At 64.5% G+C, this 81,481-nt stretch carries 78 protein-coding genes and 1 tRNA gene; 34 read left to right on the forward strand and 45 right to left on the reverse strand.

Annotated elements, in window-relative coordinates:
* The first annotated feature begins 146 nt into the window (after nt 1–146).
* On the forward strand, nt 147–959 hold the full coding sequence (locus BLQ71_RS02705; protein ID WP_043138761.1) for an arginyltransferase: 813 nt from the start codon (nt 147–149) through the stop codon (nt 957–959).
* Nucleotides 960–1,127: 168 nt separating this feature from the next.
* Nucleotides 1,128–1,361, forward strand: a complete 234-nt coding sequence (locus tag BLQ71_RS02710; RefSeq protein ID WP_069208878.1) for a hypothetical protein — start codon at nt 1,128–1,130, stop codon at nt 1,359–1,361.
* A gap of 97 nt (nt 1,362–1,458) precedes the next feature.
* On the opposite strand, the gene BLQ71_RS02715 is transcribed toward BLQ71_RS02710, so the two are convergent.
* From BLQ71_RS02715 to BLQ71_RS02725, 3 genes are all read right to left on the reverse strand, one after another.
* Nucleotides 1,459–3,813, reverse strand: a complete 2,355-nt coding sequence (locus BLQ71_RS02715) for a TRAP transporter large permease subunit (protein ID WP_074620615.1) — start codon at nt 3,811–3,813, stop codon at nt 1,459–1,461.
* A gap of 11 nt (nt 3,814–3,824) precedes the next feature.
* Nucleotides 3,825–4,778 carry a TRAP transporter small permease subunit gene (locus tag BLQ71_RS02720; RefSeq protein ID WP_074620682.1) on the reverse strand — a complete coding sequence of 318 codons (954 nt, stop codon included), beginning with the start codon at nt 4,776–4,778 and terminating at the stop codon, nt 3,825–3,827.
* Nucleotides 4,779–4,933: 155 nt separating this feature from the next.
* Nucleotides 4,934–6,016 carry a TRAP transporter substrate-binding protein gene (locus tag BLQ71_RS02725; protein ID WP_043138754.1) on the reverse strand — a complete coding sequence of 361 codons (1,083 nt, stop codon included), beginning with the start codon at nt 6,014–6,016 and terminating at the stop codon, nt 4,934–4,936.
* Nucleotides 6,017–6,257: 241 nt separating this feature from the next.
* Here BLQ71_RS02725 and BLQ71_RS02730 point away from each other — a divergent pair, with 241 nt between their 5' ends.
* Complete coding sequence (locus BLQ71_RS02730; protein ID WP_043138751.1) at nt 6,258–7,667, forward strand: cache domain-containing protein; 1,410 nt, start codon at nt 6,258–6,260, stop codon at nt 7,665–7,667.
* Entirely contained in the window at nt 7,664–8,308 is a 645-nt protein-coding gene (locus BLQ71_RS02735) for a response regulator transcription factor (RefSeq protein ID WP_043138750.1), read from the forward strand. The genes BLQ71_RS02730 and BLQ71_RS02735 overlap by 4 nt, the downstream gene beginning before the upstream one ends.
* A gap of 18 nt (nt 8,309–8,326) precedes the next feature.
* Here the strand turns inward: BLQ71_RS02735 and BLQ71_RS02740 are convergent, their stop codons facing one another.
* Nucleotides 8,327–8,536: a hypothetical protein gene (locus BLQ71_RS02740; RefSeq protein WP_074620616.1), complete on the reverse strand. Its 210-nt coding sequence runs from the start codon at nt 8,534–8,536 to the stop codon at nt 8,327–8,329.
* A 481-nt stretch (nt 8,537–9,017) separates the two neighbouring features.
* Between BLQ71_RS02740 and BLQ71_RS02745 the strand changes: the two genes are divergently transcribed.
* Nucleotides 9,018–10,772 carry an acetolactate synthase 3 large subunit gene (locus tag BLQ71_RS02745; protein ID WP_043138742.1) on the forward strand — a complete coding sequence of 585 codons (1,755 nt, stop codon included), beginning with the start codon at nt 9,018–9,020 and terminating at the stop codon, nt 10,770–10,772.
* A 205-nt stretch (nt 10,773–10,977) separates the two neighbouring features.
* Nucleotides 10,978–11,958 (forward strand): acyltransferase family protein, encoded by a 981-nt coding sequence (locus tag BLQ71_RS02750; RefSeq protein ID WP_083342125.1) that lies wholly within the window; start codon nt 10,978–10,980, stop codon nt 11,956–11,958.
* Between the two features lie 12 nt (nt 11,959–11,970).
* On the opposite strand, the gene BLQ71_RS02755 is transcribed toward BLQ71_RS02750, so the two are convergent.
* A complete protein-coding gene (locus BLQ71_RS02755; RefSeq protein WP_074620618.1) occupies nt 11,971–14,010 on the reverse strand; it encodes a hybrid sensor histidine kinase/response regulator in 2,040 nt (679 codons plus the stop codon).
* 192 nt (nt 14,011–14,202) lie between these two features.
* Here BLQ71_RS02755 and ilvN point away from each other — a divergent pair, with 192 nt between their 5' ends.
* Complete coding sequence (gene ilvN / locus BLQ71_RS02760; protein WP_043138735.1) at nt 14,203–14,763, forward strand: acetolactate synthase small subunit; 561 nt, start codon at nt 14,203–14,205, stop codon at nt 14,761–14,763.
* A 48-nt stretch (nt 14,764–14,811) separates the two neighbouring features.
* On the opposite strand, the gene BLQ71_RS02765 is transcribed toward ilvN, so the two are convergent.
* The gene (locus tag BLQ71_RS02765) at nt 14,812–15,132 is read right to left on the reverse strand and encodes a hypothetical protein (RefSeq protein WP_069086674.1); all 321 of its coding nucleotides are present in this window, start codon (nt 15,130–15,132) and stop codon (nt 14,812–14,814) included.
* Nucleotides 15,133–15,418: 286 nt separating this feature from the next.
* On the opposite strand from BLQ71_RS02765, the gene BLQ71_RS02770 reads away from it, so the two are divergent.
* From BLQ71_RS02770 to BLQ71_RS02780, 3 genes are all read left to right on the forward strand, one after another.
* Entirely contained in the window at nt 15,419–16,180 is a 762-nt protein-coding gene (locus tag BLQ71_RS02770) for a helix-turn-helix domain-containing protein (RefSeq protein WP_043139126.1), read from the forward strand.
* Between the two features lie 118 nt (nt 16,181–16,298).
* Nucleotides 16,299–17,459: an aromatic ring-hydroxylating oxygenase subunit alpha gene (locus BLQ71_RS02775; protein ID WP_043138730.1), complete on the forward strand. Its 1,161-nt coding sequence runs from the start codon at nt 16,299–16,301 to the stop codon at nt 17,457–17,459.
* Entirely contained in the window at nt 17,456–17,668 is a 213-nt protein-coding gene (locus BLQ71_RS02780) for a hypothetical protein (RefSeq protein ID WP_172429916.1), read from the forward strand. The genes BLQ71_RS02775 and BLQ71_RS02780 overlap by 4 nt, the downstream gene beginning before the upstream one ends.
* 42 nt (nt 17,669–17,710) lie before the next feature.
* Here the strand turns inward: BLQ71_RS02780 and BLQ71_RS02785 are convergent, their stop codons facing one another.
* From BLQ71_RS02785 to BLQ71_RS02805, 5 genes are all read right to left on the reverse strand, one after another.
* Complete coding sequence (locus BLQ71_RS02785; protein ID WP_074620619.1) at nt 17,711–18,514, reverse strand: DUF2189 domain-containing protein; 804 nt, start codon at nt 18,512–18,514, stop codon at nt 17,711–17,713.
* A 238-nt stretch (nt 18,515–18,752) separates the two neighbouring features.
* Nucleotides 18,753–19,877: a peptide chain release factor 2 gene (prfB, locus tag BLQ71_RS02790; protein WP_043138724.1), complete on the reverse strand. Its 1,125-nt coding sequence runs from the start codon at nt 19,875–19,877 to the stop codon at nt 18,753–18,755.
* A 134-nt stretch (nt 19,878–20,011) separates the two neighbouring features.
* Nucleotides 20,012–22,540, reverse strand: a complete 2,529-nt coding sequence (locus tag BLQ71_RS02795; protein WP_074620620.1) for a penicillin-binding protein 1A — start codon at nt 22,538–22,540, stop codon at nt 20,012–20,014.
* A 101-nt stretch (nt 22,541–22,641) separates the two neighbouring features.
* Nucleotides 22,642–23,847 (reverse strand): N-acetylmuramoyl-L-alanine amidase, encoded by a 1,206-nt coding sequence (locus tag BLQ71_RS02800; RefSeq protein WP_074620621.1) that lies wholly within the window; start codon nt 23,845–23,847, stop codon nt 22,642–22,644.
* 71 nt (nt 23,848–23,918) lie between these two features.
* Complete coding sequence (locus BLQ71_RS02805) at nt 23,919–25,076, reverse strand: pyridoxal phosphate-dependent aminotransferase (RefSeq protein ID WP_074620622.1); 1,158 nt, start codon at nt 25,074–25,076, stop codon at nt 23,919–23,921.
* A 57-nt stretch (nt 25,077–25,133) separates the two neighbouring features.
* Here BLQ71_RS02805 and BLQ71_RS02810 point away from each other — a divergent pair, with 57 nt between their 5' ends.
* From BLQ71_RS02810 to BLQ71_RS02820, 3 genes are read left to right on the forward strand one after another with little or no spacing between them, the layout of a single operon-like run.
* Entirely contained in the window at nt 25,134–26,462 is a 1,329-nt protein-coding gene (locus tag BLQ71_RS02810) for a M48 family metalloprotease (RefSeq protein WP_074620623.1), read from the forward strand.
* A 24-nt stretch (nt 26,463–26,486) separates the two neighbouring features.
* Nucleotides 26,487–27,266 (forward strand): DsbA family protein, encoded by a 780-nt coding sequence (locus tag BLQ71_RS02815; RefSeq protein ID WP_043138713.1) that lies wholly within the window; start codon nt 26,487–26,489, stop codon nt 27,264–27,266.
* Nucleotides 27,263–27,688 (forward strand): hypothetical protein, encoded by a 426-nt coding sequence (locus BLQ71_RS02820; protein WP_074620624.1) that lies wholly within the window; start codon nt 27,263–27,265, stop codon nt 27,686–27,688. Before BLQ71_RS02815 ends, BLQ71_RS02820 begins: the two co-directional genes overlap by 4 nt.
* 6 nt (nt 27,689–27,694) lie before the next feature.
* Here BLQ71_RS02820 and ispG read toward each other — a convergent pair whose 3' ends face one another.
* The 3 genes from ispG to hemA all read right to left on the reverse strand — a co-directional run bounded on the left by ispG (nt 27,695) and on the right by hemA (nt 32,099).
* Complete coding sequence (ispG, locus tag BLQ71_RS02825; RefSeq protein ID WP_074620625.1) at nt 27,695–28,819, reverse strand: flavodoxin-dependent (E)-4-hydroxy-3-methylbut-2-enyl-diphosphate synthase; 1,125 nt, start codon at nt 28,817–28,819, stop codon at nt 27,695–27,697.
* Between the two features lie 92 nt (nt 28,820–28,911).
* Nucleotides 28,912–30,750 (reverse strand): helix-turn-helix domain-containing protein, encoded by a 1,839-nt coding sequence (locus tag BLQ71_RS02830; protein ID WP_074620626.1) that lies wholly within the window; start codon nt 30,748–30,750, stop codon nt 28,912–28,914.
* Between the two features lie 125 nt (nt 30,751–30,875).
* Complete coding sequence (hemA, locus tag BLQ71_RS02835) at nt 30,876–32,099, reverse strand: 5-aminolevulinate synthase (protein ID WP_043138704.1); 1,224 nt, start codon at nt 32,097–32,099, stop codon at nt 30,876–30,878.
* Nucleotides 32,100–32,365: 266 nt separating this feature from the next.
* Between hemA and BLQ71_RS02840 the strand changes: the two genes are divergently transcribed.
* From BLQ71_RS02840 to BLQ71_RS02855, 4 genes are all read left to right on the forward strand, one after another.
* Nucleotides 32,366–32,914: a sigma-70 family RNA polymerase sigma factor gene (locus BLQ71_RS02840; protein ID WP_074620627.1), complete on the forward strand. Its 549-nt coding sequence runs from the start codon at nt 32,366–32,368 to the stop codon at nt 32,912–32,914.
* Nucleotides 32,911–33,585, forward strand: a complete 675-nt coding sequence (locus tag BLQ71_RS02845; RefSeq protein WP_074620628.1) for an anti-sigma factor — start codon at nt 32,911–32,913, stop codon at nt 33,583–33,585. The genes BLQ71_RS02840 and BLQ71_RS02845 overlap by 4 nt, the downstream gene beginning before the upstream one ends.
* Nucleotides 33,586–33,641: 56 nt before the next feature.
* On the forward strand, nt 33,642–35,012 hold the full coding sequence (locus tag BLQ71_RS02850; protein ID WP_074620629.1) for a M20/M25/M40 family metallo-hydrolase: 1,371 nt from the start codon (nt 33,642–33,644) through the stop codon (nt 35,010–35,012).
* A gap of 147 nt (nt 35,013–35,159) precedes the next feature.
* A complete protein-coding gene (locus tag BLQ71_RS02855) occupies nt 35,160–35,699 on the forward strand; it encodes a hypothetical protein (protein ID WP_139168467.1) in 540 nt (179 codons plus the stop codon).
* A gap of 2 nt (nt 35,700–35,701) precedes the next feature.
* Here the strand turns inward: BLQ71_RS02855 and BLQ71_RS02860 are convergent, their stop codons facing one another.
* Entirely contained in the window at nt 35,702–36,577 is an 876-nt protein-coding gene (locus tag BLQ71_RS02860) for a glycosyltransferase family protein (protein ID WP_074620631.1), read from the reverse strand.
* A gap of 118 nt (nt 36,578–36,695) precedes the next feature.
* Between BLQ71_RS02860 and BLQ71_RS02865 the strand changes: the two genes are divergently transcribed.
* On the forward strand, nt 36,696–37,445 hold the full coding sequence (locus BLQ71_RS02865; RefSeq protein WP_074620683.1) for a hypothetical protein: 750 nt from the start codon (nt 36,696–36,698) through the stop codon (nt 37,443–37,445).
* Here BLQ71_RS02865 and BLQ71_RS02870 read toward each other — a convergent pair.
* The 6 genes from BLQ71_RS02870 to BLQ71_RS02900 form a co-directional block, all read right to left on the reverse strand.
* Nucleotides 37,436–38,704 (reverse strand): glycerate kinase type-2 family protein, encoded by a 1,269-nt coding sequence (locus tag BLQ71_RS02870; RefSeq protein ID WP_074620632.1) that lies wholly within the window; start codon nt 38,702–38,704, stop codon nt 37,436–37,438. The genes BLQ71_RS02865 and BLQ71_RS02870 overlap by 10 nt on opposite strands.
* Before the next feature lie 39 nt (nt 38,705–38,743).
* Nucleotides 38,744–40,153, reverse strand: coding sequence for a carnitine 3-dehydrogenase (locus BLQ71_RS02875; protein WP_074620633.1), 1,410 nt, complete (start codon nt 40,151–40,153; stop codon nt 38,744–38,746).
* Between the two features lie 81 nt (nt 40,154–40,234).
* Complete coding sequence (locus tag BLQ71_RS02880) at nt 40,235–40,996, reverse strand: SDR family oxidoreductase (RefSeq protein ID WP_074620634.1); 762 nt, start codon at nt 40,994–40,996, stop codon at nt 40,235–40,237.
* Nucleotides 40,993–41,433, reverse strand: a complete 441-nt coding sequence (locus BLQ71_RS02885; RefSeq protein ID WP_074620635.1) for a lipocalin family protein — start codon at nt 41,431–41,433, stop codon at nt 40,993–40,995. Before BLQ71_RS02885 ends, BLQ71_RS02880 begins: the two co-directional genes overlap by 4 nt.
* Nucleotides 41,430–42,056, reverse strand: coding sequence for an SGNH/GDSL hydrolase family protein (locus BLQ71_RS02890; RefSeq protein WP_074620636.1), 627 nt, complete (start codon nt 42,054–42,056; stop codon nt 41,430–41,432). Before BLQ71_RS02890 ends, BLQ71_RS02885 begins: the two co-directional genes overlap by 4 nt.
* Nucleotides 42,057–42,390: 334 nt before the next feature.
* Nucleotides 42,391–43,122, reverse strand: coding sequence for an RlmE family RNA methyltransferase (locus BLQ71_RS02900; RefSeq protein WP_043138676.1), 732 nt, complete (start codon nt 43,120–43,122; stop codon nt 42,391–42,393).
* 143 nt (nt 43,123–43,265) lie between these two features.
* On the opposite strand from BLQ71_RS02900, the gene BLQ71_RS02905 reads away from it, so the two are divergent.
* Nucleotides 43,266–43,613, forward strand: a complete 348-nt coding sequence (locus BLQ71_RS02905) for a DUF1428 domain-containing protein (protein ID WP_074620638.1) — start codon at nt 43,266–43,268, stop codon at nt 43,611–43,613.
* A gap of 12 nt (nt 43,614–43,625) precedes the next feature.
* Here BLQ71_RS02905 and BLQ71_RS02910 read toward each other — a convergent pair whose 3' ends face one another.
* Complete coding sequence (locus BLQ71_RS02910; protein ID WP_043138673.1) at nt 43,626–44,738, reverse strand: Ppx/GppA phosphatase family protein; 1,113 nt, start codon at nt 44,736–44,738, stop codon at nt 43,626–43,628.
* 32 nt (nt 44,739–44,770) lie between these two features.
* Nucleotides 44,771–45,463: a sulfotransferase family 2 domain-containing protein gene (locus BLQ71_RS02915; protein WP_074620639.1), complete on the reverse strand. Its 693-nt coding sequence runs from the start codon at nt 45,461–45,463 to the stop codon at nt 44,771–44,773.
* A 234-nt stretch (nt 45,464–45,697) separates the two neighbouring features.
* On the opposite strand from BLQ71_RS02915, the gene BLQ71_RS02920 reads away from it, so the two are divergent.
* From BLQ71_RS02920 to BLQ71_RS02935, 4 genes are read left to right on the forward strand one after another with little or no spacing between them, the layout of a single operon-like run.
* On the forward strand, nt 45,698–45,994 hold the full coding sequence (locus tag BLQ71_RS02920; RefSeq protein ID WP_074620640.1) for a virulence factor: 297 nt from the start codon (nt 45,698–45,700) through the stop codon (nt 45,992–45,994).
* A 36-nt stretch (nt 45,995–46,030) separates the two neighbouring features.
* Nucleotides 46,031–46,960, forward strand: a complete 930-nt coding sequence (locus BLQ71_RS02925) for a methylenetetrahydrofolate reductase (RefSeq protein WP_069208899.1) — start codon at nt 46,031–46,033, stop codon at nt 46,958–46,960.
* Between the two features lie 3 nt (nt 46,961–46,963).
* Nucleotides 46,964–47,632 (forward strand): HAD family hydrolase, encoded by a 669-nt coding sequence (locus BLQ71_RS02930; protein WP_074620641.1) that lies wholly within the window; start codon nt 46,964–46,966, stop codon nt 47,630–47,632.
* Nucleotides 47,629–48,711, forward strand: coding sequence for a methyltetrahydrofolate cobalamin methyltransferase (locus BLQ71_RS02935; protein WP_074620642.1), 1,083 nt, complete (start codon nt 47,629–47,631; stop codon nt 48,709–48,711). The genes BLQ71_RS02930 and BLQ71_RS02935 overlap by 4 nt, the downstream gene beginning before the upstream one ends.
* 411 nt (nt 48,712–49,122) lie before the next feature.
* Here the strand turns inward: BLQ71_RS02935 and BLQ71_RS02945 are convergent, their stop codons facing one another.
* Nucleotides 49,123–49,605 (reverse strand): hypothetical protein, encoded by a 483-nt coding sequence (locus BLQ71_RS02945; protein WP_069208900.1) that lies wholly within the window; start codon nt 49,603–49,605, stop codon nt 49,123–49,125.
* A 488-nt stretch (nt 49,606–50,093) separates the two neighbouring features.
* A complete protein-coding gene (locus tag BLQ71_RS02950) occupies nt 50,094–50,981 on the reverse strand; it encodes an endonuclease/exonuclease/phosphatase family protein (protein ID WP_074620643.1) in 888 nt (295 codons plus the stop codon).
* Between the two features lie 111 nt (nt 50,982–51,092).
* On the opposite strand from BLQ71_RS02950, the gene BLQ71_RS02955 reads away from it, so the two are divergent.
* Nucleotides 51,093–52,094, forward strand: coding sequence for a COG3904 family protein (locus BLQ71_RS02955; RefSeq protein WP_074620644.1), 1,002 nt, complete (start codon nt 51,093–51,095; stop codon nt 52,092–52,094).
* A gap of 47 nt (nt 52,095–52,141) precedes the next feature.
* Here BLQ71_RS02955 and BLQ71_RS02960 read toward each other — a convergent pair whose 3' ends face one another.
* The 4 genes from BLQ71_RS02960 to BLQ71_RS02975 form a co-directional block, all read right to left on the reverse strand.
* The gene (locus BLQ71_RS02960; RefSeq protein ID WP_074620645.1) at nt 52,142–53,629 is read right to left on the reverse strand and encodes a pilus assembly protein TadG-related protein; all 1,488 of its coding nucleotides are present in this window, start codon (nt 53,627–53,629) and stop codon (nt 52,142–52,144) included.
* A 1-nt stretch (nt 53,630) separates the two neighbouring features.
* A complete protein-coding gene (locus BLQ71_RS02965) occupies nt 53,631–54,083 on the reverse strand; it encodes a TadE/TadG family type IV pilus assembly protein (RefSeq protein ID WP_069208904.1) in 453 nt (150 codons plus the stop codon).
* 176 nt (nt 54,084–54,259) lie between these two features.
* A complete protein-coding gene (gene mfd, locus BLQ71_RS02970) occupies nt 54,260–57,739 on the reverse strand; it encodes a transcription-repair coupling factor (protein ID WP_074620646.1) in 3,480 nt (1,159 codons plus the stop codon).
* Nucleotides 57,740–57,792: 53 nt separating this feature from the next.
* Nucleotides 57,793–58,320 (reverse strand): hypothetical protein, encoded by a 528-nt coding sequence (locus BLQ71_RS02975; RefSeq protein WP_043138639.1) that lies wholly within the window; start codon nt 58,318–58,320, stop codon nt 57,793–57,795.
* A gap of 119 nt (nt 58,321–58,439) precedes the next feature.
* Here BLQ71_RS02975 and hemB point away from each other — a divergent pair, with 119 nt between their 5' ends.
* Complete coding sequence (hemB, locus tag BLQ71_RS02980) at nt 58,440–59,438, forward strand: porphobilinogen synthase (protein WP_043138637.1); 999 nt, start codon at nt 58,440–58,442, stop codon at nt 59,436–59,438.
* Nucleotides 59,439–59,584: 146 nt separating this feature from the next.
* The gene (locus BLQ71_RS02985; RefSeq protein ID WP_074620647.1) at nt 59,585–60,136 is read left to right on the forward strand and encodes a lipid-binding SYLF domain-containing protein; all 552 of its coding nucleotides are present in this window, start codon (nt 59,585–59,587) and stop codon (nt 60,134–60,136) included.
* Nucleotides 60,137–60,275: 139 nt separating this feature from the next.
* On the opposite strand, the gene BLQ71_RS02990 is transcribed toward BLQ71_RS02985, so the two are convergent.
* Complete coding sequence (locus BLQ71_RS02990) at nt 60,276–60,545, reverse strand: usg protein (protein WP_043138631.1); 270 nt, start codon at nt 60,543–60,545, stop codon at nt 60,276–60,278.
* A gap of 193 nt (nt 60,546–60,738) precedes the next feature.
* Between BLQ71_RS02990 and gyrA the strand changes: the two genes are divergently transcribed.
* Both gyrA and BLQ71_RS03000 read left to right on the forward strand, forming a co-directional pair.
* Nucleotides 60,739–63,471, forward strand: coding sequence for a DNA gyrase subunit A (gene gyrA / locus BLQ71_RS02995; RefSeq protein WP_074620648.1), 2,733 nt, complete (start codon nt 60,739–60,741; stop codon nt 63,469–63,471).
* 24 nt (nt 63,472–63,495) lie between these two features.
* Nucleotides 63,496–64,071, forward strand: a complete 576-nt coding sequence (locus tag BLQ71_RS03000; RefSeq protein ID WP_043138625.1) for a hypothetical protein — start codon at nt 63,496–63,498, stop codon at nt 64,069–64,071.
* 68 nt (nt 64,072–64,139) lie between these two features.
* Here BLQ71_RS03000 and BLQ71_RS03005 read toward each other — a convergent pair whose 3' ends face one another.
* The 3 genes from BLQ71_RS03005 to ctaA form a co-directional block, all read right to left on the reverse strand.
* Entirely contained in the window at nt 64,140–64,454 is a 315-nt protein-coding gene (locus BLQ71_RS03005; RefSeq protein ID WP_074620649.1) for a hypothetical protein, read from the reverse strand.
* A gap of 127 nt (nt 64,455–64,581) precedes the next feature.
* The gene (locus BLQ71_RS03010) at nt 64,582–66,057 is read right to left on the reverse strand and encodes a carboxypeptidase M32 (protein WP_043138623.1); all 1,476 of its coding nucleotides are present in this window, start codon (nt 66,055–66,057) and stop codon (nt 64,582–64,584) included.
* Entirely contained in the window at nt 66,058–67,203 is a 1,146-nt protein-coding gene (ctaA, locus tag BLQ71_RS03015; protein WP_069208911.1) for a heme A synthase, read from the reverse strand. It lies immediately after the preceding gene.
* Between the two features lie 212 nt (nt 67,204–67,415).
* Between ctaA and BLQ71_RS03020 the strand changes: the two genes are divergently transcribed.
* The 3 genes from BLQ71_RS03020 to BLQ71_RS03030 all read left to right on the forward strand — a co-directional run bounded on the left by BLQ71_RS03020 (nt 67,416) and on the right by BLQ71_RS03030 (nt 68,982).
* Nucleotides 67,416–67,766: an SH3 domain-containing protein gene (locus tag BLQ71_RS03020; RefSeq protein ID WP_074620650.1), complete on the forward strand. Its 351-nt coding sequence runs from the start codon at nt 67,416–67,418 to the stop codon at nt 67,764–67,766.
* A gap of 282 nt (nt 67,767–68,048) precedes the next feature.
* Nucleotides 68,049–68,366, forward strand: a complete 318-nt coding sequence (locus BLQ71_RS03025) for an SH3 domain-containing protein (RefSeq protein WP_074620651.1) — start codon at nt 68,049–68,051, stop codon at nt 68,364–68,366.
* 244 nt (nt 68,367–68,610) lie between these two features.
* Nucleotides 68,611–68,982, forward strand: coding sequence for an SH3 domain-containing protein (locus tag BLQ71_RS03030; protein WP_043138614.1), 372 nt, complete (start codon nt 68,611–68,613; stop codon nt 68,980–68,982).
* Between the two features lie 71 nt (nt 68,983–69,053).
* Here the strand turns inward: BLQ71_RS03030 and BLQ71_RS03035 are convergent, their stop codons facing one another.
* Nucleotides 69,054–69,803, reverse strand: coding sequence for an RNA methyltransferase (locus BLQ71_RS03035; RefSeq protein ID WP_074620652.1), 750 nt, complete (start codon nt 69,801–69,803; stop codon nt 69,054–69,056).
* Nucleotides 69,804–69,936: 133 nt separating this feature from the next.
* On the opposite strand from BLQ71_RS03035, the gene BLQ71_RS03040 reads away from it, so the two are divergent.
* Complete coding sequence (locus BLQ71_RS03040; protein WP_074620653.1) at nt 69,937–70,563, forward strand: thiamine phosphate synthase; 627 nt, start codon at nt 69,937–69,939, stop codon at nt 70,561–70,563.
* Nucleotides 70,564–70,712: 149 nt separating this feature from the next.
* On the opposite strand, the gene olsA is transcribed toward BLQ71_RS03040, so the two are convergent.
* The 3 genes from olsA to BLQ71_RS03055 form a co-directional block, all read right to left on the reverse strand.
* The gene (gene olsA, locus BLQ71_RS03045) at nt 70,713–71,570 is read right to left on the reverse strand and encodes a lyso-ornithine lipid O-acyltransferase (RefSeq protein ID WP_074620654.1); all 858 of its coding nucleotides are present in this window, start codon (nt 71,568–71,570) and stop codon (nt 70,713–70,715) included.
* 7 nt (nt 71,571–71,577) lie between these two features.
* Nucleotides 71,578–72,336, reverse strand: a complete 759-nt coding sequence (gene olsB, locus BLQ71_RS03050; protein ID WP_074620685.1) for an L-ornithine N(alpha)-acyltransferase — start codon at nt 72,334–72,336, stop codon at nt 71,578–71,580.
* Between the two features lie 120 nt (nt 72,337–72,456).
* A complete protein-coding gene (locus BLQ71_RS03055; protein WP_043138605.1) occupies nt 72,457–72,639 on the reverse strand; it encodes a DUF3553 domain-containing protein in 183 nt (60 codons plus the stop codon).
* A 28-nt stretch (nt 72,640–72,667) separates the two neighbouring features.
* On the opposite strand from BLQ71_RS03055, the gene BLQ71_RS03060 reads away from it, so the two are divergent.
* Nucleotides 72,668–73,273 (forward strand): histidine phosphotransferase family protein, encoded by a 606-nt coding sequence (locus tag BLQ71_RS03060; RefSeq protein WP_074620655.1) that lies wholly within the window; start codon nt 72,668–72,670, stop codon nt 73,271–73,273.
* Between the two features lie 21 nt (nt 73,274–73,294).
* Here the strand turns inward: BLQ71_RS03060 and BLQ71_RS03065 are convergent, their stop codons facing one another.
* The 7 genes from BLQ71_RS03065 to BLQ71_RS03095 all read right to left on the reverse strand — a co-directional run bounded on the left by BLQ71_RS03065 (nt 73,295) and on the right by BLQ71_RS03095 (nt 79,502).
* Complete coding sequence (locus tag BLQ71_RS03065) at nt 73,295–74,560, reverse strand: glutamate-5-semialdehyde dehydrogenase (protein ID WP_074620656.1); 1,266 nt, start codon at nt 74,558–74,560, stop codon at nt 73,295–73,297.
* A 72-nt stretch (nt 74,561–74,632) separates the two neighbouring features.
* Nucleotides 74,633–75,739: a glutamate 5-kinase gene (gene proB, locus BLQ71_RS03070; protein ID WP_069208917.1), complete on the reverse strand. Its 1,107-nt coding sequence runs from the start codon at nt 75,737–75,739 to the stop codon at nt 74,633–74,635.
* Nucleotides 75,727–76,767 (reverse strand): GTPase ObgE, encoded by a 1,041-nt coding sequence (gene obgE, locus BLQ71_RS03075; protein WP_043138594.1) that lies wholly within the window; start codon nt 76,765–76,767, stop codon nt 75,727–75,729. The genes proB and obgE overlap by 13 nt, the downstream gene beginning before the upstream one ends.
* A 78-nt stretch (nt 76,768–76,845) precedes the next feature.
* On the reverse strand, nt 76,846–77,385 hold the full coding sequence (locus BLQ71_RS03080) for a GNAT family N-acetyltransferase (RefSeq protein ID WP_069208919.1): 540 nt from the start codon (nt 77,383–77,385) through the stop codon (nt 76,846–76,848).
* A gap of 184 nt (nt 77,386–77,569) precedes the next feature.
* A complete protein-coding gene (gene rpmA / locus BLQ71_RS03085) occupies nt 77,570–77,839 on the reverse strand; it encodes a 50S ribosomal protein L27 (RefSeq protein WP_043138588.1) in 270 nt (89 codons plus the stop codon).
* Nucleotides 77,840–77,860: 21 nt separating this feature from the next.
* Nucleotides 77,861–78,448 (reverse strand): 50S ribosomal protein L21, encoded by a 588-nt coding sequence (locus BLQ71_RS03090; RefSeq protein ID WP_043138586.1) that lies wholly within the window; start codon nt 78,446–78,448, stop codon nt 77,861–77,863.
* 199 nt (nt 78,449–78,647) lie between these two features.
* Nucleotides 78,648–79,502 (reverse strand): DUF2059 domain-containing protein, encoded by an 855-nt coding sequence (locus BLQ71_RS03095; RefSeq protein WP_229754899.1) that lies wholly within the window; start codon nt 79,500–79,502, stop codon nt 78,648–78,650.
* Nucleotides 79,503–79,703: 201 nt separating this feature from the next.
* Here BLQ71_RS03095 and BLQ71_RS03100 point away from each other — a divergent pair.
* Nucleotides 79,704–79,793 (forward strand) — tRNA-Ser (locus tag BLQ71_RS03100).
* 1,402 nt (nt 79,794–81,195) lie between these two features.
* Here BLQ71_RS03100 and BLQ71_RS03105 read toward each other — a convergent pair.
* The coding region (locus BLQ71_RS03105) for an IS5/IS1182 family transposase (RefSeq protein ID WP_074620687.1) at nt 81,196–81,481 on the reverse strand (286 nt) is incomplete at its 5' end.

Consider the following 81,481-nt stretch of genomic DNA (forward strand, 5'->3'; position numbering starts at 1 on the left):
TGGCGCGGGATTTATCCCGCCAGGAGCGCTGTTTACCAAGAATTCGGAAAGGCCCCGCCGTTGCGGGGGCTTGCCGTGTCGAAAGGCTTGGCGCGCGGCGGGATCGTTGTTACCGTTTCGTTAAATTTGACGAAGGTATCCGCTCGATGCGTCACTCGCTTCCGCTTGCACCGCAGTTCTACGTCACTGCTCCCCAGCCTTGCCCGTACCTTGCGGACAGGATGGAACGGAAGCTGTTTACTGCCCTGCAAGGAGATGCCGCGCAAAAACTGAACGACTCCCTGTCCAAGCAGGGTTTCCGCCGGTCACAGAACGTCCTGTACCGGCCATCCTGCGCCGATTGCGCGGCCTGCCTGTCGGCCCGGATCGACGTCACGCGCTTTCAGCCCACGCGCAACCAGCGCAAGGTCATCAAGCGCAACGCGGGTCTCGAACGCCGCGCCACCAGCCCTTGGGCGACGGAGGAGCAATACGACCTGTTCCGCCGCTACCTGGATGCGCGCCATGCCGATGGTGGCATGGCCGACATGGACGTGTTCGAGTTTGCGGCCATGATCGAGGAAACACCGATCCGCAGCCGCGTGATCGAGTATTTCGATCCCGAGAGCGACAAGCTGGTGGCGACCTGCCTGACCGATATGCTCGATGACGGTCTGTCGATGGTCTATTCCTTCTACGAACCGGACATGGCACGCCGGTCGCTGGGAAAATGGATGATCCTCGATCATATCGAGATCGCGCGCGAGGCGGGCCTGCCTTACGTCTACCTGGGCTACTGGGTGCCGGGCAGCGACAAGATGGGTTACAAGGCCGAGTTCGACGCGCTGGAGATCTACCGGCGCGGGGTCTGGGAACGGCTCGAGAACGCCAGCGATTTCTCCTCGGATACGCATCCGCTGTCGACCGATCCCATCGCCGAGCAGGTCGCGAACATCTCTTTCCCCGACACGCGCGGCTGAGAGCTGGTCAAGGGTTTGTGAACTGATCCGCCCGCTTCGCTGGTGGACAAGAAATGTCGGCAATAGACGCAATTCTTGGTTGCGCTAACCTATCAATGCGTGCATCCCCTCAAATTTGACCAAGCGGTAAAAACCCATACCGGGACAAGCCGCAAGAGGACCGATCGGATGCCATCTCACCAAGATCAGCTGCGCACTCTCCTGAACGCGCTGGAATCCTGCGACCTGGAAACCCGAATAGACGTCGTCCGCGAGGTGGCCGTCCCGCTGCTGGAACACCTGGGCTATTCGCTGGCCCGCGATGCGGCGGCAACGGCGGCTTCTTCGGCCTTCATCCTGGCAGCCGACCTGGAAAAGCGGCTGGCCAAGATCGGCTCCATGATCTCGGATGACGACGCCTAGACCGGCGCCGCATCCTTGGAATCGTCCGGACATCAAAAGGGCGGGCCCACTGGCCCGCCCTTTGTGTTTTCGGCATTTCTCGCGCCCGTGTCCCGGATCAGTGTCCCAGGATGGCCGGCACGATGGTCACGATCCCCGGGAACAGCGCCAGGATCGCCAGTCCGACAACCTGGATCAGCACGAAGGGGATCACCCCGCGATAGATATGGCCGGTCGTGACTTCCTTGGGGGCGACCCCGCGCAGGTAGAACAGCGCGAAGCCGAACGGCGGTGTCAGGAAGGAGGTCTGCAGGTTCACCGCGATCATGATCGTCACCCATTTCGGATCGAAATGCGCGCCGTAGATCACCGGCCCGACGATCGGGATCACGATGTAGATGATCTCGAGGAAGTCGAGCACGAAGCCCAGGATGAACAGGATGATCATCACGATGATGAAGGCCGTGCGCGGATCGTCGTAGCTGCGCAGGAAGTCCTGGATGTATTCTTCTCCCCCAAAGGAGATGACCACCAGGTTCAGCAGCTGCGAGGCCACGAGGATGGTAAAGACCATCGAGGTCACCTTGGCCGTCTCCCGCACCGCCGGTGTCAGAACCCCGGACCGGAACAGCACCCAGCAGCTGAACAGAAGCCCGAAGAAGGCATAGAGCCAGCAGGCATAGGCAAAGAGGAAGGCAAGCCAGGTCGCGCCACTGACCTCTTCGACGTTGATCCGCAGGTCAAAATTGACGCCGGTCAGGATCATCAGGATCACCGCGAGGGTCGACCAGATGATGATGCGCGGGCTGCGATCTTCTTCCGACAGCTTGCGATAGGCGGCCAGCATGATGGCCCCTGCCGCCCCCAGCGCCGCGGCGGGCGTCGGGTTGGTGATGCCGCCAAGGATCGAACCCAGCACCGCCACGATCAGGACCAGCGGCGGGAAGACCACGCGCAACAGCTCGTTCCTGGACAAGAGCTTCATCGCGTAGACGCAGCCATAGATCGTGATGGCCCAGGGCAGGACCATCAACACGACGGTCAGCATCGCCGAACTCGTCGGTCCGATCAGCAGGATGTCCACCACCAGGCCCAGGATGATCCCCACCGCCCCGATCTGCAGTGGCAGCGGGTTCGACGAGGGCGAAACGCCCCGCGCCACGGCCAGGATCAGGCCAAAGATCACCGCCAAAGTCGCGATCCCGGTGCCGATGGGTGCCGCGTTGGCGATCTTTTCGGCCTGCAGCTCGGCGATGCGATCGTCGCTCAGACGGGTGCTTTGCTGAGCACCGCCCTGGGCGTCGATCTCGGCCTGTTCGGCCACCGCCCTGTCCCAAGCCGCCTGACCATGCAGGTCGATCATCGAGGCCTTGCACTGGTCCGAGACATTGGTGCGCAGCGAGGCGGCGTCACCGGTTTCCGAGAAGCTGTCGACCTTGACCGACTGGCTGCCGACCATGCCGACCTCTGCCAGCAGGATCGTGCCCGCGATGAGCGCGATGGGCACACCGAGGTACCAGGTAAAGGCCTCACCCCGGGTGACCGGTTCGCCCTCGCCGCCGTCCAGCGTGACCGCCGGCGCCTTGGAGGGGTTCAGCATCGCGTAGCCAAAGGCATAGAGCGCATAGAGCAGCGCCAGCAGGATCCCCGGCAGCAGGGCCGCCTGGAACAGCGTACCGACCGATACCACCGCCGGTTCGCCAAGGAAGGTCAGCGCGTCGGAACAGCCGGCCAGTTGTGCCCGGTCTTCCTGTGCCGCGGAATAGAGATCCCCCGCCAGCGTGCCCAGGAGAACGATAACGATGGAGGGGGGGATGATCTGCCCCAGCGTCCCGGAGGCCGCAATGACCCCGGTCGCCAGTTCCGGCGCATAGTTGTTGCGCAGCATGGTGGGCAGGGCCAGCAGGCCCATCGTTACCACGGTGGCGCCGACGATCCCGGTCGAGGCGGCCAGGAAGGCGCCGACGACGACGATGCTGACGGCCAGACCGCCCGGCAACGGGCCAAAGACGCGTGCCATCGTGGTTAGTAGGTCGTTGGCGATCTTCGAGCGTTCCAGCACGATGCCCATCAGGACGAACATCAAGACTGCCAGCAGCGTCTCGATCGACTGACCTGCGATCACCCGTTCGTTGATCCGGTTGACGATGAACGAGACGTTGCGGTCCATCGCGGTTTCCCACCCCTGCGGGAACACCGGCACCTCGACCCTTGGCAATTCCGGGTATCGGAAGATCGAGATCGCCTTCTCGTTGGCCCCGCTGGCAAGCAGGGCATTGTACGCCTCCGACCCGGTGTCGATGGCCTGGTGTATCAGCAGACCCGCGCTATCGAGGGCCGCGATGATCCCGAAGGAAATGATCCCCGCGCCGCCGATGGCAAAGGCCACCGGAAAGCCCGACAGGATCGCCGAAAAGAGCGTCAGAAAGACGATGATCAGGCCGATCTCGACGCCATCCAATCCAAACAACATGCGCCTGCCTCTCAGAATTCCGCGTGGTCGTAGGGCTCTTCGCCCGCTTCAAGCTGGTCTTGGTCGAGGTATTTTCCCGCCGATTCCTCGCCCTCCTTCCACTCGAGGAACGAGCGGTAGAAGAAGGCCCAGGCCTGGATGAAGATCAGCGCCAGCATGACCGAGACCAGGATCTTGAACAGGAAGTAGGCGTTGAAGCCGTTGGGGCTGAAACCGATGGTCTCGATGTTCCAGCGCACCGCGCGCGCCTTGAGCAGCAGACGGTCCAGCCCGTCCGAGGCCGAGGGTTTGGGCACGATCAGGTGTCGCCACATGAAGAACCAGGCATACATCCAGATCAGCGTCGCGACCGGGATCATGAAGAAAAGCGAGCCGAACATGTCGATCATCCGCTTGACCCGGTGGCTGACCGCCGAATAGACCAGATCGACGCGGACATGCCCGCCCTGCACGAAAGTGTAGGTCAGGCACAGCGCGACAACCATCGCGTTGTAAAGCTTCAGCTCTTCGGCAAACCAGGACACATCGAACTGCACCGGGATGCCGAAGCCGATCGAGATGTCGGGCCGGGCAAAGATCCGTTGCATGAAGACGATCATCACCTGCTGCAACACCATGATCAGGCCCGCCCAGGCAAAGAAGCGCCCGACGGTATTGGCCATGCCCTCCAGCACCCGCACGGTGCCCCAGAGGAACCGGTTGCTGTAGAGCCCGGCCAGGAAGATCGCCAGGAAGAAGGTGAAAACCACAAAGAAGAACTCGACCGAGGCGCCGTAGTAGACGAAGCGCATCACCGCTTCCTTGTCTTCGGTCGTGTTCTCCCAGCTCAGCCAGTCCAGCCAGGCCATCGGATGCGATAACGCATAGCCAAGGTTCCAGAAGGCCAGGGCGATGTTTTCCACCACCCAGACCAGGAACCCGCCGATGGCGCCGAAGAACGAGCCCGTCGCGGCCTCTGCTTCCATCATGTCCCCCAAAATATCGGTCCGGCACCCTGGCCGGTATCACCAGGCGCCGCGCCAGTTCCGCGCGGCACAACGGCGGGGTTGGCGAAAACGCCGCCCGCCAATGCCGAAAAGGCCCCCGCGCTGCAAGGGCCTTTCCAGTGATCGGTGCGGGATCAGCCCAGCACGCGGTCGCGCTGCGCGACGTAGGTGCCCGAGGATGTCTTGATCCAGGCCGAGGACGACTTCATCGAGGCCATCGCGCTGTCGTGGATGCGCTTGTACAGGTCGTCGCCCATGTTTTCCGCGTGGACCTCAGCCGAGGCCTTGCCGAAGGCGTCCCAGACGCTGTCGGGGAATTCGCGGATGGTCACGCCCGAGGACTGCAGACGCTGCAGGGCGGCACCGTTGGCGGACAGGAACTGTCCCAGGTTCCACTGGTGCGCTTCGGCAGAGGCGATCTCGACGATCTTCTGGTGCGCCGGCGACAGGCTGTCAAAGACGTCGCGGTTGGTGGCGACCGAAAGGCTTGCGCCCGGCTCGTGGAAACCGGCGGTGTAGTAGATCTTGGTGATCTCCTGGAAACCGGCCTTTTCGTCCGCCCAGGGGCCGATCCACTCGGTGCCGTCGATCGCGCCGGAGGACAGCGCCTGGTAGACTTCGCCGCCGGGGATGTTCTGGACCGATGCGCCCAGCTTGCCCAGGGCCTGGCCACCGAGGCCCGGCATCCGGAACTTGAGGCCGTTGAAGTCCTCGGGCCCGGTGATTTCGTTGCGGAACCAGCCGCCGGACTGCGCGCCGGTGTTGCCGCCGAGGAAGGACTTGAGGCCAAAGATCTGGCCCAGCTCGTCGTGCAGCTCCATGCCGCCGTCGAAGTAGTACCAGTTCACCTGTTCCTGAGCGGTCAGGCCGAAGGGCACGGCGGTGAAGAAGGCATAGCCCGGGTGCTGACCGACAAAGTAGTAGTCCGCACCGTGGTACATGTCGGCCTGACCGGCGGTCACGGCGTCGAAGACCTCGAACGCGCCGACCAGTTCGCCTGCGGCCTTGAGGTCGACGGTCAGCTGGCCGTCGGTCATCTCGGTGATGATGGTCGCAACACGCTCGGCGGCGTCATGCACACCGGCCAGGCCACGGCTCCAGGTGGTGACCATTGTCAGGGTGCGCTTGCCCTGCGCGTAGGCCGGGGCGGCCAGCGTCGAGGCGGCAGCAGCGCCGGCACCGAGGGTCGAGTTGCGAAGGAAAGAACGACGATCCATTGAAATCCTCCCAGATTTTGTTTCTGCACGGGGCTCCCCACCTCGCGCGGATCGGTTTGAGTGCGGGCACCCTAGGGTCTGATTCTGGAGTTGGGAATACCCAGTGCTACGGAGAGAGGCGGGAAAAACGGCTTGCCCTTGCGGAATGCGGGCAGGTTGCGGACCGCCCTTTCCCCGGGTTTTGCCCCGGAGGCGTGACCGGGGCTTTCCCATTGCCCCGCGCTTGTGGTTTCTTAAGGTCATGTTCGCGCGCTTCCGCCTTACCTACGGGCAAAAGCTCTTTCTGCTGGCCAGCCTGCCGCTGGTGCTGGCGGTTTCGGCCATTGCGCTGCTGGTCGCCCAGCAGGCCCGCAGCCTGGCCGAACGCGAGATCCACGGACTGGAGACGCAGTTGCTGGCCGCCAAGAAGCGGGAATTGCGCAACTACGTCACCCAGGCGCGCAACGGCTTCTACTTTGTCTACGGGTCTGCCGCACCGGACGACGAAATCGCCAAGACACAGGTGCTGCAGATCCTGGCCGCGATGATCTATGGCGAAGAGGGCTTCTTCTTTGTCTACGACTACGACGGTCAGAACCTCGTCTCGCCCCGGCAGACCGACCTGATCAACACGAACCAGTGGAACCTCACCGACAGCGAGGGCACCTTTGTCGTTCAGGAATTCATCGAGACGGCCCGCCAGGGGGCGGGCTATGTCGATCACCTCTGGCCCAAGCCCTCGACCGGCGAGGAAGGCCGCATGGTGACTTATGTGCTGGGCCTGCAGGACTGGCGTTGGGCTGTGGGCACAGGCGTCTTTATCGACGACGTTCTGGGCAGTGTCGCCGCCTCGCGGGCCGAGGTCGAGGCCCGCGTGCAGCGCAATTTCATCTATATCGGGGCGATCACGCTGGGAGCGCTGCTGTTGGTCTTTGTCTCGGGGCTGGTGCTGAACCTCCGCGAAAGACGGCTGGCGGATGCCAAGCTGAAACAGCTGACCCAAAGGGTATTGGACGCGCAGGAAGAGGAACGCGGGCGCGTGGCGCGCGAATTGCACGACGGCATCAGCCAGATTCTCGTCGGGGTGAAATACGCGCTCGACATCGCCCGGCGAAGGGTCATGTCCGGCGATCCCCGCGCCGAGGAGACCCTCGCCAAGGGGGCCGACCACCTGGGTCAGGCGATCAACGAAGTGCGCCGGATCAGCCGCGACCTGCGGCCCGGCGTGCTGGACGACCTGGGCCTTGGCCCGGCCATCAAGGCGCTGGCCGAGGAATTCCGTCAGCGCACCGGCATCGAGACAGAGTTCACCACCGTCGTCTTTCGCAACCGGCTGGACCAGGAGGCCAAGATCGCCCTGTTCCGCATCGCGCAGGAGGCGCTGACGAACATCGAACGCCATTCCGGCGCCAGCCATGTGAGTATCGACATTCGGGGCCATCGCGCCGGGGCCACCCTGCGCGTTGCCGACAACGGAACCGGAATGCGCGACACGCCCGGCGCCGCGCGCGGGATAGGGCTGCGCAACATGCAGGAACGCATGGACCAGCTGAACGGAACGCTGCGCGTCTTGTCGTCCCGCGACGGCACGGTTATCGAGGCACAGGTGCCGCTGACCCACCTGCTGCCGCCCGAAGAAAGCGCCGACCCGCAACCGAAAGCCCGCGCATGACCCCTGCCCCCACCCGTGTCGTTGTTGTCGATGATCACCCGATGGTCGCCGAAGGGATCGAGGCGATCCTCGAAAGCTACGACGATGTCGACGTGATCGCCACACTTTCGGATGGTCAGACCATGATCGACCGTCTGGACAGCCTCTCTCCGGATGTCATCCTGATGGATCTCAACATGCCGGGCCTCGGCGGGCTGTCGGCAACCGAGATGATCCTGGAACGCCGCCCGGCAACGCGCATCCTGATCCTCTCCATGCATGACTCGCCCGAATACATCTCGACCGCGCTCAGCCACGGTGCGCGCGGCTATGTCCTCAAGGACGTGCCGACCGAAGAGATCAAGCGCGCCATAGACGTCGTGATGGTGGGAGAGAAATATCTCTGCCCCGGGGCCGAAGGTGCGCTGGCGCCGCGCGGGCAGGAACGCGAACAGCTGACGAACCGCGAACAGATGGTGCTGTTGCAACTGGCGCAGGGCAAATCGAACAAGGAAGTGGCGGGTGCGCTGGATATTTCCGTTCGTACGGTTGAAACCCACCGCAAGAACATCCGGCGCAAGCTGGGTGTCAGCAGCACCGCCGCGCTGATGCGCTATGCGCTGGAACACGGGGTCTTGCAGGGAACCGGCGCGAACCTCTGATCGCGCCACCCCGTCGGGTCAGAGGTCGACGCCAACCTTTTCGCGGTCGCATTCGTCCCAGAACTTGTAGACCATCGCCGGAATGATGCGCGCCTCCGACAGCTCAGGCCGGGTTTCCGCAACGCGGTTGGAAGGCACGCCGCCAAGCGCCGCCGCAAGGCCCATCAGCACAACAAGCGCCACGGCTTTGCAGATCGTGAAATCGCGGTAAAAAATGTTCTTTTTCATGTCGAGACCCTCGTCTCCTCCTGATGCGCCACCAGCATCGCCGATGACCCGGCTTCGCACAACTCACGTTGCCGCGCGCGATTGTTGCATTTCCTTCAGCAGGACCGCTGAACCGATGCGTTCGGGTTTGCCAGAGGTCTCATCCCTCCGGCAATTCCCGATTTGCGCATATCCGCACAGCATTTTTGCATAGACCGCTCTTTGTGCGCTTTTCCGTTTCGGGAAATTTTCGCAAAGCCGATGCCGCCCGGAACGAAATTTGCTTTCTTCCACTTCAACGGTTGACGCCTCGTGCCTCGCGCCATAGTGTCCCCGCGCGATGCAAAGGAGCCTCGGGCATGTCCACGCTAGTGGTAATTGTAGGAACAAGGCGCATGGGCCGGTAATCCGGAACCCTTCCAGGACCCCATGCGCCCCCGAACTGACCCTCGGGGGCTTTTTTGTGCGCAAACGTACAGTGTCGTGAACGGAGAACAATGCGATGACACGTCAGATGACCGGAGCGAAAATGGTGGTTCAGGCCCTCAAGGACCAGGGCGTGGACACGGTATTCGGCTATCCCGGCGGCGCTGTACTACCCATCTATGATGAGGTTTTTCAGCAGAACGACATCCAACACATCCTTGTTCGCCACGAACAGGGCGCGGTCCACGCCGCCGAGGGCTATGCCCGCGCGACCGGCAAGCCCGGTGTCGTTCTCGTCACCTCCGGCCCCGGGGCGACCAATGCCGTCACCGGGCTCACCGATGCCTTGATGGATTCGATCCCGATCGTCGTCCTGACGGGCCAGGTGCCGACCTTCATGATCGGCTCGGACGCCTTCCAGGAGGCCGATACCGTCGGCATCACCCGCCCCTGCACCAAGCACAACTGGCTGGTGAAGGACACCGCGCGGCTGTCGTCGACCATCCACGAGGCCTTTCACGTCGCCACCTCGGGCCGTCCCGGTCCGGTGCTGATCGACATTCCGAAGGACGTGCAGTTCGCCAGCGCGCAGTACCAGCCGATCCCGAAAACCTCGGTCAGCCACTATCAGCCGCAGGTCAAGGGCGACATGGAGATGATCGAGGCGCTGGTCGAGGCGATCGAGATGGCCGAGCGCCCGGTGTTCTATACCGGCGGCGGCGTCATCAACTCGGGGCCCGCGGCCAGCCAGCTGTTGCGGGAACTGGTGGATGCCACCGGCTTTCCAATCACCTCGACGCTGATGGGCCTCGGCGCCTACCCGGCCTCTGGCCGTCACTGGCTGGGGATGCTGGGGATGCACGGTCTCTACGAGGCCAACCTGGCGATGCATGGCTGCGACCTGATGATCAACGTGGGCGCGCGGTTCGACGACCGGATCACCGGACGTATCGACGCCTTCAGCCCGAATTCGCACAAGGCGCATATCGACATCGACCCCTCGTCGATCAACAAGGTGATCAAGACCGACATCCCGATCATTGGCGACGTGGGCCATGTCCTTGAAGACGTGCTGAAGGTCTGGAAATCGCGCGGCCGCAAGGTCAACCGAGAGGCGCTGTCGAAATGGTGGTCGCAGATCGAGGAATGGCGCAAGGTCGATTGTCTCAAGTTCAAGCCCTCGGAAAACACGATCAAGCCGCAGCACGCGCTGGCCCGGCTCGAGGCGCTGACCAAGGGCCATGACCGCTACATCTGCACCGAGGTCGGTCAACACCAGATGTGGGCCGCGCAGTACCTTGGCTTCGAGGACCCCAACCGCTGGATGACCTCCGGTGGCTTGGGCACGATGGGCTACGGCTTCCCGGCCTCTGTCGGTGTTCAGGTGGCGCATCCCGATGCGCTGGTGATCAACGTCGCGGGCGAGGCGTCCTGGTTGATGAACATGCAGGAGATGGGCACTGCGGTTCAGTACCGCCTGCCGGTCAAGCAGTTCATCCTGAACAATGAACGCCTGGGCATGGTGCGCCAGTGGCAGCAACTCCTGCACGGTGAACGCTATTCCCATTCCTGGAGCGAGGCGCTGCCCGATTTCGTCAAGCTGGCCGAAGCCTTTGGCGCCAAGGGCATTCACTGCCAGGATCCCGCCGACCTTGACGACGCGATCATGGAAATGATCGAGTATGACGGGCCGGTGATCATGGATTGCCTTGTCGAGAAGCATGAGAACTGCTTCCCGATGATCCCCTCGGGCGAGCCGCACAACAAGATGCTGCTCGGCGACGCCAAGGCCACCAATGCCATCGCCGGCAAGGGGGCTGTGCTGGTCTGATCCGGTATACGCTGAACCAACAGGAGCGCGTCGGCCTCGGGGCCGGCGCGCTTTTTTTTGCCCGCCCGCCTTACGGTTGCGCCGGAGACACCGTCTTGTTGAAATCCATGACGGACCGCTATCCCGGCGCATTTTCGCCACCATCCCGGCATAACCGGACCAGCATGGCATCGAACCGATCTTCATACCGCGCGGAGGTGACAGGATGAGCGACCCAGCAGGCCGCTTGCACTGGCTGGACCGGGCCAAGGGCGCGGGCATCATCCTCGTGGTTTTCGGCCATGCCTGGCTCGGCGCGCAAGCGTCGGGGGTGCTGGCCCCGGGCACGCTGTTCCGCACCGTCGAGACGGTGATCTACAGCTTCCACATGCCCCTGTTCTTTCTGCTGTCCGGCGTCACCTTCGAGGCCTCGGCCCGCCGCCGTCCGCTGGTCCGGGGCATGAAGGACAAGGCGATCCGCCTGCTCTGGCCCCTGCTCTTGTGGACCTATGTCTTTGCCGGTTTTCGTTTTCTCGCCGGTGGCGCGGCGAACAATCCGGAGGGGTTGTCCGGCCTGCTGGTTTGGCCCCTGCCGCCGCGCGATCACCTGTGGTTCCTCTGGGCGCTGTTCCTGATCCAGGTGCTCGGTCTGCTTGTCGCGGTGCCGGGAAAGTCACCGCGCCCGGCCTGGCTCTGGCTGGTTCTCGCACTGGGTGCCGGCGGGCTGGTCTCGCTTCCCGGTTTGCCGCTGGGGCCGCTGACGGTGAACGCCGCGCTGCACCTGGGGATCTTTCTGCTGGGCATCTGGCTGGCACGACAACCGCCTCTGCCCTCGGGTCTGCCGGTGGCGCTGAAGGCAATGACGGTTTTCGTCGCGGTGCAACTGGTCAGCTTTGCCCTGCCCGAAACCGTGCTGGGCTTTCAGGTTGTCGCGGCGCTGCTCTCGCTCTGTTTCATCGTCATGATGAATGCCCCGCAGGGCGATGGCGGGCGTCTGGGCCGCGTGCTGGAACGGTTGGGGCAGCTCTCGATGCCGATCTACCTGGCACACACGCTGTTCACGGCTGCCACGCGGATCGTCCTGTTCAAGTTCACCACCGATGCCACGGTGCACCTGGTGATGGGCACCCTGGCCGGTCTGATCGGCCCTGTCCTGCTGTATTATGCCTTGCGCCGCATTGCGTCCCCACGGCTCCTCGGGTTCTGAGGGTCATCGACGTCAGCCGGCAACCCTTGTCCCATCCCCGCCCTCCAGCTGCGTGGCGATGGCCTGCATCAGGGTCGAGCTGCGCACAGGCTTGCTGAGGAACCCATCCATGCCGACAGCCCGGGCCTCTTCGCGGTCCTTCTCGAAGGCGTTGCCGGTCAGCGCGATGATTGGCCGGTGAGGCCACCCCCGCAGCCGGGCGGTCTCGCGGATCATGCGGGTGGCATCCAGTCCGTTCATCACCGGCATCGAAAGATCCATGAGGACAAGATCGAAACGGTCGGGATGAAAAAGCTCGACCGCCGCGCGGCCATCGTCGACAAGGGTGACCGCGGCGCCCCGCCGTTCCAGCAGCTTCTGGGCGACTGCCTGATTGGTGCGGTTATCCTCGGCCACGAGGACGCGAATGCCGTCCAGCCGCATCTGAGCCAAGGCTAGGGGTTCCGACAGCGGTTTACCAGACGCAACCGCAGGCAAGGGCAGATCCACAACAAAGACCGACCCGACACCCGGATCGGACCGGGCGGAAATTTCTCCGCCCATCGCGTCGATCAACCGTTTGGAGATGGTCAGCCCCAGCCCGGTCCCCTCAAAGGCGCGGTCGCGCCCCTGGTGGACCTGCTCGAACGGGTCGAATATCGCGGACAGCCGATCCGCGGGGATGCCTATACCCGTGTCGGCAACCGCAAAGCGCAAATTGCCACCCGAGGGCGCCACCCGTGACAGGTGCAGGGACACCTCGCCCGCGACCGTGAACTTGATTGCATTGCCCATCAGGTTCATCAGCACCTGGCGGATTCGCAACGCATCGCCAGCCACGACCCCGGGAACATCCGCATCCACGGTGCAGCGCAGGCCCAGCCCCTTTTGCCCGGCCAATGGCACCAACAGGTGTCGCACTTCCTCGACCAGCGACGCCGGGGCAAAAGGCGCCTGTTCGATTTCCAGGCGGCCGGCCTCGACCTTGGAGAAATCGAGGATGTCCGAAATCAGCGAGGTCAGGGCCAGCGCGGCACTGCGTATCGTAGCGACATAGTCGGCCTGCTCGGCACTGAGATCGGTTTCGGTGAGCAGGTCCGCCATGCCGACGATGCCATTCATCGGGGTCCGGATCTCGTGGCTCATGTTGGCGAGAAAGCTGGACTTGGCCTTGTTCGCCACATCCGCCGCATCCCGCGCCGCCCGCAAGGCGGCGTTCTGGTTGCGCAGGTCGGTGATGTCGGTGTGGACCAGCACATGCCCGCCCGAGGGGCGCGGCGTGGCCTGCAGGTAGAAACTTCGCCCCGAATCCGGGATGCGCAGCATCACCTTTTCCCCTGCGCTCAGCATCTCCTGCACTTCGACGTGAAACTGTTCGTCCCCGGTCGCCTTGTTCCAGGCGATCAGCTGGTCGATGTGATCGCGAAACCGCATGCCCACGGGAACGTCGCCGTTGCCCAGACCGTGCAGGCGCAGGTACGCGGCGTTGACCCGCAGGATGCGGTTTTCCGGATCATCGATCCTTGTGCCGCTGGTGACAAGCAGCCCCTCGCCCATGCCCTCGACGATTTCCGTCAGCAGGCGATTGGTTTCGGTCAGCTCGGCGGCCTTGGCGACAAGACTCTGTTCCAGCGCGGCGGTGCGGCGGTTCAGACCTGCGATCAGGGAATCGGCGACCTCGGCCTTGCGCAGCACATCGCTGATGTTGAGCGTGATGCCGTGATAGCCGGCGAACCGCCCGTCGGCGTCGTGCAGCGGAACGGCACTGTCCATCAGGACCGCCCGGCTGCCGTTGACCAGCACGCGTTCGTAGCTGAGGCTGCGGATTTCCTGGCCCGCGCGCATCACCTGCATCAACCGGTCGATCCCGGCCTGGTCCTGACCCTGTCCCTCTGGCGACAGGATACGCAGGCCAATCAATTCGTCGGCGGTCATGCGCAGGCCCGAATGGCGGATGTTCACGTAGCGCAGCCGGAAATCGGCATCCGCCTGCCACGTCCATGCCGGCATCAGGTGGATCACGTCCGACCAGATCCGGGCGTCTTTTTCCGTGTCGGAGTCCGTGGCGGGCATCAAGGCGGCTTTCCAGTGGGCAACGCGCCCGGGGCGCGGCGGAACCGGCGTAGCGCGAAACGATTGACAGGCCATTAAATGCCGTGGGGACGGCCTTTTGCGCCGCTCTCTTCTGGTCAAAGCCCTCGATCTTGGCTAAACCTTCCGCGGCCCGTCGCCCGGCGGGCCGGCACTCCTCAGAAAGGCCCAGAGATGTCAGCACTCAAGATCAAGAAAGGCTCGAGCAAGCACTCCGCCTACAACCTCCGCCCGAATTTCTCGGACGTGCAGGAGACGCATACCGTCGCCGTGCTTGTAGAGAACGAGCCGGGCGTGCTGGCGCGCGTGATCGGGCTGTTCTCGGGGCGTGGCTACAACATCGACAGCCTGACCGTGGCAGAGGTCGACCATGAAGGTCACCTGAGCCGGATCACCATCGTCACCAGCGGCACACCGCAGGTGATCGAACAGATCAAGGCACAGCTGGGGCGTATCGTCTCCGTGCGCGACGTGCACGACCTGACGGTCGAAGGCAAATCCGTCGAGCGCGAACTGGCCCTGCTGAAGGTTGCGGGATCGGGGGACAAACGCGTCGAGGCCCTGCGGCTGGCGGATATCTTTCGTGCCAATGTCGTCGACTCGACGCTGGAAAGCTTTGTCTTTCAGCTGACGGGTACGCCCGACAAGATCGACGCCTTCGCCGACCTCATGCGCCCGCTGGGCCTGACCGAGGTCGCGAGAACCGGTGTGGCCGCGCTGGCACGCGGGGCCTGAAGGTTCACAGAAGCGTGGCCTGGATCCGCTGGATCCCGGCCCGCCGTTTCAGCTGGCGCGACGCGCCTCCGGAAAGCTGACAACATTGCCCGTGGGCGCGGTTTTGGCCGGGCCGCGGGTTTTCAGTTCATGGACGATGGCCGGGGCAAAGCCCGCATCGACCCGACGCAGGTTGCGCGCCCTGCGAACGTCCCGCTCTTCACGCAGGTCGAACTGGATCAGGTCCCCTGCATCGAGGTCCAAACAGTCGTGCAGGTTCTGCTCCGCTGCCGTGTAATAGGCGAGATTGCCGTGGTCCTCGCACCAGATCACAGCTTTGCTGTCACTGGCATCCGCCCACAATACAACGCCAAACATCTGATCTTGCATTAGTACACCCACTGATGGTCGCCTGTTCAGGGTGAAGGAATCCTTTCCAAGCCGACAGATTATTTTCCGTGTCGCCTCCTTGATTTTTGTGGCGCAAGACGTCACTTTTGGCGCCAATGAGCATCAACACTGACGCTACTTCGCATCAAGAGCCGCCACAGGTTCGGGTCAAAAGGTTAAAATGCTGCACTTCAAAGGCACTACGGGACAGGATCGCGACAACATGGCGGAAAGAATTGCCACAAATTCGACCAAGCGAGGCCCGACGCCGTCCGAACTCCGCAGCATGCTTGGCGCCAACCTGAGACAGCTGTCACAACGCGCGCCATCGATTTCGGCCCTTTGCCGCGAGCTGGGGATCAACCGCACCCAGTACAACCGCTACCTGGCCGGCGAGAGTTTCCCGCGGCCGGACGTGCTGCATAGGATCTGTACCTATTTCAACGTCGACGCGCGCATCCTTCTGGAACCCGTCAGCGACATCAGCGGCGGCAATGCCAGCATCTTCAACAACCCCGCGATCTCGGATTTCCTGGGCGGTGCCACCCGGCCTGTCGGGGAAGAGGACTTTCCCAGCGGGTTCTATCGCTTCGCGCGGCGCAGTTTCCTAGACGAGAACATGTTCGTGCGCGGCCTGATCTACGTGTTCCGCAATCGCCAGGGCACCTTTCTCAAGGGGTTCGAAGCCAAGGATGCGATGCGCCAGCAGGGTCTGCCCACGGATCCCGCCACACGAGAATTCCGCGGCGCGGTGATCCCCCAGGAAGACGGCATTGCCGCCCTGGTCAGCCGGCATGGCTCGATCACCTCCTCCTTCAACTACCTTGCGCGCATCCCGTCCTTCGAGAACAACTTCTGGGCCGGCTACGTGACCCGCACGGTCCGCGAGAACGTCGCCGGAAGGCGGGTTGAACGCCTGGTCTACGAGTACCTCGGCAGCAGGATGAAGGATGTCCTGCCCGCGGCGCGCAGCTCGGGCTTCTGCCTTGAATCCGACCTGCTGACCTACCAGCGCAACCTGCTGAAACCCGGCGAACCCTTCGTCTAGAACCCACCGGCGCCATCCAAGGTCGCTTTGATACAATCCGTGTCGGGTTTGTTCGGGACAAGAGCGCATTCTGCAACTAACGCGGAGTCCAATCCACGTCAGCAGAAGGCCTTTCCCCATGACCATTGCCCCGACCGATCTTGACAGCGTCCGCCGTCCCGTCGCCCAGGCCAATGGCCTGCCGAATGCGCATTACATCGACCCGGTCGTCTTCGCCGAAGAGCGCGACGCGCTGCTCTTTTCCCAGTGGGCCGGACTGGCCGTGGCTGCGGACGTGCCGGAGAACGGCGATGCAAAGCCGATCACCTTCCTCGGCATGCCGCTCCTGCTGCTGCGGGGCCGCGACGGCGCCGTGCGCGTGTTCCAGAACATCTGCCGCCACCGCGGAATGATCCTGGTCGAGGAAGCCCGCAAGATCGAGGGCGCGATCCGCTGCCCCTACCACTCGTGGTGCTACGGCTCCGATGGCCGCCTCGTCAGCACGCCGCACGTGGGCGGCCCCGGTCACAACACTCACGAGGCGATCGACCGCGCGACGCTTGGCCTGATCGAGGTCCGCAGCCACATCTGGCGCGACGTGGTCTGGATCAACGTCACGGGGGATGCGCCGGCCTTCGAAGAGGCGATGAGCGACGTCATGACCCGCTGGGCGGAGTTCGAACAGCCGGTCTATCACGGCGGCGCCGACAGCACGATCACGCTGGAAGTCCAGACCAACTGGAAACTTGCGGTCGAGAACTACTGCGAGAGCTACCACCTGCCCTGGGTCCACCCCGGCCTGAACTCCTATTCACGGCTCGAAGACCACTACAACATCGAACAGCCCGGCGCCTATTCCGGCCAGGGCACGCTGGTCTACCGGCAGGTCACAAACGAGAACGGAGAGCCCTTCCCCGATTTCGAGGGGATCAGCGACAAGTGGGACACCGCCGCCGAATACATCGCGGTTTATCCCAACGTCCTCTTGGGCGTGCACCGCGACCACGCCTTTGCCATCGTCCTTCTGCCCGAGGGACCGGGCAAGACGGTCGAGAACATCCATCTCTATTATTCCCAGCCCAAGACCGACAGCGGGCTGCGGCAGCGCAACACGCAGCTGTGGAAGACGGTGTTCGAGGAAGACATCTTTGTCGTCGAGGGCATGCAGCGCGGGCGCTACGCCTCGGGCTTTGACGGCGGCCGGTTCTCGCCCGCGATGGACAGCCCCACCCACTGTTTCCATGATTGGGTCGCCGCCAAGATACAGACCCACCGCAGCCTGTCGGACGCGGCCGAATGATGGCGCTGGACGATATGCTGCTCGCAGCGCATGCGGCGGATGATCGCCCTGCGCTGGTGGGCCTGTACGCGCAGGCGGCAGAGACGGTGAACGACCTGGATGCCGCCTGTTTCTACCTGACCCATGCCTATGTCTTTGCGCTGGAGCTGGGTGACACGCGCGCCACGGCCCTGCATGCGCGTCTCAAGGCCGAGGGGCGCGAGGCCTGACAACATGGCTGAGAGGGGCTGCCAGGCGCCTCTCAGCCACCATTAGGCCACCGCATGCGCCTCGGCCTCGTGCCGGGTGCCATAGGCAATCATGTCGTACAGGTGCCAGGTGGCATGCCCCAGCAGCGGCAGCGAGACGAACAGCCCCAGGAACCCGGGCAGCATCGATACCAAGGTGACCGCCGCCACGAAGACGGCCCAGGCGAACATCGGCACCGGGTGCTTCTGGACGTAGCTGAAAGAGGTGATCATCCCGGTCACGAAATCGATGTCCCGGTCCAGCAGCATGGGCAGCGACAGCACCGAGATCATGTAGAGCACAACCGAAAAAACCGCGCCGACCCCGGTGCCGACCGCAAGCATCGTCAGCCCGTTGGCGGTGAAATAGATGTCCAGCGAGCTGGAGACATTGGTCATCGTCGACAGGCCAAGGAACAGCGCAAAGATCATGTGCGCAAGGAAGAACCAGAACAGGAAGATCACCAGCACCACCGCCCCCAGCCAGGGCAACTGCCCGCCGCCAGAGCGTTTCACCACGCTCAGGATCTGCATCCAGTCCAGGGGACGGTCCTGCTCGATCCTGCGGCTGACATCGTAGAACCCCACCGCCGCAAAGGGCGCAATCAGGGGAAAGCCGATGGCCGCGAAGACCAGCCAATAGCTCTGCCCAGTGATCCAGGTGATCCAGGCCATGAACCAGCCACCCAGGACGTAGACAGAGGCAAAGAGCAGGGCAAAGCCCGGCGCGCGACGCAGGTCGCTCCAGCCGCGCCGCAGTGCCTCGCGCAGCATTGCCGCGTCGACGGGGCCTAGAACCGGAACACCGGGCTTGGGGGTATCGGGCATCGCTTTCCTCCTACCGAGCCTTTCCTCCGGCATTCAGTAAAGGAGATATGACCCGCGCAGGCAAGAACAGGTTTGGCGCCGACGCCATTGGCACACGCGCAGGCGGACGATTGGACGACCCCACACTCCAGCGCTGCGCCTTGGCCGCGTCAGGCGCGCGGCCCGGCTTCTTTGGTTTGAAAAATACCTCGGGGGGCGCCGAAGGCGCGGGGGCAGCGCCCCCTCCCACCGCCGAGGATCAGTCCTCGGCCTGGGCGTCCGCGCGGCTCTTGCCTGCCACGTTCATCGCCAGGGTCGCCGCCATGAAGGGGTCAAGGTCACCATCCAGAACGCCAGAGGTATCGGCGGTCTCGTAGTTGGTGCGCAGGTCCTTGACCATCTGGTAGGGCTGCAACACGTAGGACCGGATCTGGTTGCCCCAGCCCGCATCCCCCTTGGCCTCGTGCAGGGCGTTGACCTCGGCGTTCCGTTTGTCCAATTCCAGCTGGTAGAGCCGCGATTTCAGCGCCTTCATGGCGATGTCCCGGTTCTGGTGCTGCGACTTTTCCGACGAGGTCACGACGATCCCCGTGGGCGCGTGCGTGATCCGCACCGCCGAGTCGGTGGTGTTGACGTGCTGACCACCGGCGCCCGAGGACCGGAAGGTGTCGATGCGGATATCCGCCGGGTTCACTTCGATCTCGATGTTGTCGTCGATCACCGGGTAGGCGCCCACGGCGGCGAAACTCGTCTCGCGCGTCCCTTTGCCGAAGGGCGAGATGCGGACCAGCCGGTGCGTGCCCGACTCGGACTTCAGCCAGCCATAGGCGTTCGGCCCCTTGATCTGGTAGGTGGCGGACTTGATACCCGCCTCGGCGCCAGCCTGCTCTTCCTGCAGGTCAACCTCGAAACCGCGCTTTTCGGCCCAGCGGACGTACATCCGGGCCAGCATCTGCGCCCAGTCGCAGGCCTCGGTGCCGCCGGCACCCGCCTTGATTTCCAGGAAGGCATCGTTGCCATCGGTCTCGCCGTTCAGCAGCGCCTCGAGTTCCTTCTTGGCGGCCTTGTCGACCAGCGCGGCGATCGCCGCCTCGGCCTCGGAAACGACTTCCTGGTCGTCCTCCATCTCGCCCAGTTCGATCAATTCGATCTGGTCGGCGAGATCCTGTTTCATGGCCGTGTAGGTTTCCATCGCGTCGACCAGCTGCTGACGCTCGCGCATCAGTTTCTGCGCCGCCGCCGGGTCATCCCAGAGGTTCGGGTCCTCGACCCGGGCGTTGAATTCCTCCAGCCGGTGCTGGGCCGTGCCCCAGTCCATGCGCTGGGCCAGCAGGTCGAGCGATTTCTCGATCTTTTCCACGTGGTTCTGGGTCTCTGCGCGCATGTCTTATGGTCCTGTCTCGGTCCTCTCGGGTGATGCGTGATAGCAAGGGGCAAGCGGACGGGCAAGCCGGGGAACGGCAGGGCGGACCGATTGAGCTCGGTGCCCGGCCCTGCCCGTCCTCGCGGACGAGTATGTCAGTACAGCCCGCCAGAGCTGAGCGTGCCAAAGCCCGCCTTTGGTCCCACGATGGCCTTGTCGCCGGTCGAGGTCGTGACCTCCTGCGCGACGGTCGATCCGTCCGGCTGGATCACGTCAAAGGTCCCCGAGATCGCAAAGCCGCCGTCGAACATCACGCCGAAGATGGGCTCTTCGCCGAGGCGGAAGCACTCGGAAACGACGTTGGGGCCGCTGGCATCGTCCGGCAGACGCGCGCCAGAGAAACGGTCGATCTTGATGAACTGGCATTCCTCGGGAACCTTGAAGTTGCCGCCCCCGTATTTCTTGACAGCTTCCTTCATGAATTCGTTGAACACGGGGCCGCACATGCCGCCCCCCGAGGCCCCGCGGCCCAGGGACCGCGGCGTGTCGTAGCCGATGTAGCAGCCCGCCACGATGTTCGAGGTGAAGCCGACGAACCAGACATCCTTGGCGTCGTTCGTGGTGCCGGTCTTGCCCGCGGTCGGCACGCTGAGGTTGACGGTACGCGCGGCGGTGCCACGCTCGACGACGCCGCGCATCATCGAGGTCAACTGGTAGGCGGTGACGGCGTTCATCACCCTTTCACGCTCGTCGGCGATACGCGGCGCCTGCCCCTCCGGCAGGTCCGGGTTGTCGCAATCGACGCAGACCCGTTTGTTGCCAAAGACGGATTCATGCGAATAGACGGTGGTGCCGTAGCGGTCCTGAACCCGGTCGACCAGCGTCGGTTCGACCCGCTCGCCACCGTTGGCGAACATGGCATAGGCGGCGACCATGCGGAACAGGGTCGTCTCGTCCGCGCCCAGCGAGTTCGCGATGGACAGGCCCATGCGGTCGTAGACGCCGAATTTCTCGGCATAGCTGGCGACGATGTCCATGCCCACTTCCTGCGCGAGGCGGATCGTCATCAGGTTCCGCGACCGTTCGATCCCGGTGCGCAGCGGTGTCGGGCCGTAATACTGGTGAGAGGCGTTCTTGGGGCGCCAGACGCCGGCACCGGTGTCCACCTCGATCGGGGCGTCGACAACGATGGTCGCGGGCGAATAGCCCGAATCCAGCGCCGAGGCATAGACGAAGGGCTTGAAGCTCGACCCCGGCTGGCGCATCGCCTGCGTCGCCCGGTTGAAGACCGAGTTCTGGTACGAGAACCCGCCCTGCATGGCGATGACGCGGCCCGTGTGGGCGTCCATCGCCATGAAACCGCCCTGCACTTCGGGCACCTGCCGCAGGCTCCAGCGGATGAAAGCACCGTCGCTGTCCTGGGTCATCTGGCGGACATGGATCACGTCGCCGGGTTCGAAATTGTCGAAAAGACTGCCCTTGAACCAGTCGGTGTCGGATCGGGGCACGGTCATGCCGCGTGGATCGTCCAGAGCCACGTCCTCGATCCCAAGGAGCAGAGAATTGTCGCGCACCTCGCGCACCACCGCCACGTGCCAGGGGTGTTCCAGCTCGATGTCGCGGGCCACGCGCAGGTCGGCCAGGGCTTCGCGCCACTTTGCCTCGTCGCCCAGGGTATCGGCCGGAATCGTCTTGCCGGTGCCGCGCCATTCCCCGCGCGAACGGTCGTATTGTTCCAGCGCGCTGCGCAGCGCCTGGGCTGCCTTCCCCTGCATCTCGGGGTCCAGCGTCGCGCGAACGGAATACCCGCCGGAAAAGAACTGTTCCTCGCCAAAGTCGCGGCTCAACTGGCGGCGGATCTCGTCGGTGAAATAGTCACGGGGTGGCAGCGACCGCTGGTAAGGTTCGAAATCGCCGTTCTGAACGGATTTCAGCGGCATCGCGACCTCGGCCTGATAGGTGGCCTCGTCGATATACCCGTTCTCGAACATTTCCTTCAGCACGAAATCGCGCCGTTCGCGGAGACGCTCCTTGCGGCGCACCGGATGGTAATCCGACGGCGCCTTGGGCAACGAGGCCAGCGTCGCCGCCTCATGCGGGGCGAGTTCCGACAGGGTCTTGTTGAAATAGACCTGCGCGGCGGCGGTGACGCCGTAGGCGTTCTGGCCCAGGAAGATCTCGTTCAGGTACAGTTCAAGGATCTTTTCCTTGTCCAGCGCGCCTTCGACGCGGCTGGCCAGGATGATCTCCTTGATCTTGCGTTCAACGCGACGGTCGCCCGACAGAAGAAAGTTCTTCATCACCTGCTGGGTGATCGTCGAGGCGCCGCGCGTGTTCCCGCGTGCAGTGTCGATGGCCGCCGACACGATGGCGCGCGGATCATAGCCATTGTGGGTATAGAACGACTTGTCCTCGGCAGAGATGAAGGCATGCTTGACCATGTCCGGGATTTCGCGCGCGGGCGTGAACAGGCGCCGTTCCTGCGCGAATTCGTCGATCACGCGGCCCTCGGCGGAATAGATCCGGCTGATCGTCGGCGGCGAATACTGCGCCAGGTGTTCGTGGCTGGGCAGGTCGCGCCCGTACATCCAGAACACGGCCCCGATGGTCAGCGCGACCATCATGGCGCCCATTGTCACGACCGAGAAGATCGCCCCGAAGAAGGAAAAGATGAAACGCAGCACATGCGGCTCCCGCTACCCGACTGAAGCCGTGTTTATAGCGCATAAGGGCATGGGTCAAAACACATCGACGCGCGCCGGGCGGCGGTTTGCCGAAAGGCGCCCTATTGCCGTCGCAGGCGCGACAGGGCCTCGTCCTCCAATGCCCAGGCCGCGATCCCGTCCCGCAGGCCGCGCGCCATGCCCGATCGCCAGACCGGGTCCTGCAGGTTGCGCAGGTCCTGTTCCGTCGACAGGAACCCAAGTTCGACCAGCACGGATGGAATGTCAGCCGATTTCAGCACCGAAAAAGCCGCCTGACGCAGCGGGTCCTTGTGCACATGGCCCAATGAGCCGTCGATCCCGGCGACGATGTGTTCGGCCAGCGCCTGGCTGCGCGGCGTATTGTCGAGCCGGGCCAGATCCATCAGGATCTGGGCGACCCTGTCATCGGTTCCGGTCAGGTCCAGCCCCGCCAGCAGGTCGTCCCGGTCGTGCCGTTCGGCCAGGGCCGCCGAGGCCGCGTCGGACGCCTCTTCGGCCAGCGTGTAGACTGCGGCCCCATGCGCCACACCCTCTTCCAGCGCATCCGCGTGCAAGGAGATGAAGAGGTCCGCCCCGACCTCATGGGCATATTTCACTCGCCCTTCGAGAGAGACAAAGCGATCCTCCTGCCGGGTCAGCCGCACATCGTAGTCACCCGACCGCAAGAGGATCTCGCGCAGTTCCAGCGCGAATGTCAGCACCAGGTCCGCCTCTGTCACGCCATCCCTCTGCGCGCCGGGGTCGATGCCTCCGTGCCCCGGGTCAAGGACGATGGTCAGGGGGCGGTCCGGGTCCGGGACAGAGCGGCGGGCCCGCGGGCGGGTCTGGACCCAGGACGGATCGGCCGGCGGACCGGCGGTGTTGGCAAAGCGCTCGGCATCACCCGGTTCCAGTTGCAGGGCGAGTTCGGCACCCGCCCCATCGGGCAGAACGCGCATGCCGGCGCTTTGCACCAGCATCGGCTCTGCCAGTTCAGCCACCAGCCGCGACCAGCCGGGGCGAAACAACCCCATCCGCAGGGCACTGATCCGGTCGCTCTGGTCCAGCTCGGCGGGATCGGCACCTTGCCAGTCGACCTCGGCGAAGTCCAGCACCAGCCGGTCGGGCTCTGTCAGGGTGAACACCCGCCAGGGCACGCCCTGCGACAGGGTCAGCGTCAGCTCGGTGCCGCCGAACCGGCGATCCTCGATCCGCCCGTCGATCAGCCGGGCGAGCCCGGCATCCTGCGCGGCGGCGCTGCCGGCCCAGAGGCTCAGCGCCATCAGGAAAGTAAGAAATCTGCTCATCTGCCCCGGTTCCGGTGTTTGCCGCACTCTAGGGGCATCCGGCCAGGTCGATCAATCCCGGACGGACCGGTTCAGGCGGCGCCCTGCCCGCGTGCGGCCATGAAGGCCCCGAGCCGCGCAAGCCCTTCCTTGATCTCCTCGGTCGACTGGGCATAGGCAAAGCGCAGCGTGCCGCCCCCCCGCACCGGGTCGAAATCCAGCCCCGGCGTCACGGCCACGCCCGCCTGGTCCAGGATCTCGCGGGCAAAGGCTCGGCTGTCATTGGTCAGATGGCTCACATCCGCGTAGACGTAAAAGGCCCCGTCCGGCGGCGCGATCCGATCGAAGCCAATCCGCGGCAGGCCGTCCAGCATCAACTGGCGATTGCGCGCATAGACGGCCAGGTTTTCTTCCAGCTCGTCCTGTGCGTCCAGCGCCGCAAGCGCCGCAACCTGGGCGGCATGTGTCGGACAGATGAACAGGTTCTGGGCCAGGCGTTCGAATTGGCGGACCATGTCCTCGGGCACCACCAGCCAGCCGATCCGCCAGCCGGTCATCGAGAAATACTTGGAGAAGGAGTTGATCACCACGACATCGTCGCTGATTTCCAACGCCGAGACCGCGTCCTTTTCATACTCGATCCCGTGATAGATCTCATCCGACAGAAAGGCCGCGCCCCGCGCCTGGGCGTCCGCGATCAGGGCGGCCAGTTCCGGCTTTTCCAGCATCGTGCCGCTGGGATTCGCCGGGCTGGCAACCAAAAGCCCCTCGTAGTCGATGCCGGCGAGGTCGCTGGGCGTGGGCTGATAGCGGTTTTCCGCCGAGCACTGCACCTCGACCGGGGTCACGTCCAGCGCCTTGAGGATCTGCCGGTACGACGGGTATCCGGGCGCCCCCAGGGCCATCCGGTCGCCCGCATCGAACAGCGCGGTAAAGGCCAGAATGAAGCCGCCGGAGGACCCTGGCGTGACCACCACCCGGCCCGGATCCAGGTCGATCCCGTACCACTCATCATAGAGTTTCGCGATGCGGGCGCGCAGTTCCGGCAGCCCAAGCGCGACGGTGTATCCCAGAGGATCGTTTTCCATGTCGCGCGTCAGGGCGGCGCGGGCCGCGGCGGGCGCAGGGGTGCCGGGCTGGCCCAGTTCCATGTGGACGATGCTGCGCCCGCCGGCCTCTGCCAGGCGTGCCGCTTCCATCACGTCCATCACGATAAAGGGATCAACCGCGCCCCGCCTTGAATTCCGCATGCCTGCCTCTCTACTGTGTCGCCAGTGAGGCTTACGAGCACAAGGAGCAGCCCGTCAATGATACGCCACACGATCCTGTCCCGTCTGACCGCCCTGGTCATGGCTCTGTCCATTCTGGCAGCAGTTCCGGCCCAGGCGGCCACCACGCTGTTGCGCGACGCGGACATGGAATATGCGCTGCGCCAGCTTGCCGCGCCCATTCTGACCGCCGCCGGCCTCAGCCCGCAGCAGGTCAAGATCATCGTGATCGACGACGGGTCGCTGAACGCCTTTGTCACCGATACGCGGCATATCTTTCTGCATTCCGGCCTGATCATGCGGCTGGACAGTGCAGAGGCTTTGCAGGCCGTGATCGCGCACGAGGCCGCGCATATCGCCAATGGCCATATCGCGCGCCGGCTGGGCAACCTGCGGGCCGCGCGCACCGCCGCTGGAATCGGGATGGCGCTGGCCGCTGCCGCCGCGGCGGCAGGGGCCAACAGCCAGGCCGCCGCTGCCGCCGCCATCGGGTCGCAATCCTCGGCCATGCGGCTGTTCATGTCGCATACCCGGGCCGAGGAATCCGCCGCCGACATCTCCTCTGTCCGGTTCATGATGCGCGCGGGTGTCGATCCGCGCGGCGCGCTGGAGGTGCAAAAGCTCTTTCGCGGGCAAGAAGCCCTGTCAGTCGGTCGCCAGGACCCCTACATGCGCACCCACCCGATGACCCGCGACCGCCAGCGCGCGCTCGAGGCGCTGGTGGCGGGACAGAAGAGTCCGGGCCGGGATGCCACCGCGCAATACTGGTTCAAACGGGCGCAGGGCAAGCTGACTGCCTTCAAGCGTGCGCCGTCCTGGACGCTACGGCGCCTCAAGGACAGTGGAAGCCAGGACATCGCCCACATGCGCGAGGCCGTGGCCTGGCACCGCCAGTCGAACCTGAAAAAATCCCTCTCCGCCATCGACCGCGCCATCGCGCTGCGCCCCGGCGATCCCTACCTGCTGGAGCTCAAGGGTCAGATCCTGCTGGAGTCGCGCCAGTTCGGCGCCGCCGTCCAGGTCTACCAGGCGGCTGCCAATCGCGCCCCGCGCGAACCGCTGATCCTGGGCGGGCTGGGTCGTTCGCTGCTGGCGACCGGGAACCACCGGCAGGCTCTCAAGGCACTCGAGGCGGCACGCGGACGTGATTTCACCGATGCCCGCGTCTTGCGTGACCTTGCCGTCGCCTATGCCAAGACCGGGCAGCCGGGCATGGCCTCGGTCGTGACCGCGGAACGCTATGCCCTGCAAGGGAGCCTCAAGGACGCAAGGCTGCACGCGGAACGCGCGGTTGCCACGCTGCCCCGCGGCTCTGCCCCGTGGCAACGGGCACAGGATGTGCTAAGTGCGGCGAAACAGGCCAAATAACAGACAACATGATTGGGAGTCCCCATGTTCACCTCGACCAAATTCCTTCGCGGCAGTGCCGCTGCCCTCTGCCTTCTGGCGGCCCCGATGGTGCAGGCCCAGGACGACGGCGGCTTTGATTTCTCGTCCATGACGCCCGACCAGCGCGCGGCCTTCGGGGCACAGGTGCGCGAATACCTGCTGGAAAACCCGCAGGTCATCATGGAGGCCGTCGCCGTCCTCGAAGACCGCGAAAAACAGGCACAGGCGGCGCAGGACGACGCCCTGGTGACCGACAACATGGCGCGCCTTCTGGATGACGGGTTCTCCTATGTCGGCGGCAACCCCGATGGCGACGTCACCGTGATCGAGTTCATGGACTACCGCTGTGGCTATTGCCGCCGCGCCCACCCCGAGGTCGAAGAGCTGATCGCCAGCGATGGCAACATCCGCTACATCCTCAAGGAATTCCCGATCCTGGGCGAGGCCTCGATGGTGTCGTCCAAATTCGCCGTGGCAACGCATATCGTGGCCGGGGATGAGGCCTACAAGGCCGTGCATGATGCGCTGATCACGCTGGAAGGCAACCCGGGCAACGGACCGCTGCGCCGGATCGCGCAGACACTGGGCCTGGATGCCGATGCGATCATGGCCGAGATGGAAAGTGACGAAGTCGCCCGCCGCATCGCGGAAACCCGCGAACTGGCCATTGCCATGAACATCAACGGAACACCCAGCTTCGTCTTCGGCGAGGAAATGGTGCGCGGCTACGCCCCGCTGCCGACCATGCGCCAGATCATCGAAGACCAGCGCGCCGCCGAGTGATCCGGGCCGCGCTTCTGTTTTGCGCCTTCTGCGCCAGCCCCGTGCTGGCGCAGGAGATGACGCTGTCGGAACGGCTGCGGGCGCTGAGCGCGCCAGCACCGACAGATTTCTATGAAGATGAACGCCAGGGCGACCTGGACCTTATCGCAAGCCATGCGCCGGCGCTGTTCGGTGACGGCGGCGCCGTGATCGTCATGTTCAGCGGGCCGGAGTGCGGCAGCTGTGGCACGGCCTGGACTGACTTGCAGGACATGGCCCAGGCGCAGGGGGTCCCGGTGCGTCTGCTGGACACGGATGAGCCCGAAAACGCCGCGCTGATGCAGGCGCTCACGCTGGACACCCTGCCCTCATATGTCATGCGGGACAGGTTGATCCGGGGTGAGATGCCCGCCTTTGTGCTGGGGCGATACCTGGCGGAATGAGGCGGGCTACTCCGCCGCTTCCGCCTGTTCGGCCTCGATGACTTCTGCCCGCTTCTCGACCTCTTCGACGATGTGCTCGATCATCTGGTCGTTGGACATCTTGTGGCTGGCCTTGCCCGCAAGGTAGACCATGCCGCTGCCCGCGCCGCCGCCGGTAAAGCCGACGTCCGTCATCAGCGCCTCGCCGGGGCCGTTCACGACGCAGCCGATGATCGACAGGCTCATCGGCGTCTTGATATGTTCCAGCCTTTTTTCAAGCACTTCCACGGTCTTGATCACATCGAACCCCTGCCGGGCACAGGACGGGCATGAGATGATGTTGACGCCGCGATGGCGCAGGCCAAGCGATTTCAGGATCTCGTAGCCGACCTTGACCTCTTCGACCGGGTCCGCCGACAGAGATACGCGGATCGTGTCACCGATCCCCATCCACAGCAGGTTGCCCAGCCCGATGGCGCTCTTGATCGTGCCGGACATGAGGCCCCCGGCCTCGGTGATGCCAAGGTGGATGGGCGCGTCCGTCTGTTCGGCAAGCTGCTGGTAGGCGGCGGCGGCCATGAAGACGTCAGAGGCCTTGCAGCTGATCTTGAACTCGTGGAAATCGTTGTCCTGCAGGATCTTGATGTGATCCAGCCCGCTTTCGACCATCGCGTCGGGACAAGGTTCGCCGTATTTCTCCAGCAGGTGTTTTTCGAGGCTGCCCGCGTTCACGCCAATCCGGATCGAGCAGTTGTGATCGCGCGCCGCCTGGATCACCTCGCGCACGCGGTCCTGGCTGCCGATGTTGCCCGGGTTGATCCGCAGGCAGGCGGCTCCGGCCTCGGCGGCCTCGATCCCGCGCTTGTAGTGGAAATGAATGTCGGCGACGATCGGCACCGGGCTTTCGCGCACGATCTCCTTCAGCGCGCGCGAGGAGTCTTCGTCGGGGACAGAGACCCGGACAATGTCGGCGCCCGCGTCAGCTGCGGCCTGTACCTGCTTGATCGTACCGGGAATATCCGTGGTGACCGTGTTGGTCATGGTCTGCACGCTGATCGGTGCACCCCCCCCGACGGGGACGTTTCCCACCATGATCTGCCGGGATGTGCGACGATAGATATTGCGCCACGGGCGGACGTGATTGAGGCTCATGCGCTCTGTCCTGTGTTTGCGTTGGTCTCGAGGCGGACACTAGTCCCTGCGCGCGCCACAGACCAGCCCGTGCGCCATCGCGCCGCGTGTCGTTACTGGCCCTGCAGGTCCAGTTCCGCGACGACCTTGGCCAGTGTCTGGTTCCGGGTCAGGTCAGCAACCTGCATCTCGCGCTGGATGTCCCCGGCGGACAAGGCCAGATCACGCCCGAACTGGCCACTGGGCCCATAGGGTCCGTAGGTTTCGCCATTGACGGCAAAAAAGACACCGCCCGCATTGCCCGAGAAGATCGTCGGCGCCTGGTCCGTCTGCGGCACCTGGTAGGTGTCACCCGGTTTCAGCAGGCGTGCCAACAGCTTCTTGCCCGAGGGCGAGGTGATCTCGACCCAGGTTTCCGCTACGGCCACCACCGTGATGCCGGGGGCGCGTTCGGCGGTGACGCGCGGCACGTTGGGCTGCACGGGTTCCGGCGTGGGGGCCGGTTCCGCCACCTCGACAGGTTCGGGCGCAGGCGCGACCGGCTGCGTTGCGGGAACCGAAGGAGCAGGCGCCGCGGCAATGGCCGCCGCAAGAGCGATGCTTTCGGGCCGGGCGACCGGCGGGATGTTCGGTACGTTCCGTGCCAGGTCGGTGGGGATCGGCTTCTGACCGGCGCGCTGCACCGGCTCTGCCCGGGCCACCTGCGGCGCGGCCAGGTTCAGATCCACAAGGACAGAGGCCAGATCGCGGTCCCTGGCCGAATCCGCGACATCATAGCGATCAACGACGTCAGCGCCGGTCAGCGAGATATTGCTGGTGACTCGTCCGGGCTGGCCGGCGGGGCCGTAGGTCCGACCGTCGACGTTGAAGTAGACCGCACCGGATTCACCAACGCGAATGCGCGGGCTGGAGGCATCACGCGGAACGGCAAAAGTCTCGCCCGCGTTCAACACGCGAGAGACCAGCACGCCGTCATTCTCGGACCGGACCTCGACCCAGGCCGGGCGCACGGCGACGACCATGACACCGCTGGCCGCGGCGAGCGGACTGACAAGCGTCGGGCCATCTGTGGATTCGGGGATCACGCCTTCGGCGACCAGGCGGTCCGCCAGGGCGGCGGCAGCCAGTGAACTGTCCTGCACATTCGGCAGACCGCGCGGCCCGCTGCCGGCAAAGACCCCGACCCGTTCGGGGTCGAGGGTCGAGATCGGGGCGTCACGCGCCACAAGGACCGGAACGTCCAGCGCCTGCGGACGATAGAGACGGTCAAAGGCTTCGGTCGTGGGCGGAGTAAAGACCCCGGCCTGCGTGGTTTCATCGCCTTCGTCGCGCGCACTGGGCGCGATGGCCGCCTGCAGCGGATCCAGCTCGCTCAACACGATGGGGGTCTGATCGACCGGCGTGACCTGCACGCGCTGCACCTCTTGCAACACGCGGTAACCACCGTAACCGATGCCACCGATCAGGGCCAACAACACCAGCGACGATCCCAGCGCGCCGGGTTCGACCCGTGACAGGAGGCTGTCATTGGCCGGGGCAAAGGGCATGCGCGGTTCCGCAATGGAATCGCGGTTGCGCGCGCGCGCCTCGTCGTTCTTGGGTTTGCGGATGACAGAGGCCTCTTGCGACATGCCGTGCGCAACGGAAAAGCCGCTTTCCGCACAGAAATGCGCGAATGCCTCATCCGGGTCCATTCCCAGGTAGCGGGCGTAGGATCGGACGTAGCCAGCGATGAACCCCGGCGTGTCAAAGGCGGACGGATCGCAATTTTCGATTGCGGCGATGTAGCTTGCCTTGATGCGCAGCTCTCGCTGCACATCCAGCAGCGACTTGCCCATTGTCGCCCGTTCACCGCGCATGACGTCACCCAGTTTCAGGGTGTAGTCGTCAAAGCTCTGCGGCGACGTGTCGTCGCCGTTGTCGTCACGGTGCTGGGATTTGCGCCCGATCATTGCGAGACTGCCCCATTCTACCCATCAATTATGTGCCTGCCCGGTCCGGGCTGCACGATTCGCGCAACCCGGTTATTGCGGTAAGGCTAACACATCTCAAGCCATTTGACAGGTATTGGCGGGGTTTAGCCGGCGAGTTCAGCGCGATTTAGCGCACAATGACTCCACAATTCGTCCATCGCGCGCACCAGACGATCCATCTCGTCGGGGCCGTGCACCGGCGAGGGGGTGAACCGCAGACGTTCGGTGCCACGCGGAACGGTCGGGAAATTAATCGGCTGCACGTAGATACCATAGCCCTCAAGCAGCATGTCGCTCAGCTGCTTGGTATGGACCGGATCGCCGACAATCACAGGCACGATATGGCTGCCGTGGTCGATGATCGGCAGGCCCATGCCCTTGAGCCGGGTCTTGAGGATCTTTGCCTGGGTCTGGTGCCTGTCGCGCAGCTCCTGGTCGGTCTTGAGATGACGGACCGAGGCGGCAGCACCGGCGGCGACCGCGGGCGGCAACGAAGTCGTAAAGATGAACCCCGGTGCATAAGAGCGCACGGCGTCACACATTTTTGCCGAGGCGGCGATATAGCCCCCCATCACACCATAGGCCTTGGCCAGGGTGCCGTTGATAATGTCGATGCGGTGCATCAGGCGGTCGCGTTCCGCCACCCCTGCCCCGCGCGGACCGTACATGCCGACCGCGTGGACCTCATCGATGTAGGTCAACGCGCCGAATTCATCCGCCAGGTCACAGATCGCCTCGATCGGGCCGAAATCGCCGTCCATCGAGTAGATCGATTCGAAGGCGATCAGCTTGGGCGCGGCGGGATCGTCGGCCTCCAGCTTGGCACGCAGATCGTCCAGGTCGTTGTGCTTGAAGATGCGCTTGGCCCCGCCGTTGCGGCGCACGCCCTCGATCATCGAGGCGTGGTTCAGCTCATCCGAGTAGATGATCAGGCCCGGGAAAAGCTTGGGCAGCGTGCTCAGCGTCGCATCATTGGCGATATAGGCAGAGGTGAACAGCAGCGCCGCCTCCTTGCCGTGCAGGTCCGCCAGCTCGGCCTCCAGCCGCTTGTGATAGACCGTAGTGCCCGAGATATTGCGCGTCCCGCCCGAGCCGGCGCCGGTGGCGTCGATCGCCTCGTGCATGGCTTCGAGGACAACCGGGTGTTGCCCCATGCCCAGGTAGTCGTTGCCGCACCAGACGGTGATCGGTGTCTCGCTTCCGTCCGGCTTGCGCCAGGTGGCATGCGGGAACTGGCCCTTCTTGCGCTCGATGTCGATGAAGGTGCGGTAACGGCCTTCTTCGTGCAGACGGTTCAGGGCGTCATCCAGTTTCGCGGTGTAGTCCACCGGGCTCCTCCTTCTACTTTCGACCCTCGCCAGGGGGCCGGTGCTGCAGTCACACCTTATTCAATTTCATGAATAACTAACGACCGCGAGGTGATGTGTCCACCGTTTAGAACCGGACTATCGGTCGCATCCTTGATCTGAATCAACGGAGTGACCATTACAACTTTGATCGTAGGTACATAATGACGCATATCGGAAACATGATTCATTGCCTTGACCCACACGCGCCCTAACCTGCATGACGTCTTTGCAAAACCGGAGCAGGCATGACAACCCGAAGCGACATCGAGGCCCTGATCGCACGCGTCGCTTTGCGCGACCGCGGCGCATTCGGGGCCCTTTACGATGCCACCAGCGGCAAATTGCTGGCGATCTGCCTGTCGGTCCTGAAAGACCGCGAAGAGGCCGAAGATACCCTGCAAGAGGTCTTCCTGCGCATCTGGAACAAGGCAGACCGCTATGCCGTCACCGGCCACAGCCCGATGACCTGGCTGATCACCCTGGCCCGCAACATCGCCATCGACCGACTGCGCGCCCGGCAACGGTCGCAATCCGGGCAGGACAGGACCGAGACGGATACATTGCCTGATTCCCGTCCCGGCCCCGAGGCTTCGACCATCGCCGCCTCCGAAAGCCAGCGCATCGTGAACTGTCTCGATGAACTGCCGGATCAGCGGGCCAGCGCCGTGCGCGGCGCCTATCTGGAAGGGGCCAGCTACGCCGATCTTGCGGCCAAGTTCGACGTGCCACTCAACACCATGCGGACCTGGCTGCGCCGGAGTCTGCAGAGCCTCAGGGAGTGCATGTCCCGATGAGCTCCGATCTGCCCGAAATGCCCGAAGACGACGACGAGCTGTTGGCCGCGGAATATGTCCTGCGCCTGCTCTCGGCGGATCTCGAAGGCGTCGCCGCGCGCCGCGTGGCCGAAGACCCGGAATTTGCCGCCCGCGTTCACCGCTGGGAATCCCGCCTGGCCGACCTGGCAGAGGAACTGGACGAGGTGAGACCCTCTCCCCGCGTCCGGCGCGCGCTGCTGGCCTCTGTCGGCGGGGCGCCGGAATCGCGCGCGCGTCGCTGGTGGCTGGGGGCTGGACTTGGCGCGGCGACGCTGGCCGCGCTGGCCTATGTCGCCCCCCTGCCCTTCCTGACCCGTGGCCCGGATCTTGGCGCTGAGCTGGCCTCTGCCGATGGTGCCCTGCGGTTCGAGGCGCATGTCACCGGCGAGGAGCTGGTGCTGGCCCGGCTCGAGGGTGGTCCGCGCGAAGGCCGCGCTCTGGAACTCTGGCTGATCGCGGCGGATGATCCGGCGCCGGTTTCGCTGGGCGTGCTGCCCGATGCGGAAGTGACCGAAATCGCGCTGTCACCGGCGGTGGCCGCCCGGATGGCCGGGGGCACGCTCGCCGTTTCGGACGAACCGCCCGGCGGCTCGCCCACCGGCGCCCCCACCGGAGAGGTCCTGGCCGCCGCGCCGCTTGTCGAACCCTGATCCGGCTGGACAGTCCCAAGCGGTCTGTTAGCCTCGCCGAAAAATCAGGAGTCCCCATGTCTCTCGACGCCACGCTTGCGCGCATCGACGCCGATCTTCCCGCTGCTCTGGATCGCCTCATGGCGCTCTTGCGCATTCCCTCCATCTCGACCGACCCGGCCTATGCCGACAAGTGTCAGCAGGCGGCGGACTGGCTGGTCCAGGACCTGCAAAGCCTTGGCATCGCGGCGGAAACCCGTGCCACGCCGGGGCACCCGATGGTCGTGGGCCATGTCGAGGGCGATGGCCCGCACGTCCTGTTCTACGGCCACTACGATGTGCAGCCGGTCGACCCGCTGGACCTCTGGGACCGCGATCCATTTGATCCCGCGATCGAGGAAACACCCAAGGGCCGCGTCATCCGCGGACGCGGCTCGTCGGACGACAAGGGCCAGCTGATGACCTTTGTCGAGGCGTGCCGGGCATGGAAGGCGGAACATGGCTCCATGCCCTGCCGCATCACTTTCTTCTTCGAGGGTGAGGAAGAAAGCGGGTCCCCCTCGCTGATCCCGTTCCTCAAGGAAAACAAGGAAGAGCTGAAAGCCGATATCGCCCTGATCTGCGACACCGGCCTGTTCGAAAGCCGCGTGCCCGCGATCATGACGCAGTTGCGCGGGCTGCTGGGTGAGCAGATCACCCTCACCGGCCCGGACAAGGACCTGCATTCCGGAATGTATGGTGGCGTCGCGCGCAATCCGATCCGCGTGCTGTCCCGCATCCTCGCCAACCTGCATGACGACAACGGCCATATCCAGGTGCCGCATTTCTACGATGGCGTGCCAGAACTGTCGGACGAGATGAAGGCACAGTGGGAGGCGCTCAACTTCGATCACGGCACCTTTCTGGGCGATGTCGGCCTGTCAAAGCCCGCCGGGGAACAGGACCGCAGTGCGCTGGAAATGATCTGGTCGCGGCCCACCGCCGAGATCAACGGCATCATCGGCGGCTACACCGGCGACGGGTTCAAGACCGTTCTGCCGTCCAAGGCCTCGGCCAAGGTCAGTTTCCGCCTTGTCGGCCAGCAGGACCCGCATGCCCTGCGCGAACATTTCCGTGAATGGGTCCGGGCGCAGTTGCCCGAGGATGTCTCGGTCGAGTTCCACGGCCACGGCGCCTCGCCCGCCAGCCAGATGCAGACCACCCACCCCGCCTTCGAATCCGCGCGCAGCGTGCTGGGCGCCGAATGGGGGCACGAGGCAGCCTTTACCGGCTGTGGCGGCTCGATCCCCGTGGCGGGTTATTTCAAGTCGATCCTCGACATGGACACGATGCTTGTCGGCTGGGGCAAGGACGACGACCAGATCCACTCTCCTAACGAGAAATACGACGTCGTGAGCTTTCACAAGGGCATCCGCAGCTGGGCCCGAATCCTGGATGCGATCCGTTAGACCAAAGGCAGGCGCCCCCGGCCAACCGGGGGCGCCTTACCGCGATTTTTCGCCAAAACCCGAACGATTTGAATGTGAAGGCCCGTTTCGCGCCACATTCTCATGCCATTCCTGCCCGAAAGACCCTTTACCGAATTGGGCATGACCATGCCCTATCGCCCCACCGCCTTCCGCAAGCAGGACCAAAGCGACTTCAGCCGCCGCGTCCGCCGTATCGACCCCGAGGCACAGGCCCAGGGGGCCGCCACGCGCCGGCGAGCGCAGCCCAAGATGCTGACAGCCGGTCTGACCGGATTTGGTGCGGCCTATGCGATCTCTGCCATCGCCACCAACCGCGACCGGATCGAACTGGCCCTCCGGCAGGAAGGTCTGGCACCGGACACCCAGCACCTTGTCCTTTCAGCCCTGACGGCGGCATTGGCCGCAACCCTTGTGATGCTGACCTTCCAGGTCATGCGTGCGGCCCTGACGGCCGGCGTGGCCCGCAAGAACGGTCGCGCCTACTTCCTTGGTGCCATTGTGGCCTTTGGGCTGTTCTACACGCCAGACTTCGTGTGGCAGCTGGGCTTTGACCTGCTGGACGGACGGTCGCAAAACGTCCTCGCAAGTGCCGGCGCCTTTTTCGAGGACAGCTTTCCCGGCCTGAACATCGACCAGATCAGCTTTACCTCCTCCGGTGGCCGCTAGGTCTAAATCAATCCCGTGAAACGATCAGGCAGCCGGTACTGTTGCGCATAATCCGGTCGCTTGAAGGCGTAGAACCCGGTCTCGCCACGCGGACCCCAGCTGCGCGCCATGCGCTTGCGCACCCAGCCCAGATCAAACCCTTCTTCCATCGGCAGATCCGCAAAGGCGTCGAAGACGGCCCTGTCCTCTCCCCGCGCCTCGGCAAACCAGTGACGACCGATCGCGGTATCCTGAACATCCGTACCGACCTCCTGCGTGACGGCATTGCGGGCGTTCATGGTCTGCACGTAGGTGCCGAAATCGCAGAATTTCAGGTGAAAGAGATACAGTTCGTCCGGCGTGACCAGCTTGTCATACTGGGTGAAATGCCCGCCGCGCGCGATCTTGACGCCCTGGCTGATGATGCAGGGCTTGGAGTAGTGCGGCGCGAGGCGCACATGGCGACGCGGACCGAGAATCGGGCCGGTGATCTCTTCGGGTTCGACGTCGATCCGGTGGATGACCTCCAGCCCCAGCGGCGTCAGCACGCGGCGCGGTTTCTGCTCCGCAAGGTAATCCAGCAGAGACCCACCATGCGCGGGATCCACCACCACCAGTTCATCCACGTCGCCCACGACCACATGCGTGTAGTAGCAGCGCAGCCCTTGGACAAGGTTGTTGAGAAGTCGCCAGCGCTTCATGTCGAAGTTAGGATGAGGATCGCCTGGTATCCCGATGATATTGCATCCTTCTGCGAGGTTTTCCACATCCTCGCCACGGCCATGATTGACGATGTAGCAATTTTCGCGCCCAAAGGTCTCGCCATAGTGGCGCAACCAGGCATTCAGGAAAAAGGCATCCCCGCGCACCATTGTCAGCGCCGCCGCCACCGATTGCATCTGCCCTGGCCTCTTTGTCGTTGTTTTGCCACGCAGACTACAGCACCGACGGCGATATGAGAATCGCATTCTGGGGAACGGACGGCTAGGTTTGCTCAGGGACCAGCACGAGGCGGATATGATCGGACAGGCAGTCGCGGACACCGGATGGCAGATGGCGAAAGGTCCGCTTCGGCCGCAGCGGTTCCAGGTGTTTGGCGAACGCTCTTCCGGCACGAATTTCGTCAAGCGGCTGGTGGCGCGCAACAGCACCCTGACACCGACCGAGGACATGGGCTGGAAACACGGGTTTCCCCACATGACGGCGATCCCGGCCGACTTGCTGGTGATTTGCTGTGTCCGCGACGCACGCGCCTGGTCCCTGTCGATGCATGCGAAACCCTGGCATTGCCCGCCCGCGATGCAGCTTTTGCCCTTTGCCGCGTTCCTGCGCGCGGAATGGGCCACGATCGCGGACCGCAAACGCTATTTTCCCCAGGTGGCTGAACATGGCGGGATCGGGCAACCCCTGCAGCATGACAGACACCCACTCACCGGGCGCCCCTTTGCAAATCTCCCGGCCCTGCGGCAGGCGAAACTGTCGGGGCTGATGTCCTTTTTGGAACGGGGCTGTTCCGTGGCCTTTTGCCGGCTCGAGGCCGTGCAGGCCGCGCCGGAGCATTTTGTCACCGCGCTGTCCGAGCACTTCGACCTGCCGGTTCATGCGCAGCCTTTCCGGCCGGTGGTCAAACGCCTTGGATCGAAATTCCGGCCTGCCGTGCCCGAGCGTCCCGAAACCCCGAGCCGTTTTCCCGAGGCCGACCTGCCCTTCCTGCGTGCGGGCCTGGACCTCGCGACCGAAGCCCGCCTCGGGTATGATTATTCCTGAGGACGGATCAGCACAGCCCTGAAATCATTGACATTCGTCCCCGTCGGGCCGGGCGCGAAGATGTCGCCCAGGGCCTCGAAGGCGCTGTAGGGGTCCTGCCTCTGGACATAGCCCATCGGGTCCTTGCCCTGTGCCCGAAGCCGGTCAAAGCTGCTGCCGTCGACAAAGGCACCGGCGTTGTCCTCTGTCCCGTCGATGCCGTCGCTGTCCGCCGCCAGGGCAGTGATCCCGGCCAGTCCTTCGATGCCCTCGGCAAACCCCATCAGAAAGGCCGTGTTCCGCCCGCCTCGCCCCGGGTTTTCCCCAAGCGTCACCGTGGTCTCGCCCCCGGACAACAGAACCACCGGCGCGCTGAAGGGCCGATTGCGCAGGGCGATTTCCCGGGCAACTGCCGCATGCACACGGCCCACGTCATAGGCCTCACCCTCGATCGCGTCAGACAGGATAGCGGCCGTCAGGCCCGCGGCTTCGACCCGCTCCGCCGCTGCCTCCAGCGACAGGCGGGCCGAGGCGACGACACGCACCGTGTTCCCCTGGAAGCAGGCGTCACCTGGGTTGGGCGCAGCGCTTGCATCACTTGAAATATGCGCCATAACCTTCTCCGGCAAAACGATATTCCGCGCCACTATCATGGCCAGCGCATCCTGCTGGCCAACCTCATCCGGAACGGTCGGCCCGGAGGCGACCTGCGCGGGATCGTCGCCCGGCACATCAGACACCACCAAAGAGACCACCCTTGCCGGATGCGCCGCAGCGGCCAGCCGTCCGCCCTTGATCCTGCTGACGTGCTTGCGGATCGCGTTCATCACGCCAATCGGCGCCCCGGATGCCAGCAACGCCCGGTTCAGCGCCTGCTCATCCGCCAGAGACAGCCCCTCGGGCGGTGCGGGCAAGAGCGCCGAACCGCCACCGCAGACCAACGCGACAACCAGGTCATCCTCCGTCAGCCCCTCGACCGCGCGAAAGACCGCCTTTGTGGCCATCAAGCCAGCCTCGTCCGGCACCGGATGCGCCGCTTCCATCACCGGCAGGTGACGGCAGGGCGTGGCATAGCCATACCGCGTGACAACTACCCCCTCGACCGGATCCTGCCAGAGGTCCTCGAAGGCCGCAGCCAGTTGCGCGGCCCCCTTGCCCAGGGCAACAACCACGGTCCGTCCCTTCGGCTTGTCCGGCAAAACCCCGGCGAGCGCCTTGGCCGGATCCGCCGCAGCCACCGCGACCTCGAACAGTTCGGTCAGAAAGCGCCGTTCATCCATATCCTGTCCCTGTTTCCTTCCTGTCGCATCAAGCCGGAGTCACGCCTTGGCGTGCATTCGCGCCAGGCGTTCGACATTTTCGCGCACATGGTCCAGCGGCGGACAGCTGCGGCGTGTCTCAAGCGAGACATGCAGCATGAACTGGTCCCCGGTGGCCAGCACCTCTCCGTCCGAGGCGCGCTTCATCTCGTGCCAAAGACGCAGCTTCTTGCCCTCGCCCAAGGTCACGCGCGTCTCGACGAAAATCTCTTCTCCGGCAAGCGTTTCCGCAAGATACTTGATGTTGGTTTCAGCGGTGAAATAGCTGTTTCCCGCGTCGATATAGGCCTGGTCGGCGCCGACATGGGTCATCAGCTCTTCCGAGGCGTCCGAGAAGACCTGGCCATAGCGCCCCTCGTTCATGTGGCCGTTCAGATCGGTCCAGTCCACCGGCACGACACGGCGCACGGTCACCATCGGCACGGTTTCCTCCAGCGGGCCGCGCATCCGGTCGTCCTGCGCGCGGATCAGCCTGCCCGCCGCCGCGCCCTGCATCTTGAGCGCCCGCAGAATCGCCACCAGGTTGTCATCCCGCAACCGTTCCAGGTCACGGATCGACATGTGACCGGACTGCGCATCCGACTGCTCCGTGATCAGGTCGACAAGCTCGTCGGTGAACTCCGGCACATCCGTCAACCTGGTCCAGGGCCAGGACAGGCAAGGACCGAACTGGGCCATGAAATGCCGCATCCCGGCCTCGCCACCGGCGACGCGATAGGTCTCGAACAGGCCCATCTGCGCCCACCGCAGGCCAAAGCCATAGCGGATCGCGTTGTCGATCTCTTCGGTCGTGGCGATACCGTCCTTGACCAGCCACAAGGCCTCGCGCCAGACCGCCTCGAGGAACCGGTCCGCGATATGGGCGTCGATCTCGGCCCGGACATGCAGCGGGTACATGCCGATCCCGGTGAGGATCTCGCGCGCCTTTTGCACGATGTCCGGCGCCGCCCCCTCGCCGGGCACCAGCTCGACCAGCGGCAAGAGGTAGACTGGGTTGAAGGGATGCGCGACGACAATCTGACCGGGACGCGCCGCCCCCTCCTGCAGCTGCGAGGGTTTGAACCCGCTGGTAGACGAGGCCAGCACCGCGCCGGGTTCGCAGGCGTCCTGGATCTCGGCATAGACCTTGTGTTTCAGGTCCAGCCGTTCGGGCACGCTTTCCTGGATGTACTCGGCGCCCTCAACCGCCTCGGCAAGGCTGTCGTGGAAACTGATTGCGCCCCGTGCCGGCATCGGTGCCTCGAACAGCATGGGCAGGGTCCGCGCGGCCCCGGCCATGACCTCGCCGATCTTGCGCTCGGCCTCGGGGTCGGGATCGTAGACCCGCACCTCCCAGCCCATCAGCGCAAAACGCGCCGCCCAGCCTCCACCGATGACACCACCGCCGATGATCGCTGCCCGTCTTGCCACGTCACACTCCCTGTTTGGTTTCGTTTCCACCCTAAGCGGCCCTTTATCTGACCGAAAGTGCCCCGCGCCCTGTTCCCGCCCTCAGGGGGACAGGGTTTCCGTGTGCCCGTCGATCGCCAGGATCTGCCCGGAAATCTTGCGGGCCGCGGGCGAAGAGAGCCAGAGAACCGTCTCGGCCACGTCCTCTGCCGTCACCCAGCTGCGCAGCGAGACACCGCGCACGTAAAGCGCGCGCACCTCCTCGGGGCTGAGGCCCGACGCCGCGCTTTCCATTGCGACAACCCTGTCCATCCGGTCGCCCTCGACCGCGCCCGGGCAGATCGCGTTCACCCGAATGCCTGCCGGACCCAACTCCATCGCCAGGGTCTTGGTCAGCCCGACGATGGCCCATTTGGCCGAGGCATAGGGCGCGCGCAAAGGGTAGCCATGCAGGCCGGCGGTCGAACTGGTCAAGACGATCAGCCCGTCGCCCTGCGCGCGCATGACACGCGCCGCCCAGCGGCAGGTCAGGAAGGCACCCGTCAGGTTGACGTCGAGACAGGCCCGCCAGGCGTCCAGGTCCAGCGTCTCGATCCGGCCCGCCTGCCCGCCCGTTCCGGCGTTTGCACAGACCACGTCAACGCCGCCGAACGTCTCTTCGACACGGCCAAGGAAGGCGGTCATGGCACTCTCGTCGGTCACATCGACGACCTCAGCCAGGGCCTGCGGATGGTCGGTGCGAAATGCATCGACCGCAGAGGGATCGACGTCGCAGACAGCCACCCGGTCACCCCGGGCAAGACAGCCCTCGGCCATCGCCCGGCCAAGGCCCGCGGCCCCTGCGGTGATCAGAACCCGGGTCATTCCTGCTCCAGCCGTTCCAGGTCATAGCCGTACCAGGCCAGGATTTCGCGCGCCGCGCGCAGACGTTCCCCGGGAGTCCCGGTGCGGTCCATGATCCAGACCCGCCGCCCATCGGGATCGCCAAGCGCCGCCGTCCTGTTGTCCGCGTCGATCCAGTAGACCCAGACCGGCGCGCCACCAAGCATCAGCCGTCCCTGCCCCTCATCCGTGACCGGCATCGCGCGCGCGCCAATCACCGCTTGCCCCGCGTCGAACCTCACCCGCGTGCCGGGGTGCACTCCAGCGCCCTGGACAACGCGCCAGTCCCCGCTAAGCCGCCCCAGGGCCGCATCCGCCTGCGAGGCCACGGGTGCCGTGGGATTGCGCAGCGGCAGATCGATGTTCGGCGGGGCAGCAGCGCATCCGGCCAGCGCGAGGACAAGGCACAAGGCCCTCACGCCAAACGCTCCGCGACGACCCCGGCCAGAACCTTGCCAAAGCGGTGATGCGCCTCCGGCTCCCAGTGGACGCCGTCCTTGGGCGATACGGCGACGTGATCGCCGGCGCGCAGGAAACCGGCCCCTTGCCGCTCGGCAGCCGCCTCGATGAACCCGTCCATCCCGGCCTGCCGTGCCTCGGCCCCGGCAAAGACCTCGCGCAGGGCGCCGGTTTCCTGCACCGGCACCGGAGAGACAAGGAGGATATCGCGCACCACACCTTCGGCCCGCGCCATCAGCGCCAGCCGCTCGACCGAGCGGGCGATTTCCCAGGCGCTGACCGAAAAGCGTATCTTGAGGTCGTTGGTGCCCAGCATGAGCACCATCAGGTCAATCGGCTTGTGGCTGTGCAGGATCGCAGGCAGCACCGTCGCACCGTTGCGCATGCCGCCCTCGACCACGTCATCGTGCACGGTGGTGCGCCCGGGCAGCCCCTCGTCGATGACGCGGAAACCGGCGCCCAACTCGCGGGCCATCACGTCGGGCCAGCGGTCTCCGGGCGGATGGCGCAGGTCCACGCCGGGCGCCGGAAGCGGCGCCGTGCCGTGGGTATTGCTGTCGCCGTAACACAGGATCGTCTTCATGCCACCCTCCCCGCTTTGCGCCCATCCAGACGGCATAGCGACGGGGCGTCAATCCCTCAAATGCACGGTTTCGCCTTGTTTTTCGCGGCGCGACTCGGCACAACACCTGCCGTTGACCCTGCGTCCGCACCCCAAGGCCCGCTGCCACACGAGAGGCCCATGCGCGACAGCGATGACCAGACGGCGCCCCTGCGCGGGGCGCGCCACGCGCGGCTGTTCGCGCTCTACCGGCAGGAACGCTTGCCCGGGGACGAAAGCCCTGTCCCCGTCCACCGCGAAACCGTGCTCAGCCCCGAAGAGGCGCGCCGCCTGCAAGAGGTGGCCATTGCCTCTCTCAGCCGCGGAACCCCGTGGCGACAACGAATTTTTCGCTTGAATCGGACCGGCTCGCCGGCGGCTTGAAATTCGCGACCTTTTCGAACCGGCGTTTGAGCTCGGCCTGAAGGCTGCCCTCGGCCCCGCCCTGAAGCACCTTGGCGACAAAGGTGCCGCCCTCTTCCAGCACGTCGAAGGCCAGGTGCGCCGCCGCCTCGCACAGGGCGATGATCCGCAGGTGATCGGTCTGCTTGTGCCCGGACGAGGCCGCGGCCATGTCCGACATGACCACATCGGCCTTGCCCCCCAGCCAGGCCTTGACCTTGTCGTCGGCACCGTCCTCCATGAAATCCAGCTGGTGGATCTCGGCCCCCGGGATCGGGTCGACCACTTGCAGGTCGACACCCAGGACGAACCCCTGCGCCTTGCCCTGCTTTTCCCCCAGCGCATTGACCCGCGGCACTGCCACCTGGCACCAGCCACCGGGCGCGCATCCCAGGTCGACCACCCGTGCGCCGGGCACGAGGAACCGATACTTGTCGTCGATTTCCAGGATCTTGAAGGCCGCGCGTCCGCGATACCCCGCGTCCTTGGCGCGCTTGACGTAAGGGTCGTTCAGCTGCCGTTGCAGCCAGAGCGTCGACGAGAGCTTGCGCCCCCGCGCGGTCTTGACCTTGACCTTGAGGTCACGCTGCCCGCGCCCCGAGCTGTTCTTGCCGCCGGATTTACTGCCTGTGGGTTTCTTCGCCATCTGAACGCGACCTTGCTTTGGGAACCCCTTGCATACGCCAATGCGGCGCCACTCGAAAGACCGTTCCCGATCACGCGCTGCCTGTTGCCTTTTCTCGCCAAAGGAGACCAAATGCCGGCGCAGGACCGCAACAGGAGAGACCCATGCCCTATTACGACATTTTCCTTGCTCCGATCCGGGATGACAAGAAGGCCGCCTACGGCGATTTCGTCAAATTCACCCAGGGGATGTTCATCGGCCTGGGCGCGACGGATGTCGTCGATCTCTGGCCCAGCGACATCCCCGATGGCGAGGTCACGTCGCTGCCGCTGGCGGTCAAGGCGCAAGAGGGCGAGAGCGTCGCCGCAGGGTACATCGTCTGGCCGTCGAAAGAGGTCCGGGATGCGGGCTGGGGCAAGATGATGAGCGACGAAGAGCCCTTCGACATGCCCTTCGACGGCAAACGCATGATCTTTGGCGGTTTCGAAGAACTGATGCGGACCACCGCCTGAGGGGCGCCCCCGTCAGAGAGGGCCGTCCTCCAGCACGCCATCGGCGGACATCTGGGCGTACAGCAGCCCCTCACGCAGACCCCGATCGGCCACCGAAAGGCGGTCGGTCGGCCAAAGCCGCAGCAAAGCCTGCAGGATCGCCGACCCGCTCATGATCAGCGCATGCCGGTCCGGGCCGATGCGCGGGTCCTTGCGGCGGCCCGCCGGTCCCATCGCCAGGTAGCGCTGGATCACAGCCTCGATCTGGTCCGAGGACATGCGCAGCCCGTCCACCTTGGTCCGGTCGTAGCGGCGCAGGCCAAGGTGCGAGGCGGCAACGGTCGTGACCGTGCCCGAGGTGCCGACGATCTGGAATCCCTCGCGCGCCTGTTCGTCCTGGTACGGGGCGAATTCGGCCAGGTTTTCCTCGAAATACCAGCTCATCAGCGCATAGCGCGCGGCATCGTCCATGACGTCGGAAAACTGGTCGCGTAGCGTTGCCACGCCCAGCGGCACGCTGATCCAGTCCACCACCTTGGCCGAGGGGAACGGGCTGTCGGGCGGATGAAAGCCCGCGTGCAGGCGCATGATCGCGCGCGGCCGTTCCCGGGGCGCGACCTTGCTGAGGTCGATCCAGACCAGTTCCGTCGACCCGCCGCCGATATCCACCACCAAGAGCTGTTCGGTCTTGGTCGAGACCAGCGGCGCGCAGGAAATCACTGCCAGACGCGCTTCTTCCTCGGGCTGGATGATCTCCATCTTCAACCCGGTTTCACGCTGGATGTGGCGGATGAACTCCCGCGCGTTGCGCGCCCGGCGACAGGCCTCTGTCGCGACCAGACGCATCCGGGTCACCTTGTGGCGTTCGATTTTCTGACGGCACACATGCAGGGCCGACACCGTACGCCCCATCGAGGCGCGGCTAAGTCGGCCAGTCTTTTCGAGACCGTACCCTAGCTGGACGGACTTCGAAAAGCTGTCGACCACATGGAACTGGCTGCCCTTCGGCTGGGCAATCAGCATGCGGCAACTGTTTGTTCCCAGATCCAGCGCCGCATAGAGCGCGTTGGGATCTGGCCGTGATGGCGCGGGGCTCTCGACCGGTTTCGGGAAAGCGCCCGCAGCCTTGGGACGCTTTGGCGCCATGACGTCGCGCCTTTTCCGAGATCAACTTGCCTTCACGATACGCGCCGTTCCCCTATCGCGCAAGCATCATGTATCCGGGGTCCCAGCGGATTGACAAAGTAATCGCGCAGGTAGTCGTACTCGGCGTCCAAAAGCGGGCGCAACCGGTCGATGGTGCGCCCCTCGAGGTCGAAGATCGACAGCTTTCCGCCGCTGGAATTGGCATGCGGCATCCGGACGGTTTCGCCGGTGCGTCGGCTCAGGTCAGCGGCCAGTTCGTCGAGTTCGCCGGTGCGATAGACCCGGTCGTAATCGCCACGCAGGTCCGGGCCAAGGAACAACTCGGCCCCCAGAACGTGGTGCTTGACGATGGACGATTTGCGCCGGTAGCGCGGCAAGCGACAAAAGAACGTGTCGGGGTCCGGGTTCACCGGCAGGCCGCCTGTCGCGCGCACCCTTGGGCTGTCCTTGAGCGCGCGGCGCTTGACGACGATGTCGGTGTAGCACGACATAAGGCGCTTCGCCGGATCGCGCACCACGCAGAACCGAAAGAAATCGGCGTGTTCGGCCCAGAGCCCGGGATGATACCGCCGTGTCTGGTAGATCCGGTGCCAGGTCTGGAAATCGGGCTTGTCCGGGACAGCCACCCAGGGGTCCAGCATCGCAAGCGCCTTCTTCACCGATGAACACCCCGCCTTCGGCAGGGCGACATAGGCCAGTTTCCAGGCGTCGATTGCGATGACCAAGGCGCATTCCCTTCCCTTGCGTGACATGCGGCTACCAGCGGTATGCGGCAGAATTCGGGCACAAACCTTAATTTTCCTCATCTAGATGGTGAGAACTTCTGACCTTCGTTGCGGTTGGAACCCGGACGCACCCGGCATAAGCTGTCGCGCATGGCGCGGGACAAGTCGAAAATCGACCCGTGCCCATGTCGTACCGCGCGTAAAGAAGCACGAAGAAGCAAGGGAATCGGACCTATGGCAGAGCTGACCATCGTCTACTGGCGCGACATCCCCGCCCAGGTCATCGTGGGCAAGGGCCGCCGTGGCGCCAAGGTCCAGCTGCCCGAACGGTTCGAGCAGGCCATCGACCGCGCCGCCATGAAAACTGGCGCCGCCGAGACGGACGCCTATCTTGCAGAGTGGCGCAAGGTGGCCTCCGGCTCGGTCGAGGGCGACCCGCAGGAAGCCGCAAACGCCGAAGCCGCACGGCTGGAGGCGGAGTTCGATCAAGAGCGCATCAAGGCGCTCATCGCCAACGACGGCTGGGCCTGAGGCCCGGATCACGACATGACCCTTAAGGAGACGCTCATGGCCCTCTTGAACTTCCGCAAGCGCGACGAGGCCCCCAAAACCGGCAACCCCGAGATGGAGGCCTTCCTGCAGAACTACTCGATCGAGGTCATGCCGCGCACGGCCTCCAAGGTCGAGGATTTCCGCGCGCTGCTGCCCGAGGGCACCCGCGTCTACATCGCCCATATCGAGGGCACGCCGATCGAGGAAATGGTCGCCACGGCCAAGCGCCTGTCGGGCGAAGGCTATAACGTGATGCCGCATTTCCCGGCCCGGATCATCAAGGATGCCGCGACGCTGGAAAACTGGATCGCCATGTACCAGGGCGAGGCAGGCGTCGAGCAGGCGCTGCTGCTGGCCGGTGGCGTGACCGAACCGCACGGCGATTTCCACAGCTCCATGCAGCTGATGGAAACCGGCCTCTTCGACAAGGCGGGCTTCAAGCGGCTGCATGTCGCCGGTCACCCCGAGGGCAACAAGGACATCGACCCGAACGGCGGCGACGCCACCGTGATGGAAGCGCTGCGCTGGAAACAGTCGTTCAGCGAACGCACCGACGCGCAGATGGCCCTGGCCACCCAGTTCGCCTTTGACGCCGGTCCGATCATCACCTGGGCCAACCGCCTGAAATCCGAGGGCATCGACCTGCCCGTGCACATCGGCATCGCCGGCCCGGCAAAGCTGCAGACCCTGATCAAGTTCGCCATCGCCTGCGGCGTCGGCCCCTCGCTCAAGGTCCTGCAAAAGCGCGCGATGGACGTGTCCAAGCTGCTGCTGCCCTACGAGCCGACAGAGGTCCTGTCGCAGCTCGCGGCCCACAAGGCGGCCAACCCGGACTTCAACATCGAACAGGTCCACTTCTTCCCGCTGGGCGGCATCAAGACGAACGCCGAATGGGCCATCGCAAACGGCGGCGCCTCGGGCCGTCCAGCCGCGGCACATGGCTGAGGCATGACCCGACCGGCCCTGCTGTTCGACCTGGACGGCACAATGCTGATGACCGATGACATTCATCGGGAGGTCTTCGTCGACCTGATGGTGCCCTATGGCATCGAGGTCACCGAGGACTTCTACATGGCAAATGTGCACGGCCGGCTGAACACGGATTTCTTTGCCGAGTTCCTGCCGGAACTCGAAGATCCGCAGGGCCTGTCGGACCTCAAGGAGGCGCGGTTCCGCGACCGCCTGCCGCGTCCCTACCCGGCCATGCCCGGGGCCGAAAAGCTGATCGACCGGGCGCAGGCCGAAGGCTGGGCGCTGGCCGTCGTGACCAATGCCAACCGGCTCAACGCCGAGGCCATGCTCGAGGCCGTGGGCCTGCGCGCGGCCTTCGAGGTGCTGGTCATCGGCGAGGAATGCGCCCGGGGCAAACCCGACCCCGAGCCTTACCTGGCGGCGATGCGTGCGCTGGACATCGCGCCCGGCCATGCCGTCGCCTTCGAGGACAGCGCCTCGGGGCTGCGCGCCGCGGCCGCGTCGGGTGCTTATACCGTGGGGCTCCGTTCGGGGCTTGCGGATGCAGACCTGCGTGCCCACGGCGCGCAGGACACGATACAAGATTTCAACGACCCCGCGCTCGAGCTGATCCTCGGGCGCCTGACAGGAGAGCCAGTTCAATGACCCGCACCATCGTCGAGTCGAAAACCAAAACCGCCGTCATCGGCTTTGACGAACCGTTCTGCGTGATCGGCGAGCGGATCAACCCCACGGGCCGCAAGATCCTGAACGTGGAACTCGAAGCCGGCGATTTCAGCCGCGTCGAGGCCGACGCCATCGCGCAGGTTGCCGCCGGCGCCACCGTTCTGGACATCAACTCGGGCGCCGTCTTCTCCAACAAGATGGCCGAGGATCCGCGCTACGCCGACAACAACTTTGTAGAGCCGACGCTGATGCGCCAGCTGGTCGAAGTGGTGCAGAAGGTCGTCGACATCCCGCTCTGCATCGACAGCTCGGTTCCCGGCGCCCTGGAAAACGGCCTGGCCGCCGCCGAAGGCCGTCCGCTGCTGAACTCGGTCACTGGTGAGGAAGAGCGCCTGGAACTGGTTCTGCCGCTGGTCAAGAAATACAACGTGCCGGTCGTGGCGATCTCGAACGACGACACGGGCATCTCCGAAGACCCCGAGGTCCGCTTTGCCGTGGCCAAGAAGATCGTCGAGCGCGCCGCCGATTTCGGCATCCCCGCGCATGACATCGTGGTCGACCCGCTGGTGATGCCCATCGGCGCAATGGCCACCGCGGGCCAGCAGGTCTTTACCCTGGTTCGCCGTCTGCGCGAGGAACTGGGCGTGAACACCACCTGCGGCGCCTCGAACATCTCCTTCGGCCTGCCGAACCGTCACGGCATCAACAACGCCTTCCTGCCGATGGCGATGGGCGCGGGCATGACCTCGGCCATCATGAACCCGGTCGCCCTGCCGGTGAACGCCGCCAAGATCGCCGAGAAAAAGGCCGAAGTTGCCGCCGCCGGGATCATCCTGCCCGAGGACATCGACGACGAGACCTTTGTCACCCTCTTCGGCATGGGCTCGACCAAGCCGCGCGCCGGCAAGGAGATGGAGGCCATCCGCGCCGCCAACTTCCTGACCAACAACGACGACGGCGGCGCCGCCTGGATCGAGTTCAACCGCCAGGCCCCCAAGGCCGGCCAGGAAGGCCGCGGCCGCGCAGGCCGCACCGGCGGCCGCCGCCGCCGGGCCTGAGTCCACAGATCAAAGGCCCGGCCTACCGCCGGGCCTTTTTTTCTAACAGCGTCGAGAACAGAGATTCTCGCAGGGGATTCCGTCATTGTCCCCGTCGCGTACCTTTTGCCCGCATTGAACCAGCTTGAAACAGGCCTCCTCGCAAGAGCGCAGGCGCTTGCAGCTCACGTTTCGGCAGTCAAAAGCCTGCGCCGTCCGAAACTGATCCAGACGCTGCGTCGGTGTGGACTTTTCTGGCTCGGCCAGAACCGAGCCTGCGACAAAGACCACCGCCAGAAAGAGCAATCGCCCCATAATACCACCATCATGCGTTAACGAATTGTTAACCTTTGACGTGGTCGTGCAAGCAAGGCAACGGAAATCCTCCACAAACCTTTACTCACTCATCCGTCACCCGGACGAGCAAATTCGTCAGAGAGCCAAGCCCAACTGGCGCAGCTTGGTGTTTTCCGCCGCACAGAACAACCCGTCCCGCAGGCGTTCCGGCGTGCAGGGCAGCCGCAGGGAGGTGTCTGCGATGGCGCTGCGCTCCAGCGAGGTATCGTCGCGCACGAACTCGGACGACATCACAAGAATGGTCAGCATGGGGTTCGTGCGGCGCAGGGACAGCAGGACATCCACTGCTTGTTCCAGCGGCCCGAAGACATCAATGTTCACCAGGAAGGCGGCGCCGTCGCCGTCCACCCGCTCCGCGATCCGCAACGCGTCGCGGACCTGTCCAAAGACCGTCACCGACGCCACCCAATCGCCCAGCCCGCCAAGCTGGTCCGCGATGCCGTCGTGGGGCGCTTGCAGGATAAAAAGGTCCAGGTCCCAGATCTCCGGCGCGCGTCCGCCCGTGTCGGGGTCGGTGAGCGTGTCATAGGTCGCAAAGGCCCGCTCCGCCGCAGCCATAGCGCCTCTCCGGGTCCGAAGGAAATGAACCTCTGCACTTTCCGTCCAGAGCTCGTTGCGTTTGGTCCCCACGGGCAAAACCTCTTGTTGCGGGCCAGAGCCCGTGTTTCCGTATCTGCTTTCTGTTGGCGGCGTTCAACTTAGTGGTGTGGAAACGATCCCAAACCCCCGCAACGCGGTCAAGCAACCAGAGTAACAGGAGGCCATTTTTCGCCTATCGCGTGCAGGAGCATTTCTGCTGTTGTCAGCGTCCAACGCTGGAACTTCACCTGACGGGTTATTACTTCCAGACCACAGTCGTTTAAGATATTAAATATTTAAATACAGCATATTACGCTACATTCTTAAAGTGTCAGGCGACCTGGATGCGCACAGAGGGAACCTGAAACAAAGCGACATGAAGTCCTTGCAGACGGTGGCATATTCTTGCCCAAACGCCTTGGCCGCCGCACACATTCCGCGCAGCCGCACCAGGACTGCCAGGTAAGCTACCGCTTGACGACCCCCAGGTCCAACACAACCCCCGCGTGATCACTGGCATGCGGACGATGAAGCCCGGTTTCCGGCAGACGCTCGGCGCCTTCCGGCCCCGCCTCCCGTCCCATTCCGGCGCGCAACACCTGCGGCACGACCCCTTCGAGCCGGGCGGCCAGCATGGGTGAGGCGATCAATCCGTCGGGCGCGCCATAGCGCCGCTCATCTGGCTGGAAATAGGTCCAGCGCTCGGCCTCGGGCAGCCGCAGCATCAGGTTTTCGCCAAGCGCCTCAAGCGGTGCCACGGCCCGTTCGGACGCCGTTCCCGGCTCGTTCAGGTCCCCCGCCACCAGCCACAGCGGTCCGGCGCGCGCCACCAACCGCGCAAGCGCCTCCGCCTCCAGCCGCCGCACCGCCCAGGCCCGCGCCGCATCCGGGTATGGCGCCTTGAAATGCACGACGAAAAGCGTCAGCTCGCCAAAACGCAACTCCAGACCGTCGCGCCGAAAGATCGGTAGATCGCGGGCCATGTCCTCGGGCGGATCGAGGCCCAGGTCCTCGGGTGTCACCTCCGCGTGGCTGGCGGCATGATCCCAGGGACTGCGCGACATGATCGCCACGTCCAGGCCACGCCCATCGTTGCCCGGCATGCACAGCCGCCAGGGATAGGGCGCACAGTGTTGCATCAGGTAGCGGTCGTGAAAGGCATCCAGGCTGGCCTGGTCAAAGACCTCCTGCAAGGCCAGCACGTCGGCATCCGCCTGCGCCAGCAGTGCCGCGGTCAACCGGCGGTCCGCCTCGTCCAGCGCCGGGCTTTCGTCATCGTCACGGTCGCGCGCTCCGAAAACCTTGCCATCCGGCATCAAACGCAGGTTCTGCATGTTCAGGGTCGCGATCCGCATGGCTCACAGTCGGACCGGCCCCACACCGGGGTCAAGCCCGCCCGTGCAACCGGGTTTGACCGGAATCGCTTGTGACGGAATACTGAGGGCGCATTTCTCGGAGTTTTGCCCATGAAAAAGCTTGTTTTGGCACTTTTCGGCCTGCTCGCCCTGCCCGCCCATGCGGCCGAGTTGCGGGTGATCGGCATGACCAACGATGCCATCGACATCCAGGCCCCGGACCCGGCCATCGCCTGCACCCATAGGATCACCGGCCAGTTTGCACCGGGCGATGCCGACCGCATGGCCCGCAGCCTGCGCAGCTCCATCGAAGGCTGGCGCAGCCAGAACCGGTACGGCGTTTCCGTCATCTGCCTGGACAGTCCCGGCGGCGCCATTTCCGAAGCGTTGAAACTGGGCGCGGTGCTGCGCGAGATGGCCATTGGAACCAAGCTTGAGGCCGGTGCACGCTGTGAAAGCGCCTGCGCCTTGCTGTTCATGGCGGGCAGCTTTCACGCCCATGAAAGCGGCTATTACAAGTGGCGGGTCATGCATCCGACGGCGCGGCTTGGGTTTCACGCCCCATCGCTCCAGGTCGAGCGCGGCGACTACGACGCGGCGACCGTCACCCGCGCCTATGCCCTGGCGATGGAGACCTTGGCCCGCACCGTCGAGGATCTCATGCAGAACCGTGGCTTCGAGGACGGCGAGCATCTGAAACCTTCGCTGATCGCCACCATGTTGCGCACCCCGCCGGACCGCATGTTCCATGTCGAAACCGTTGACCAGGCCGGCCGCTGGGGGATCACGATCGGGCCGCTGCGCCCCACCTCCCAGACAATGACAGAGATGGATTTCCGCCGTGCCTGTGCCAACCAGAAAGCCTGGGGCGCGGATGAAAGCGCCACGTCGGACATCTACTGGCAACAGAAATTCGTCAACTGGAAGACCGATCAATGGGGCGAAACCGTCGAGGTCATCACCAATGACATGACCGGCGAAGGCTGCGAATACTCGGTCCCCAAGGGCGCCGCGCGCAGCAAGCGTGTGCCGGTCTCGCAGGTTCAATACGGGTATTTCTCGCTCCTCGAGGCCGCGGATCCGGGACTACGCCTTGACCGGTTGCCCTATTGATCCGCAACTGCCCCGTTTCACGGGCCATCGGCCCCGGAATGCAGCGGTTATTGCACCAGCGCGATCCTGCAATCGGTGCCCAGAGGTGTCAGGCGGGCCGGCGCAATCGCAAGGCCGACGAAATCATGGACGATCGCGGCCAGCAGGTCCTCGACCGGCGAGAGACTGTCCAGGATCGGCGAGAGCAGTCCGCCGACGAGGCCGGTTGTCAGGTTGGCCAGAGGCAACTGCCCCAGCAAGCTCAGCAGAGCGGAATCCAGTTCCGACAAGGTGCCTTCTAGCCGCGGCGCCACAACGGCCGTCCGGTGCCGCGCAATGTCCCGCGCCGTGAACCCGATCTCCTGCGGGGCGGATTGCACCAGCGCGATCTCATCGCGCACGGTCAGCCCCAGCGCCGTCAGGTCGATGTAGAGATCCACCAGCCCGGCCTGCACCGGATCGAAGATCGCCACCGGTTCGCCGCGCGCGGCAGCATGACAGCTGGAGGCGCGGTCGGTCAGTCTCGCCTCGGCATGGGCGACGCGCAGCGACAGGTCCAGCGTCACCAGGCCCAACAGGTCCAGCCCCTGAACCGCCAGCCGGATCTGCGCGGTTTCCGCATAGGCCTCGGGCGTGCCCGGTTCGACATTGGCGACGATGCGGCGCGGTTCGACGATGGTCAGCGACACCGGCACATCGGCCAGTGGCCCCAGGTCCGCACGCAGGTTCAGGTCCAGCGCATGTTCGCCCAGAAGTTCGACGGAGCCGAAGACAAGATCGCTGCCGCTGATGAAAGACCCGGGGATACGGGTGCCGATCGCCATGCCCCGGGTGCCGGAATCCAGGTGCAGTATATCGCCCAGGCGCAGGGCCGCATCCGGCGCGTTCACCTCGGCACCGACCGCCAGCGACAGGATCCGCGACAGGGCAATATCCGCATCCAGCACGTCGCCGTAGGTCAACGGCGCGTCGAGATCGACAGAAAGCGTTTCCAACAGCGCATCGGTGCGCAGGAACAGCGCCCCCTCGGAACAGATCGCATCCAGGTCCGCGCCCAGGATCGGCTCGAGCGCACCGTGAAACAGGTTGAGCGACAGCAGGCAGTTGGCCAGGCTGAAACTCACCCTCTCGCGGGCGACGGCAGTGGCCTGACGGGTGATCACGGTGGCCTTTTCGCGGCCCAGGAAACCGGCCACTTGCATATGGGCATCGGCCACCGCCTTGACATGCGCGGCATTGGGGCGCCGCGGGTCCGTGGATGCGGGCGTAAAGACGCCCTGTTCGAACCGGCCCAGTGTCACCTGCGCCGGTTGCAGCGCGCGGGCGGGAAAGAGGTCATTATACGCCACCGACCGGGAGGCCTGGACAAAGGCCCGCTCTTCGTCACCCACGTGGCGTACGGCCTCGAGGGCGGAAAAATCGGCCTGCGCCTGCACATGGCTGCGATGGTCGTTCAGGTAAAGCAGGTCGATGGTCATGGCCGCGCCCAAAAGCAGCGCGGGCAGGATCATCAAGGTGGCCGTGGTGATGGAACCGCACTCGTTACGCCAGAACATGTCAGCCTCCCATGATGAGGGCACGGCCGACGATCACGTCAGAGCCGCCGTTGAAGGCCCGGATCAGGGGGGAGAACCCGATGCTCGAGGCGTCATAGGTCAGCGTCACCCGGCTCCACCCCGGTATCTCGGCGGGGGAACAGGACAGGCCCGTGATCTTGTCGGGGTCGATCAGCGTCAGAGTGGTGACCATCTCGGGGACCAGAACATCCCCCACCTGGCGGCACAGCGCGGGGTGATCCGGCGCCGCGACCCGATGCTGTAGGGCCTGTCGCGCGACCTCGTAGGTCAATTGCTGCACGTTGCCGATGGTGATGACGTAGACCGACAACCAGATGCACCCGGCGATCAGGAAGATCAGCCCCGGAAAGAGGATCGAGAACTCGACCGTCGAGCTGCCCTGTTCATCCTTAACGAGCCGAAGGACCCGTGTTCTTGCCGTGGAAACCAACATGCCACTTATCCTGAATTTGAGAAACATCAATTTCAGGTTGTAGGAAAAATACGGTCCTCGGGCGTCAGGAATGTGGCTGAAATGTGAATTGTTATCCGGGATGCATCTTTGGGCATTGCCCCGGTCGCGGTTGGCGCTATCGAAAATCGCGGGAAAAGCCGGGGCCAGGGCCTGTCTCAGGCCTTGGCCTTCTTCTTTTCGGCGACAACCTTTTCGGCCAGATCACGCGCTATGGCAAAGGCGCCCTGGATCTTGTCCTTGTCACGTTTCCAATCGCGGCGCACCACGATCTTGTTGTCGCGCACCTTGGCAAGTCCATCCTGTGCCTTGATGAATTCGACCAGCCCCTGGGGCGAGGCGAACTTGTCGTTGTGGAATTGGATCGTGGCGCCCTTGGGGCCCCCGTCCAGCTTGGCAATGCCGGCCTTCTTGCACATGGCCTTGATCCGAACCACCAGAAGCAGTGTGTTCACCTCGCGCGGCAGCTTGCCGAAACGGTCGATCAGCTCGGCGGCAAAGCCTTCCAGTTCGACCTTGGTGGTCAGCCCCGACAAGCGGCGATACAGGCCCAGGCGTACGTCCAGATCGGGCACGTAATCCTCGGGGATCAGCACCGGCACGCCAAGGTTGATCTGCGGCGCCCATTGATCGTCCGCCTCGGACAGGCCATCCATCTCGCCAGCGCGGATCTTGGCAATCGCCTCTTCCAGCATCGACTGGTACAACTCGTAGCCCACGTCGCGCATCTGGCCCGACTGTTCCTCGCCCAGCAGGTTCCCGGCGCCGCGAATGTCCAGGTCCTGCGAGGCAAGGCTGAAGCCCGCCCCCAGGGTGTCGATGCTGCCCAGCACCCGCAGCCGCTTTTCCGCCGTCTGGGTCAGTTTCATACGGGGTTTCGTGGTCAGATAGGCATAGGCGCGGGTCTTGGACCGGCCCACGCGGCCCCGTATCTGGTAAAGCTGGCTGAGGCCGAACATATCGGCGCGATGCACCACCATCGTGTTGGCGGTTGGGATGTCCAGACCGGATTCCACGATGGTCGTCGCCAACAGCACGTCATAGCGCCCGTCGTAAAAGGCGTTCATGCGGTCGTCCAATTCGCCCGCCGCCATCTGGCCATGCGCGACGACGTAGGACACCTCGGGCACCTGTTCCTTCAGGAACTCCTCGACCTCCGGCAGATCGCTCAGGCGCGGGACGACGAAAAAGCTCTGCCCGCCCCGGTAATGCTCGCGCAACAGCGCCTCGCGGATCGTCACCGGGTCGAATTCGGACACATAGGTGCGGATCGACAGGCGGTCGACCGGCGGCGTGCCGATGACCGACAGGTCGCGCACGCCTGTCAAAGACAGCTGCAGCGTGCGCGGGATCGGCGTGGCGGTCAGCGTCAGGACGTGGATGTCCGAGCGCAGCTGTTTCAGCCGTTCCTTGTGCTGCACCCCGAACCGCTGTTCCTCGTCGATGATCAGCAGGCCCAGGTTGTTGAACCGGATGCCCTTGGCCAGCAGCGCGTGCGTGCCGACGGCAATATCGACGGTGCCCTTGGAAATCCCGTCGCGGGTCAGCGCCGCCTGCCGGGAGGAGACAAACCGCGACAGCGGATTGACCTCCAGCGGAAAGCCCCGGAACCGTTCGGCAAAGCTGTTGTAGTGCTGGCGCGCCAAGAGCGTCGTGGGTGCGATCACCGCCACCTGCACCCCCGACATGGCCGCGACAAAGGCCGCCCGCATGGCGACCTCGGTCTTGCCGAACCCCACGTCGCCGCAGATCAGACGGTCCATCGGCTGACCCGAGTGCATGTCCTCCATCACGTCCTCGATGGCACGCAGCTGGTCGTCGGTTTCCTGGTAGGGGAAACGCGCGGCAAAGGATTCATAGGCCCCCGCCGGCGGGTCCATGATCGGGGCCTTGCGCAGGGCGCGCTCGGCAGCAATCCGGATCAGGCGGTCGGCCATCTCGCGGATGCGCTGTTTCAGCTTGGCCTTCTTGGCCTGCCATGCGCCGCCGCCCAGCTTGTCCAGCAGACCCTCGTCATGGCCATACTTGGACAGCAGTTCGATGTTCTCGACCGGCAGGTACAGCTTGGCCCCTTCGGCATATTCCAGCGTCAGGCATTCATGCGCGGCGCCGGCGGCGGTGACGACCTCCAGCCCAAGGTAGCGACCGATGCCGTGATCGACGTGCACCACCAGGTCGCCGGGGCTCAGCGACTGGTGCTCGGTGATGAAATTCTCGGCCTTGCGGCGTTTCTTGGGCTGTCGGATCAGCCGGTCGCCCAGAACGTCCTGTTCCGAGATGACGGTCAGGCGTCCCTTGTCGCCCGCAGGGTCCCAGGGCGCGACAAAGCCCGCCTCCAGCGACCAGACCGCCAGGTGCAGCCCGCGCTTGTCGATCCGCGTGCCGTTGGCAACGGGGATCGCCTCCGCCAGACCCTCGTCCTCGATCAGGCCGGTCAGACGTTCCCGCGCGCCCTCCGAGTAGGAAGCGATGACCACCGGCCCGTCCTGCAGGCATTTCTGAACATGATCGGCCAGCGTCTTGAAGAGGCTGATGTTTTCCTGCTGGCGCTCGGGCGAGAAATTGCGCCCGATGCGCCCTCCCGCATCCACCACGCCCGGCCCGCTGGCCTGCGGCAGCGGGTGGAACTGCACCTGACGCTTGCCCTCCAGCGCCGCTTCCCAGGCGCCATCGTCCAGGTAGAGGGTTTCGGGCGGGATCGGCTTGTAAACCGTGCTGCCAAGGGTCTTTTTCTGGCTCAGGGCGTGGCGGCGAGTCTCGTACTGATCGGCGATACTGTCCCAGCGCGACAGGCGCGAAGGCGTCAGCTGATCGTCCATCAGAACGGGCGCAGCGGGCAGGTAATCGAACAGGGTTTCCAGCCGCGCGTGGAAGAAGGGCAGCCAGTGTTCGACACCCGCATGTTTGCGCCCCGCGCTGACCGCCTCGTAGAGCGGATCGTCGGTCCCCGCCGCGCCGAATTCGATCCGGTAGTTCTGCCGGAACCGCGTGATCGCCGCCTCGTCGAGGATGACCTCGGACACCGGCGCCAGTTCGACCACGTCCAGTTTCTCGGTCGTGCGCTGGCTGACCGGATCGAACCGCCGCGCGCCGTCCAGGACGTCGCCGAAAAAATCCAGCCGCACCGGCCCGCCGTCGCCCGGCGGGTAGATGTCGATGATGCCGCCCCGCACCGCGTAATCGCCCGGTTCGGTCACGGTCGGCGCCTGGCTGAACCCCATCCGGACCAGAAAGGCGCGCAGGCCCGCCTCGTCCACGCGGTCACCGACACGGGCGGCAAAGGCCGCCTCGCGCAGCACCTCACGCGCGGGCAGGTATTGCATCGCCGCAGAGAGCGTCGTCAGCAGGACGAACCGCGACGGCCCGCCATGCACCAGCCCCGCCAGCGTCGCCATGCGCGCGGCAGAGATGTCGGCATTGGGTGAAACCCGGTCATAAGGCAGGCAGTCCCAGGCCGGAAAGTGCACCACCGGCATGTCCGGCGCAAAGAAGGCCAGCGCATCGCGCATGGCCGCCAGCCGCTTGTCGTCGCGCGCGATATGGATGACCGGCCCCTTGGCCTTGTCCACCTCACGCAGCACCAGCCGGGCGTCAAAGCCCTCGGGCGCGCCGCCCATGATGATCCGCTGCTCTGTCATGGAGGCTCAAATGGCGCGCTGCGCGACCGGCGTCAACCTGCCCTTTGGGCGGATCAGAAGGGCAGGACCGTCAGGTTCATGTACATCCCCCACAGCGCGGTGACAAAGATCGACACCATCCCGATGAGCTGCGTCAGCATCCGGTGGATGCGCAGACGCCGCCACAGCGCCTCTCCCTCGCCCTCGCCTTCACGGATCAGGCGGGCCGACCGCACGCTGAGCAGCCCCACCAGCGTCATCGGAAAGGCCAGCAGAAAGACGGCCTGCGCGAACTCGATCCAGTAGCCCGGGTAGAACCCGAGGATCGCCACGCCCGACAGGAAGGCCGATCCGATCGCCACCACCCAGAGGCCGGATTCCTCGGCGATGAACAGCAGGCGGTTGGTGTTGATGCGCACCAGGTCCTCGAGATCCTGCGCCGCCTGCCCGCCGTTGCGGCGGGCGCGGGCGACCATGTCATAGGGCACGCCCATGACCCAGTGGCTGGTCGAGGACCAGAGCACGGCAAGGACGATCCAGAACCACAGGTTCGAAAAGCTGCGAAGGTCGATCAGCTCGAATACGGTATCGTACCAGTCCATGTGCCCTGTCCTTGCCTGTGACCCGCCTCATAGCGCGGGCCAATCCAAATGCCCAGAGGGGGCTGGACAAGCCCGCGCGCTCGGGTGCATCCCTTGGCCGACCAATGACGGAGCGCCCGATGCAGCCGACCTTTGCCCCCTTCCCCGCCACCCGCCTGCGCCGCCTGCGCCGCACCCCCGCGATCCGCGCATTGGTTCAGGAAACCACGCTCAGCCCGGCGGATTTCATCTGGCCGGTCTTCGTCCGCGACGGCGAGGGCGTGGTGGAGCCGATCCATTCGATGCCCGGCGTCAACCGCCTGTCGGTGGACAAGGTGGCAGAGGCCGCGGTCGAGGCGCAGGCGCTGGGGATCCCGGCGATCTGCCTCTTTCCCTACACCGATCCCGCGCTCAAGACAGAGGATTGCGCCGAGGCCTGGAACCCGGAAAACCTCAGCAACCGCGCCACCCGTGCGATCAAGGCGGCGGCGCCCGACATCGCGGTGATGACCGACGTCGCGCTGGACCCCTACAACATCAACGGCCATGACGGTTTTGTCGAAGATGGCGAGATCGTCAACGACCGCACCGTCGAGGCGCTGGTGAAACAGGCCCTCAGCCAGGCGGACGCCGGCGCCGACATCATCGGTCCCTCCGACATGATGGACGGGCGCATCGGCGCCCTGCGCAGCGCGCTGGAGGGCGCGGGCCACCAGAACGTGCTGCTGCTGAGCTATGCCGCGAAATACGCCTCGGCCTTCTACGGGCCGTTCCGCGACGCGGTCGGCGCCTCGGGCGCGCTGAAGGGCGACAAGAAGACCTACCAACAGGACCCGGGCAATTCCGACGAGGCCATGCGCCTGATCGCCCGCGACCTGGCCGAGGGCGCGGACATGATCATGGTGAAACCGGGGATGCCCTACCTGGACATCTGCCGCCGCGCGCACGAGATGTTCGGCGCGCCCACCTTTGCCTACCAGGTCTCCGGCGAATACGCGATGATCGCGGGCGCAGGCGAACGCGGCTGGGTCGATGGCGAAAAGGCCATGATGGAAAGCCTGATGAGCTTCAAGCGCGCGGGCTGCGACGGGGTACTGACCTATTTCGCGCCCGAGGCGGCCCGCCTGCTGAACGGGTGATCCCTTCCCCTGTCGGCAAGAGGCTTCCGTGCGGTCTCTTGCCGAAAGGCCACAACATGTCGTGACAACCCTTGCCCCCCTGCCTATATTGCGCCGCAACCGGCGAGACAGCCGGACTTGAGGCTATTCTAGGAACAGGCGGACCCATGACACTCAACAGACGTAATGTGACCTTCGGGCTTGGTGCCACGCTGGCACTGGGCGCATGCAACGGCGTCGGAAGCGGCGGCGATGCCCGCATCGACGCGCGCGTCGACCAGACCCTGGCGCGCCTTTACGGCGATTACCCGGCCACCCGCGACCTTGCGGCGAAATCCGTCGGCATGCTGGTCATGCCGGTGGTGACGGAGGCGGGTCTCGGGTTCGGCGGCGGCTATGGCCGCGGTGCCCTGCGGATCAACGGTGCCTCGGTGGACTACTACTCGGTCGCCAAGGCCTCGGGCGGGTTGCAGATCGGCGCGCAACAGTATTCGCACGTCCTGTTCTTCATGACCAACAGCGCGATGGAAACCTTCCGCCGCTCGCCCGGCTTCGCCGCGGGGGCGAACCTGGAATACGCGGTGCTGGAACGCGGAGAGACGCTGGCGGCGGAAACCACCACCTCGCTGGCCCCGGTGATCGCGGTGATCTTTGGCCAGGCCGGTCTGCGCGTCGGCGCGACCCTGGAAGGCGTGAAATACACCCGCATCATTCCCTGACACCCGGGCCCAGGGGCGGCCCGATCACGGACCGCCCGTTTCCCGATGTCTTTCCAAAAGCCTAACGCGTTGTACGTTTTGCCGGAATCGACGTACAAAACGTACGTTTTGTACAAAAATCACGGCCGCCGGCCTCCGCTCAATGATAGCGGAATTCACCCACCACGTTGCGCCATTCGCCCGGCGAGATCATCTTGCGATGGGTGAACCGGACCGAGTGCAACGGCCCCTCGATCTCGTCGTGCCAGAACTCGATGAACTCGAACAGCCGGGGATGATCCGGCGCCAGGTCGTAGTCCTGCCAGATAAAGGTGTTCAGGACATGGGCGTAATCGGGCATGTGATAAAAGAACTCGGCCGTGGTCAGGCCATACCCCTTGAGCATCAGCTCGGTTTCGGACTCCTGCATCGTTTTTACCTCGTTTGACAACTCGTAGGTAAATGCTGCCAAGCAAATCTTTACTTATCAATAAAAACAGTGTGTTAGCAGACGTTACCGCTGGCTGCCAAAATGCGCCCCCGGGCCGCCATTGCACCCTACAGATAGTCTCTGATATACACCCCTCAACAAGATATGGCAGATCAACTGACAGGCCCCTGACGTGAGCGATACGCCCGAACCCCCTGAAAATACAGACGAAAATCGTCCGGCGCCGCGCGGCCCCTCGATCTCGATCGAAAACGAGATGAAGTCGAGCTACCTCGACTACGCCATGTCGGTCATCGTCAGCCGCGCGATTCCGGATCTGCGCGACGGGTTAAAACCTGTGCACCGGCGCATCCTCTACGCCATGTACGAGGGCAATTACACGCCCGACAAGGCCTATCGGAAGTCCGCGAAATCCGTCGGCGAGGTGATGGGCAACTATCACCCGCACGGCGATTCCGCGATCTACGACGCGCTTGTGCGGATGGCGCAGGATTTCTCCATGTCGCTGCCGCTGATCGACGGCCAGGGCAACTTCGGCTCGATGGACGGCGACCCGCCCGCCGCCATGCGTTACACCGAAAGCCGCCTGGCGAAATCCGCGCTGGCCCTGCTGACGGATATCGACAAGGAAACCGTTGATTTCCAAGACAACTACGACGGCAAGGAACGTGAACCCACGGTCCTGCCCGCGCGCTATCCCAACGTGCTGGTCAACGGCGCCGAGGGCATCGCCGTCGGCATGGCAACCCGGATTCCGCCCCACAACCTGGGCGAGGTGATCGACGCGACGCTGGCGCTGATCGAAAACCCGGACATGTCGACCGAGGAACTGATCGAATACATCCCCGGCCCGGACTTCCCGACCGGGGGCGTGATCCTTGGCCGCTCGGGCGCGCGCAAGGCCTACCTGGAATGCCGCGGCAGCGTCATCATCCGCGCCAAGACCCGGATCGAGGAGATCCGCAAGGATCGCTATGCCATCGTCATCGACGAGATCCCCTACCAGGTGAACAAGGCCACGATGATCGAGCGCATCGCAGAGGCCGCGCGCGACAAGAAGATCGAGGGCATCGCCCACGTTCAGGACGAATCCGACCGCGACGGTGTGCGCGTGGTGGTCGAACTCAAACGCGACGCCACCGCCGAGGTGGTGCTGAACCAGCTGTTCCGCTTTACGCCGATGCAGGTCAGCTTTGGCTGCAACATGCTGGCGCTGAACGGCGGCAAGCCCGAGCAACTGACGCTGTACGGGTTTCTCAGCGCTTTCATCGACTTCCGCGAAGACGTGGTGGCGCGGCGCACCGCCTACCTGCTGCGCAAGGCCCGCGAACGGTCGCACATCCTCTGCGGTCTGGCCGTTGCCGTGTCGAACGTCGACGAGGTCGTCGCCACGATCCGCTCCAGCGCGGATGCCCCCGAGGCACGCCAGCGCCTGATGGAACGTCGTTGGCCGGCAGAAGAGATCCTGCCCTATATCGCGCTGATCGACGATCCGACCCACAAGGCCAACGAGGACGGCACGTACAACCTGTCCGAAACCCAGGCCCGGGCCATCCTGGAGCTGCGCCTGCAGCGCCTGACCCAGCTGGGCGTCAAGGAAGTCACCGACGAACTCGAAGACCTGGCCGCCAAGATCAAGGATTACCTCGACATCCTGTCCTCGCGCGAGCGCATCATGGGCATCATCAAGGACGAGATGACCGAGATCCGCAACGAATTCGCGGTGCCGCGCCGGACCGAGATCACCGAATGGGCCGGCGACCTCGAAGACGAGGACCTGATCGAACGCGAAGACATGGTCGTCACCGTGACCCAGTCCGGTTACATCAAGCGCACCGCCCTGGCCGATTTCCGCGCCCAGAAGCGCGGCGGCAAGGGCCTGTCCGGGATGTCGACCAAGGACGACGACGTTGTCACCACGCTCTTTGTCGCCAATACGCACACGCAGCTTCTGTTCTTCACCACCGATGGCATGGCCTACAAGCTCAAGACATGGCGCCTGCCGCTGGGCGGGCGGACCTCCAAGGGCAAGGCCATCGTCAACATCCTGCCGATCCCGTCGGGTGTCTCGATTGCGGCGATCATGCCCGTCGACCGGCCCGAGGCAGACTGGGACGACCTGCAGATCGTCTTTGCCACCAACAAGGGCAGCGTGCGCCGAAACAAGTTGTCGGATTTCACCAACGTCATGCGCAACGGCAAGATCGCGATGAAGTTCGAGGATGAGGACATGCGCCTGATCAACGCGCGCATCTGCTCCGAGGATGACGACGTCATGCTGGTGACGAACTCTGGCCGGGCGATCCGTTTCCCCGTGCCCGAGGTCCGCGTCTTCAACTCGCGCAATTCCACCGGCGTGCGCGGCGTCCGCCTCTCCAATGGCGACGAGGTCGTCTCGATGTCGGTGATCCGCCATTTCGATGCCACATCGGACGAACGTGCCTCCTACCTCAAGATGCGGCGCGCGATGGCCGGGCTGACCGACGAGGCCGAGCCCCCCGAAGAAGAGGAAGGCAATGCCGACAGCGCCATCACGCAGGAACGCTATGCGCAGATGTCGGCGGCGGAAAACCTGATCCTGACGATCACCGCCAAAGGCCTGGGCAAGCTGTCGTCGAGCCATGACTACCCGGTGCGCGGCCGGGGTGGCATGGGCGTCACCGCCTGGGAGAAATCGATGCGCGGCGGCGAAATCGTCGCCTCCTTCCCGGTCGAGCTTGACGACCAGATCATGCTTGCTACGTCGACCGGTCAGTCGATCCGCGTGCCGGTGGACGGCATTTCCTTCCGGTCGCGCAGCGCGGGCGGGGTCAGGGTCTTCAACACCGGCACGGGTGAAACCGTGGTTTCCGTGGCCTGGATCGCCGATCAGGGCGAGACGGACACCGAAACCGAGCAGGACTAAAACAGACTAGGGATTTCCGGCGCCATGCGCATCATTTCACTCCTGATTACGCTGGTGGCCTTTGGCGCGGGTGTATTCTTCATGTACGCACGTTACGAACGCTACCAGCAGAACCAGAGGATCGAGGCACAGAACGACCGCAAGAATGACGCCAACCGGGTCATTAAGCTGATCAACTCCTTTGACGGTCGGTCGCGCGATTGCACCGACTGGTTCGTTGGCCTGTCGACCGGGAGTTTCGATCTGCCGACAACCACGCCCAGAACCGCGCTGATGTTCAGCGAGTCCTGCGGCGAGAGCATGGTCAAACGTGCGGACGAAGCCAGCGACCTGGTCAACAGGCTGGCCTCGCAGGAAGAGTCGCAGCCGGGCCGCACGGAGTTCCTGACCGAGGCCCGCGCCCTGATCGAGGCCTATCGCAGCCAGTCCGACGATTTCTCGCAGGCCTACAGGATCCTGAGCACGGCGCCGGACCAGGACGCCCGGTCTGCCCTGCGCCCGCAGGTGGCCCAACTGGTCAACCGGGCGATCCCTGCGATCAACCGGGGTCTCGGCAATCTCGAATCCGCGCGCAAGGCGTTTATCTACCCCAACAGCTGATCCGCGTTCATTCCAAATGCAAAAGGGCGGGGCCGCAATCGCGGTCCCGCCCTTTTGCATTGCCGGTTTCAATCCGTGCCCGAGGCCGAGCCCACGGCAAGCACCGCCAGCACACCGCCCGCGATGATCGCCGGGGCCAGTGCAAAGGGGTCACCATCGGCGACCGCCGCACCATCGACTCGGCGGCAAAAGCGCAGGACCTGCCCTTCACGCTCTTCGGTGTCGGGGCGACAATTGTAGGTGACACCGTTGGCGCCCAGCACCTGCACCGTGTAGACAGGCACGCCGGACGGACCGATCACCCGGGCCTCGGTCGTGGCCTGGGCAAGGGCAGGCTGTGCTAGACCGGCGCAGAGGCCCGTGGCCAAGAGAATCTGTTTCATGATCGTTACTCCACTGACTGGTTCAACGATCCCTGTCGTGCCAAAGCGCCGCCGGGGCCGAAACGGGAAAAACGCGCGGCGTGGATCAGGACGCGCGGGCCTGGGAAGACACCCGCGCGCGCCCTTATCAAAGTCCGTAGATGGCGCTGAACTTCTCTTCGAGATAGTCGAGCAGCGGCGCCTCTGAGGGGGCCGCGCCACTGGCCTTCTCGATCACCTCGCGCGGGGTGTAGAGGCCGCCATGCTGCTGAAGGTTGTCTCGCAACCAGTCCGTGGCGCCCGAGGTATCGCCCTGTGCCAATTGCCCGTCCAGCCCGGGCACGGCATCGCGCAGCGCCTTGTAAAGGCAGCCTGCATAGACATTGCCCAGCGAATAGGTCGGGAAATAGCCGAACAGACCGGCGGACCAGTGCACGTCCTGCAGAACCCCGTCCGAGGGCTTGTCCACCGCGAACCCGAAATCGGCCAGGAAACGGTCATTCCAAGCGGTTTCCAGGTCATCGACCTGCAGGTCGCCGGAAATCAGCGCCCGTTCCAGGTCAAAGCGCAACAGGACGTGCAGGTTGTATTGCAGCTCGTCCGCCTCGGTCCGGATATAGCCGTTGCGCACCTTGTTGACCGCGGCATAGAACCCGTCTTCGTCGGCGATGCCGATATCCCCGAAGGTGTCCCGCATCTGGCCATAGAGCCAGCCGGTGAAGGCGCGCGAGCGGCCCAGCTGGTTCTCGTAGATCCGGCTCTGGCTTTCATGCACCCCCATCGAGACCCCTGCCCCCAGCGGCGTCAGGCGGTAGGTCGGGTCGATGTTCTGTTCATAGCTGCCGTGGCCGACCTCGTGGATCGTCGAGTAGAAACAGTTGAACGGTTCCAGCGGCATGGTGCGCGTGGTGATGCGCACATCGTCACCCGAGCCGGAGCTGAACGGGTGCACCGCCTTGTCCACCCTGCCCCGCCGCATGTCATAGCCAAAGGTCTTGGCCAGCAGGCGGGCCAGTTTCATCTGCCCGGCCTCGTCAAAGGCACCGGACAGGCCCTGTGGTGCCGGTTTCGCCAGCACGGCCTCGCGCAGCGCGACCAGCCGGGGCCGCAGGGCGCCGAACATCGCCTCAAGGTCGGCGGCCTTGGCACCGGGTTCATAGTCATCCAGCAGCGCGTCATAGACATCGCCACCCGCGGCCAGCGCAGCGCCTTCCTCTTGCCTCAGTGCGATGACCTCTTTCAGCGCCGGGGCAAAAGCCGCAAAATCGTCATCCGCCCGCGCCTCGGCCCAGATCACGTGGCTGCGGCTGACCATGCGGGCAATTTCCGAGGCAAGCCGTTCGGGCACACGCACGCTGCGGTCATGGCTGCGCCGGATGTGGCGCAGCTGCGCGCGGGCGACCGGATCGAGGTTTTCCTCAGCGATCGCCGCCAGCCAGTCCCCGATGCGCGGGTCTGTGCGACGCTGGTGCAGGATCGCCTCCATCGCGGCGCGTTCATCGCTGCGCTGGTCTGCCGCCCCGCGCGGCATCATGGTTTCCTGATCCCAGCTCAACCGTCCCGCGACCTGCGCCAGCGCCTCGGTGTCGCGCTGGAAGGCCATCAAATCGTCGTATGCACTCATTCAGCTCGTGCCTCTTATGCTTTGTGGTGCGGGATAGCGCGCGGCAAACCGCGCCCGCAATATCAGTGCCAATAGTGCGACCGCCCCCAGCTGATGCACGATGGCAATATGCCAGGGCGCGGCATACACAACCGTGACGATACCCAGCACAACCTGCACGAACAAGACGGCAAAAACAGCGTTGAAACGGAAGCGCGTATCCCGGTTGGCGGACCGCCGCGCGCGCAGCCAGACCACGACACCGAAGGCAAACAGCAGATAGCCCGTGACACGGTGCATGAACTGCACCAGCCCGGCATTCTCGAAGAAGTTCCGCCAGAGCGGCTCGAAGTCGAAGGCGTTCGAGGGGAACACCTCGCCGCCCATCAGCGGCCAGTCGTTATAACTGCGGCCCGCGTCGATCCCGGCCACCAGCGCGCCCAGCAGGATCTGCAGAAAGGCGAAATGCATCAGCCCCGTTGCCATCGAGAACAGCTTTGGCTCGGCGCTGCGCCGGGCCTGCATCAGGGCGCGTTCCTCGTAGGTCAGATGATAGACGTACCAGGCGATCAGCCCGAGGATGACAAAGGCAAGCCCCAGGTGCGTTGCCAGGCGATAGGAGGCCACGTCCAGCATTTCGCCGCCCAGGCCCGAAGACACCATCCACCAGCCGATGGCCCCCTGCAGTCCACCCAGGGCCCCCAGGCCCAGCAACCGCCCTGTCCAGCCCGGTGGGATTGCCTTGGCCAGAAGAAATCCGAAAAAGCCCAGGGCCCAGACAAGGCCGATCACCCGGCCAAGTTGGCGATGACCCCATTCCCACCAATAGATCGTCTTGAACTCGGACAGCGACATGCCCTTGTTCTGCAGCTGGTACTCGGGGATCTGCCTGTATTTCTCGAACTCGGCATCCCACTCGGCCGCGTTCAACGGCGGCAGCGCCCCTGTGATCGGTTTCCACTCGGTGATCGACAGGCCGGAATCCGTCAAACGTGTCAGCCCACCGACCGCGATCATCACCACCACCAACAGGAAAAGCAGCATCAGCCAGAGGCGCACCGCACCGCGCGCCCCGCGTTTCCCCGCGTCGATCATGCCGCCTGCCGGGGCCGCCGGTTTCTGCGTGCCCTCGCTCACTTCCTCGAACAGCTTGCGTTTCTCTGCCATCCCAGCCTCCGCATTTTGACCGGACAGTAGAGCGCCCGACCGGGGCCTTCAAGCGGCCCCCCTGCGGCATGTCGCGGGGTCCGGAATACCTCCGTCAGGAATGCCTGACTTATGAAATGCAGGGGCAAACCGTAAATTATGGGCACAGGTTAACGAAGACGACCACCAAGACACCAGACCCCGCCAGACCATCGACCCGAAGGACCAGACCCATGAAAAAGCTCATTCTTTCCGCCATCATCGCCGCAACTGCAATGACCGCCTCGGCCGCCTCGGCCACCCAGGCATGGATCGGCAACAACCACCTGAACGCCCGTTCCGGCCCCGGTGTCCAGTATCACAAGCTGGGCGTGTTCAAGCCCTGCACCCCGGTGCATGTGGTGAAGTTCACCCGCGATTACTATGGCAACCCGACCTGGTACAAAGTCTACTTCAACCACAACTACTACTGGGTGAAGGCCGACTACGTGCAGGGCCACGCCTGCCACTGGACCCCGAAAAAGCAGCACTGGGGCCACAAGAAGCAGCACTGGGGCCACAAGAACCACTACTACAACTACTGATCCCTTCCTCCCGGGCGCCGGTTTCTCCTCCCTGGCCGGCGCCACCTCCCCTCGCGGACCGATCCTAACGGATCGGTCCGTTTTTTCTTGTTCCGATCGCTGCGCACTCTCCGGGTCCCTGGAAACCGGTTTCTGCTGCACCACAGGGTCGGGAATACCTCCGTCAGGAATGCCTGACTTATGCCCGCACCGCGAAAGTCATAGGTTGGTGTCACGGAACAAGACGACCACGAAGACCAGCAAACACGACAGATCAAAGACTTAGTTCAAAGGACCAGACCGATGAAAAAGCTCATTCTCTCCGCCATCGTCGCCGCAACCGCCATGACCGCCTCGGCCGCTTCGGCCACCCAGGCCTGGGTCGGCAAGACCCCCCTGAACGCGCGTTCGGGTCCCAGCACGCATTACCAGGTGCTTGGCGTCTTCAATCCTTGCACCCCGGTCCACATCGTCGCCTACAAGCACGGCTGGGCCAAGGTGAAGTTCCAGCACAACTACTACTGGGTTTCGTCCAAGTACCTGAGCAACCATTCCTGCCACTGGCAGCCCAAGAAGAAGTCCTGGGGCCACAAGCAGAAGAACCACTACTACAACTACTGATCCCTTCCTCCCCTTGGCGCCGGTCTCCTCCTCCCGGACCGGCGCCCCTCCCCAGGACCGATCCCCTCGCGGATCGGTCCTTTTGGTTTACGGGGACAACGGGCGTCCGGACCAGGCCGGCAAGGCGGTCAGGAATGCCTGACTTATGGCCCGGGCGGGCAAGGTTTATCTTGGGTCCACAGGTTAACGAATATCCGATCACCGGCTCATGCCATAAGAATATAGACCCCAAAGGACCTATCCCATGAAGACCTTCCTCATCTCCGCTGCCGTCGCCGCCGCAACGCTCGCCGCCTCCGCCGCTTCGGCCGGGCAGGCCTGGGTCGGCCAGAACCACCTGAACTACCGCACCGGACCGGGCCAGAACTACCCGGTCGTGGGCACCTTCAGCCCCTGCACCGCGCTTGACACCTATGACACGCAATACGGCTGGGTGCAGATCCAGTACCAGGGCCAGTACTACTGGGTGCATGGCGACTACATCCTGAACTACGCCTGCACCTACACCCCGCCGAAAAACACCTATACCGCGCCGAAGAATACCTACACGCCGCCCAAGAAGAAGGGCTACTCGGGTGGCTATTCCGGCGGTTACTCGGGCGGCGGCAACTACTGACCGCGGCCCATCCCGGCGCCGGTTGTCCTCCCTGGCCGGCCCGGCCTTCTGGCGGACTGATCCCCCACGGATCAGTCCGCTTTCTTGTTTCTCCAGCGCACCACCTGGCGCATCATTCCGTGCAGCATCTGCACCTCGGCCCGGGTCAGCGGCAGGCGTGACCACATGTTGCGCAGGTTGACCTTCATGCTCTCGGCCTTGTGCGCCGGAAAGAAGAACCCCGCCTCTTCCATCCGGTCCTCGTAGTGGCGCGCCAGGTGGTCGACCTCGTGCTGCAGGGCCAGTTCCGTTCCGGCCAGGGACTCTGCGACTTCGGGCATCTCCGCGCTCGCCCGGCGCCATTCGTAGGCACAGAGCAGGACGCATTGCGCAAGGTTCAGCGAGGCAAACTCGGGGTTCACCGGCACCGAGATGATGCCGTTGCAGGGAGCGATGTCCTCGTTTTCCAGCCCCGCGCGTTCCGGGCCGAATATCACCGCCACTTTCTCGCCGCCCGCGATTCGGCGCGCGCATTCGGCCATCGCCGCCTCGGGGGTCCAGATCGTCTTGGTCAGGTCACGGGGCCGGGCCGTGGTGGCCAGCACGAAGGAACAATCCCCGATCGCCCCCGGCACATTCTCTGACAGCTGCGCCTCGTCCAGCAGGCGCCCGGCGCCGCTCGACATGGCCACCGCCTTGGAATTGGGCCAGCCGTCGCGCGGATCGACGATCCGCATCCGGTCCAGGCCGAAATTCCACATTGCCCGCGCCGCCGCGCCGATGTTCTCGCCCATCTGGGGCCGCACCAGCACGAATGCCGGTTGGGGGGTGCCTGTCGCCATGTCGCTCTCTCCGTCGGATCGGCGGAGGGGTAATGCCCCTCCGCGCCGGGGGCAAGCCTTGGCGAGAGGTGAAAAACCCGGGTGCAATGGCTGCAAAGCCGCGTTATGAGGACCTTCGGTTCAGGAGAGCACCATGACGACCCAAGATCCCGATGCCCCGCAGATCTACCTGGTCACGCCGCCAGAGTTCGATCTGGGCACATTTCCCGACCGGCTGACCCGCGTGCTGGGCGAGGTCGAGACCGCCTGCCTGCGCCTGAGCCTGGCCACCCGCGACGAGGACCGGTTGATGCGCGCCGCGGATGCCGTGCGCGAGGTCGCGCACCGGGTCGACGTGGCTTTGGTGATCGACACCCATGTCATGCTGGCCGACCGGCTTGGCCTCGACGGCGTCCACCTTGTCGACGGGGCCCGGTCGGTGCGCACGGCGCGCAAGACCCTCGGCCCGGATGCCATCGTCGGCGCCTGGTGCCACCAGTCGCGCCATGACGGCATGACCGCCGGCGAACACGGCGCCGATTACGTCGCCTTCGGCCCGGTCTCGGGCGCATTGGGCGATGGCGAAGTGGCCGAGCACGAGCTCTTCGCATGGTGGACCGAGATGATCGAGGTCCCCGTCGTTGCCGAAGGCGGCTTGACGCCCGAACTTGTCCGCAGTCTTGCCCCGGTCACGGATTTCTTTGCCATCGGCGAGGAAATCTGGCGCGAGGAAGATCCGCTGGCCGCCCTGCAGTCCCTGCGCGACGCCATGCGCGGCTGACACCTCCCGATTGACGCCCTCAGGATCTGTGTCCAGGAGAGTCCGGGAACCCTGACCGCCATCCGCAGAACGACGGCCCAGATCGAGGGGTGGCGGGCGGGCGATGGTCCCTGAAAGGGACCGAGTCCCGAACGTCCCCCGACACCGTGTTACTCTCTGCCAAGCAACTCCGGCGCTACAGGCCCCAGTTCCGCCGTGTGCCCCTCGCGGACCCGGATCTCCAGCGCGTGCGCCAGGCTCTTGCGGTTGGCGAAGTCGTCCACTCGGACCGGCGGATGGTAGTTCAGCACCACGCGGCCCTGTCGCGGTGCCGCTAGAATGCGGAGCAGCGAGGCCCCGAAATCCATGTCGCCCCACCAGCCATAGAACCGGGGATGCGCCCCCTGCGGCGGATGATAAACCACGCTCACCGGCTGCACCTGCAAGCGGTGATGCAGGCGTTCCGAATAGAAGGCCGCGAACAGCGTCGTCTTGAAGGGCAGCACCCGCAGCCCGTCGGTCGAAGTGCCCTCTGGAAAGAACAGCAGCCGGTGCCCGTTCAGCAACCGGTCCTCGAATGCCTGCGTCTGCGCCTGCGCCTCTCGGCGGTCGCGATTGATGAACAGCGTGCCCGTCGCCCGCGCCAGCCAGCCGATCCCGGGCCATGCCGCCACCTCGGCCTTTGAGACGAAATAGATCGTCTTGCGGCTGTTCAGCACGAAAATATCAAGCCAGGACGTGTGGTTGGCCACGATGGCGCCCGGCCCCTTCATGCGCTGCCCACGCATCTCGACCGGCAATCCCATGATCAGCAGGACAGTGCGACAGACAAAACGGGTGATATGCGGCGTCACGGGTCGCCCGGTCCCGCACAGCGGCCTTTCGACCAGCCGCACCAGCAAGAGCAGTGCCAGGCACCCGAAGATCACCAGCGCCATGAGCGGCGCGCGCCAGGCGATGCGCAGCCAGCCACGGGTGTCGATCAGGGGCCAGTCCGGCTCCTCGGCGCCGTTCCAGGTCTGGCTCATGGCCGCCTCACGTGGCGCGTTCCTGGGTGTAGAGCGCGCGCTGGCGATCTGTCATCCGCGCGGTGTCCATCACCAGGCAGACATCCACGGTGTTGAAGGATTGATCGACAAAGGCGCCCTCGCCCACACATCCCCCCAGCCGCAGGTAGGCCTTGATCAGCGCCGGCACCTGCAACATGGCGCGGCGGCGGTCGATCTGGTCCTCTGCCAGCAGGTTCATCGACTGGAACGCACGGGCCCTCGGGCGCAGCTCGGGCGGCGCCAGGTGACGGTGATGCAAGAGAGAGAGCGGCTCGGCCAGCTTGTCCACCTCCGTCCCGTGGAAACTGGCAACACCAAAGAGAACCTCGATCCCGTGGTCGAGGACGTAACTCGCCAATCCCTGCCAGAGGTGGAACATGGCGGCCCCGCCCCGGTAATCGCGATGCAGGCAAGAGCGGCCCAACTCCAGCAGGCGGCGGCCGCTGGTCCTGAGGGCGGTCAGATCGTATTCGTCCTCGGAATAGAATTGTCCGGCCACGGCGGCCTGATCATCACGCAACAGGCGATAGACACCAACCACGGCACCGCCCTTGCTGTCATCGCAGACCAGGAGATGATCGAAGAAGGGGTCGAACCGGTCGCGTTCCAGCCGCGCCTCGTGGTCGACCAGCGCTCCGTCGCCGCCCAGTTCCGTCACGAAGACATCGTAGCGCAGGCGCTGTGCCGCGGCGATATCCTCGGCATCTTTCGCCAGCCGGACCGAGAAGGCCTCTGTCACTGTCATCTCTCCCAAGCGCTGCGGTCGGACCTGCCGGTCGGTCATAGGCAAGCGGGCCAGCAAGTGCAACGCTTGCGGTCACGACCTAACCTTGGTTAACCATTCATCAACCTGTGGCCGACTAGGTTAACCATCATGAACGGGGAGCAGCGAGACCCGGGCACTGTCCAGCACGACCTTGCCCTGTTCCCGAAAGTTGACGGTGATCCGGCCCCCGATGTTGGACTGCACCTGCCCTGTGCCCCAGTCGGGCTGTTCGGGATGCCTCACCAGCATTCCAGGTTCGAGTAACGAGTTGAGTTCTTTCATTCCTGTATCCTCCAGATCGGAGATTGCCATGTCCCAGTCCCACGCCCACCTCGCAGCCCTGGTCGGTTCGCGACTGTGCCACGATCTTATCAGTCCCATCGGCGCCATCCAGAACGGGCTGGAGCTGATCGCCCTTGCGGGGCCAACCGACCTGAGTCCGGAAATGGCGCTGATCCAGGACAGTTGCGAAAGCGCGGCGGCGCGCATCCGCTTCTTTCGTGTCGCCTTTGGCCAGGCCGGTGAACAACAGATGATGGGCCGAAGAGAGATCGCGTCCACCCTGGCGGCCCTGGGCAAGGGCGGCAAGCTGCAGGTGGATTGGACCCCGCAGGAGGACCTGCCCCGGATCCAGGTGCAACTGGCCTTCCTCGCCTATCTCTGCTGCGAAAGCGCGCTGCCGCATGGGGGTACGCTGCGTGTCGATCGCGACGCGGCGGGCTGGACCTTGCAGGCCACCGGACCGCGCATCGCCGCGGACCCCCGACACTGGGATCACCTGAATGGCAATGCGCCTTCCGACTGGCCGGGCGCCGACCGTGTGCATTTCGTGCTCTTGCCGATCCAGGCAGAGGCGGCGGGGCAGAAAATCTATGCCACCCCGGCCGACGACTCCATCACGATCAAGATCGCCTGACCAGTCGCGCAGGTGCGGGCCTCAGGCCCGCACCGTCCCGTCCCCGGTCACCAGGTACTTGAAGCTGGTCAGCTGCTCGGCCCCCACCGGGCCGCGCGCGTGCATCTTGCCGGTGGCAATGCCGATCTCCGCGCCCATACCGAACTCTCCGCCATCGGCGAACTGGGTCGAGGCATTGCGCATCAGGATCGCCGAATCGAGCCGTTCAAAGAAACGCGCCGCCGCCGCGTCGTCCTCGGTCAGGATGGCGTCGGTATGGTTCGACCCGTACTTGCGGATATGGGCGATGGCCTCGTCGATGTCCTCGACGACCCGTGCGGCGATGATGCTGTCGAGGTATTCCTGGCCCCAATCCTCGGCACTGGCTGGCACGGTGCCCGGGATGGTCTGCAATTCGGCGTCTGCACGCACTTCGACCCCAGCCTCCAGCAGGGCGCGGATCACGCCCTGGCCGATGGTCTCGGCCACGTCGCGGTGGATCAGCAGGCATTCGGCGGCGCCGCAGATGCCGGTACGCCGGGTTTTTGCATTGCGCACGACAGACAGCGCCTTGACCGGATCGGCCTCCTTGTCGATGTAGATGTGCACGATCCCCTCGAGGTGGGCAAAGACCGGCACCCGCGCCTCGCGCTGCACCAGCCCGACCAGCCCCTTGCCGCCGCGCGGCACGATCACGTCGATGGTATCGGTCATCTTCAACATCTCGCTGACAGCCGCACGGTCACGCGTCGGCACCAGCTGGATTGCGGCGTCCGGCAGACCCGCGGCGCGCAGCCCCTCGACCAGGCAGGCATGGATCGCGCCCGAGGAATGAAAGCTCTCGGACCCGCCGCGCAGGATCACCGCGTTGCCCGCCTTGAGGCAGAGCGCGCCGGCATCCGCCGTCACGTTGGGCCGCGATTCATAGATTACGCCGACGACGCCAAGCGGCGTGCGCACCCGCTGGATATGAAGGCCGGTGGGGCGGTCCCATTCCTCGATGACCTTGCCCACGGGATCGTCCTGCGCCGCGACGGACCGCAGGCTGTCACAGATCCCCTGGATGCGCGCCTCGTCCAGCATCAGCCGGTCCATCATGGCCTTGCTGAGACCTTTCTCGGCACCGAAATCGAGATCGCGGGCGTTGGCCTCGATCACCTGCGCGCGCGCCTCCCACAGCTTGTCCGCCGCGATCTCCAACGCCTTGCGCTTGGCCTCGGCTGGGGCAAAGGCCAGCTCCGCAGCGGCGGCACGCGCCTTTTCACCGATGTCCTGCATCAGGGCGGGAATGTTCTCGAGATCTTTCATGGGAAGAACCCTCTGGCCAGAAGTGTCTGCGTCTTTAGTAGTGAGATCGACGGCACGGGTCAAAGAAACCCGTCATACCGCCATGTCATCGCGGTGGATCAGCACGGCGCGGCCTGGATAGCCCAGGATGCCCTCGATGTCGCGGCTGTGGTGACCGGCGATGGCCCGTGCCTCGGAGGCCGTGTATCGGGTCAGCCCCTGCCCCAGGGTCAGGCCGTTCAGCGTCCGGATCGTCACCGGCTCGCCGCGTCCGAAATCGCCTTCGACCGCGCGCAACCCGGCGGGCAACAGCGACTTGCCAGAGGCCAGCGCCTGCGCCGCGCCCTCGTCGACGCGCAGCGTGCCCTGCGGTTTCATCGCCGCGATCCAGCGTTTGCGCGCCGCGTGCGGGTCGAGATGCGGGGTGAACAGGGTCGAGGGCGCGCCATCGGTCAGGCGTTGCAGCGGATGCAGTTCGGCGCCATGCATGATGATCATGGCACAGCCCGAGGCGGTCGCCGTCTTGGCCGCCATCACCTTGGTCTTCATGCCGCCCTTGGACAGGCCAGAGCCGGCGTCGCCCGCCATCGCCTCGATCTCGGGCGTGATTTCCGACACGGTTTCAAGCCGTTGTGCGTCCGGATCGCTGTTCGGATTGCCGGTATAAAGCCCGTCCACATCCGACAGCAGCACCAGCAGGTCGGCACCCACGGTCACGGCTACCTGTGCCGCCAGCCGGTCATTGTCGCCATAGCGGATCTCATCCGTGGCCACCGTGTCGTTTTCATTCACGATGGGCACGGCGCCGAACCCCAACAGGGTTTCCAGGGTCGCCCGCGAGTTCAGGTAGCGGCGGCGGTCGGCGCTATCTTCCAGCGTCACCAGCACCTGAGCCGTGGTCAGCCCGTGCGGCGCCAACGCCTCTTGCCAGGCGCGGGCCAGGTGGATCTGGCCCACGGCGGCAGCGGCCTGCGACTGTTCGAGGGGCAGAACCGTGGGCGGCAACTGCAGGATGCCCCGCCCCAGCGCAATCGACCCGGACGACACCAGCACCACGTCGGCACCGCGCGCCTTCAGGGCGGCGATGTCCTCGGCAATGGCATCCAGCCAGCTGCGGCGCAGATCGCCTGTGTTGCGATCCACCAGCAGGGCCGAGCCGATTTTTATGACAACCCGGCGCGCCTCGGTCAGGGCTGCCATGTCCCGTCCTCCTCGGGGTCCGCGGGCCGATCTGCCGCGCGGCGCGCCTCGACATGCGGACGCAGGGCACGCAGAACCTCGGTCACGCCCTCGCCAGAGGCCCCGGACATGAGCATAACGTTCTCGGCCCCCACCGCCTCGAGTTCCTCCTTGAGGAATTCGCGTTCCTCGGCATCCAGCGCGTCGATCTTGTTCAGGACGGTCACGCGGGGCTTATCGGACAGGCCAGCGCCATAGGCATCCAGCTCGTTGCAGATGGTCTGGTAATCCTCGATCAAGCTGCCCGATGTGCCATCGACCAGATGCAGCAGAACCGCGCTACGTTCGACATGGCCCAGAAAGATGTCGCCAAGGCCCCGGCCCTCGTGCGCACCCTCGATCAGGCCGGGAATATCGGCCACGACGAACTCCGTGTTGTCGACAGAGACGACGCCAAGGTTCGGGTGCAGCGTGGTAAACGGGTAATCCGCGATCTTTGGCCGGGCATTGGACGTTGCCGCCAGAAAGGTGCTTTTGCCGGCATTGGGCAGACCCAGCAGACCCACGTCCGCGATCAGTTTCAGCCGCAGCCAGAGGGTCCGTTCCACCCCGTCCTGGCCGGGGTTGGCATTGCGCGGTGCCTGGTTGGTGGCGGTCTTGAAGCGCAGGTTGCCCCAGCCGCCGTTCCCGCCCTTTGCCAGTTGCACCCGCTGACCCAGTTCGGTCAGATCGGCCACGACGGTTTCCTCGTCCTCTTCGAGGATCTCCGTGCCCACGGGCACCCGCAGCAGGATGTCGTCGCCATCGGCGCCAGTACGGTTCTGCCCCTTGCCGGCCTGGCCGTTCTGGGCAAACCAATGCTGTTGATAGCGGAAGTCGATGAGCGTGTTCAGCCCGTCGACCGCCTCGGCCCAGACAGAGCCGCCGCGGCCGCCGTCGCCTCCGTCCGGCCCGCCGTACTCGATGAATTTTTCGCGGCGGAAACTGACACAGCCGTTCCCGCCGGAACCGGAGCGGATGTAGACCTTGCAGAGATCGAGGAATTTCATGATTGGGGCTTTCGGCGTGAGACAGGCGGCGGTTTACCGGGGTTTCCCCCGGCGCTCAAGCGGGCCTTGCGCAACGCCTCAGGCCAGCTTGCAGATATATGTCCAGGTTGGGACCTTGGCCTGGCGGGCCACGGAATAGGCTTCGGCATCGCCGATGTATTCGAATCCGCAATTCACCAGCACCCGTGCCGAAGCGGCATTGTCCTGGAAAACGCTGGCGAACATCGTCGCATTTCCCATCGGGTTGGCTTCGACAAGGGCGCGAACGGCCTCCGATGCAAGGCCCGTGTTCCAGAAGGCAGGCGCCACCCAGTAGCCGACCTCGGACTGGTTGCGATCCATCCGCTCCAGCGCGATCACGCCCATGAGCTCGGAGCCGCCCACCTTGGTGGCATCCATCGCCCAGACGTCCTCTTGCCGGTCGGGCGCGGTGACACGGGTGACAAAGGCCTCTGCCGCGCCCGGCGGCAGCGGGTGCGGGATGGAGGTCGTCATCCGGGCGACGCGTTCGTCGCCGGTGTAAAGCTCCATCAGCCCGATATCGGACCGGCGCACGGGGCGCAGATCGAACCGGTCGGTCCTGACGACGGGCTGGTCGTGAGTTGCATCAAGGCCCATGTGCACTCTCCTCTCGTGCAGTGGACGGGATCGGCTCTGCCGGGTTGATGGCAGATCAATTTGTCATTGGCATGGCCGATCCGGGGACCCGTTGCCGGGCCTGGGGAACAGTCACCCGAAAACAGCGAAGGGGACCGGCGGTGCCGCCGATCCCCTGTCCGTTTCCGTGACACTGATCTCGGCGTTATTCCGCAGCTTCCGCCACCGGCAGGACCGAAATGAAGGTGCGGCCCTTGAGGCCCTTGCGGAAGGTCACGGCGCCTTCGGCGGTTGCAAAGATGGTGTGATCCTTGCCCATGCCCACGCCTTCGCCCGGCCAGAACTTGGTGCCGCGCTGACGCACGATGATGTTGCCCGGGATCGCGGCCTGACCGCCGTACAGCTTGACGCCAAGACGGCGTCCGGCAGAGTCGCGACCGTTGCGGGAGGAACCGCCTGCTTTTTTATGTGCCATTCGTTTCTCTCCTTAACTGACTCAGGCCAGGGTCTTGGCCTGTTCGACCCACTCGGGCTTGACCTTGGTGGCCTCGAAGGTTTCGGGGTCCACGGTCGCCAGCTGGGCGAAAGTGGTGATACCGGCCTCGGCCAGTTTCTTGGCGGCTGCGGGGCCCACACCAGTGATCTGGGTCAGGTCGTCGCCGGATTCAACCGCTGCGGGGGCTGCTGCTGCCTTGGGGGCTGCGGCCGGGGCCGCTGCCTTCGGGGCCGAACCGGCGCCCAGGGCCGCCTTGACGCCCGTGGCGTCCGCGCCTTCGGCGAGGATCTCGGTCACACGGACCAGCGTAAGCTGCTGGCGGTGGCCCTTGGTGCGCTGCGAGCTGTGCTTGCGGCGGCGCTTGACGAAGTGGATCAGCTTGTCACCCTTGACCTGGTCGATGACCTCGGCCTGCACGGCGGCGCCGGCCACGAAGGGCGCGCCGACGACGGTGGTGTCGCCACCCAGCATCAGGATGTCGTTGAACTGCACGGTTTCACCCGCGTCTGCGGCCAGCTTTTCCACCCGGAGCGTATCGCCCGACTGGACCTTGTACTGTTTGCCGCCGGTTTTCATCACCGCGAACATGGTGCGTCTTTCCTTTTCTGCCGCGTTCTGTGGCCCCGTCATCCGGAGTTTCCAGGGCCCTGCCCCGCCTCGAACTGCGCGTCCTTGCGGACGATCGTTGAACAAAAACAAAAGGCGGGGCCAAAAGCCCCGTCCTGTCGTGCGCGGCTTATGGTCCGCAAAGCCCGTGGTTGTCAAGGCATTGTTGCGTCGGCCGGCCTCAGAGATCCTGCTGCTGCATCTGCCGCGAGGCGGCCAGCCCCAGGGCATAGGAAATCTCGTCGTACATCGCGTTGAACCCGGCAAAGAGCGCGCGGTTCAGCGCCTTCCCCTGCGTGGTTTCGGACAGGGCGATGTAGGCTTCCAGCTCCTCGTCTTCCAGCGGTTCATAGGCGAGCAGAAGGTATGCAAACAGCCATTCGCGCGTGTCCTCGCGGGTCTCTTCCTCCTGGCTCCAGACATCGGCCAGGATATCGCCCTCGGCCAATTGCAAGCCGCCCCCGTCGACCAGTCCCGAGTAGAAGCGGAACGAGGCATTCAGCGCGCCGGTCACGTTGGTTTCAAGCAGGTCGTTGACATCGACGAAACGGCGCAACTGGTCCAGGCGCGGATCTTCGCTGCCCTTGATCTCGAGATAGGCCTGGCGCGCGGCCTCTTCGACCGCATCGTCGATCATGGCGCGCCGCGCTTCCAGTTCCAGCGTGATGATCTTCTGCCCCAGGTCGGACGAGAAGAAAGCGATCAGCGGCGCCGGGTCGCTGTCCTCGATGACCTCGGCAAAGCCCTGGCGGACAATCGTGCGCATCTTTTCCGCGTCATAGATCTGGTCCAGCAACTCCTGCCAGGCAGAATTGCTGCCGCCGGGGATCATCTCTTCGGCCAGCTCCGCACCATAGGCCATGCCCTCGACGCGCATGACCTCGATCATGGCATCGATCTGCAGCGACTCGGCCAGTTCGTCGATCGGCCCGGCCCGCAGCGGCAACGCCAGACAGAGGCAGGTGAGCCACGCCAGCAGCGCCGGGATCGTTCGCCGGGCCGTCATGGCATTCGAATTCGGGGCGGTTGTGGTCATTCTGTCCTCGCGCGGGTCTGAACCCTTTCAGTGGTAGAGCAGAGCCGCGTCCACAACAACTGTTGCGCGCGATGCGGGCGGGTTGACGCCGTCACGATCACGACATCCCCGTGCTCTTTCACCGGCATCGGAAAAACTTGTGATTTGGCTGTTGCGCCCCGCTGGGGAATTGTCTAAACGCCCCTCTACCCAGACCCCCGCGGAGAGGTGCCGGAGTGGTCGAACGGGGCGGTCTCGAAAACCGTTGTCCCTTCACGGGGACCCAGGGTTCGAATCCCTGTCTCTCCGCCATTACACCCACATAAGCACTTGAGAAGATTGCGATTTCGCAACCCTTCTCGCTTTCGTTCCCCCACAAATCCCCCCACGCTGTCGCATTCTCCATTTTGTGAATGCGGAAATTTGCCTCCCATGCGCCGGTCCCCAGACAAAGGCTATAGGGATTGGCCCTACCCCTCCCCATCAGCTTGACCGCCCCTTTCACCTGTGGCGTTGTAACGACTGTTTGCCTTGGAGTGATTGCCTATGAAGTTTGCCGCCTTCTGCGCCGTCGTCTTGCTACCGACACCAGTCCTTGCCGATGTACCCATTCAATCACTTTAGAGGCATGAAACCTCGGGGATGTATTCAATCATGATAGCGCACACAGAAAAGGGTCACGTCCTTCGATGCGCCTTGTACGTCGCAGAAGGTCGCCCGGTCGCTGTTCGGTCCTCTGTTTCCGACAAACTCGCCACGCAGGTTCTCATCCCCTACCGTGGCGACGATGTAGTTTCAGCCAGATGTGTTTGGGACTGAGCGCGCAACGCGAATGACCTCTCACGCCGCTGCTGCACCGCTGCGCGCTTCCGGCACCGCTGGCAGCAGTACCTTGCATCCTGACGCTTGTAGGCAGGCAGCGAAGCGCCGCACCACGAACAGCACCAGGTACCCCGCAGCAAGCGGCGTAGAATGCCCATGACACGTGCCTTGCGGTTGCTGTCGCTCCGGGACCACAAATAGCCCTCGTATGAAACTGACCATCCGTCAGGCGTCCTTTCAAAGCTGATGGAATGCGGATCTGGTGCGGCCATGGCGAGTGGGTTCCTGTACCTCAGAGACGGGTCAAACCGTTGACAGACAGCAGGTTCGGTCTGAGCCATCGACTCTTTGGAACCCCCGCACAAAAAATCGGCCACCCCGTCACAACGACAGTGACACTTGCGGCGCTCAGATCCGGAAACGTCCGGGAATTTGTGACGTGCGAAGCGTTTTCTGCATTTTCATGCGTCACAGAAACCCGGACATTTATACATCTAGCCATAGGCAGGTGTTTCACGGCGGCTTCTCTGCAAACCTGAAAAAACCTTAACAGCCATCCGACACGTTGACCTTCGTTGACAATCGGATCTGTCATTGCGCCCCCACCACTTTTAAGTTTGGCCCTTTGCCTGGCGCGCGCCACCGCATGAAAGACTTGGTTGCGGGCTTTCCGTCCAGAGTGGGCAATTCTTCCAAAGCCCATTTCGACGCCAGCCCGACACCGGACGGGCCTAGATGGTGCCTGACAGTACAACGGATGAAGCCGCGCGCCTCCAATTCATCGAAGTACGGGCCGACCGTGTTGCGGTGCACGTTCAACGCTTTGGCGGCTTCTCTGTGGCTCAGGAAAATCTCGCCATTGTTTCCGCCTAGGGTCAGGACTCGTTCTCTCTCAAAGCCAGAAGATTACGGTCGCAGCAAGTGCGATTGCTGAGAAGAAGGTTCGTGGGCAGCGGTCATAACGGGTCGCAACCCTCCTCCAGTCCTTGAGCCTGCCGAACATGATCTCGATCCGGTTGCGACGTTTGTATCTGCGCTTGTCGTACCGGACGTGCGTCTTCCGTTTCTTCCGGCCCGGGATGCAAGGATGTATCTTCTTGTCCTGCAAGGCTTCTCGAAACCAATCGGCATCATAGCCACGATCTCCGAGCAGCCACTTCACCTTGGGCAACCCGCTG

This window comes from Antarctobacter albus (assembly GCF_900101505.1).
Classification (GTDB): Bacteria; Pseudomonadota; Alphaproteobacteria; order Rhodobacterales; family Rhodobacteraceae; genus Antarctobacter; species Antarctobacter albus.

Coding starts and splice junctions, on each gene's coding strand:
- BLQ71_RS02865 (WP_074620683.1), top strand. CDS start 36,696: ATGATCGGACAGGCAGTCGCGGACACCGGATGGCAGATGGCGAAAGGT.
- BLQ71_RS02945 (WP_069208900.1), bottom strand. CDS start 49,605: ATGGCTGCGGCGGAGCGGGCCTTTGCGACCTATGACACGCTCACCGAC.
- BLQ71_RS03000 (WP_043138625.1), top strand. CDS start 63,496: ATGCGCATCATTTCACTCCTGATTACGCTGGTGGCCTTTGGCGCGGGT.
- BLQ71_RS02840 (WP_074620627.1), top strand. CDS start 32,366: ATGACAACCCGAAGCGACATCGAGGCCCTGATCGCACGCGTCGCTTTG.
- BLQ71_RS02920 (WP_074620640.1), top strand. CDS start 45,698: ATGGCAGAGCTGACCATCGTCTACTGGCGCGACATCCCCGCCCAGGTC.
- BLQ71_RS02990 (WP_043138631.1), bottom strand. CDS start 60,545: ATGCAGGAGTCCGAAACCGAGCTGATGCTCAAGGGGTATGGCCTGACC.
- BLQ71_RS02815 (WP_043138713.1), top strand. CDS start 26,487: ATGTTCACCTCGACCAAATTCCTTCGCGGCAGTGCCGCTGCCCTCTGC.
- BLQ71_RS02930 (WP_074620641.1), top strand. CDS start 46,964: ATGACCCGACCGGCCCTGCTGTTCGACCTGGACGGCACAATGCTGATG.
- ctaA (WP_069208911.1), bottom strand. CDS start 67,203: ATGGCAGAGAAACGCAAGCTGTTCGAGGAAGTGAGCGAGGGCACGCAG.
- BLQ71_RS02860 (WP_074620631.1), bottom strand. CDS start 36,577: ATGCAATCGGTGGCGGCGGCGCTGACAATGGTGCGCGGGGATGCCTTT.
- BLQ71_RS03060 (WP_074620655.1), top strand. CDS start 72,668: ATGTCCCAGTCCCACGCCCACCTCGCAGCCCTGGTCGGTTCGCGACTG.
- rpmA (WP_043138588.1), bottom strand. CDS start 77,839: ATGGCACATAAAAAAGCAGGCGGTTCCTCCCGCAACGGTCGCGACTCT.
- BLQ71_RS02880 (WP_074620634.1), bottom strand. CDS start 40,996: ATGACCCGGGTTCTGATCACCGCAGGGGCCGCGGGCCTTGGCCGGGCG.
- olsA (WP_074620654.1), bottom strand. CDS start 71,570: ATGAGCCAGACCTGGAACGGCGCCGAGGAGCCGGACTGGCCCCTGATC.
- BLQ71_RS02775 (WP_043138730.1), top strand. CDS start 16,299: ATGACCATTGCCCCGACCGATCTTGACAGCGTCCGCCGTCCCGTCGCC.
- BLQ71_RS02725 (WP_043138754.1), bottom strand. CDS start 6,016: ATGGATCGTCGTTCTTTCCTTCGCAACTCGACCCTCGGTGCCGGCGCT.
- BLQ71_RS02845 (WP_074620628.1), top strand. CDS start 32,911: ATGAGCTCCGATCTGCCCGAAATGCCCGAAGACGACGACGAGCTGTTG.
- BLQ71_RS02715 (WP_074620615.1), bottom strand. CDS start 3,813: ATGTTGTTTGGATTGGATGGCGTCGAGATCGGCCTGATCATCGTCTTT.
- BLQ71_RS02975 (WP_043138639.1), bottom strand. CDS start 58,320: ATGGACTGGTACGATACCGTATTCGAGCTGATCGACCTTCGCAGCTTT.
- proB (WP_069208917.1), bottom strand. CDS start 75,739: ATGGCAGCCCTGACCGAGGCGCGCCGGGTTGTCATAAAAATCGGCTCG.
- BLQ71_RS02935 (WP_074620642.1), top strand. CDS start 47,629: ATGACCCGCACCATCGTCGAGTCGAAAACCAAAACCGCCGTCATCGGC.
- ispG (WP_074620625.1), bottom strand. CDS start 28,819: ATGAGCCTCAATCACGTCCGCCCGTGGCGCAATATCTATCGTCGCACA.
- mfd (WP_074620646.1), bottom strand. CDS start 57,739: ATGACAGAGCAGCGGATCATCATGGGCGGCGCGCCCGAGGGCTTTGAC.
- BLQ71_RS03035 (WP_074620652.1), bottom strand. CDS start 69,803: ATGGCGACAGGCACCCCCCAACCGGCATTCGTGCTGGTGCGGCCCCAG.
- prfB (WP_043138724.1), bottom strand. CDS start 19,877: ATGCGCGCAGAGACCCAGAACCACGTGGAAAAGATCGAGAAATCGCTC.
- BLQ71_RS02780 (WP_172429916.1), top strand. CDS start 17,456: ATGATGGCGCTGGACGATATGCTGCTCGCAGCGCATGCGGCGGATGAT.
- BLQ71_RS02740 (WP_074620616.1), bottom strand. CDS start 8,536: ATGAAAAAGAACATTTTTTACCGCGATTTCACGATCTGCAAAGCCGTG.
- olsB (WP_074620685.1), bottom strand. CDS start 72,336: ATGACAGTGACAGAGGCCTTCTCGGTCCGGCTGGCGAAAGATGCCGAG.
- BLQ71_RS02910 (WP_043138673.1), bottom strand. CDS start 44,738: ATGGCGCCAAAGCGTCCCAAGGCTGCGGGCGCTTTCCCGAAACCGGTC.
- BLQ71_RS02800 (WP_074620621.1), bottom strand. CDS start 23,847: ATGAGCAGATTTCTTACTTTCCTGATGGCGCTGAGCCTCTGGGCCGGC.
- BLQ71_RS02925 (WP_069208899.1), top strand. CDS start 46,031: ATGGCCCTCTTGAACTTCCGCAAGCGCGACGAGGCCCCCAAAACCGGC.
- ilvN (WP_043138735.1), top strand. CDS start 14,203: ATGTCAGCACTCAAGATCAAGAAAGGCTCGAGCAAGCACTCCGCCTAC.
- BLQ71_RS02755 (WP_074620618.1), bottom strand. CDS start 14,010: ATGCCCGCCACGGACTCCGACACGGAAAAAGACGCCCGGATCTGGTCG.
- BLQ71_RS02985 (WP_074620647.1), top strand. CDS start 59,585: ATGACACTCAACAGACGTAATGTGACCTTCGGGCTTGGTGCCACGCTG.
- BLQ71_RS02890 (WP_074620636.1), bottom strand. CDS start 42,056: ATGAAGACGATCCTGTGTTACGGCGACAGCAATACCCACGGCACGGCG.
- BLQ71_RS02955 (WP_074620644.1), top strand. CDS start 51,093: ATGAAAAAGCTTGTTTTGGCACTTTTCGGCCTGCTCGCCCTGCCCGCC.
- BLQ71_RS03055 (WP_043138605.1), bottom strand. CDS start 72,639: ATGAAAGAACTCAACTCGTTACTCGAACCTGGAATGCTGGTGAGGCAT.
- BLQ71_RS02830 (WP_074620626.1), bottom strand. CDS start 30,750: ATGATCGGGCGCAAATCCCAGCACCGTGACGACAACGGCGACGACACG.
- BLQ71_RS02855 (WP_139168467.1), top strand. CDS start 35,160: ATGCCCTATCGCCCCACCGCCTTCCGCAAGCAGGACCAAAGCGACTTC.
- BLQ71_RS02770 (WP_043139126.1), top strand. CDS start 15,419: ATGCTTGGCGCCAACCTGAGACAGCTGTCACAACGCGCGCCATCGATT.
- BLQ71_RS03040 (WP_074620653.1), top strand. CDS start 69,937: ATGACGACCCAAGATCCCGATGCCCCGCAGATCTACCTGGTCACGCCG.
- BLQ71_RS02870 (WP_074620632.1), bottom strand. CDS start 38,704: ATGGATGAACGGCGCTTTCTGACCGAACTGTTCGAGGTCGCGGTGGCT.
- BLQ71_RS03090 (WP_043138586.1), bottom strand. CDS start 78,448: ATGTTCGCGGTGATGAAAACCGGCGGCAAACAGTACAAGGTCCAGTCG.
- BLQ71_RS02960 (WP_074620645.1), bottom strand. CDS start 53,629: ATGTTCTGGCGTAACGAGTGCGGTTCCATCACCACGGCCACCTTGATG.
- BLQ71_RS03065 (WP_074620656.1), bottom strand. CDS start 74,560: ATGAAAGATCTCGAGAACATTCCCGCCCTGATGCAGGACATCGGTGAA.
- BLQ71_RS03030 (WP_043138614.1), top strand. CDS start 68,611: ATGAAGACCTTCCTCATCTCCGCTGCCGTCGCCGCCGCAACGCTCGCC.
- BLQ71_RS02720 (WP_074620682.1), bottom strand. CDS start 4,778: ATGGAAGCAGAGGCCGCGACGGGCTCGTTCTTCGGCGCCATCGGCGGG.
- BLQ71_RS02805 (WP_074620622.1), bottom strand. CDS start 25,076: ATGCGGAATTCAAGGCGGGGCGCGGTTGATCCCTTTATCGTGATGGAC.
- BLQ71_RS02850 (WP_074620629.1), top strand. CDS start 33,642: ATGTCTCTCGACGCCACGCTTGCGCGCATCGACGCCGATCTTCCCGCT.
- BLQ71_RS02900 (WP_043138676.1), bottom strand. CDS start 43,122: ATGGCGAAGAAACCCACAGGCAGTAAATCCGGCGGCAAGAACAGCTCG.
- BLQ71_RS03025 (WP_074620651.1), top strand. CDS start 68,049: ATGAAAAAGCTCATTCTCTCCGCCATCGTCGCCGCAACCGCCATGACC.
- BLQ71_RS03020 (WP_074620650.1), top strand. CDS start 67,416: ATGAAAAAGCTCATTCTTTCCGCCATCATCGCCGCAACTGCAATGACC.
- BLQ71_RS02745 (WP_043138742.1), top strand. CDS start 9,018: ATGACACGTCAGATGACCGGAGCGAAAATGGTGGTTCAGGCCCTCAAG.
- BLQ71_RS02730 (WP_043138751.1), top strand. CDS start 6,258: ATGTTCGCGCGCTTCCGCCTTACCTACGGGCAAAAGCTCTTTCTGCTG.
- BLQ71_RS02810 (WP_074620623.1), top strand. CDS start 25,134: ATGATACGCCACACGATCCTGTCCCGTCTGACCGCCCTGGTCATGGCT.
- BLQ71_RS02950 (WP_074620643.1), bottom strand. CDS start 50,981: ATGCGGATCGCGACCCTGAACATGCAGAACCTGCGTTTGATGCCGGAT.
- BLQ71_RS03010 (WP_043138623.1), bottom strand. CDS start 66,057: ATGAGTGCATACGACGATTTGATGGCCTTCCAGCGCGACACCGAGGCG.
- obgE (WP_043138594.1), bottom strand. CDS start 76,767: ATGAAATTCCTCGATCTCTGCAAGGTCTACATCCGCTCCGGTTCCGGC.
- BLQ71_RS02965 (WP_069208904.1), bottom strand. CDS start 54,083: ATGTTGGTTTCCACGGCAAGAACACGGGTCCTTCGGCTCGTTAAGGAT.
- BLQ71_RS03005 (WP_074620649.1), bottom strand. CDS start 64,454: ATGAAACAGATTCTCTTGGCCACGGGCCTCTGCGCCGGTCTAGCACAG.
- BLQ71_RS02705 (WP_043138761.1), top strand. CDS start 147: ATGCGTCACTCGCTTCCGCTTGCACCGCAGTTCTACGTCACTGCTCCC.
- BLQ71_RS02710 (WP_069208878.1), top strand. CDS start 1,128: ATGCCATCTCACCAAGATCAGCTGCGCACTCTCCTGAACGCGCTGGAA.
- BLQ71_RS02735 (WP_043138750.1), top strand. CDS start 7,664: ATGACCCCTGCCCCCACCCGTGTCGTTGTTGTCGATGATCACCCGATG.
- hemB (WP_043138637.1), top strand. CDS start 58,440: ATGCAGCCGACCTTTGCCCCCTTCCCCGCCACCCGCCTGCGCCGCCTG.
- BLQ71_RS03095 (WP_229754899.1), bottom strand. CDS start 79,502: ATGACCACAACCGCCCCGAATTCGAATGCCATGACGGCCCGGCGAACG.
- BLQ71_RS02750 (WP_083342125.1), top strand. CDS start 10,978: ATGAGCGACCCAGCAGGCCGCTTGCACTGGCTGGACCGGGCCAAGGGC.
- BLQ71_RS02785 (WP_074620619.1), bottom strand. CDS start 18,514: ATGCCCGATACCCCCAAGCCCGGTGTTCCGGTTCTAGGCCCCGTCGAC.
- BLQ71_RS02765 (WP_069086674.1), bottom strand. CDS start 15,132: ATGCAAGATCAGATGTTTGGCGTTGTATTGTGGGCGGATGCCAGTGAC.
- BLQ71_RS03080 (WP_069208919.1), bottom strand. CDS start 77,385: ATGGGCCTTGATGCAACTCACGACCAGCCCGTCGTCAGGACCGACCGG.
- BLQ71_RS02905 (WP_074620638.1), top strand. CDS start 43,266: ATGCCCTATTACGACATTTTCCTTGCTCCGATCCGGGATGACAAGAAG.